Origin of the sequence: Pseudomonas sp. WS 5503 (assembly GCF_012985385.1) — a bacterium.
GTDB lineage: Bacteria > Pseudomonadota > Gammaproteobacteria > Pseudomonadales > Pseudomonadaceae > Aquipseudomonas > Aquipseudomonas paracarnis.
Genome location: NZ_JAAQWI010000008.1, coordinates 1 through 115,343 on the forward strand (window position 1 = coordinate 1; position 115,343 = coordinate 115,343).

At 58.1% G+C, this 115,343-nt stretch carries 93 protein-coding genes, 2 tRNA genes, 1 other RNA gene and 1 pseudogene (1 of these 97 running past the window's edge); 41 read left to right on the forward strand and 56 right to left on the reverse strand.

The window, feature by feature from the left end; all coding sequences use genetic code 11:
* Nucleotides 1–230: hypothetical protein (locus HBO10_RS31115; protein ID WP_222937093.1), on the forward strand; the 230-nt coding region annotated here is incomplete at its 5' end.
* A 28-nt stretch (nucleotides 231–258) separates the two neighbouring features.
* Here HBO10_RS31115 and msrQ read toward each other — a convergent pair.
* From msrQ to mrcB, 9 genes are all read right to left on the reverse strand, one after another.
* Nucleotides 259–879: a protein-methionine-sulfoxide reductase heme-binding subunit MsrQ gene (gene msrQ / locus HBO10_RS19945; protein WP_034127029.1), complete on the reverse strand. Its 621-nt coding sequence runs from the start codon at nucleotides 877–879 to the stop codon at nucleotides 259–261.
* Entirely contained in the window at nucleotides 879–1,892 is a 1,014-nt protein-coding gene (gene msrP, locus HBO10_RS19950) for a protein-methionine-sulfoxide reductase catalytic subunit MsrP (protein WP_034127028.1), read from the reverse strand. The genes msrQ and msrP overlap by 1 nt, the downstream gene beginning before the upstream one ends.
* A gap of 63 nt (nucleotides 1,893–1,955) precedes the next feature.
* Nucleotides 1,956–2,813, reverse strand: a complete 858-nt coding sequence (gene pssA / locus HBO10_RS19955; protein ID WP_014719927.1) for a CDP-diacylglycerol--serine O-phosphatidyltransferase — start codon at nucleotides 2,811–2,813, stop codon at nucleotides 1,956–1,958.
* A gap of 144 nt (nucleotides 2,814–2,957) precedes the next feature.
* Nucleotides 2,958–3,974: a ketol-acid reductoisomerase gene (gene ilvC / locus HBO10_RS19960; protein WP_003194132.1), complete on the reverse strand. Its 1,017-nt coding sequence runs from the start codon at nucleotides 3,972–3,974 to the stop codon at nucleotides 2,958–2,960.
* Between the two features lie 46 nt (nucleotides 3,975–4,020).
* Entirely contained in the window at nucleotides 4,021–4,512 is a 492-nt protein-coding gene (gene ilvN / locus HBO10_RS19965) for an acetolactate synthase small subunit (protein WP_003176102.1), read from the reverse strand.
* A gap of 2 nt (nucleotides 4,513–4,514) precedes the next feature.
* Nucleotides 4,515–6,239 carry an acetolactate synthase 3 large subunit gene (locus HBO10_RS19970; protein ID WP_014719928.1) on the reverse strand — a complete coding sequence of 575 codons (1,725 nt, stop codon included), beginning with the start codon at nucleotides 6,237–6,239 and terminating at the stop codon, nucleotides 4,515–4,517.
* Nucleotides 6,240–6,671: 432 nt separating this feature from the next.
* Entirely contained in the window at nucleotides 6,672–7,001 is a 330-nt protein-coding gene (locus tag HBO10_RS19975) for a YqcC family protein (protein ID WP_034127027.1), read from the reverse strand.
* Complete coding sequence (locus tag HBO10_RS19980) at nucleotides 7,001–7,735, reverse strand: tetratricopeptide repeat protein (protein ID WP_034127026.1); 735 nt, start codon at nucleotides 7,733–7,735, stop codon at nucleotides 7,001–7,003. The genes HBO10_RS19975 and HBO10_RS19980 overlap by 1 nt, the downstream gene beginning before the upstream one ends.
* Nucleotides 7,736–7,751: 16 nt before the next feature.
* Complete coding sequence (gene mrcB, locus HBO10_RS19985; RefSeq protein ID WP_034127025.1) at nucleotides 7,752–10,076, reverse strand: penicillin-binding protein 1B; 2,325 nt, start codon at nucleotides 10,074–10,076, stop codon at nucleotides 7,752–7,754.
* 118 nt (nucleotides 10,077–10,194) lie between these two features.
* Here mrcB and HBO10_RS19990 point away from each other — a divergent pair, with 118 nt between their 5' ends.
* The 3 genes from HBO10_RS19990 to HBO10_RS20000 all read left to right on the forward strand — a co-directional run bounded on the left by HBO10_RS19990 (nucleotide 10,195) and on the right by HBO10_RS20000 (nucleotide 12,665).
* Entirely contained in the window at nucleotides 10,195–11,751 is a 1,557-nt protein-coding gene (locus HBO10_RS19990) for a bifunctional aminoglycoside phosphotransferase/ATP-binding protein (protein WP_034127024.1), read from the forward strand.
* 92 nt (nucleotides 11,752–11,843) lie between these two features.
* Nucleotides 11,844–12,188 (forward strand): pentapeptide repeat-containing protein, encoded by a 345-nt coding sequence (locus tag HBO10_RS19995; RefSeq protein ID WP_034127023.1) that lies wholly within the window; start codon nucleotides 11,844–11,846, stop codon nucleotides 12,186–12,188.
* 204 nt (nucleotides 12,189–12,392) lie between these two features.
* Entirely contained in the window at nucleotides 12,393–12,665 is a 273-nt protein-coding gene (locus HBO10_RS20000) for a TfoX/Sxy family protein (RefSeq protein ID WP_003194139.1), read from the forward strand.
* A 243-nt stretch (nucleotides 12,666–12,908) separates the two neighbouring features.
* Here HBO10_RS20000 and HBO10_RS20005 read toward each other — a convergent pair whose 3' ends face one another.
* The 3 genes from HBO10_RS20005 to HBO10_RS20015 are packed head-to-tail and all read right to left on the reverse strand — an operon-like array spanning nucleotide 12,909 to nucleotide 15,588.
* Entirely contained in the window at nucleotides 12,909–13,676 is a 768-nt protein-coding gene (locus HBO10_RS20005; RefSeq protein ID WP_034127022.1) for a heme ABC transporter ATP-binding protein, read from the reverse strand.
* Nucleotides 13,676–14,713, reverse strand: coding sequence for an iron ABC transporter permease (locus HBO10_RS20010; protein ID WP_034127021.1), 1,038 nt, complete (start codon nucleotides 14,711–14,713; stop codon nucleotides 13,676–13,678). The genes HBO10_RS20005 and HBO10_RS20010 overlap by 1 nt, the downstream gene beginning before the upstream one ends.
* Nucleotides 14,710–15,588, reverse strand: coding sequence for an ABC transporter substrate-binding protein (locus HBO10_RS20015; RefSeq protein WP_034127020.1), 879 nt, complete (start codon nucleotides 15,586–15,588; stop codon nucleotides 14,710–14,712). Before HBO10_RS20015 ends, HBO10_RS20010 begins: the two co-directional genes overlap by 4 nt.
* A gap of 156 nt (nucleotides 15,589–15,744) precedes the next feature.
* On the opposite strand from HBO10_RS20015, the gene HBO10_RS20020 reads away from it, so the two are divergent.
* A complete protein-coding gene (locus tag HBO10_RS20020) occupies nucleotides 15,745–16,062 on the forward strand; it encodes a Rieske (2Fe-2S) protein (RefSeq protein ID WP_034127019.1) in 318 nt (105 codons plus the stop codon).
* On the opposite strand, the gene sfsA is transcribed toward HBO10_RS20020, so the two are convergent.
* Together sfsA and HBO10_RS20030 are read right to left on the reverse strand one after the other, a co-directional pair.
* Nucleotides 16,059–16,772 carry a DNA/RNA nuclease SfsA gene (gene sfsA / locus HBO10_RS20025; protein ID WP_034127018.1) on the reverse strand — a complete coding sequence of 238 codons (714 nt, stop codon included), beginning with the start codon at nucleotides 16,770–16,772 and terminating at the stop codon, nucleotides 16,059–16,061. The two genes, HBO10_RS20020 and sfsA, sit on opposite strands and share 4 nt — an antisense overlap.
* The gene (locus HBO10_RS20030; protein WP_034127017.1) at nucleotides 16,772–17,944 is read right to left on the reverse strand and encodes a pyridoxal phosphate-dependent aminotransferase; all 1,173 of its coding nucleotides are present in this window, start codon (nucleotides 17,942–17,944) and stop codon (nucleotides 16,772–16,774) included. The genes sfsA and HBO10_RS20030 overlap by 1 nt, the downstream gene beginning before the upstream one ends.
* Nucleotides 17,945–18,264: 320 nt before the next feature.
* Here HBO10_RS20030 and dksA point away from each other — a divergent pair, with 320 nt between their 5' ends.
* The 13 genes from dksA to HBO10_RS20095 all read left to right on the forward strand — a co-directional run bounded on the left by dksA (nucleotide 18,265) and on the right by HBO10_RS20095 (nucleotide 36,917).
* The gene (gene dksA, locus HBO10_RS20035) at nucleotides 18,265–18,708 is read left to right on the forward strand and encodes an RNA polymerase-binding protein DksA (protein ID WP_003194150.1); all 444 of its coding nucleotides are present in this window, start codon (nucleotides 18,265–18,267) and stop codon (nucleotides 18,706–18,708) included.
* 83 nt (nucleotides 18,709–18,791) lie between these two features.
* The gene (gene gluQRS / locus HBO10_RS20040) at nucleotides 18,792–19,679 is read left to right on the forward strand and encodes a tRNA glutamyl-Q(34) synthetase GluQRS (protein WP_034127016.1); all 888 of its coding nucleotides are present in this window, start codon (nucleotides 18,792–18,794) and stop codon (nucleotides 19,677–19,679) included.
* Between the two features lie 62 nt (nucleotides 19,680–19,741).
* Nucleotides 19,742–19,918: a hypothetical protein gene (locus tag HBO10_RS20045; RefSeq protein WP_003176118.1), complete on the forward strand. Its 177-nt coding sequence runs from the start codon at nucleotides 19,742–19,744 to the stop codon at nucleotides 19,916–19,918.
* A complete protein-coding gene (locus HBO10_RS20050; RefSeq protein ID WP_161975095.1) occupies nucleotides 19,902–22,856 on the forward strand; it encodes a sensor histidine kinase in 2,955 nt (984 codons plus the stop codon). The genes HBO10_RS20045 and HBO10_RS20050 overlap by 17 nt, the downstream gene beginning before the upstream one ends.
* Before the next feature lie 22 nt (nucleotides 22,857–22,878).
* Entirely contained in the window at nucleotides 22,879–24,315 is a 1,437-nt protein-coding gene (locus HBO10_RS20055) for a sigma-54 dependent transcriptional regulator (protein ID WP_034127014.1), read from the forward strand.
* Nucleotides 24,316–25,009: 694 nt separating this feature from the next.
* A complete protein-coding gene (locus HBO10_RS20060; protein ID WP_003194157.1) occupies nucleotides 25,010–26,413 on the forward strand; it encodes a polynucleotide adenylyltransferase PcnB in 1,404 nt (467 codons plus the stop codon).
* A gap of 2 nt (nucleotides 26,414–26,415) precedes the next feature.
* Nucleotides 26,416–26,898 carry a 2-amino-4-hydroxy-6-hydroxymethyldihydropteridine diphosphokinase gene (folK, locus tag HBO10_RS20065; protein ID WP_034127013.1) on the forward strand — a complete coding sequence of 161 codons (483 nt, stop codon included), beginning with the start codon at nucleotides 26,416–26,418 and terminating at the stop codon, nucleotides 26,896–26,898.
* Between the two features lie 321 nt (nucleotides 26,899–27,219).
* The gene (panB, locus tag HBO10_RS20070; RefSeq protein WP_034127012.1) at nucleotides 27,220–28,020 is read left to right on the forward strand and encodes a 3-methyl-2-oxobutanoate hydroxymethyltransferase; all 801 of its coding nucleotides are present in this window, start codon (nucleotides 27,220–27,222) and stop codon (nucleotides 28,018–28,020) included.
* Nucleotides 28,017–28,868, forward strand: a complete 852-nt coding sequence (panC, locus tag HBO10_RS20075; RefSeq protein ID WP_034127011.1) for a pantoate--beta-alanine ligase — start codon at nucleotides 28,017–28,019, stop codon at nucleotides 28,866–28,868. Before panB ends, panC begins: the two co-directional genes overlap by 4 nt.
* A gap of 223 nt (nucleotides 28,869–29,091) precedes the next feature.
* On the forward strand, nucleotides 29,092–30,756 hold the full coding sequence (gene pgi, locus HBO10_RS20080) for a glucose-6-phosphate isomerase (RefSeq protein ID WP_034127010.1): 1,665 nt from the start codon (nucleotides 29,092–29,094) through the stop codon (nucleotides 30,754–30,756).
* Nucleotides 30,757–30,860: 104 nt separating this feature from the next.
* A complete protein-coding gene (gene acs / locus HBO10_RS20085) occupies nucleotides 30,861–32,798 on the forward strand; it encodes an acetate--CoA ligase (RefSeq protein ID WP_034127009.1) in 1,938 nt (645 codons plus the stop codon).
* 92 nt (nucleotides 32,799–32,890) lie between these two features.
* Nucleotides 32,891–33,907 carry a class I SAM-dependent methyltransferase gene (locus tag HBO10_RS20090; protein ID WP_034127008.1) on the forward strand — a complete coding sequence of 339 codons (1,017 nt, stop codon included), beginning with the start codon at nucleotides 32,891–32,893 and terminating at the stop codon, nucleotides 33,905–33,907.
* 88 nt (nucleotides 33,908–33,995) lie between these two features.
* Entirely contained in the window at nucleotides 33,996–36,917 is a 2,922-nt protein-coding gene (locus tag HBO10_RS20095) for a DUF748 domain-containing protein (protein ID WP_034127007.1), read from the forward strand.
* Nucleotides 36,918–37,201: 284 nt separating this feature from the next.
* On the opposite strand, the gene HBO10_RS20100 is transcribed toward HBO10_RS20095, so the two are convergent.
* The 16 genes from HBO10_RS20100 to rlmE all read right to left on the reverse strand — a co-directional run bounded on the left by HBO10_RS20100 (nucleotide 37,202) and on the right by rlmE (nucleotide 53,417).
* Nucleotides 37,202–37,822: a BON domain-containing protein gene (locus tag HBO10_RS20100; protein ID WP_034127006.1), complete on the reverse strand. Its 621-nt coding sequence runs from the start codon at nucleotides 37,820–37,822 to the stop codon at nucleotides 37,202–37,204.
* 294 nt (nucleotides 37,823–38,116) lie between these two features.
* A complete protein-coding gene (gene pnp, locus HBO10_RS20105) occupies nucleotides 38,117–40,222 on the reverse strand; it encodes a polyribonucleotide nucleotidyltransferase (protein ID WP_003194180.1) in 2,106 nt (701 codons plus the stop codon).
* Between the two features lie 195 nt (nucleotides 40,223–40,417).
* On the reverse strand, nucleotides 40,418–40,687 hold the full coding sequence (rpsO, locus tag HBO10_RS20110) for a 30S ribosomal protein S15 (protein WP_003177875.1): 270 nt from the start codon (nucleotides 40,685–40,687) through the stop codon (nucleotides 40,418–40,420).
* 115 nt (nucleotides 40,688–40,802) lie between these two features.
* Nucleotides 40,803–41,720 carry a tRNA pseudouridine(55) synthase TruB gene (gene truB / locus HBO10_RS20115; protein WP_003176136.1) on the reverse strand — a complete coding sequence of 306 codons (918 nt, stop codon included), beginning with the start codon at nucleotides 41,718–41,720 and terminating at the stop codon, nucleotides 40,803–40,805.
* Nucleotides 41,721–41,723: 3 nt separating this feature from the next.
* A complete protein-coding gene (gene rbfA, locus HBO10_RS20120; RefSeq protein WP_003176137.1) occupies nucleotides 41,724–42,119 on the reverse strand; it encodes a 30S ribosome-binding factor RbfA in 396 nt (131 codons plus the stop codon).
* 159 nt (nucleotides 42,120–42,278) lie between these two features.
* Nucleotides 42,279–44,795, reverse strand: coding sequence for a translation initiation factor IF-2 (gene infB, locus HBO10_RS20125; protein WP_003194185.1), 2,517 nt, complete (start codon nucleotides 44,793–44,795; stop codon nucleotides 42,279–42,281).
* A 27-nt stretch (nucleotides 44,796–44,822) separates the two neighbouring features.
* Nucleotides 44,823–46,304, reverse strand: a complete 1,482-nt coding sequence (gene nusA, locus HBO10_RS20130) for a transcription termination factor NusA (protein WP_003194187.1) — start codon at nucleotides 46,302–46,304, stop codon at nucleotides 44,823–44,825.
* 47 nt (nucleotides 46,305–46,351) lie between these two features.
* Nucleotides 46,352–46,810 (reverse strand): ribosome maturation factor RimP, encoded by a 459-nt coding sequence (gene rimP / locus HBO10_RS20135; RefSeq protein WP_032873230.1) that lies wholly within the window; start codon nucleotides 46,808–46,810, stop codon nucleotides 46,352–46,354.
* 140 nt (nucleotides 46,811–46,950) lie between these two features.
* Nucleotides 46,951–47,027, reverse strand: a tRNA-Met gene (locus HBO10_RS20140).
* Nucleotides 47,028–47,123: 96 nt separating this feature from the next.
* Nucleotides 47,124–47,209: transfer RNA gene (locus HBO10_RS20145), tRNA-Leu, on the reverse strand.
* 22 nt (nucleotides 47,210–47,231) lie between these two features.
* Entirely contained in the window at nucleotides 47,232–47,615 is a 384-nt protein-coding gene (secG, locus tag HBO10_RS20150) for a preprotein translocase subunit SecG (protein WP_003194191.1), read from the reverse strand.
* A gap of 4 nt (nucleotides 47,616–47,619) precedes the next feature.
* A complete protein-coding gene (gene tpiA / locus HBO10_RS20155) occupies nucleotides 47,620–48,375 on the reverse strand; it encodes a triose-phosphate isomerase (protein WP_003194193.1) in 756 nt (251 codons plus the stop codon).
* A 66-nt stretch (nucleotides 48,376–48,441) separates the two neighbouring features.
* The gene (gene glmM / locus HBO10_RS20160; protein WP_003194195.1) at nucleotides 48,442–49,779 is read right to left on the reverse strand and encodes a phosphoglucosamine mutase; all 1,338 of its coding nucleotides are present in this window, start codon (nucleotides 49,777–49,779) and stop codon (nucleotides 48,442–48,444) included.
* Between the two features lie 16 nt (nucleotides 49,780–49,795).
* Nucleotides 49,796–50,647: a dihydropteroate synthase gene (folP, locus tag HBO10_RS20165; protein WP_034127005.1), complete on the reverse strand. Its 852-nt coding sequence runs from the start codon at nucleotides 50,645–50,647 to the stop codon at nucleotides 49,796–49,798.
* Nucleotides 50,648–50,655: 8 nt separating this feature from the next.
* Nucleotides 50,656–52,566: an ATP-dependent zinc metalloprotease FtsH gene (gene ftsH / locus HBO10_RS20170; protein WP_034127004.1), complete on the reverse strand. Its 1,911-nt coding sequence runs from the start codon at nucleotides 52,564–52,566 to the stop codon at nucleotides 50,656–50,658.
* A 200-nt stretch (nucleotides 52,567–52,766) separates the two neighbouring features.
* A complete protein-coding gene (rlmE, locus tag HBO10_RS20175; protein ID WP_034127003.1) occupies nucleotides 52,767–53,417 on the reverse strand; it encodes a 23S rRNA (uridine(2552)-2'-O)-methyltransferase RlmE in 651 nt (216 codons plus the stop codon).
* A 107-nt stretch (nucleotides 53,418–53,524) separates the two neighbouring features.
* On the opposite strand from rlmE, the gene HBO10_RS20180 reads away from it, so the two are divergent.
* A complete protein-coding gene (locus HBO10_RS20180) occupies nucleotides 53,525–53,833 on the forward strand; it encodes a YhbY family RNA-binding protein (protein WP_003176146.1) in 309 nt (102 codons plus the stop codon).
* A gap of 9 nt (nucleotides 53,834–53,842) precedes the next feature.
* Here the strand turns inward: HBO10_RS20180 and HBO10_RS20185 are convergent, their stop codons facing one another.
* The 8 genes from HBO10_RS20185 to grpE form a co-directional block, all read right to left on the reverse strand.
* On the reverse strand, nucleotides 53,843–54,247 hold the full coding sequence (locus tag HBO10_RS20185; RefSeq protein WP_034127002.1) for a hypothetical protein: 405 nt from the start codon (nucleotides 54,245–54,247) through the stop codon (nucleotides 53,843–53,845).
* Nucleotides 54,248–54,275: 28 nt separating this feature from the next.
* Entirely contained in the window at nucleotides 54,276–54,752 is a 477-nt protein-coding gene (gene greA, locus HBO10_RS20190; RefSeq protein WP_032873232.1) for a transcription elongation factor GreA, read from the reverse strand.
* Nucleotides 54,753–54,754: 2 nt separating this feature from the next.
* Nucleotides 54,755–57,976: a carbamoyl-phosphate synthase large subunit gene (gene carB, locus HBO10_RS20195; RefSeq protein ID WP_034127001.1), complete on the reverse strand. Its 3,222-nt coding sequence runs from the start codon at nucleotides 57,974–57,976 to the stop codon at nucleotides 54,755–54,757.
* Between the two features lie 105 nt (nucleotides 57,977–58,081).
* The gene (gene carA, locus HBO10_RS20200) at nucleotides 58,082–59,218 is read right to left on the reverse strand and encodes a glutamine-hydrolyzing carbamoyl-phosphate synthase small subunit (RefSeq protein WP_003194208.1); all 1,137 of its coding nucleotides are present in this window, start codon (nucleotides 59,216–59,218) and stop codon (nucleotides 58,082–58,084) included.
* 259 nt (nucleotides 59,219–59,477) lie between these two features.
* Nucleotides 59,478–60,284, reverse strand: a complete 807-nt coding sequence (gene dapB, locus HBO10_RS20205; protein ID WP_014719957.1) for a 4-hydroxy-tetrahydrodipicolinate reductase — start codon at nucleotides 60,282–60,284, stop codon at nucleotides 59,478–59,480.
* Nucleotides 60,285–60,294: 10 nt separating this feature from the next.
* Nucleotides 60,295–61,419, reverse strand: a complete 1,125-nt coding sequence (gene dnaJ, locus HBO10_RS20210; RefSeq protein ID WP_034127000.1) for a molecular chaperone DnaJ — start codon at nucleotides 61,417–61,419, stop codon at nucleotides 60,295–60,297.
* A gap of 316 nt (nucleotides 61,420–61,735) precedes the next feature.
* Nucleotides 61,736–63,652, reverse strand: coding sequence for a molecular chaperone DnaK (gene dnaK, locus HBO10_RS20215; protein ID WP_014719959.1), 1,917 nt, complete (start codon nucleotides 63,650–63,652; stop codon nucleotides 61,736–61,738).
* Between the two features lie 102 nt (nucleotides 63,653–63,754).
* Nucleotides 63,755–64,315 (reverse strand): nucleotide exchange factor GrpE, encoded by a 561-nt coding sequence (gene grpE, locus HBO10_RS20220; protein WP_034126999.1) that lies wholly within the window; start codon nucleotides 64,313–64,315, stop codon nucleotides 63,755–63,757.
* Between the two features lie 254 nt (nucleotides 64,316–64,569).
* On the opposite strand from grpE, the gene recN reads away from it, so the two are divergent.
* Nucleotides 64,570–66,243, forward strand: a complete 1,674-nt coding sequence (recN, locus tag HBO10_RS20225) for a DNA repair protein RecN (protein WP_034126998.1) — start codon at nucleotides 64,570–64,572, stop codon at nucleotides 66,241–66,243.
* Between the two features lie 85 nt (nucleotides 66,244–66,328).
* Here the strand turns inward: recN and fur are convergent, their stop codons facing one another.
* Entirely contained in the window at nucleotides 66,329–66,733 is a 405-nt protein-coding gene (gene fur, locus HBO10_RS20230; RefSeq protein ID WP_003194220.1) for a ferric iron uptake transcriptional regulator, read from the reverse strand.
* Between the two features lie 98 nt (nucleotides 66,734–66,831).
* On the opposite strand from fur, the gene HBO10_RS20235 reads away from it, so the two are divergent.
* A complete protein-coding gene (locus tag HBO10_RS20235; RefSeq protein WP_034126997.1) occupies nucleotides 66,832–67,359 on the forward strand; it encodes an outer membrane protein assembly factor BamE in 528 nt (175 codons plus the stop codon).
* 305 nt (nucleotides 67,360–67,664) lie between these two features.
* Here HBO10_RS20235 and HBO10_RS20240 read toward each other — a convergent pair whose 3' ends face one another.
* Nucleotides 67,665–67,967, reverse strand: a complete 303-nt coding sequence (locus tag HBO10_RS20240; protein WP_034126996.1) for an RnfH family protein — start codon at nucleotides 67,965–67,967, stop codon at nucleotides 67,665–67,667.
* Nucleotides 67,960–68,394 carry a type II toxin-antitoxin system RatA family toxin gene (locus HBO10_RS20245; protein ID WP_003194226.1) on the reverse strand — a complete coding sequence of 145 codons (435 nt, stop codon included), beginning with the start codon at nucleotides 68,392–68,394 and terminating at the stop codon, nucleotides 67,960–67,962. The genes HBO10_RS20240 and HBO10_RS20245 overlap by 8 nt, the downstream gene beginning before the upstream one ends.
* A 167-nt stretch (nucleotides 68,395–68,561) precedes the next feature.
* Between HBO10_RS20245 and smpB the strand changes: the two genes are divergently transcribed.
* Nucleotides 68,562–69,044, forward strand: coding sequence for an SsrA-binding protein SmpB (gene smpB / locus HBO10_RS20250; protein WP_003176160.1), 483 nt, complete (start codon nucleotides 68,562–68,564; stop codon nucleotides 69,042–69,044).
* Nucleotides 69,045–69,071: 27 nt separating this feature from the next.
* On the opposite strand, the gene HBO10_RS20255 is transcribed toward smpB, so the two are convergent.
* Nucleotides 69,072–69,839: an FCD domain-containing protein gene (locus tag HBO10_RS20255; protein ID WP_014719963.1), complete on the reverse strand. Its 768-nt coding sequence runs from the start codon at nucleotides 69,837–69,839 to the stop codon at nucleotides 69,072–69,074.
* A gap of 251 nt (nucleotides 69,840–70,090) precedes the next feature.
* Between HBO10_RS20255 and HBO10_RS20260 the strand changes: the two genes are divergently transcribed.
* The 5 genes from HBO10_RS20260 (at nucleotide 70,091) to HBO10_RS20280 (ending at nucleotide 77,014) form a co-directional block, all read left to right on the forward strand.
* Nucleotides 70,091–71,785, forward strand: coding sequence for a lactate permease LctP family transporter (locus HBO10_RS20260; RefSeq protein WP_034126995.1), 1,695 nt, complete (start codon nucleotides 70,091–70,093; stop codon nucleotides 71,783–71,785).
* 70 nt (nucleotides 71,786–71,855) lie between these two features.
* Nucleotides 71,856–74,666 (forward strand): FAD-binding and (Fe-S)-binding domain-containing protein, encoded by a 2,811-nt coding sequence (locus HBO10_RS20265; RefSeq protein WP_034126994.1) that lies wholly within the window; start codon nucleotides 71,856–71,858, stop codon nucleotides 74,664–74,666.
* 136 nt (nucleotides 74,667–74,802) lie between these two features.
* Nucleotides 74,803–75,081, forward strand: a complete 279-nt coding sequence (locus HBO10_RS20270; RefSeq protein WP_034126993.1) for a hypothetical protein — start codon at nucleotides 74,803–74,805, stop codon at nucleotides 75,079–75,081.
* 94 nt (nucleotides 75,082–75,175) lie between these two features.
* Nucleotides 75,176–75,572, forward strand: a transfer-messenger RNA (tmRNA) gene (gene ssrA / locus HBO10_RS20275).
* Between the two features lie 185 nt (nucleotides 75,573–75,757).
* Nucleotides 75,758–77,014: an integrase domain-containing protein gene (locus tag HBO10_RS20280; RefSeq protein ID WP_017528812.1), complete on the forward strand. Its 1,257-nt coding sequence runs from the start codon at nucleotides 75,758–75,760 to the stop codon at nucleotides 77,012–77,014.
* A 399-nt stretch (nucleotides 77,015–77,413) separates the two neighbouring features.
* On the opposite strand, the gene HBO10_RS20285 is transcribed toward HBO10_RS20280, so the two are convergent.
* Complete coding sequence (locus HBO10_RS20285) at nucleotides 77,414–78,064, reverse strand: HEPN domain-containing protein (RefSeq protein ID WP_017528813.1); 651 nt, start codon at nucleotides 78,062–78,064, stop codon at nucleotides 77,414–77,416.
* A gap of 187 nt (nucleotides 78,065–78,251) precedes the next feature.
* Between HBO10_RS20285 and HBO10_RS20290 the strand changes: the two genes are divergently transcribed.
* The 5 genes from HBO10_RS20290 (at nucleotide 78,252) to HBO10_RS20310 (ending at nucleotide 85,541) form a co-directional block, all read left to right on the forward strand.
* Nucleotides 78,252–79,529 (forward strand): DUF445 domain-containing protein, encoded by a 1,278-nt coding sequence (locus HBO10_RS20290; RefSeq protein ID WP_017528814.1) that lies wholly within the window; start codon nucleotides 78,252–78,254, stop codon nucleotides 79,527–79,529.
* Nucleotides 79,530–79,631: 102 nt separating this feature from the next.
* Nucleotides 79,632–81,722, forward strand: a complete 2,091-nt coding sequence (locus HBO10_RS20295) for a hypothetical protein (protein WP_146469950.1) — start codon at nucleotides 79,632–79,634, stop codon at nucleotides 81,720–81,722.
* A complete protein-coding gene (locus tag HBO10_RS20300) occupies nucleotides 81,715–83,604 on the forward strand; it encodes a dynamin family protein (RefSeq protein WP_017528816.1) in 1,890 nt (629 codons plus the stop codon). The genes HBO10_RS20295 and HBO10_RS20300 overlap by 8 nt, the downstream gene beginning before the upstream one ends.
* Entirely contained in the window at nucleotides 83,604–84,233 is a 630-nt protein-coding gene (locus HBO10_RS20305) for a hypothetical protein (protein WP_017528817.1), read from the forward strand. The genes HBO10_RS20300 and HBO10_RS20305 overlap by 1 nt, the downstream gene beginning before the upstream one ends.
* A gap of 276 nt (nucleotides 84,234–84,509) precedes the next feature.
* Nucleotides 84,510–85,541, forward strand: coding sequence for a WYL domain-containing protein (locus tag HBO10_RS20310; protein ID WP_032883475.1), 1,032 nt, complete (start codon nucleotides 84,510–84,512; stop codon nucleotides 85,539–85,541).
* A 344-nt stretch (nucleotides 85,542–85,885) separates the two neighbouring features.
* Here the strand turns inward: HBO10_RS20310 and HBO10_RS20315 are convergent, their stop codons facing one another.
* Nucleotides 85,886–87,706, reverse strand: coding sequence for a cold shock domain-containing protein (locus HBO10_RS20315; RefSeq protein ID WP_017528819.1), 1,821 nt, complete (start codon nucleotides 87,704–87,706; stop codon nucleotides 85,886–85,888).
* A 338-nt stretch (nucleotides 87,707–88,044) separates the two neighbouring features.
* Here HBO10_RS20315 and HBO10_RS20320 point away from each other — a divergent pair, with 338 nt between their 5' ends.
* The gene (locus HBO10_RS20320; protein WP_017528820.1) at nucleotides 88,045–88,212 is read left to right on the forward strand and encodes a hypothetical protein; all 168 of its coding nucleotides are present in this window, start codon (nucleotides 88,045–88,047) and stop codon (nucleotides 88,210–88,212) included.
* 550 nt (nucleotides 88,213–88,762) lie between these two features.
* On the opposite strand, the gene HBO10_RS20325 is transcribed toward HBO10_RS20320, so the two are convergent.
* The 6 genes from HBO10_RS20325 to HBO10_RS20350 all read right to left on the reverse strand — a co-directional run bounded on the left by HBO10_RS20325 (nucleotide 88,763) and on the right by HBO10_RS20350 (nucleotide 95,073).
* Entirely contained in the window at nucleotides 88,763–89,323 is a 561-nt protein-coding gene (locus HBO10_RS20325; protein WP_017528822.1) for a hypothetical protein, read from the reverse strand.
* 138 nt (nucleotides 89,324–89,461) lie between these two features.
* Nucleotides 89,462–89,836 carry a hypothetical protein gene (locus tag HBO10_RS20330; RefSeq protein ID WP_228392775.1) on the reverse strand — a complete coding sequence of 125 codons (375 nt, stop codon included), beginning with the start codon at nucleotides 89,834–89,836 and terminating at the stop codon, nucleotides 89,462–89,464.
* Between the two features lie 35 nt (nucleotides 89,837–89,871).
* Entirely contained in the window at nucleotides 89,872–91,470 is a 1,599-nt protein-coding gene (locus HBO10_RS20335) for a nuclease domain-containing protein (protein WP_017528824.1), read from the reverse strand.
* Nucleotides 91,471–91,473: 3 nt separating this feature from the next.
* Nucleotides 91,474–93,738, reverse strand: coding sequence for a restriction endonuclease (locus HBO10_RS20340; RefSeq protein ID WP_017528825.1), 2,265 nt, complete (start codon nucleotides 93,736–93,738; stop codon nucleotides 91,474–91,476).
* A gap of 155 nt (nucleotides 93,739–93,893) precedes the next feature.
* The gene (locus HBO10_RS20345; RefSeq protein ID WP_017528826.1) at nucleotides 93,894–94,724 is read right to left on the reverse strand and encodes an HNH endonuclease; all 831 of its coding nucleotides are present in this window, start codon (nucleotides 94,722–94,724) and stop codon (nucleotides 93,894–93,896) included.
* A gap of 73 nt (nucleotides 94,725–94,797) precedes the next feature.
* The gene (locus HBO10_RS20350) at nucleotides 94,798–95,073 is read right to left on the reverse strand and encodes a hypothetical protein (protein WP_017528827.1); all 276 of its coding nucleotides are present in this window, start codon (nucleotides 95,071–95,073) and stop codon (nucleotides 94,798–94,800) included.
* 102 nt (nucleotides 95,074–95,175) lie between these two features.
* Here HBO10_RS20350 and HBO10_RS20355 point away from each other — a divergent pair, with 102 nt between their 5' ends.
* The 3 genes from HBO10_RS20355 (at nucleotide 95,176) to HBO10_RS20365 (ending at nucleotide 97,061) form a co-directional block, all read left to right on the forward strand.
* Nucleotides 95,176–96,051, forward strand: coding sequence for a WYL domain-containing protein (locus HBO10_RS20355; protein ID WP_017528828.1), 876 nt, complete (start codon nucleotides 95,176–95,178; stop codon nucleotides 96,049–96,051).
* A 145-nt stretch (nucleotides 96,052–96,196) separates the two neighbouring features.
* Entirely contained in the window at nucleotides 96,197–96,871 is a 675-nt protein-coding gene (locus HBO10_RS20360) for a hypothetical protein (RefSeq protein ID WP_017528829.1), read from the forward strand.
* A 25-nt stretch (nucleotides 96,872–96,896) separates the two neighbouring features.
* Nucleotides 96,897–97,061, forward strand: a complete 165-nt coding sequence (locus tag HBO10_RS20365) for a hypothetical protein (protein WP_017528830.1) — start codon at nucleotides 96,897–96,899, stop codon at nucleotides 97,059–97,061.
* On the opposite strand, the gene recD is transcribed toward HBO10_RS20365, so the two are convergent.
* The 4 genes and pseudogenes from recD to HBO10_RS31390 form a co-directional block, all read right to left on the reverse strand.
* Nucleotides 97,049–99,142, reverse strand: coding sequence for an exodeoxyribonuclease V subunit alpha (gene recD / locus HBO10_RS20370; protein WP_017528831.1), 2,094 nt, complete (start codon nucleotides 99,140–99,142; stop codon nucleotides 97,049–97,051). The two genes, HBO10_RS20365 and recD, sit on opposite strands and share 13 nt — an antisense overlap.
* On the reverse strand, nucleotides 99,139–102,810 hold the full coding sequence (gene recB, locus HBO10_RS20375) for an exodeoxyribonuclease V subunit beta (RefSeq protein ID WP_017528832.1): 3,672 nt from the start codon (nucleotides 102,808–102,810) through the stop codon (nucleotides 99,139–99,141). The genes recD and recB overlap by 4 nt, the downstream gene beginning before the upstream one ends.
* Complete coding sequence (gene recC / locus HBO10_RS20380) at nucleotides 102,807–106,277, reverse strand: exodeoxyribonuclease V subunit gamma (RefSeq protein ID WP_153330561.1); 3,471 nt, start codon at nucleotides 106,275–106,277, stop codon at nucleotides 102,807–102,809. The genes recB and recC overlap by 4 nt, the downstream gene beginning before the upstream one ends.
* Nucleotides 106,278–106,735: 458 nt before the next feature.
* A pseudogene (locus tag HBO10_RS31390) lies at nucleotides 106,736–106,976 on the reverse strand (exodeoxyribonuclease V subunit alpha); the annotation flags it as partial.
* 249 nt (nucleotides 106,977–107,225) lie between these two features.
* Between HBO10_RS31390 and HBO10_RS20385 the strand changes: the two are divergent.
* The 5 genes from HBO10_RS20385 to radC all read left to right on the forward strand — a co-directional run bounded on the left by HBO10_RS20385 (nucleotide 107,226) and on the right by radC (nucleotide 111,258).
* Entirely contained in the window at nucleotides 107,226–107,555 is a 330-nt protein-coding gene (locus HBO10_RS20385) for a hypothetical protein (RefSeq protein ID WP_017528834.1), read from the forward strand.
* Between the two features lie 71 nt (nucleotides 107,556–107,626).
* A complete protein-coding gene (locus HBO10_RS20390) occupies nucleotides 107,627–108,595 on the forward strand; it encodes a DUF932 domain-containing protein (protein ID WP_017528835.1) in 969 nt (322 codons plus the stop codon).
* A 110-nt stretch (nucleotides 108,596–108,705) separates the two neighbouring features.
* On the forward strand, nucleotides 108,706–109,710 hold the full coding sequence (locus HBO10_RS20395) for a lambda-exonuclease family protein (RefSeq protein ID WP_146469954.1): 1,005 nt from the start codon (nucleotides 108,706–108,708) through the stop codon (nucleotides 109,708–109,710).
* 78 nt (nucleotides 109,711–109,788) lie between these two features.
* Entirely contained in the window at nucleotides 109,789–110,709 is a 921-nt protein-coding gene (locus tag HBO10_RS20400; RefSeq protein ID WP_017528837.1) for a hypothetical protein, read from the forward strand.
* 51 nt (nucleotides 110,710–110,760) lie between these two features.
* Entirely contained in the window at nucleotides 110,761–111,258 is a 498-nt protein-coding gene (gene radC, locus HBO10_RS20405) for a DNA repair protein RadC (RefSeq protein ID WP_017528838.1), read from the forward strand.
* A 180-nt stretch (nucleotides 111,259–111,438) separates the two neighbouring features.
* Here radC and HBO10_RS20410 read toward each other — a convergent pair whose 3' ends face one another.
* Entirely contained in the window at nucleotides 111,439–114,489 is a 3,051-nt protein-coding gene (locus HBO10_RS20410; RefSeq protein ID WP_017528839.1) for a DEAD/DEAH box helicase family protein, read from the reverse strand.
* Between the two features lie 10 nt (nucleotides 114,490–114,499).
* On the reverse strand, nucleotides 114,500–115,343 hold the end of the coding sequence (locus HBO10_RS20415) for a site-specific DNA-methyltransferase (RefSeq protein ID WP_026067335.1). 1,037 nt of this gene lie beyond the right edge of the window; only the last 844 of its 1,881 coding nucleotides appear in the window; the start codon falls outside the window, past its right edge — the gene reads right to left on this strand; its stop codon occupies nucleotides 114,500–114,502.

The following is a 115,343-nucleotide window of genomic DNA, read 5'->3' on the forward strand; positions in this document are numbered from 1 at the left end:
TATTTTCAGAAGTTTTCGAAGATTTCTTCAACAACTTCAACCACTTGCGCTTGCGATCTCTCGTAAGCGGGAGGCGAATTCTACAGCGTTACACACTGCTGTCAACACCTCTTTTTCAACTTCCTTTCGGCTTCGATGAACTGAAGCAACTTGCTGCCGAAAACTGCATAACTCATTGTTTACCAAGGAGTTTTCCGTTTCGACTGCGCCGGAAGTGGGGCGAATTATAGGCTTCCAGAATCTGCCGTCAAGGCTTAATTACGCTTTTGTGGCAGAAGGCGCTTTTTTAGCAATAAGGCGAGGGATTCGACGCATTACCGGCGGCACCCGCATCAACAGAAGTAGCGCACCTATAGAAGCGTAGATAGCCCACTCCTTCAGATCCGCCCGCACTATCCATAGCATGTGCAGCAAACCGAGCCCAAGAATCACATAGACCAGACGGTGCAGCTTCTTCCATCGACTCCCCAACCGACGCTGGCTATAGCGGTTCGACGTAACGGCCAACATAAGGAGAGCAACAAACCCCAGCGCCCCCACAATGATGTAGGGCCGCTTGCTCAACTCTACGCCGAGCTGCGACCAATCCAGCCCCAGGACAAACACACAATAGGCCGCCAGGTGCAGCACAACATAAGCAAAGCACCACAGCCCCAACTGTCGTCGCACTGCTATCCACCCCGCCCAACCGCTCAACTTCTGCAGCGGCGTCATAGCAAGCGTGATCAGCAATAAAATGAGCGTCCCCAAACCCAGGCGATCAACGAGCACCTTGCCTGGATCAGGCCCCAGCGCAGAACTCCACGCTTCATACAACCAGAGCAATGGCCACACTGCTGCGGCTACAAACACGCCGATGCGCCAGATGGGATAGCGCATCAGTAGTTCTTCCGCAGATCGAGGCCTGTATATAAAGAAGCGACCTCATCCGAATAGCCATTGAACATCTGCGTCTCGCGCACATTCGGACTAAACAGGCCGCTCGGCAGACGGCGCTCCCGCGCCTGGGTCCAGCGCGGGTGATCGACCGTAGGATTCACATTCGCATAAAACCCATACTCATCAGCTGCAATACTCTGCCAGGTCGTTTTCGGCTGCTCACTGACCAGACTGATACGCACGATGGACTTCACACTCTTGAAGCCATACTTCCACGGCACCACCAAGCGCAACGGTGCACCGTTCTGGTTAGGCAACTCCCGCCCGTACATGCCCACAGCGAGGATCGCCAACGGATTCATCGCCTCATCCAGGCGCAGCCCTTCCACATAAGGCCAATCGATCAAGCCGAAACTTGAGCGTTGCCCAGGCATGCTCTTGGGATCCTGAAGGGTTTCAAAACGGATGTACTTGGCTTTGGAGGTTGGCTCGACCTGCTTGAGCAACGCCGAGATGGGAAAGCCTATCCACGGAATCACCATGGACCATGCCTCGACGCAACGCAGGCGGTAGATGCGCTCTTCCAGCGCATAGGGTTTCATGAAGTCTTCCAGGGCATAGCGCCCAGGTTTTGCGACTTCACCATCAATCACCACACTCCAGGGCTGCGTCTTGAGCGAGCCCGCATTCGTTGCCGGGTCGCCCTTGCCTGTCCCGAACTCATAGAAGTTGTTGTAGTGAGTTGCGTCCTTGAATGGCGTGATGGCCTCATCCTTGACCGTCACCGACTGCCACTTCGCATTCGGAAGTTTTTCCGTAAACCAGTTGGGCGCGCTGCCCGGCTCGACGTCGGCATACCGCGAAGCATCTCCGGCACTGGCCCAACGCGGCAAGCTGCTGGCGGCAATACCGGCAAGCGCACCACCGAGCAGGCTGCGGCGAGAGAGATAGAAAGATTCAGGCGTGACATCCGATTCGTGACAATCGGACGCTTTGGGCAATTTGATTAACATGGTAACTCCGCAGCGTTGGAGAACTGATGCACCAATAGACTGCGGAGTATGGGGGAAATTACATTAAGACAATGTTTTGTCCCGACGCAGACGCAACAAGTACTGAATCGGGCCAGAAGCCGCGTAGGCCAGGAACGCCAGCAGCAGGATACGCGGTGGATCACTGAACACGACCGCGAACACCAGCACCACCACAAGGATGGCCACGAAAGGCACGCGCCCTTTGAGATCAAATTCCTTGAAGCTGTTGTACTTGATGTTGCTGACCATCAGCATGCCGGCCGCTGCCACCATCAGGGCAACCAGGAACGACATCTTCGATCCCTGAATCCCGTAGTCACTGAACGCCCAGACAATACCCGCGACAACACCCGCCGCTGCCGGGCTGGCAAGGCCGATGAAGTAGCGCTTGTCGGCAGTCCCCACCTGGGTGTTGAAGCGCGCCAGGCGCAAGGCGGCACCCGCGACATAGATGAAGGCAACCATCCAGCCAACCTTGCCCATGTCACCCAATGCCCAGGCAAATGCCAGCAATGCGGGGGCAACACCGAAGGCGACCATGTCCGACAGCGAGTCGTACTCGGCGCCGAAGGCACTTTGGGTATTGGTCATGCGCGCCACGCGCCCGTCCAGGCCGTCGAGCACCATGGCCACGAAAATTGCGATAGCAGCAAAGCCAAAGTATTTGCTGGCACTCGCCGCATCACCGGCCGCCAGCGCACTCTGGGCACTCATGGAGTTGATGATGGAATAGAAACCGGCAAACAGGTTCGCCGTGGTGAACAGATTGGGCAGCAGATAGATGCCACGATGCCGGACTTTGCGGCCTTCGGCGTCATGCCCTTCTTCGACATGTTCATCGATCGGCAGCATGCTTTCGGCGTCGGAAGCCTGGTTTGGCTCTTCGGGACGTTCGCTCATGGACTTTACCTTGCAACGGTGTGAAAAAATTCGACAGATACTTGCAGCGAGTGTTCGCCTGCAAACGATGCAGCTTTATACCAGAACCAACCCCTCAAACGAAAAAACGCGGCCTAAGCCGCGTTTTCCCTTGATGCGTACGACTTAGTTCTTGGCTTTGTCGACGATCTTGTTGGCACCGATCCACGGCATCATGGAGCGCAGTTGCTCGCCGATGACTTCGATACCGTGAGCGGCGTTGTTACGACGCTTGGCGGTCATCGAAGGGTAGCCGGTAGCGCCTTCGCTGATGAACATTTTGGCGTATTCGCCGTCCTGAATACGTTTCAGGGCGTTGCGCATGGCCTGACGGGACTCGGCGTTGATCACTTCCGGACCGGTCACGTACTCGCCGTACTCGGCGTTGTTGGAGATCGAGTAGTTCATGTTGGCGATACCGCCTTCGTACATGAGGTCAACGATCAGCTTGAGTTCGTGCAGGCATTCGAAGTAGGCCATTTCCGGCGCGTAGCCAGCTTCAACCAGGGTTTCGAAACCAGCTTTTACCAGCTCAACGGTACCGCCGCACAGAACGGCTTGCTCACCGAACAGGTCGGTTTCGGTCTCGTCCTTGAAGGTGGTTTCGATGATGCCGGTACGACCGCCACCCACGCCAGCAGCGTAGGACAGTGCAACGTTCTTGGCGTTGCCCGACGCATCCTGGTAGATCGCGATCAGGTCAGGGATACCGCCGCCTTTGACGAACTCGGAACGCACGGTGTGGCCCGGTGCTTTCGGCGCGATCATGATCACGTCGAGGTCAGCGCGCGGCACGACCTGGTTGTAGTGAATCGCGAAGCCGTGGGAGAAGGCCAGGGTAGCGCCCTTCTTGATGTTCGGCTCGATTTCGTTCTTGTACAGCGAGGACTGGAACTCGTCCGGGGTCAGGATCATGACCAGGTCGGCAGCCGCAACAGCAGAAGCAACGTCGGTCACTTTCAGGCCATGGGCTTCAGCCTTGGCGACAGTGGCCGAGCCTTTACGCAGGCCAACGGTCACGTCAACGCCGGAATCTTTCAGGTTGCACGCTTGGGCGTGACCCTGGGAACCGTAGCCGATGATGGCGACTTTCTTGCCCTGGATGATCGACAGGTCACAATCTTTATCGTAATAAACTTTCATGAGGTTCCTCTATATATCCAGGCCGTAAGGCCATTCGCTAATTGGGTTAGATGCTGAGTACTTTGTCGCCACGGGCAATCCCGGTGACACCACTGCGTACGGTTTCCAGAATCGAGGCCGTCCCGATCGACTGGATGAAGCTGTCCAGTTTGTCGCTGGTACCGGTCAGTTGAACGGTATAAACGCTGGCGCTCACATCGACGATCTGCCCGCGATAAATATCGGTAGTGCGCTTGATCTCGGCACGCTGGGCGCCAGTGGCCTTGACCTTGACCAGCATCAGTTCGCGCTCGATGTGGGCGCTTTCCGACAGGTCGACCAGCTTGACCACTTCGATCAGCTTGTTGAGGTTCTTGGTGATCTGCTCGATCACCTCATCGTGGCCTACGGTGGTCAACGTCAGGCGCGACAGGGTCGGGTCTTCGGTCGGGGCCACGGTCAGGCTTTCAATGTTGTAGTTGCGTTGCGAAAACAGGCCGACAACACGGGACAAGGCGCCGGGTTCGTTCTCCAGAAGCAGGGAGATAATATGCCGCATGATTAAGTACGCTCCGTCTTGTTCAGCCACATGTCGCGCATAGAGCCGTCTTTGATCTGCATCGGGTAGACGTGCTCGCTGGTATCCACCTGAATATCGATGAACACCAGGCGGTCCTTCATGGCGAACGCTTCTTCCATCTTCGGCTTCAGATCTTTCAAATCAGTGATGCGAATGCCGACGTGGCCATAGGCTTCAACCAACTTGATGAAATCCGGCAACGATTCCATGTAGGAATGGGAGTGACGGCTACCGTAGCTCATGTCCTGCCATTGACGAACCATGCCGAGCACGCCGTTGTTCAAGCAGACGATCTTCACGGGAAGACCGTATTGCAGGCACGTCGACAGCTCCTGGATGTTCATCTGGATGCTGCCTTCGCCGGTGACGCAGGCAACGTCGGCATCCGGGAAGCTCAGTTTCACCCCCATGGCCGCAGGGAAACCAAAGCCCATCGTGCCTAGGCCACCGGAGTTGATCCAGCGGTTAGGCTTGTCGAACTTGTAGTACTGCGCCGCGAACATCTGGTGCTGGCCCACGTCGGAGGTCACAAAGGCGTCGCCCTTGGTCACTTCGCACAGGGTTTCGATCACGGTTTGTGGCTTGATGATGCTGCCGTCGCCCTTGTCATAAGGGAACAGGCCGCGATCACCGCGCCATTCGTCGATCTGCTTCCACCAACTGGCAACGGACTCCTTGTTCGGCGTTTCGCCGATGTCCTTGAGTGCAGCGACCATTTCGGTCAGTACACTTTCTACAGGCCCCACGATTGGCACATCGGCCTTGATGGTCTTGGAGATGGACGCCGGGTCGATGTCGATGTGGATGATCTTGGCATTCGGGCAGAATTTGCTCGCGCCGTTGATCACTCGGTCATCGAACCGCGCGCCCACGGCGAGGATCACATCGGCGTGGTGCATGGTGAGGTTGGCGGTGTAGCTGCCGTGCATGCCGAGCATGCCGACAAACTGACGGTCCGAACCCGGGAATGCGCCGAGGCCCATCAGGGTGTTGGTCACCGGCAGGTTGAGCAGCTTGGCCAGTTCGGTGAGTGGCGCGGAACCGCCGCCCAGAATCACGCCACCGCCGGAGTACAACACGGGGCGCTTGGCCGCCAGGAGCATTTCTGCCGCCTTGCGGATCTGCCCCGAGTGCCCACGGACGGCCGGACTGTAGGAACGCAGCTTGGCTTTCTTGGGAAAAACGTATTCGAATTTTTCGGCCGGGTTGGTCATGTCTTTCGGGATATCGACCACCACAGGGCCCGGGCGACCGGACTGTGCGAGGTAGAACGCCTTTTTCATGACTTCCGGGATTTCCGACGCGTGCTTGATCATGAAGCTGTGTTTCACGATCGGGCGGGAAATACCGATCATGTCGGTTTCCTGGAAAGCGTCGGTGCCGACCATGGTGCTAGGCACCTGGCCAGAGATGATCACCATCGGGATGGAGTCCATATACGCAGTCGCGATGCCGGTGATGGCATTGGTTGCGCCTGGGCCGGAGGTTACCAGTACCACGCCGGCTTTACCGGTGGCACGGGCGTAACCGTCAGCCATATGGGTCGCGGCCTGTTCGTGGCGAACCAGGATGTGGGTAACAGCCGGTTCCTTGAACAGTGCGTCGTAGACATGCAGCAGAGCACCACCTGGGTACCCGTAGATATAGTCGACGCCTTCGTCACGCAAAAAGCGGACGAGCATCTCACCGCCAGATAAAAGCTCCACGTTGTTCACCTCTAAAACGCCAGAATACCGTCCGTTAAAAAACCGACGGGTCTTAATAGGTTTACTTCTCAACAGAGCATGAGCGACGGTGGTCGCCGACTACGTCAGCACTGACTGAGCAAGTATTGGGATCGTCCCAAGTGTTGCGGGCTTTTCCCACCCAGCGCGAGGTAACGCGTTGCGGGTGTTACAGGTCGGCGCGGATGTGCGCCTCATGATCTGCTGAGCGGGCCTGCTTCTGGCAGTCCCGATACAGCGGACTTTGGATTCTTCTGTTTCACGCCCTTCAAGTCAAGCAATAATTGCGCTTTTTTCCAACTAAGCGCATGAGAACGCAGAAGAAAGGGCTTTGAGGAGGGATAAAACTCGCCTGAATGTCGTCAAGCGGTAGAAATGTGCGCAAGACTGCCGAAAAAACCGGCAGTCAGGCAATTAACGAGCGTCGGCGATCAATTGATCGAACTTTTTCAGCGCGTTACGCAAGCCGAGGCTCTCCCGCGGCCGGTCGGCGTAGACCATCTCGGCCATTTCCAGGATCCCCGACGCATTCGGCAAGGGCAGGTCCTGTTCCAGGATCTGCTTCATACGCGCGAGGAAGATCCACTGCAGCCACTGGTGGAAGTCCAGAGTATCGACAGAAAAGGGTTCGACGCTGCTGAGGGCTTCAACACCGGGGGATACTTCATCCCACCAGCCCTGCACGCGCAGTTCGCGCTCGATCAGCAATAACTGCTCGGCAATCGCGGGAAAACGCGCATCCATCAGAGGCTGACCTTGGCTTTTTGCCGCGCCTGGGCGGCACCCGCTGCATCGCCCTGGGCGGCACGTGCATCACCGATCAAGGCCCACAGGCTGGCTTGCAGGTCTGGGCGCCCATTGGCCAGGCTCAGGCCACGGCGAGCGAATTGCTCCGCCTGGGGCGCATCGCCCTGAGCCATGCGCACCTGGGCCAGGCGATAGAGCACTTGTGGCTCACGCGGCGCCACGCGCTGGGCACGTTCAAGGCTCGACGAGGCGCCATTCAAATCGCCACCCGCCTGCTGCTGCTGAGCGGTGGTGAGCAACGCCAGCACCGGGCCATCAAGTTGTTCGTCCGCCGACAACCCGCCCGCACTGGACGATGACGGAATACCGCTCGGCGTCGAAGGCATGTTGTAGGTGCCCTGATTGACCGGCGCGGTTTGAATCGGCGTGGAGTTCACCGGCCCGGAAGTGCTTGGACCTGGGGTCCATGGCTCGGCACTGATAGGCGCCGAGGTTGCAGCCCCACTGCCGGGCACCATCACTACGACGCCGGAATCTTGGGGAATTGCCTGGGTTGCAGCTTGGGCAGGCCGTTTGACCACGGTCTGACGGAAGCCGCCATTGGCCGAAATGCGGTCGTTATTGGAAACGGACGTGCTTGAGTCCACCACAGGGATAGAGCCGCGCTGCACGCTGGAGCAACCGCCGAGCAAAACCAGAGCCGTAATTGCTGGAATCCACAACTTGTTCACTTGAAACCCTCTTTGCTTAATTCATCCAGCCCTTGACCCAATCCATCACCGATTCCGCGTCAGCAGGTGTACTGCCACCGCACGCGGCACCGGGTGGTGGTTCGCTGCCGCGAATATACGGCATCTGCACCGCGCCCGGACAGTTGGCATCGGAGCCTTGGCCGGTGTGCGGATCAATCCAGGCCTGCACAATATTGTCCGGCTGCGGCATGTTGAGCGGCAACGGGTCAGCCTTGCGCATGAAACTGGTCCATACCTGCAGCGCGCCGGTGGCACCGGTGAACGGCGTCTTGCCATTGTCGTCGCGCCCCAGCCATACCACGGCCAGTACATCCTGGCCGAAACCTGCGAACCAGCTGTCGCGGGAGTCGTTACTGGTACCGGTCTTGCCCGCCAGGGTCAGGTTCGACGGCAGCACGCTGTAGACCGAACGCCCCGTACCCTCGCGCATCACGCGCTGCATGGCGTTCTGGATCAGGTAGATGGAGCCCGCGTCGAAGCGCTGCTGAATCTGGAACGGGTAACGCTTGAGCGGTTCGCCATCGGCGGTCAGCACACTGCGAATACCGCGCATCGGCGTATTGAAGCCACCATTGGCCAGGGTCTGGTACATGGTGGTCACTTCCATCGGCGTCATGGCCGCAGCGCCCAGGAGCATGGACGGGAACGCCGGGAATTCGCGTTCGACTCCCAGTCGCGCCAGAGTCTTCAGCACGTTCGGCACACCCACTTCAAGCCCCAGACGCGAGGTCGAGATGTTGTAGGAATGCGCCAATCCTTGATACAGGAACACCGTGCCATGGGAACGGCGGTCGAAGTTCTTGGGCGTCCATACCTGGCCATCCGCGCCTTTGATCGACAGCGGGTCATCGGACAGCCAACTGGTCAGCGTGTACTTGCTGGGTTTTTCCAGTGCAGTGAGATAAACCGCAGGCTTGACCAGCGAGCCAATCGGCCGCACGGCATCCAGTGCGCGGTTGAAACCGGCGAAACTGGCCTGGCGGCTGCCGATCATGGCCTGGACCTCCCCGGTTTCCGGATTGGTCACGACCATGGCGGCCTCGACTTCATCCGAGCCCTTACGGCCAGTCAGGCGCTTGAAGGTGTCGTTGACCGACGCTTCGGCCTTCATCTGCAAGATGGGGTCGAAGCTGGTGAAGATCCGCAGCCCCTCTTCGGTCAAGTCTTCGTCGCGGTAGTCTTCGCGCAGTTGGCGCTTGACCAGGTCGATAAAGCCCGGGAATGAGCTATCCGCCAGCTTGCCGCGGGTTGTCACACCCAGTGGCATTTTCTTGGCAGCGGCCACTTGCTCAGCGGTGGCGACACCCTGCTGCTCCAATACATCGAGCACCAGGTTGCGACGTTCAAGCGCACGCTCCGGGTTGCGGCGCGGGTTGTAATAGGACGGCCCCTTGACCATCCCCACCAGCAACGCAACCTGATGCAATTTCAACTCGGACAACGGCTGCCCGAAGAAGAACTGGCTGGCCAGGCCGAAACCGTGCACGGCGCGCTGGCCATCCTGCCCGACGAATACCTCGTTGAGGTAAGCCTCGAGGATTTCCTGCTTGCTGTAATGCAGCTCCAGCAACATCGCCATCATGGCTTCGGTGAGTTTACGGGTCAGGCTGCGCTCGTTGGTCAGGTAGAAGTTCTTGACCAGTTGCTGCGTCAGCGTACTGCCGCCCTGAGTCATCTTGCCGCCGGAAGTGTTGACCCAGATAGCGCGGGCAATCGACTTCGGAGAAACACCCCAGTGGCTATAGAAATCGCGGTCTTCGACAGCGACCAGGGTTTCCAGCAGATACGGCGGTACCTGATCGAGCTTGATCAGGATGCGATCTTCAAGGTTCTTCGGGTAAATACCGCCGATCAGCAACGGTTCGAGACGCACCACCGGCAGCTTGGAGCCATTGAGCGAGGACAGCTCAGCCACATAATCGCCAGAGAAACGCACGCGCACCGGCTGGGCTTTTTCCAGGCCTTCGTAGAACTGGAAGCCACGGGTGTTCAGGTCGACGGTATTACCGCTGACCGCCGCAGCGCCAGGGCCATTGCTCACGGGTTCGCGGCGGTAGCCCAGCGCATCGAGCTCGGTAAGGAAGTCTTCCTTGCTCAGCTTCTGACCAGAGAACAGCTCCAGCGGGCGTGCATACACCTTGGCCGGAATCGTCCAGCGCTTGCCGGAGAATTTTTCCTGCACCACGGCATCGAGGTACACCGCAAGGCCGGCGACCGCCACAAGGCCCACAAGGCCAAGCTTGATCACCCAGCCCAGCCAAGGGCGCGGGCCGCGGGAAGGAGGTTTTTTACGGGAACGGGGAGATCGGGTTCGAGTCATGGCGGCGGATTATACGCACTTTATTGATGATCAACATGAGCCGGACAGCGGTTTGCACGACTGGCATCAGCAGCCATAATGCCCCCCATGATTTTCCCCCGACTTTGAAGGATCGCCCGTGAGCCAGACCCTGATCGCTGCCCTACAAAACCCGGCCTTGTACCCTCATACGGTTGAAGCGTTTCAAGTCATCGAGACCCATATTTCCTGGGTGATACTGACGGGCCCCTATGCATATAAGCTGAAGAAACCGATGAACTTCGGCTTCCTGGACTTCACCAATCTGGACGACCGCGGGCATTTCTGCCACGAGGAACTGCGCCTCAACCAGCGCCTGACCGAAGATTTGTATCTTGAAGTGTTGCCGATTACCGGCACTGCCGAGGCGCCGCAACTGGGTGGCGATGGCCCGGCCATCGAGTACGCGCTGAAAATGCGCCAGTTCCCGCAAAGCCAGATGCTCAGCACCCTGCAAGCCAACGGCGAACTGACCAGCGCGCACATCGATGAGATGGCCAAGCAGATTGCGCAATTCCACCTCAGCGCCCCCAAAGTCCCGCAAGATCACCCCGCCGGCACGCCGGAAGAGGTGATGGCTCCGGTACGCCAGAACTTTGACCAGATCCGCCCGTTCCTCAGCGACAAGGCCGACCTGACTCAGCTGGAGGCTCTGCAAGCCTGGGCTGAAAGCAGCTTCGAACGCCTCAAGCCTTTGCTTGCGCAGCGCAAGCTCGATGGCTATACCCGCGAATGCCACGGCGACATTCACCTGGGCAACGCCACGCTGATCGATGGCCGCGTGGTGATCTTCGACTGCATCGAGTTCAACGAGCCTTTCCGCTTTACCGACGTGTACGCCGACACCGCTTTTTTGGCGATGGACCTGGAAGATCGCGGCCTGAAATGCCTGGCACGGCGCTTCATAAGTCAGTATCTGGAATTGACCGGCGACTACCAGGGCCTGGAGCTCCTGAACTTCTATAAAGCCTACCGTGCATTGGTGCGCGCCAAGGTTGCGCTGTTCAGCATGCCGAGCGAAGCCAACCCCGTGCAACGCGCTACCACCCTGCGCCAGTACCGCAACTACGCCAACCTGGCGGAAAGCTACAGCACCATCCCCTCGCGCTTCCTGGCAATCACCCATGGCGTTTCAGCGGTGGGCAAGAGCCACGTGGCCATGCGCCTGGTCGAAGCCCTGGGCGCGGTGCGCCTGCGTTCGGATGTAGAGCGCAAGCGCCTGTTTGGCGAACAACAGGTAGAGAACACCCTGCAGGCCGGTATCTACAATCAGGACGCCAGCGCTGCCACCTACGCACGCCTGAACGAGATTGCCGACACCGTGCTGCGCGCCGGCTACCCGGTGGTGCTGGATGCCACTTTCCTGAAACGCGCACAGCGTGACGCTGCCGCCCAGGTTGCCGAAGCCACTGGCGCGCCGTTCCTGATCCTCGACTGCAACGCCCCGCAAGCCGTTATTACCAGTTGGCTGGCACAACGCCAGGCGGATAAAAACGATCCGTCTGACGCCACACTGGCCGTTATCGAAGAACAACAAGCCAGTCGTGACCCGCTGACTGCCGAGGAGCTGCTGCTCAGCAAGCGTGTGGAGACCAATGAAAGCGGGACGCTCGACGCGTTGGTCGGGCATATCCGTCAACACCTGCCGGGCCTGTAAGAAATATTTCTTGGTCGCGTCGTCGTCTTCGGCGCGCGACCCAGCGATAGTGGCACTATAATGGCTCTATAACGCCAACCAGAGTCGCGATCATGAGTCAGCCAAAGCTTCTTGATACCCCGCTCTACGCCTTCCTGCACAAGGACGACATCCGCGGCTTCAACCAGGAGCGCCCTGAAAATGGCCCCATCGACATGCGCGGTGGCGACTTTCGAGGGCTGGACCTGCGCGACCTGAACGCCACCGGTATTGACTTCACCGACGCCTATTTTCGCTCTGCCGACCTGCGCGGCCTGGACTTGCGTGGCTGCTCACTGGAAGGCGCCAGCCTGGCCCATGCGCAGATTTCGGGTGCTTATTTCCCGCCCGAACTCACGGCTGACGAAATACTCATGTCGGTCAATTTCGGCACTCGCCTGCGCTACCGCACCAAGTAACCCCACACACCGAGTTCCGGCCAGCCCCCCTGCCTGCCGGGCACTTTGCGCCTGCCTGCGAGCAAGCGCCGTCGCGCCATCCTTATAAGCTTTTCGGCCCTTTCTGACCAAAGAACCACGCTTTTCCTACTGAGCGCTACACTCATTTTCAGGCTGCCTGGTCACGACACCCACCGCACCATTCGGCCAACGCAAGGAGGCTTGATGAACGATGAGCTGCAACACCTGAAAAACCTTGGCAAGACGTCAGCGCAGTGGCTGCATGCGGTGGGCATCCACAGCGCGTCCGACTTGCGTCGGCTAGGGGCGGTCGATGCCTACCGAGCCGTGCGCACGCGCGGGTTTCGAGCTTCGAAGGTTCTGCTGTATGCCATTGAAGGGGCATTGATGGATGTGCACTGGAACGACATACCCACGGAGCGCAAGGAGGCCTTGAACCGTCAGTTGGAAGCGATTTCAGTACATCAGAAGAACTAGAGCGGCACTCAAACCCAGTGTTGATGGGCATTGCAAACGAGCGTTTGAGAAAACTGGATGAAGCAGAAAAACAAATGTTGACTCTCAAATGAGAATCGTTATGATTATCACAACTGGTCGCGAGATCAGCCGATAACTGAAAGACCATTGGTTCGGACTCTCAGATTATCTCCTCATCAGGCTAATCACGGTTATTTGACCCGGCTCTTGCCGGGTCTTTTTTTGCCCGCGAATTAACCGGCCTTAACGCGCAATGATCAACGGATGCCCACGCTCCGGATGCGGCTGTACCAACACATCCAGACCGAATACAGCCTTCAGTGGCTCTGGTTGCAGGACTTTAGAGGGCGTATCCAACACGTGGGGGCGGCCGTTCTCCAGCAACAGGATCCGGTCGCAGTAGCGCGCCGCCAGGTTCAAATCATGCAGGATGACCAGCACCGCAGCGCCTCTGTCGGCAAAATGCCGGATAGCTTGCAAGGTGGTGTGTTGGTGCAGAGGGTCGAGCATTGATGTGGGCTCATCCAGCAGCAACGTCTGCCCTGCCTCACCCGGCCATAACTGCGCCAATACCCGTGCCAGGTGCACACGCTGCCGCTCGCCACCCGACAAAGCCAGGTAACTGCGGCCACTCAGATGGCCTACATCAGCAGCCTGCAGCGCGGCGTTGATGATTTCGTCGTCGCGCAATCGCCCGGTCTGATGAGGCAATCGGCCCATGCCCACCACCTCTTCGACACGAAAGGCAAAGTCCAGGGTGGAGGATTGTGGCAGCACCGCCAGGCGCTGGGCACGTTGCACACCGGTCATGTGCTTGAGCGCCTGCTGATCCAGCCAGACCTTGCCCTGATCCGGCTGCAACTCCCCGCACAGCGCCCCAAGCAAGGTACTTTTGCCGGCGCCATTGGGGCCCAGCACGCCCAGCACTTCGCCCGGCAATAGGTCCAAGGTGACATCGGCCAGCACAGTCTTACCACCGCGCCGGATCTGCAATGCTTCTACCCGCAACATCAGGCGCGCCCTCGTAATAATAAATAGAGGAAAAACGGCGCACCGATAAACGCAGTGACAATACCGATCGGCAGCTCCGCCGGCGCCAACGCCAGACGCGCCACCAAATCAGCAAACAACAGCAGGCTCGCACCCGCCAGCACTGAAGCCGGCAACAATACCCGATGGTCCGGGCCCGCCAGCAGCCGCACCAGATGTGGCACCACCAACCCGACAAAACCAATCATGCCCGCCGCTGCTACTGCGGCGCCAACGCCCAGGGCCGTGCAGAACACCAACTCGCGCTTGAGCCCCTCGACATCAATACCCAGATGGTTGGCCTCGGACTCACCCAGCAACAACGCGTTCAGCGCCTTGGCCCGGCGCGGTAACCACAGCGCCACCCCTGCACTCACCAGCAGCAAGGGCCACAACCTTGAATAACTTGCGCCATTGAGGCTGCCCAGGTTCCAGAACGTGAGGGTGCGCAAGGTGGCATCGTCCGCCAGATAGGTAAACAGGCCTACGGTGGAACTGGCCAGGGCCGTCAGCGCGATACCGGCAAGCAACATCGTCGCGACATTGGTCTGGCCATTGCGACGCCCCAGGCGATAGACCAGTGCCGTGACGCCCAGGCCACCGAGGAAGGCGCATAGCGACAACAGGTACGGCCCGAAAGCATCCGGCAGCCCGCCAAATAGCGAGCCACCGACAATCGCCACCGCCGCTCCCAGCGCGGCACCGCTGGATACCCCTACCAAACCAGGGTCGGCCAGCGGGTTGCGGAACAACCCCTGCATCGCCACGCCCGACAACGCCAGCACACCGCCGACCGCCATCCCCAACAGGGTTCGCGGCAGGCGAATCTGCCCCAGGATCAACTCGGCCTGCTCTAACCCCTGGGCCTCAATCGGTAAGCCCATCAGCCTTAACGCAGCCCTGAGGGTGTCCACTAACGGCAGGCTGACTGGCCCCAGTGCCAATGAGAGCCAGATCGCCAATACACACAGCAGCGACAGCCCGATAAACAGCGTTTTTGGCTTAACCAGAGTGGTCATGGAGCAGGCTTAGGCTGGGACGGATAAAAACCGGCAGACAGTTTCTCCAGGCTTTGCGGCAATCGGGGCCCAAGGCCGCCTACCAGCAAGGTCGGATCCAGCTCAAACACGCGGCCACTCTTGGCTGCCGGCGTAGAGGCAAGGATCGGGTTTTCTTTGAACAAGGCTGCGCGCGCCGCGTCACCGGTCAGGGCGCGATCAGCAAATACCAGCACCTCAGGGCTCAACCCTGCCAGCGATTCGACGGAAAACGGCTTGTATCCCACATGCGTGGCGAGATTACGCCCCCCAGCCTGCTGCAACATCCAATCAGCGGCGGTGTCCTTGCCCGCGATCAGCGGCTTGCCACCGGCATGGCCGAGCAGCAACAGCACGCCTGGAGCTTTTTGTGTGGCCTGGGCCTTGGCCACCCAATTTTTTTGCTGTGCCAGCGCCTGCTCATACCCGGCAAACAAGGCATTAGCCTGGTCCTCACTGCCGAGTAGTTTCCCCAGGTGTGCAAGGTTGCCTTTGAGCGTGGGCAAATCCGGCTGGGCCGAGAACATCTCCACCTGCACCCCTGCACTGCGAATCTGCGCCAGCACCGGCGGTGGCCCCATTTCCTCCGTGCCCACAAGGATTTGCGGGCGCAGGCTGAGAATGCCTTCGGCCGACAACTGCCGCTGGTAACCAATGCTCGGCAAGGCCTTGAGCGAGGCGGGATGCTGAGTGGTGGTATCCACCCCGACCAACTTCGCTTCACCGCCCATGGCCACCACCCATTCCGATAGCGCCCCGCCGGCACTGACCCAGCGTTGCGGCAGTTCAGAGGCGTGCGCCCCAGTGTTGATCAGCAGTGAGGCAACAAGCGCAATAGCGCTGGTACTCAGGCGCATAACAGGGTTTCCTTCCTAGGGCAGGGCCACTCAAGCACTCATTGATGTGACAGATAACCCCTGCCAGGCATCGTATTGAGCACCCAGTCAGCTGACGGGCGAAGCGGGCATTTGATAATTGTTTGCATTTGAACGTCAAGGCACTTAAGGATTGAAATGAAGTTTCTCTGCACCTCAGGCGACCTCGCCCCCAACAGCAGCCGCGGTTTTGATATCGATGGCCACAGGCTGTTGGCGGTGCGTCGGGACGGCATTGCGTACTTCTATCTCAACCGCTGCCCTCATCGCGGCATCCCGCTGGAATGGCAACCTGATCGCTTCCTCGACGACAGCGCCAGCCTGATCCAATGCGCCACCCATGGCGCGTTGTTCCTGATTGAAAGCGGCGAGTGCATCGCCGGGCCCTGCGCAGGCCAACACCTCACGGCCCTGCCCGGTCGCGAAGACGAACAGGGATTGTGGGTCGATCTCTAGTCGCCCAGCAGCACCTTCAACCGACGCTCGACGTAAATCTCCTGCGGCGTGACCCGTACGCCGTAGGCGAGCACCTCCACACCTGCAGCCTTGGCCTCACGTAGCGCCGCCGCATAACCGGCGTCGATTTCCACAGCCGGGCGGACCGCGTCGATCCCCGACAGGTTCACGCAATACAACTGCACCGCCCGTATACCGTCGCGAGCCAGATGAGCCAGCTCACGCAAGTGCTTGGCACCGCGCTGCGTCACCGCATCGGGGAAAGCCGCCACTGAGCTGCCATCAAAGCCCAGGGTGACGCTTTTGACCTCGACAAACGCAGCGCCCTGAGGGTAATCCAGGCGAAAGTCGATGCGGCTTTTCTCCTGGCCATAAGGCACCTCACGCTTCAACGCAGTAAAGCCGTTGAGCTCAGTGAGAGCACCGGCCAGCAAGGCTTCTTCCACCAACTGGTTGGCACGCGCGGTGTTGACGCACGCCAGCCGGCCCTGGGGCGTTTCGGCAATTTCCCACGTGCCCGGCAGCTTGCGCTTGGGATCCGTAGAACGGCTGAACCAGACCTGGCCACCTTCGACCATGCAGTTGAGCATCGAACCGGTGTTAGGGCAGTGAATGGTGAGCAACTCGCCGGTAACGGTTTCGATATCGGTGAGAAAGCGCTTGTAGCGGCGGATCAGCCGCCCTTCTTCAAGAGGAGGATTAAAACGCATCAGCCTTGCCAACTCCGCAAACCACGGGCAATCCGCTCCACCGCTTCTTGCAGCCGATCAAGGTTTTGCGTGTAGGCAAAACGCACATGGTGCCCCGCCTGGTAGCGACCGAAATCCAACCCGGGCGTAAAGGCCACATGTTCGGTTTCGAGGAAATGCCGGCAAAACGCGAAGGCATCGCCGCCGAACGCGCTGATATCGGCATACAGATAAAAAGCACCTTCGGGCTCCACGGCGATACCGAACCCCAGCTCACGCAGGGCCGGCAGCAGGAAGTCACGGCGGCGACCAAATTCGGCACGGCGCTGCTCCAGAATCTCCAGGGTTTGCGGGGTGAAACAGGCCAAGGCGGCATGCTGGGCCATGCTTGGCGCACTGATGTAGAGGTTTTGCGCCAATTTCTCCAGTTCACCCACCGCTTCAGGGGGGGCCACCAGCCAACCGAGGCGCCAGCCGGTCATGCCGAAATACTTCGAAAAACTATTCAGGACAAAGGCGTCATCATCGACTTCCAGCACGCTGGCGGCGTCGGTGCCGTAGGTGAGTCCGTGATAAATCTCGTCGACCACCAGGTGACCGTTGCGCGCCTTGATGGCGCCCGACAGCCCAGCCAACTCGTCCCGGGTGAGGATCGTGCCGGTGGGGTTGGCGGGCGACGCCACCAGTGCTCCGACACTGTCCTGGTCCCAATGCCTGGCCACCAGATCGGCGGTCAACTGGTAGCGTACGTCTGGGCAGACCGGCACCAACTGCGCCGCGCCTTCCACAAGACGCAGGAAGTGTCGGTTGCAGGGGTAGCCTGGGTCCGCCAGCAGCCAATGTTTACCCGGATCCACCAGCAAACTGCTGGCCAGCAACAATGCGCCGGAGCCACCGGGGGTGACCAGGATGCGCTGCGGGTCGATGCTCAAACCGTAGCGTTGCTGGTAGAAACCACTGATGGCTTCGCGCAACTCCGGCAAGCCACGGGCGGCGGTGTAGCGCGTCTTACCGTTTGCCAACGCGGCTTGGCCGGCCTGGATGATCGGTTCGGCGGTGGTGAAGTCAGGCTCGCCGATTTCCAGGTGGATCACGTCGTGACCGGCGGCCTGCAGCTCATTGGCACGCGCCAGTAACGCCATGACATGAAAAGGTTCGATGGCGCGACTACGCGCACTGTAGGGCTGAGCCATTAGCCTTCCTTAGACGGTGAGGACAAAATCTGGATTCTACCGAACCCTCACGGTAAAACATGCTCTATTGCCTGATTGGGGCTGCAAGTGCACCCTGCGCGCGCTCGTAAAACAGCTAAAATCAACATTCGAGGCGATACATACCCAGTCATGGCGGGCTGCTGCAGTTTGCAACCCCTTTGCCTTGGGCCTCGACAACCGGGAGTAGCGCACCCTGAATCTATCTGGTAAGTTCGCCCGCTTGCAGCCGCAGGGCCGGCAGGTGTCGGTGACGTTGCAATCCTGCGCAATGGATTAGAAGAGTGAGAGGCGGTCTATTCATGTCCACCCAAGCAAAGCAACAGCAGACTCAAGGCCTCGGCGGCTTCGAACCCTATGTCGAAAAAAAGGGCGAGGAGTACATGGGCGAGCCCATGCGCGAGCACTTCACCAAGATCCTCAACAAGTGGAAACAGGACTTGATGCAGGAAGTCGACCGTACGGTTGACCATATGAAGGATGAAGCGGCCAACTTCCCTGACCCGGCCGATCGCGCCAGCCAGGAAGAAGAGTTCGCCCTCGAACTGCGCGCCCGCGATCGCGAGCGCAAGTTGATCAAGAAGATCGACAAGACCCTGCAACTGATCAAAGACGAAGAATACGGCTGGTGTGAATCCTGCGGCGTCGAAATCGGTATTCGCCGACTGGAAGCCCGTCCAACCGCGGACCTGTGCGTAGACTGCAAGACCTTGGCTGAAATCAAGGAAAAACAGGTCGGCAAGTAACTTTGCCGAGCTGAACGAATGGAGCGTGCGAACGCTCCATTTTTGTTTCTGGCGTTTACCGGTTATGCAGTAGTATCCGGGCCATGACAGCCTCTACCTATATTGGGCGTTTCGCCCCCACACCCAGCGGCCATTTGCACTTCGGTTCCCTGGTTGCCGCCCTCGCCTCCTACCTCGATGCACGCGCCCACCACGGCCGTTGGTTGATGCGCATGGAAGACCTTGACCCTCCCCGTGAAGAGCCCGGCGCTCAGGCGGCGATCCTGCATGCGCTGGAAAGCTATGGCTTTGAATGGGATGGCGAACTGGTTCGCCAGAGCGAGCGGCATGATGCCTACGCTAAAGTGCTCAACGACCTGTTCAACCACGGCCTGGCCTACGCCTGCACCTGCTCGCGCAAGCAATTGGAGCCCTACAACGGGATTTACCCAGGCTTGTGCCGCAATGCCGGCCACGAACAGCAGGATGCCGCGATCCGCCTGCGCGTGCCCGAGTTGGAATATCACTTTGTCGACCGCGTCCAGGGCGAGTTCCGGCAACATCTGGGGCGCGATGCCGGCGACTTCATCATTCGTCGGCGCGATGGCCTCTACGCCTACCAACTGGCGGTGGTGCTCGACGACGCCTGGCAAGGTGTAACCGATATCGTACGCGGCGCCGACCTGCTCGACTCCACGCCGCGCCAGCTTTACTTGCAAGAACTGCTCGGCCTGCGCCAACCCCGTTACTTGCACGTGCCGCTGATCGTGCAGCCAGACGGCAACAAGCTGGGTAAGTCCTACCGCTCTCCACCGTTGACAGCCGACCAGGCCACGCCTTTGCTGCTCAGAGCGCTGCGTGCCCTTGGCCAACAGCCCGACGCGCAGTTGCAGTACGCCAGCCCACGAGAACTGCTGGATTGGGGCATTGCACACTGGGACGCCACCCGCATCCCACGCACACTGACCCTGGCCGAAGCGCAATTGAGTTGAAGGCGCTTGCAGGTTGCCCATCATCCGTTAACATCGCGGCAGATTTTTAATCAGAGGCCAACATGTACATCTATCGTTTGGTCCTGCTGCTGGTCGTCGGGATCTACCTGTTCTCCCCCGCCATCATGGATTGGTGGATCGACGCCACGGGCGCCTGGTATCGCCCTTATCTGCTATGGCTGATCCTGATCGTCGTGACCTTCATCCTGCAGAGCCAAAAAGATGCCGATGAGCTTTAGTCTCACCCAGATGCTGCTGATCAGCGCCGCCTACCTGGCTGCGTTATTCGGCGTGGCCTGGATCAGTGAGCGCGGAATGATTCCGCGGGCGATCATTCGCCATCCGCTGACCTACACCTTGTCCCTGGGCGTCTACGCCAGTGCCTGGGCGTTCTACGGCACGGTGGGGCTGGCCTATCAGTACGGCTACGGCTTTCTCTCCAGTTACCTGGGGGTGTCCGGCGCGTTCCTGCTGGCGCCGGTGCTGCTGTATCCGATCCTGAAAATCACCCGGACTTACCAACTGTCCTCCCTGGCAGACCTGTTTGCCTTTCGCTTTCGCAGCACCTGGGCCGGCGCGCTGACCACCATCTTCATGTTGATCGGCGTGCTGCCGTTGCTGGCCCTGCAGATCCAGGCGGTGGCCGACTCCATCAGCATCCTGACTCGCGAGCCCGTGCAACATCGGGTTGCCCTGGCGTTCTGCGCGCTGATCACCTTGTTCACCATCTTCTTTGGTTCTCGCCATATCGCCACCCGTGAGAAACACCAGGGCCTGGTGTTTGCGATTGCCTTTGAGTCGGTCATCAAGCTGATCGCCATCGGCGGCGTCGGCCTTTACGCGCTTTACGGCGTGTTCGACGGGCCGCAACAGCTGGAACTGTGGCTGCTGCAAAACCAGACCGCCCTCGCCGCCTTGCATACGCCCTTGCAGGAGGGACCATGGCGTACGCTGCTGCTGGTGTTCTTCGCCTCGGCGATCGTGATGCCGCACATGTACCACATGACCTTCACCGAGAACCTCAACCCGCGCTCGCTGGTCAGCGCCAGCTGGGGCTTGCCGCTGTTCCTGTTGCTGATGAGCCTGGCGGTGCCGCTGATCCTGTGGGCCGGCCTGAAACTGGGGGCCACCACCAACCCTGAGTATTTCACCCTGGGCATCGGTATTGCCGCCAACAGCCCGGCTCTGGCGCTGCTGGCCTATGTCGGGGGGTTGTCGGCCGCCAGCGGGTTGATCATCGTCACCACGCTGGCACTCTCAGGCATGGCGCTCAACCACTTGGTACTGCCGCTGTACCAGCCGCCAGCCGAGGGTAATATCTACCGTTGGTTGAAATGGACCCGACGCGCGCTGATCGTCGCGATCATCATGGCCGGCTACGCGTTTTATCTGCTGCTGGGCGCCGGGCAAGACCTGGCCAACCTCGGCATCGTCGCGTTTGTCGCCACCTTGCAGTTCCTGCCGGGCGTGTTGTCGGTGCTGTACTGGCCGACCGCCAATCGCCGTGGCTTTATTGCCGGGCTGCTGGCCGGGATCCTGGTGTGGACCGTGACCATGCTGCTACCGCTGGTCGGCAACTTGCAGGGCTTCTATATCCCGTTGCTGAACATGATTTACGTGCTGGACGACACCAGTTGGCACATGGCTGCCATCGCCTCGCTGGCCGCCAACGTACTGATGTTTACCCTGATCTCGCTGTTCACCAACGCCAGCGCCGAAGAAACCAGCGCCGCCGAAGCCTGCGCGGTGGATAACGTGCGCCGCCCGCAACGCCGCGAACTGCATGCGGCCTCGCCCCAGGAGTTCGCCACACAACTGGCCAAGCCCCTGGGTGCCAAGGCCGCACAAAAGGAAGTTGAACAGGCGCTGCGCGACCTCTACCTGCCATTTGACGAGCGCCGCCCCTATGCCCTGCGCCGCCTGCGTGACCGTATCGAAGCCAACCTGTCCGGGTTGATGGGGCCGAGCGTGTCCCAGGACATGGTGGAAACCTTCTTGCCCTACAAGGCCGGTGGCGAAAACTACGTCACCGAAGACATCCACTTCATCGAAAGCCGGCTGGAGGATTACCACTCGCGCCTCACGGGCCTGGCGGCCGAACTCGATGCCCTGCGCCGTTACCACCGCCAGACCCTGCAGGAACTGCCGATGGGCGTGTGTTCCCTGGCCAAGGACCAGGAAATCCTGATGTGGAACAAGGCCATGGAAGAACTCACCGGCATCGCCGCCCAGCGGGTGGTGGGTTCGCGCCTCAATACCCTGGGCGATCCCTGGAAAGAGCTGCTGCAGGGCTTCATCAACCTGCCAGACGAGCACTTGCACAAACAGCACTTGGCCCTCGACGGCCAGACCCGCTGGCTCAACTTGCACAAAGCGGCCATCGACGAACCTCTGGCGCCGGGTAACAGCGGCCTGGTGCTGCTGGTAGAAGATTTGACCGATACACAGATGCTCGAAGACAAGCTGGTGCACTCCGAACGCCTGGCCAGCATTGGGCGCCTGGCGGCCGGCGTGGCTCATGAAATCGGTAACCCGATCACCGGTATCGCCTGCCTGGCGCAAAACCTGCGGGAAGAGCGTGAAGAAGACGGGGAAATCACCGAAATCAGCGGGCAAATCCTTGAACAGACCAAGCGGGTTTCACGCATCGTCCAGTCGTTGATGAGCTTTGCCCACTCCGGCGCCCATCAGAATCAGGACGAAGCGGTGTGCCTGGCCGAAGTGGCCCAGGACGCCATTGGGCTGTTGGCCTTGAACCGGCGCAATTTCGAAGTACAGTTCTTTAACCTGTGCGATCCGGAGCATTGGGTCGATGGCGACTCACAACGCCTGGCCCAGGTGCTGATCAACCTGCTGTCCAACGCCCGCGACGCGTCGCCGGCCGGCAGTGCTGTACGCGTCAAGAGCGAGGCTTTCGAGCACACGGTCGACCTGATCGTGGAAGACGAAGGCAGCGGCATTCCACAGAACATCATGGACCGATTGTTCGAACCCTTCTTCACCACCAAGGACCCCGGTGAAGGTACCGGTCTGGGCCTTGCACTGGTCTATTCCATCGTTGAAGAGCATTATGGACAAATCACCATCGACAGCCCGGCTGACACACAAAGCCAACGCGGCACCCGTATCCGGGTGACCTTGCCGCGTCATGTCGAAGCGACGTCCGCTGTGAACTGAGACCGTCGAGAGAATTGAATCAATGCCGCACATTTTGATCGTCGAAGACGAAACCATTATCCGCTCTGCCTTGCGTCGCCTGCTTGAACGTAATCAGTACCAGGTCAGCGAAGCCGGCTCGGTGCAGGAAGCCCAAGAGCGATTCAGCATTCCCACGTTCGACCTGATTGTCAGTGACCTGCGCCTGCCAGGCGCCCCGGGCACCGAGCTGATCAAGCTGGGCCAGGGCACCCCGGTGCTGATCATGACCAGCTACGCCAGCCTGCGCTCGGCGGTGGACTCAATGAAGATGGGCGCGGTGGATTACATCGCCAAGCCTTTCGATCACGACGAGATGCTCCAGGCCGTGGCCCGCATCCTGCGTGACCGTGTGTCGGCCAGCAGTGCGCCTGCCGAGCCACGCCTCACCGGCAAGGCCAGCGGCGCCGAAAAACCAGGCACCAACAACAGCAATGGCGAGATCGGCATCATCGGCTCCTGCCCTCCGATGCAGGACTTGTACAGCAAGATCCGCAAGGTGGCGCCGACCGACTCCAATGTATTGATCCAGGGCGAATCGGGCACCGGCAAAGAACTGGTGGCCCGCGCCCTGCACAACCTGTCCAAGCGCGCCAAGGCGCCGATGATCTCGGTGAACTGCGCGGCGATCCCCGAATCCCTGATCGAATCCGAGCTGTTCGGCCACGAGAAAGGTGCGTTCACTGGCGCCAGCGCCGGGCGTGCGGGCCTGGTGGAGGCCGCGGACGGCGGCACCTTGTTCCTTGATGAAATTGGCGAGTTGCCCCTGGAAGCCCAGGCGCGTTTGCTGCGCGTGCTGCAGGAAGGCGAAATTCGCCGGGTCGGCTCGGTGCAATCGCAGAAGGTCGATGTTCGATTGATCGCGGCGACACACCGTGACCTCAAGAGCCTGGCCAAGATCGGCCAGTTTCGTGAGGACTTGTATTACCGCCTGCATGTCATCGCGCTCAAACTGCCGGCCCTGCGCGAGCGTGGCGCCGACGTCAACGAAATCGCCAACGCGTTCCTGTTGCGTCAAGGCGCACGCATTGACCGCACCGACCTGAAGTTTGCCGCGGACGCCGAACAGGCGATCCGTCACTACTCGTGGCCAGGGAACGTGCGCGAGCTGGAGAACGCCGTCGAGCGCGCCGTGATTCTGTCGGAGAGCCCGGAGATTTCCGCCGAGTTGCTGGGCATCGACATTGAGCTCAGCGACCTGGATGACGACGACTTCATTGGCCTGTCCCCGCAGCAGGGCAGCGGTAGCAATACCAGCCATGAACCGACGGAAGATTTGTCACTGGAAGACTACTTCCAGCACTTCGTGCTCGAGCATCAGGACCATATGACCGAGACCGAACTGGCCCGCAAACTGGGTGTAAGTCGCAAGTGTTTGTGGGAACGGCGTCAGCGCCTGGGCATTCCACGGCGCAAGACCGGGGTGGCCAGCGAAAGCTGAGAGCGCAGCCCCACAGGTAACACCTGCTGATGTGAAAAAACTGTTACCGCTGAATTTTCACGTAACAAAAGCCGGGGCTTACGGTAACGAAGCCCCGGCTTTTTTTGGCCCTCAATCTGGCGAAACCAGCCCAAACCCCCGGTTTTGCTGGACGGCGCAAAAGTTGGCACGCACCCTGCTATATGCTTAGTACAAAAACAATAACAAGCTTTGTACAAGACAATAAAAATAAGACGAATCGACTCACGCATAACAAAAACAACACGGCGGAGGCGCAGCTAACTGATTCTTTTGGAGAGGCGTTGCATTTGGGGCTTGCCCCGCAACCAGGCCGAGAACAACAAAAACTGCCCTAAGGCAGAGCCTGAACTGGTTGGATCGTAGATCAGCAACACAGCGACCAAAGCAATCCGTTTGCTCTTGGCTCCCGATTGGGAGTGTCATGAAGGAAGCTTCGTGGCGAGGGCGATCAACAAAAACAAGAAGCCCGACATCAATAATAAAAATAGAGCACGCAACTACTTCTGGGGGAGCTTCGGCTCCCCTTGTAGTTTCCGGGATTTGACCTGCAAACGCTTATGGCGCAATGCCTTTAGCTTGTTCCTACACCATCCCCTGACTAAATGCTAGAATCCCCGCCCATCATGCGGTCATTCTTCGTTATGGCCGAACATTCCTTCAAACAGTGCATCCCATGCTGAAGAAGTTGTTCCAGTCATTCCGTTCTCCCTTGCGTCGAACGCAACACAAACGCAGCACGCCTGAAGTGCTCAATAGCAGCCAGCATTCGCTGCAGCGCGCTCAATTCAGCCGTTATGCAGTGAACATCGTCGAACGTTTGCAGAACGCCGGATACCAGGCCTACCTGGTGGGTGGCTGCGTACGCGACATGTTGCTCAACATCACGCCCAAGGATTTCGACGTCGCCACCAGTGCCACGCCTGAACAAGTGCGCGCCGAGTTTCGTAATGCACGAATCATCGGTCGGCGCTTCAAGCTGGTGCATATCCACTTTGGTCGCGAAATCATCGAGGTCGCAACGTTCCGCGCCGGTCACCCGCAAAACGATGAAGAGGAGGACACCAACCAGTCTTCCCGCAACGAGAGCGGGCGCATCCTGCGCGATAACGTCTATGGCACCCTGGAAGAGGACGCGCAACGTCGCGACTTCACCATCAACGCCTTGTATTACGACCCGGTCAGCGAGCGCATCCTCGATTACGCCAACGGCGTACACGACATTCGCAACAACCTGATCCGGCTGATCGGCGACCCGACGCAGCGCTACCAGGAAGACCCGGTGCGCATGCTGCGTGCCGTGCGATTCGCCGCCAAGCTCAACTTTGGCATCGAAAAGCACACCGCCGCGCCGATTCGCGAACTGGCGCCGATGCTGCGGGAAATCCCCTCGGCACGCCTGTTTGAGGAAGTTCTCAAGCTGTTCCTTTCGGGCTACGCCGCCGACACCTTTGAAATGCTGGTGGACCTGCAGTTGTTCGACCCCCTGTTCCCGGCCAGCGCCGAGGCCCTGGAGTACAACCCGACGTACACCCACACCTTGATCAGCGAAGCCTTGATCAACACCGACCTGCGCATCAAGCAGAACAAACCGGTGACCCCGGCGTTCCTGTTTGCCGCCTTGTTGTGGCCGGCCCTGCCCAAACGCGTACTGCGCCTGCAGGACCGTGGCATGCCGCCGATCCCGGCCATGCAGGAAGCGGCTCACGAGCTGATCGCCGAACAGTGCCAACGCATCGCCATCCCCAAACGTTTCACCATGCCGATCCGCGAAATCTGGGACATGCAGGAGCGCCTGCCACGCCGCAGCGGCAAGCGCGCCGATCTGTTGCTGGACAACCCGCGCTTCCGTGCCGGCTACGACTTCCTGCTGCTACGCGAAAGCGCGGGCGAGCAGACCGATGGCCTGGGCGAATGGTGGACCGATTATCAGGACGCCAATGACAGCCAGCGCCGCGAAATGATTCGTGAACTGGGCAGCAAAGGTGATAGCGCCGGCGAAGGCCCGAAAAAGCGTCGCCGCAGCGGCACCAAGCGTAAACGCAGCAGTGCCGATGCCTCGGGCGCTGCGGGCGAATAAACGTGGAACGTATCTACATCGGCATGGGCAGCAACCTGGCTGCCCCGGAGCAACAATTGCGCAGCGCGATCGAGGCGCTGGCGCAATTGCCTGGCACCCACCTCGCCGGGGTGTCCGCCTTCTATCAAAGCGATTCACTGCTGCCAGGCCAACCGCGCTACACCAACGCCGTTGCGGCGCTGGACAGTCGCCTGGCGCCATTGGACCTGCTTGATGCGCTGCAAGCCATCGAGAACGATCAGGGCCGCGAACGCCTGGAACGCTGGGGCCCGCGCACCTTGGACCTGGATATCCTGCTGTTCGGTGATCGCCTGATCGACGAGCCGCGCCTCAAGGTGCCGCATTACCAGATGCATCTGCGCGCGTTTGTGCTGTATCCGTTGGCTGAGTTGGCGCCAGCCGACCTGCAGCTACCTGACGGCCAGCGTTTGAGCGACCTGCTCACCGCCTGCCCGTTCGTCGGCCTGGAACGCCTACCTCTGTAGGAGCGAGCTTGCTCGCGAAAATCACCAACGATAACGCGCTCAGCCTGACTAAACGCGGCGCCTATGGTTTCTTCGCGAGCAAGCTCGCTCCTACAATCGCGTCAGTAACAGCGGTAACACCGCCATCGTAACAATGCGGTAACACATCCAATTGACTTCCCGTGTCCTCCTCACGACTATAGGCGTCCCGCTGCCGCCAACCCGGCGCGACAGGGCGCAATCCAGGCCTTATAAGCACTGCTTTCAAGACAGTGCGCCTGTATAAACGAAGACTCACGCGCGTTACTCGCTGTTTCCAAGCGCCTGAACGAGGACCCTTTCATGCCAGACATTACCCTGACCACCTTGCAGAGCCTCAAGCTCAAAGGTGAAAAAATCACCATGCTGACCTGCTATGACGCCACTTTCGCCCACGCCAGCTGCCAGGCTGGAGTCGAAGTGCTGCTGGTGGGCGACTCCTTGGGCATGGTTCTTCAAGGGAATGACAGCACGCTGCCTGTGACCACCGATGAACTCGCCTACCACACCGCCAGCGTCAAGCGTGGCAACGATGGCGCCTTTATCATCGCGGACCTGCCGTTCATGGGTTACGCCACCCTTGAGCAAACCTTCCTGAACGCCGGAAAGCTGATGCAGGCCGGCGCGCACATGATCAAAGTCGAAGGTGCCGTGTGGCTGGCCGAGTCGATCCGGCTGCTGGCCGAGCGCGGCGTGCCAGTGTGCGCGCACATGGGCCTGACACCGCAGTCGGTGAATATCCTCGGTGGCTACAAGGTCCAGGGCCGCAATGAAGCCCAGGCCCGCCAGATGCGCGCCGATGCCATCGCCCTGGAACAGGCCGGTGCAGCGATGATTCTGCTGGAGTGCGTGCCTAGCGAACTGGCTGCCGAAATCACCCAGGCCGTCAAAGTGCCCGTGATCGGGATTGGCGCCGGTTCCGCCACCGACGGCCAGGTGCTGGTCCTGCACGACATGCTCGGCCTGTCGATCACCGGCCACGTGCCCAAGTTCGTGAAGAACTTCATGGCTGGCCAGGACAGCATCCACGCCGCCCTGAGCGCCTACGTCAGCGAAGTCAAAAACGTGACGTTCCCAGGCGTTGAACACGGATTCTCGGCATGAACACCGTTAAAACCGTCCGCGAACTGCGGGCTGCCGTAACCCACGCCCGTAGCGCCGGCAAGCGCATCGGCTTTGTACCCACCATGGGCAACCTGCACAGCGGCCACGCCACCCTGGTGACCAAGGCCGCGCAGCAAGCGGATTTCGTGGTGGCGAGCATTTTCGTCAACCCGCTGCAATTCGGTGCTGGCGAAGACCTGGACAAATACCCGCGCACGTTGGCCGCCGATCAGGAAAAACTCCTGCAGGCCGGCTGCAACCTGCTGTTCGCGCCCACGGTCGAGGAAATGTACCCCGACGGCATGAACGGCCAGACCCGCGTCAGCGTGCCTCAGCTGTCCGAAGGCTTGTGCGGCGCCAGCCGCCCAGGGCACTTTGAAGGGGTGGCCACGGTGGTCAGCAAGCTGTTCAACATGGTCCAGCCGGACATGGCCGTATTTGGCCAGAAGGACTACCAGCAGTTGGCGGTGATCCGCGCCATGGTCCGCGACCTGAACATGCCGATCCAGATCATCGGCGAGCCCACCGTGCGCGCCGAGGACGGCCTCGCGCTGTCATCACGCAACGGTTACCTCACCGATGAGCAACGGGCGGTCGCGCCAGTGCTGTACCGCACGCTCAGCCAGATCGCCACGGCCATCAAAAGCGGCGATCACGATTTTGCCAGGCTTCGCGCCGAGCACATCCAGCAGATTGAAGCCGCGGGGCTGCGCATGGACTACCTGGAAGTGCGCCAAGGCGTGCATCTGCGCCCGGCCACGGCTGAAGATCGCGATGTGGTGATCCTGGTCGCCGCTTATCTGGGGGCAACACGCCTCATCGATAACCTGCACCTGAACCTCGCCTGACGCCCGCTTTACCTCAACCTGTTGCCCCGACGGCTGTGCCGGTATAAAAAAGTACCGGCCACAGCGCAGACAAAGCCAAGACATATCCACACGCTAGGTTTAATGTAACTGCCCTGCGCTATGGTTAGCGCTGTCTGGAACCCAATCCTTGCGATAAGACTGGATGTTCCGGGCTTTGAAGTGTCCTAAAGGCAGTCCCCGTAATAAAAGGAAACCCGCAGCGATGGCGTACTACCGCACCCCTCATGACGTTACCGCGCTGCCCGCCTGGCAAGCGCTTGTTCAACATCGCCAAGCCATGCAGGATTTCAGCATGCGCGAGGCGTTCAATGCCGATCCTCAGCGTTTTTCCCAGTTCACCTTGAGCAGCTGCGGACTTTTCCTCGATTACTCGAAAAACCTGATCACCAGCGAAACCCGCGACCTGTTGGTGGGCCTGGCCAAGGAAGTCAATCTCAAGGCGGCGATCGACGCGCAGTACGCTGGCGAACCGGTCAACTCCTCCGAGGGCCGCCCTGCCCTGCACACCGCCCTGCGCCGCCCGGTGGGCGACAAGCTGTCGGTCAACGGCGTGAACATCATGCCGGACGTGCACAAGGTGCTGAACCAGATCACTGACCTGGTCGGCCGTATCCACGACGGCCTGTGGCGCGGCTACACCGAGAAGCCGATCACCGACGTGGTGAACATCGGTATCGGTGGCTCATTCCTCGGCCCGGAACTGGTCTCGGAGGCCTTGCTGTCCTACGCCCATAAAGGCGTGCGTTGCCACTACCTGGCGAACATCGACGGCAGCGAGTTCCACGAACTGACCATGAAGCTGCGCGCCGAGACCACGCTGTTTATCGTCTCGTCCAAATCCTTCAACACCCTGGAAACCCTGAAAAACGCCCAGGCCGCCCGCGCCTGGTACCTGGCCCAGGGGGGCTCGGAAGCCGAGCTGTATCGCCACTTCATCGCCGTCTCGAGCAACAATGCCGCGGCCGTGGCTTTCGGTATTCGCGAAGAAAACATCTTCCCAATGTGGGACTGGGTCGGTGGGCGCTACTCGCTGTGGTCTGCAATCGGCTTGCCAATTGCCCTGGCTATCGGCATGTCCAACTTCAAGGAACTGCTGTCGGGTGCCTACACCATGGACCAGCACTTCCTGAACGCGCCGTTCGAAGCCAACATGCCCGTGCTGCTGGGCTTGCTGGGGGTGTGGTACGGCAACTTCTGGGGTGCGCAGAGCCATGCGATCCTGCCGTACGACCATTACCTGCGTAACATCACCAAGCATTTGCAGCAGTTGGACATGGAATCCAATGGCAAGAGCGTGCGCCAGGACGGTACGCCAGTGTCCACCGATACCGGCCCGGTGATCTGGGGCGGCGTAGGCTGCAACGGCCAGCACGCTTACCACCAGTTGCTGCACCAAGGGACTCAATTGATCCCGGCCGACTTCATCGTGCCGATCGTCAGTTTCAACCCTGTGTCCGACCACCATCAGTGGCTGTACGCCAACTGCCTGTCCCAGAGCCAGGCGCTGATGCTCGGCAAGACCCGCAGCGAGGCCGAAACCGAGCTGCGTGAGAAGGGCCTGCCGGAAGCCGAAGTACAGAAGCTGGCACCGCACAAGGTGATCCCGGGTAACCGTCCGAGCAACACCCTGGTGGTCGAGCGCATCAGCCCGCGCCGCCTGGGCGCACTGGTGGCTATGTATGAACACAAGGTGTTCGTGCAGAGCGTGGTGTGGGGCATCAACGCCTTCGACCAATGGGGCGTTGAACTGGGCAAGGAGCTGGGCAAAGGCGTGTACAACCGCCTGACCGGCGCCGAAGAAACCTTGGCCGAAGATGCGTCGACCCAGGGCCTGATCAACTACTTCCGCGGTCGTCACCGCGGCTGAAGCCGTTCATTCAAGGTCAACGTCCGTTTGGACGCTGGCCTTGAACCCTCCCGTCCCAGGGTGCATCTTTATGACTTGTCGCAAAACAAGAATAAGGAGCGCTCATGTTCGATATCAGCACCTTTCCCACCGCCGATGCCGTCCGCCGGGCTGCGCAGCTCAGTCAAGAGGACTACCAGCGCCTCTATCGCCAATCCATCGACCAGCCAGACACCTTCTGGGCCGAACAGGCCAAGTGCTTTCTCGACTGGATAAAACCTTGGCACAGCGTCCAGCAGTCAGACATCCACACCGGTGCCGCCCAATGGTTTGCCGGCGGTCAGTTGAACGTCAGCTATAACTGCATCGACCGCCACCTGGCGCAACGCGCCGATCAGCCGGCCTTCATCTGGGAAGGCGACGATCCGTCAAAATCCTGCACGATTACTTACCGTCAACTGCACCAAAACGTCAGCCGTCTGGCCAATGTGTTGAAAAGCCGCGGCGTGAACAAAGGTGATCGGGTGTGCATCTACATGCCGATGATCCCCGAGGCGGCCTACGCCATGCTGGCCTGCACGCGAATTGGCGCAGTGCACTCGGTGGTGTTTGGTGGTTTCTCTCCTGACGCCCTGCGCGACCGCATCCTCGACGCTGATTGCCGCACCGTGATCACCGCCGACGAGGGCGTACGCGGTGGCAAGCCCGTGGCGTTGAAACATAACGTCGACAAAGCCCTGGCCAGTTGTCCGAACGTCAGCACGGTACTGGTAGTGGAGCGCACCGGGGCGAGCGTGAATTGGCACGAGGGCCGCGACCTCAAGTACCAAGCTGCCCTGGACGCCGCCAGCGACAACTGCCCACCCGAGCCGATGGACGCTGAAGACCCGCTGTTCATCCTCTATACCTCCGGCAGCACCGGCAAACCCAAAGGCGTGTTGCACACCACCGCTGGCTACCTGCTGCAAGCGGCGATGACCTTCAAGTACGTGCTCGATTACCAGGAAGGCGAAGTGTTCTGGTGCACCGCCGACGTGGGCTGGGTCACCGGCCACAGCTATATCGTCTACGGCCCGCTGGCCAATGGCGCCACCTCGCTGATGTTCGAAGGCGTGCCGAGTTATCCGGACAGTTCGCGCTTCTGGCAGGTCATCGATAAACATCAGGTGAATATTTTCTATACCGCGCCCACCGCCCTGCGCGCCCTGATGCGTGAAGGACACGGCCCGCTGCAGAGCACATCCCGCGCCAGCCTGCGCCTGCTGGGCAGCGTGGGCGAGCCGATCAACCCGGAAGCCTGGGACTGGTATTTCAACGCCGTCGGCGAACAGCGCTGCCCGATTGTCGATACCTGGTGGCAGACCGAAACCGGCGGCATCATGCTCAGCCCGCTGGTCAGCGCCCAGCGCATCAAACCGGGCTGCGCGACACAGCCCATGTTCGGCGTACAACCAGTTTTGCTCGATGAACAGGGCAAGGAAATCAGTGGCGCCGGCAGTGGTGTACTCGCCATCAGATCAAGCTGGCCGGGGCAGATTCGCAGCGTCTACGGCGACCCGCAGCGCATGATCGACACCTACTTCAAGCCCTACCCCGGCTACTACTTCACCGGGGATGGAGCACGGCGCGATGAAGACGGCGACTACTGGATCACCGGGCGGATCGACGATGTGATCAACGTCTCGGGCCATCGCATCGGCACCGCTGAAGTGGAGAGCGCCCTGGTGCTGCATGATCAGGTCGCCGAAGCCGCCGTGGTGGGCTACCCCCACGACGTCAAGGGCCAGGGTATCTACGCTTTTGTCACCCCCATGAATGGCGTCGAACCCAGCGACGCGTTGAAAAAGCACCTGTTGGAATTGGTCAGCAAGGAGATTGGCAGCTTCGCCAAACCGGAATTGATCCAATGGGCCCCTGCCCTGCCGAAAACCCGCTCCGGCAAGATCATGCGGCGCATCTTGCGCAAAATCGCCTGTAACGAACTGGACAGCCTGGGCGACACCTCGACCCTGGCAGACCCCAGCGTGGTGGACGGTTTGATCGACAAACGCCTCAACCGATAGCGCCAGGATTATCCCCGGCCTGTGCAGGCCGGGGTTAGCTGTTAAACTTCGCGCCCCATTTTTCTTATTCATCTACCAGCAAGGCGCGCTCCATGACTCCCTTGAATCAGGCGCTGCGCGCCGCCCTCGATCACCGCCAAGACCTGATCAACACACTGCACGCCCAGGGTACGGACTGCTATCGGCTGTTTCACGGCAGCCAGGAAGGCGCCGGCGGCTTGACCATCGACCGCTACGGCCCGCAATTGCTGGTACAAAGCTTCCACCAGTCCCTGGAAACTGCAGACCTGCTGGACCTGCACCAACTGATCAACCAATACATGGGCCTGGAATTGTTGCTGGTGTACAACGACCGTGCCCGCGGCAACTCGCGCATCGACCGCGAAGACACGGTGTACCGCGCGGAGCCTGGCGCCTTGGAAGACCTGGTCGGCCACGAGTGGGGCCTCAATTACCGTGTGCGTGGGCGCCACGCCGGGCAAGACCCACTGCTGTTCCTCGACCTGCGCAACACCCGGGGCTGGGTCAAGGACCACAGCGCCGGCAAAAGCGTGCTGAACCTGTTCGCCTATACCTGCGGTGTAGGTTTGAGCGCGGCAGCGGGCGGCGCACGCGAGGTGTGCAACCTGGACTTTGCCGAGGGCAACCTGGCAGTGGGGCGTGAAAACGGCCAGCTCAACCCGCAGTTGCCGAGCATGGAGTTTGTACAATCCGATTACTTCCCGGCCATTCGCCAACTGGCGGGCCTGCCCATCACCCAGCGGCGCGGGCAGAAGCTGCCGAGCTATCCGCGCCTGGAGCAACGCCAGTACGACCTGGTACTGCTCGATCCTCCCGCCTGGGCCAAGAGCGCCTTCGGCACGGTCGATTTGTTGCGCGACTATCAAAGCCTGCTCAAACCCGCACTGCTGGCCACCGCCGACAATGGCGTGCTGATTTGCTGCAACAACCTGGCAAAAGTCAGCATGGAGGACTGGCGTGAGCAGGTGCTGCGTTGTGCAGAAAAGGCCGGGCGCCCGGTGCGCGAATGGCAGGTTATGACACCTGGAGGCGACTTTCCCTCCAGGGACCAACAGCCTCCGCTGAAGACGCTGATCCTGCATTTGTAGGAAGTTTCCCAGCGCCCACGGTTCTTCGGAACCGAATTCCCGTGCCATACTCCAAGGCACTCCCGTTCGACATAGATGGCGTTCACCCATGCCCAAAGGATTGATCCGCGCCGTAGGCGCCTTGTTGACCGCCCTTGCTTTGTACAGCTTGCTGGGCTTTCTGATATTACCCGGCATCGCCCTTCGCATTGCCAACCAACAGTTGGCCAATTACGCCACGGTGCCGTCGCGAATCGAGCGCATCGAACTCAACCCCTTCAGCCTGGAACTGACGCTGTGGGGCCTGAAGATCGGTGAGCCAGGCAAAGAGCAAGTAGGTTTCGAACGCCTCTACGCCAACCTGCAGATCGACAGCCTCTGGACCCGCGCCCTGCACCTGGCCGATGTGCAACTGGACAAGCCCAAGACCGAACTGCTGTTCGACAAGTCCGGCCAACTGAACCTGGCGCAGTTGTTCAAACTGCCACCGAGCGAGCCAACCCCGGCCGATCCCGATGCCAAGCCGTTCCCACTGCGTATCGACAGCATCAAGCTGGCGGGCGGTAACCTGCACTTCCAGGACCTACGCCCCAGCGAGCCCATCGAATTCCTCTACGACGAACTCGACTTCGAGCTGAAAAACCTGAGCACCTTGCCTGACGACAATGCCGACATGACGCTGGTCGCCGCCGGCCCCGAAGGTGGCCAGATCGACTGGAAAGGCAACTTCAGCCTGGTACCGATCACCTCCGAAGGCACCTTGAAGGTGACCGACGGCAAGATGAAAGCCTGGTGGCCGTATGTACGTGACGCCCTGCCACTGGTGCTGGAAGACGGGGTGCTCAACTTCAGCACTGACTACAAATTCAGCCTGGCCAAAGAAACCGAGCTGAACCTGACCAACACCGCCGCCAGCATCGCCCCCTTTGCTATAAAGGCCCCCGATGGCCGGCCACTGGCGCGCCTGGAGCGCCTGGACGTCAGCGAAACCACGGTAGACCTGGCCAAGCAGCAGGTCATTGTCGGCAAGATCCGCAGCAACAAGCTGGAAACCTGGGCCGCCCGTGAGGCCGATGGTCAATTGGACTGGCAGAAGCTGTTCGCCAGCCAACCGAGCAAACCGGCCAAGGCACCGGAACCAACCGCTGCCGACGCGCCGTCGGCGCAACCGGCGGCCCCGAGCAAACCGTGGCAAGTGCTGCTCAAGGATGTGCAACTGCGTAACTATCAGGTGCACCTGGCCGACCGCCAGGCTAAACCAGCGGTCGCGCTGGAACTGGGCCCGTTGAATGTCGACGTACAGAACTTCGACAGCCTCAACCAGAGCCCCTTCGCCTTGAAGGTCGACACCGGCCTGGGCAAGCAAGGCAAGATCCAGGCAACCGGCGAAGTTAACCTCAACCCGGTCAGCGCCAAGCTGAAAGTGAACACCCAGGACATCGACCTGCGGGTCGCCCAGGCCTATATCAGCCCGTTTATCCGCCTGGAATTGCGCAGCGGCATGCTCGGCAGCAACCTGGACGTAAACCTCAAAAGCACCGAGCCACTTGCCCTTCAGATCACCGGCCGCGCCCAGGTTGACCAGTTGCATACCCTGGACACCCTGAAGACCCGCGACTTCCTCAAATGGCAGCGCCTGGTGTTGGAAGGCCTGAACTACCAGCACGGCCAAAGCCTGTCGATCGACAAGGTCAACCTGTTGCAGCCGTATGCGCGGTTCATGATCAACGAAGATCGCACCACCAACATCGACGACCTGCTGATTCCGCAGCCGGCCGACAGCGGCAGCAAGTCGGCAGCCAAACCTGCCGCCAGCAACGAAAAGCCCCTGGGCATTCATATCGGGCAGATCGCGATCAACGACGGTTCGGCCAACTTTGCCGACTTCAGCCTCACCCCCAACTTTGCCACCGCGATTCAACAGCTCAACGGCCAGATTGGCACCATCGACAGTCGCCAGGCCAAACCGGCCAGCGTCGATATCAAGGGCAAGGTGGACCGTTACGCGCCAGTGACGATCAAAGGCAGCGTGAACCCGTTTGACCCGATGGCCGCGCTGGACATCGCCACCAGCTTCAAGCGTGTCGAGCTGACCAACCTGACACCTTACTCAGGTAAATTCGCAGGCTTCCGCATCCGCAAGGGCCGCCTGAATCTCGATCTGCACTACGTGATCACCAAAGGCCAGTTGAAGGCTGAAAACAAAGTGGTGGTCGAGCAACTGCAGTTGGGTGAAAAAGTCGACAGCTCTGATGCCGTCGACTTACCGATTCGCCTGGCCGTCGCCCTGCTCAAGGACTCCGATGGCAAGATCTCCATCGAACTGCCGGTAAGCGGCGACCTGAACAACCCGCAATTCAGCGTGATGCCGATTGTGTGGCAAACCCTGCGCAACCTCGTGGTGCGTGCGGCAACCGCGCCCTTCAAGTTCATTGGCGGGCTGGTCACTGGTGGCGGCTCTGAAGACTTGGGCAATGTGTCGTTCGCCGCTGGCTCCAGTGAACTGAACAAAGACGCCGAAGGCGCTCTGAACACCCTGGCCAAGGCGCTGAAAGAGCGCCCTGCCCTGCGCCTGGAAATTGAAGGCACAGCCGCCGCCAGCAGCGACGGGCCGTTCCTGGCCGCACAGCGACTGGAACGTGAATACCAATACAACTATTACAAGATCCTCCAGCGCCGTGGCGACAAAGTGCCAGCCCAGGCCTCGTTGCTTGAGGTGCCGGAGAAGGAAAAAGCACCATTGCTGGAAGGCATCTACCGCACCCGCCTCAAACAGCAACCCCCGGCCGAATGGAAAGACCTGGGCAGCGATGAGCGCTCGGCGAAGCTCAAGGACGGTGTGATCAAGTTCTGGAGTGGCAGTGACGTGCTACTGCGCCAGTTGGGGCAGGACCGAGCCAGCACGATCAAGGATTACCTGGTGGACAAGGGCCAGTTGGAAGATGACCGCGTGTACTTCATCGATGCGCAGCTGGGGCAGGCCGAGAAAGATGGTCGGGTGATCACTCCAATGCACCTGGATGCTGAGTAACTTCTAAGCACCACCCATCCTGATGTGGGAGCTGGCTTGCCTGCGATGCTGTTACCTCGGTGCAACTGAATGACCGAGGTGCCAGCATCGCAGGCAAGCCAGCTCCCACATTTTTTTGGTCTGATCATTCTGTTTCAGCCTGAAATAGAACAGGCCCCGACACAAGTGCCGGGGCCTGTAATGACCACATCCGTGTGGCCGGTCGCATGAACTCCAGAGGTGCGTCAGGTGGATATCTAACTCACCCTAAGCCGCCGCTATTCAGTTCAAACGAAACGTCAGCGTTACTCTGCTTTCAGGCCGTCGGCCGATACAGCTTTAACGCCTTTGATTTTCTTGGTGATCGCTACAGCCGTTTCTTTCTGCGAAGCGGTCACAGCGGTAGGCGACGACAGGGATACAACACCTTTGTTGGTTTCAACCTTGATGTCGGTGCCAGGAATGCCTTTTTCAGTTACCAGGTCAGCCTTCACTTTGGTAGTGATCCAGGTATCGCTGGTGGTCTCTTTAGCGTCGTGGGCAGCGCCTTTGGTTTTGTCGATGCCGTCAGCTTTGGTAGCACCGCCAGCCAGCAGGCCGTCAGCAGAAACCGCAGTCACACCTTTGATTTTCTTGGTGATGGCTACAGCAGTGGCTTTCTGCGAATCCGAGATAGCGACGTCGGAGGACAGGGAAACCACACCTTTGTTGGTCTCAACCTTGATGTCCGAACCTGGAATGCCTTTTTCGGTCAGCAGGTCAGCTTTGACTTTAGTGGTGATCCAAGTATCCGAAACGCTTTCCTTAGCCTTGGTCGCTTCACCGGCCGCCAAAGTCATAGGGGCTTGGGAAGTCTGAGCAAAGGCTACGTTAGCACCCATGGCCAGGGTCAGAGCGGTAGCAGTAGCGAGAGCGAACTTCTTCATACGAGTAACTCCTGTTTTATTAAAAGTCTGCAGGCGTAAACCTTCATGCTGCAGCGCTACCAGGGATATTGCAGGCAGTGTGCCAACTCGTCGAACGGATTAAATTCCTTAATAAACAACGAGTTATGAAATCTGTGAATTTTCGAAATCGTGCAACTTGCATGAAGCCCGTCGTGCCTGCATGCAAGTTGCGGCTTTTGGGCGACGCTAAACAGCTGATTCTGCTTCATTTTCTCGCGCCCATAAAAAAAGGACTCCGAGGAGTCCTTTTTTCAGCGTGAAGCCTGCGGGTGATTAAACGCCCGAAGCCTTGGCTGCTGCTACGTCCTTGATGGACAGCTTGATACGGCCGCGGTTGTCCACGTCCAGTACCAGCACTTCCACTTCCTGGCCTTCTTTCAGAATGTCGGTCACTTTCTCAACACGAGCATCGCTCAGCATGGAGATGTGAACCAGACCGTCTTTGCCCGGGAGGATGTTGACGAACGCGCCGAAGTCGACGATGCGCTCAACCTTGCCAACGTAGATCTTGCCGATCTCGGCCTCAGCGGTGATACCCAGGACGCGCTGGCGTGCTGCTTCAGCCGCTTCCTTGGTTTCGCCGAAGATCTTGATCGAACCGTCGTCTTCGATGTCGATCGAAGCCTTGGTTTCTTCACAGATCGCACGGATGGTCGCGCCGCCTTTACCGATGACATCACGGATTTTGTCGGTGTCGATTTTCATCGCGATCATGGTCGGAGCATTTTCCGACAGTTCGGTGCGGGACTGACCAATGATCTGGTTCATCTGGCCGAGGATGTTCAGGCGCGCTTCCAGGGCTTGGCCCAGGGCGATTTCCATGATCTCTTCGGTGATGCCTTTGATCTTGATGTCCATCTGCAGCGCGGTCACACCTTTGGCGGTACCAGCTACTTTGAAGTCCATGTCGCCCAGGTGGTCTTCGTCACCCAGGATGTCGGTCAGGATGGCGAACTTCTCGCCTTCTTTAACCAGGCCCATAGCGATACCGGCAACCGGCGCCTTCATTGGCACACCGGCGTCCATCAGAGCCAGGGAAGCACCGCAGACCGAAGCCATGGAGCTGGAACCGTTGGACTCGGTGATTTCCGATACAACGCGGATGGTGTACGGGAACACGTCAGCGGCAGGCAGCATGGCCTGAACCGAACGACGGGCCAGACGGCCGTGACCGATTTCACGACGACCTGCACCGCCCATACGACCACACTCGCCCACCGAGAACGGAGGGAAGTTGTAGTGCAGCATGAAGGGGTCTTTTTTCTCGCCTTCCAGGGTGTCCAGCAGTTGTGCGTCGCGGGCAGTACCCAGGGTCGCAACGACCAGGGCCTGGGTTTCGCCACGGGTGAACAGCGCCGAACCGTGAGTCTTCGGCAGTACGCCGACTTCGATGTTCAGCGGACGCACGGTGCGGGTGTCGCGACCGTCGATACGTGGCTTGCCGTTAACGATGTTTTCGCGAACGGTGCGGTATTCGATCTCACCGAAAGCAGCTTTGACTTCGCTGGAGGAAGGCTGGCCTTCTTCGCCGGACAGCTTGGCGACGACCTGGTCCTTCAGCTCACCCAGGCGCGCGTAGCGGTCGGCCTTGACGGTGATGGTGTAGGCGTCGGAGATGGCAGCGCCGAACTCGGAGCGGATAGCGCCCAGCAGTTCGGTGGCTTCCGGGGCAGCAGCCCAGGTCCAGGTCGGCTTGGCAGCTTCGGCAGCCAGTTCTTTAACCGCGTTGATCACAACCTGGAACTCGTCGTGAGCAAACAGTACGGCACCCAGCATCTGGTCTTCGGTCAGCTCTTTGGCTTCCGATTCAACCATCAATACGGCTTCGGACGTACCGGCAACGACCATGTCCAGGCTCGATGCTTTCTGTTGCTCGTAAGTCGGGTTCAGCAGGTAGCCGGTGCTTTCGTGGAACGCAACGCGGGCAGCGCCGATCGGGCCATCGAAAGGAATGCCGGAGATGGCCAGGGCAGCCGAGGTACCGATCATCGCAGCGATGTCCGGATCGGTCTTCTTGCTGGTGGAAACGACGGTGCAGACAACCTGCACTTCGTTCATGAAGCCTTCTGGGAACAGCGGACGGATCGGACGGTCGATCAGTCGGGAAGTCAGGGTTTCTTTCTCGGAAGGACGGCCTTCGCGCTTGAAGAAACCGCCAGGGATCTTACCGGCAGCGTAAGTCTTTTCCTGGTAGTGAACGGACAGAGGGAAGAAGCCCTTGCTCGGGTCAGCGGTCTTGGCGCCAACAACGGTCACCAATACGGTCACGTCGTCGTCAACAGTAACCAGCACTGCGCCGGAGGCTTGACGGGCGATACGGCCTGTCTCGAGGGTAACGGTCGACTGACCGAACTGGAATTTTTTGATAACCGGGTTCACGGTGTCCTACCTTCTTTGTGGCTCTTGGGGGAACTTGTCTTCTTGCGAAATTCTTGGGCAATGCCGGGAATCGGCCCGACGCTCGTCCAGGGTAAAACGTGTATCCAGATAAAACTTGAGGCTGGGAGCCTACCACGGGCCAACGGGAATCCCGATGACACGCGGCAGACAACCAACCTCTAGCGCAATCGCTTATTAGCGACGCAGACCCAGGCGACCGATCAGAGTCTGATAACGACCCAGATCCTTGCCTTTCAGGTAGTCCAGCAGCTTACGGCGCTGGTTTACCATGCGGATCAGACCACGACGGGAGTGGTGGTCTTTACCGTTGGCCTTGAAGTGACCTTGCAGTTTGTTGATGTTGTGGGTCAGCAGTGCAACTTGCACTTCTGGCGAACCAGTGTCACCAACAGCTTGCTGATAGTCAGCTACGATTTGTGCTTTTTCTTGAACGTCGAGAGCCATGAGGCAATCCTTTTTTCAGGAAACCACCCAAAGGGCAGTTTCAACAGGCCAGGGACAAATCCCTGTATCTAAAAATGAGTGTTGACCATGCCTGTTAACAGCCACACTCGTTCGGTCATTCTGACCGAATCAGCCGACGCGGCGCGATGCGCCCGTCTTCGCTCACTTCACCGATACCGATAAAGCGACCGTTATGATCCTGTACTCGCACCATGCCGAACTTCGGGGCATCCGGGGCGCGTACCGGCTGGCCGTTGAGCCAGTAGAACGCGCTGTGTTCCGAAAAGTGCAGCAATGGCCAATCGAGCAAACCACTGTCCGATGGCATGAGGAAGCGATCAACCGCTTCATTGCCGCCCTCGGCGTGCACCGCTTCCAACTCTTCCAGCGTGACCGTCTGGGCCAAGGTGAAAGGTCCGGCCTGGGTGCGTCGCAGTTCTGCAACGTACGCGCCACAGCCAAGTTGCTCACCAATATCTTCCACCAGGGTACGGATATAGGTGCCTTTGCTGCAGTCCACGGCCAAACGGGCAGTGTCGCCTTCACAAGCGAGCAATTCCAAGCGCGCAATAGTAACAGAACGCGGTTCGCGCTCCACTACTTCGCCCGCACGTGCCAGCTTGTAAAGTGGCTGGCCATCGCGCTTGAGTGCCGAGTACATCGGCGGTATCTGACTGATTTGCCCACGAAAAGCGGGTAAGGCAGCTTCGATATCCGCACGACCAACGGTCACGTCGCGAACCTGCAAAACATCACCTTCGGCATCCGCCGTGGTGGTGGTCTTGCCCAGTTGCATCAGGGTTTCGTAACCCTTGTCGGAATCAAGCAGGTATTGCGAAAACTTGGTGGCCTCGCCAAAGCACAACGGCAATACACCGGTGGCCAATGGATCAAGGCTGCCGGTATGCCCGGCCTTCTCGGCATTGAGCAGCCAGCGAACCTTCTGCAACGCGGCATTGGAGGTAAAGCCAATGGGTTTGTCGAGCAGAATGATGCCACTGACGTTGCGACGGATACGTTTGACCTGAGCCACCGCTTACTCCTTGGCGTCTTCAGGTGTGGACGGATGCTGGCTGTCTTCAGCCACGGCGCGTTCGATCAGTGCCGACAGGTGCGCGCCACGCACGACGCTTTCGTCGTAATGGAAGTGCAGCTGTGGAACGCTGCGCAGCTTCATTTCACGGGCCAACTGCATACGCAGGAAACCTGCGGCGGAGTTGAGCACCTTGATGCTTTGCGCGATTTCTTCGCTGTTGTCCTGCCCCATCACAGTGATGAAGATCTTGGCGTGACCCACGTCACGGCTCACTTCAACAGCGGTAATGGTGACCAGGCCAACGCGTGGGTCTTTGACTTCGCGGCGGATCAGTTGGGCCAGCTCACGCTGCATCTGATCGCCGATACGCTGGGTACGGCTGTATTCTTTTGCCATGTCTTGTTACCTGTTACTGCCACACGGTGAAACCCGTGGGGTCTGAAAGCGGCAAACGCCCGGCCTGACAAAAGCCAGACCGGGCGTTGCGTTTAGAGTCCTGACGCTACGCGGGGCATCTGCATGCCCACACGCTGCGCGGCTCCTGAAGTGCGCGAGTTAGAGGCTGCGAGCAACCTGAACCTTCTCGAAGACTTCGATCTTGTCGCCAACCTTGACGTCGTTGTAGCTCTTGACGCCGATACCGCATTCCATGCCGGCACGTACTTCGGCAGCGTCATCCTTGAAGCGGCGCAGGGATTCCAGCTCGCCTTCGAAGATAACGATGTCTTCACGCAGTACACGGATTGGACGGTTACGGTACACGGTGCCTTCAACCACCATGCAGCCGGCGATCGCACCGAATTTCGGCGAGCGGAACACGTCACGCACCTCGGCGATACCCAGGATGTTCTCCCGGACGTCGCTGCCAAGCATACCGGTAAGGGCTTTCTTGACGTCTTCGATGATGTCGTAGATGACGTTGTAGTAACGCATGTCCAGGCCTTCCTGCTCGACGATCTTGCGAGCGCCAGCATCGGCACGCACGTTGAAGCCGAACAGTACAGCGTTGGAAGCCAGTGCCAGGTTGGCGTCGGATTCGGTGATACCACCGACACCGCCACCGACAACGCGCACTTGCACTTCGTCGTTACCCAGGCCGTTCAAGGCGCCGTTCAACGCTTCGAGGGAACCACGAACGTCAGACTTGAGGACGATGTTAAGCGTCTTCTTCTCTTCCTGGCCCATGTTCTCGAAGATGTTTTCCAGCTTGCCGGCGTGAGCACGGGCCAGCTTGACCTCGCGGAACTTGCCTTGACGGAACAGAGCCACTTCACGGGCTTTCTTCTCATCAGCCACTACGCTCATCTCGTCGCCAGCGTCCGGCGTACCGTCCAGGCCGAGAATCTCGACTGGGATAGCAGGGCCTGCTTCCTTGATTGGCTTGCCGTTCTCGTCGAGCATGGCACGTACACGGCCGTAGTTCGAACCGACCAGTACCATGTCGCCTTGGCGCAGGGTACCGTCTTGGACCAGCACGGTGGCAACCGGGCCACGGCCCTTGTCGAGACGGGACTCAACCACGACGCCACGGCCAGGAGCCGATGGAGTAGCGGTCAGTTCCAGGACTTCGGCTTGCAACAGCACCGCTTCGAGCAGTTCGTCAACGCCGGTACCCATTTTCGCCGAGACCGATACGAATGGCGTCTCGCCACCCCATTCCTCGGACGTCACGCCGTGAACCGACAGTTCGCTACGGATGCGATCAAGATCGGCGCCCGGCTTGTCGATTTTGTTCACGGCAACGACCAGAGGAACACCGGCAGCCTTGGCGTGCTGGACAGCTTCAATGGTCTGCGGCATTACGCCGTCGTCCGCTGCAACCACCAGGATCACGATGTCGGTCGCCTTGGCACCACGGGCACGCATTGCGGTAAACGCGGCGTGACCTGGGGTGTCGAGGAAGGTGACCATGCCGCGCTCGGTTTCAACGTGGTATGCACCGATGTGCTGGGTAATACCACCGGCTTCGCCTGCGGCAACCTTGGCACGACGGATGTAGTCGAGCAGGGAAGTCTTACCGTGGTCAACGTGGCCCATTACGGTCACGACCGGCGCACGGGAAACCGCTTCACCTTCAAACTTCAGGGACTCGGCCAGGGAATCTTCCAGGGCGGTGTCGCTGACCAGGGTCACTTTGTGGCCCAGCTCTTCAGCAACCAACTGGGCAGTTTCCTGGTCCAGTACCTGGTTGATGGTGGCTGGAGTGCCCAGCTTGAACATGAACTTGATGATTTCAGCAGCCTTGACCGACATCTGCTGGGCCAGATCGCCCACAGTGATGGTCTCGCCGATCTTCACTTCACGCACGACAGGGCCGGTTGGGCTCTGGAAACCGTGGGCGTTGCGCTTCTTCAGCTTGGCCTTGCCGCGACCACCACGACGGAAGCCATCGCTTTCTTCGTCGGTAGTACGTGGGGCAACACGTGGCGCAGGCGCTTTCTCTTTGACCGAGGCGCGGTGCGGAGCGTTTTTACGCTCGCCATCGCCACCACCACCGCGACGATTGTTATCGTCAGCACGTGGTTTGTCCGGACGACGAGGCTCGTCGCGCTTGCGGGCGTCTGCTGCAGGAGCAGGTGCGGCGGCAGCCGGGGCAGCCTCACGCACAGCTTCAACAGGGGCGGCGACCGCGTCAGTGGCAGCAGGTTGCGCAGCAGCAGGCTGGCGACGCGCTTCTTCTTCGGCGCGACGCTTGGCTTCTTCTTCAGCCTTCTGACGTGCAGCATTTTCTACTGCGCGACGTTCTTCCAGCTCGCGTTTGCGCTCGGCTTCGATTTCTTCCGGGCTGCGCTGTACGAAGACTTTCTTCTTGCGTACTTCAACGCTGATGCTCTTGCTACCCGCAACCCGCAGGGTGCTGGTGGTTTTGCGCTGCAATGTAATCTTGCGCGGTTCTTCCACTTTCGCCTTGTGGCTGCTCTTCAAGTGAGTCAGCAAAGACTGCTTCTCACTATCGCTCACACCTTCATCGGCGGCGGTGTGCGGCAGACCTGCCTCACGCATCTGCTGCAACAGGCGCTCTACCGGTGTTTTGACCTCATCGGCCAGTTGTTTCACCGTGACTTGCGTCATGCACTTCTCTCCTCAGGCCGCGCCTAATTACTCGAACCAATGGGCTCGGGCGGCCATGATCAACTTGCCGGCACGATCTTCGTCAATGCCGTCGATGTCGAGCAGATCGTCAATAGACTGCTCGGCCAGGTCTTCGCGGGTAATTACGCCGCGCACCGCCAGTTCCATCGCCAAATCCTTGTCCATACCCTCAAGCGAGAGCAGGTCTTCGGCCGGATGGGCGTCTGCCAGCTTTTCCTCAGTAGCGATGGCTTTAGTCAACAAACGATCCTTGGCCCGAGCGCGGAGCTCGTTGACGATATCTTCGTCAAAGCCGTCGATGTTGAGCATTTCTTCCAACGGTACGTAGGCAATCTCTTCCAGGCTGGTGAAGCCTTCATCTACCAGCACCTGTGCCAGCTCTTCATCGACTTCCAACTCTTCGATGAAGTTGCGCAGGATGTCACCGGTTTCAGCTTGCTGCTTAGCCTGGATGTCCGATTCGGTCATCACGTTCAGGGTCCAACCGGTCAGTTGGCTGGCCAGACGCACGTTCTGACCACCACGACCAATGGCCTGAGCCAGATTGTCTGCGCCAACGGCGATGTCCATTGCATGGGCATCTTCGTCAACGATAATTGCCGCCACTTCAGCCGGCGACATGGCGTTGATCACGAACTGCGCCGGGTTATCGTCCCACAGGACGATGTCCACACGCTCACCGCCCAATTCGCCCGACACTGCCTGGACGCGCGAACCGCGCATACCGATGCAAGCGCCTTGCGGGTCGATGCGTTTGTCCTTGGAGCGGACCGCGATCTTGGCACGCGAACCCGGGTCACGGGACGCAGCCATCACTTCGATCAGGCCTTCGGCGATTTCCGGCACTTCGATACGGAACAGCTCGATCAGCATTTCCGGCGCGGTACGCGACAGGATCAACTGCGGGCCGCGGTTCTCGGTGCGGATTTCCTTGAGCAGCGCACGCAGACGCACGCCGACACGGAAGGTTTCGCGAGAGATGATGTCTTCGCGGGCCAGCAACGCTTCGGCGTTGTTGCCCAAGTCGACGATCACGTTGTCGCGGGTAACTTTTTTCACGGTGCCAGAGATGATTTCACCCAGGCGTTCGCGATAGGCGTCAACGACTTGAGCGCGCTCGGCTTCGCGAACCTTCTGCACAATGACCTGCTTGGCGGTCTGTGCAGCAATACGGCCGAATTCGATCGACTCGATCTTTTCTTCGACAACATCGCCAACCTGGGCGCCCGGATGCGTTTGCGCAACCTTGCTTGGCCAGGTTTCGATGGCCGGATCATCAAGATCGTCCTCTTCGACCACCGTCCAACGACGGAAAGTCTCATAGGCACCGGTGTGGCGGTTGATTTCCACACGCAGATCTACTTCGTCTTCAAAACGTTTCTTGGTAGCAGTGGCCAGGGCCAGCTCCAACGCTTCAAAAATCACGCTTGCCGGTACACCCTTTTCATTGGATACCGACTCAACAACCAGCAGTACTTCTTTGCTCATCGTACGCCTCGCCTTTCGCAAGCCATTGGATCCGCGGGATCCGCGTCTCAGTCAAAACTGGGAATAATGTTGGCCTTGTCGATCATATCGATCGGCAACAGGAACTCGTGGTCTTCTACCTGCACCACGACATCCTGCTCTTCTACACCGCGCAGAAGGCCCTGAAAGTTGCGTCGCCCTTCAAAGGGGGAGCGCAGCTTGATCTTCACTTGTTCACCGGCATATTTAGCAAACTGCTCGATAGTGAACAGTGGGCGTTCCATGCCTGGCGAGGAAACTTCAAGGGTGTATTCAACGGAGATTGGATCTTCAACATCCAGCACACCGCTGATCTGACGGCTGACAATGGCACAATCGTCCACCAGCACACCGCCCTCTTTATCGATATAAACGCGCAACATTGAGTGGCGACCTTGAGCCGAAAACTCAATACCCCAGCATTCATAGCCTAGGGCCACGACCACCGGGGCCAACAAGGCCTGCAACTCTTCTAGCTTGCTCGACACCTGAACCCCCTCGTGCATGTATGTGCATGCTGTGCAAAATAAAAAAATGGGCGAAACGCCCATCCTTGAAACGCCGTCGAACAGCGGCGTTGAAAGTGTCCAGCTAACAAAAAGCCCCTTAAAAGGGGCTCCGCTAAAACTGGTTGCGGGGGCCGGATTTGAACCGACGACCTTCGGGTTATGAGCCCGACGAGCTACCAGACTGCTCCACCCCGCGACAAAGCTGGGGCGGAAGTATACGACCGATCCCTTACAGGGTCAATGTAACCTTCCACCTACAAGAAAGCCCGCAACAGCGGGCTCTCCTGATAATTGGTACCGAGAAGGGGACTCGAACCCCTACACCCTATGGGCACAACCACCTCAAGGTTGCGTGTCTACCAATTCCACCACCTCGGCAATACAGCGTTTACAACCCTTCTTACTTCTGCTCTTGAGCTGGAGGTACGTCAGTCGCTGGAGTAGCCGACTTTTGCTCTTGAAGCACCGGGACATCATCAGAAGCCGGTTTTGCTTTTGGAACTTCCAACACTGCTGGGTTTGGCAAACCTACTTGAGTCAGCACATGAGCTTTCTCTTTAGCAAAGTAACCTAACCCTAAGCTGGTTATGAAGAAACCTGCGGCAAGTATAGCAGTAAACTTACTAAGAAAGGTAGAGGAACCTTGGCTTCCGAACACAGTATTTGAAGCACCTGCACCGAAAGACGCACCAGCATCCGCACCTTTACCCTGTTGCAACAAAACCAGAGCAACTACGCTCAGGGCAGCCAACAGATGAAAAACGACTACGACTGTTTCCAGCATTTTTTCAGTTTCCCGCGGCGCGACAGATCGCACCGAACTCATCTGCATTCAGGGAAGCTCCACCAATGAGCCCCCCATCGATATCCGGCATGCCGAACAGTTCGACCGCATTGGCCGCCTTCACGCTGCCGCCGTATAGAAGCCGCACACCTTGTGCGACTTCAGAATTCTCTGCCGCCAACTGCGCGCGGATGGCTGCGTGCACATCCTGCGCCTGTTGCGGTGTAGCAGTCAGCCCGGTGCCAATGGCCCAGACCGGCTCGTAAGCAATAACTGCCTTTGCAAATGCACCAACACCCAGCTCCTCGATGATGCTGCCCAGCTGACGCGAGACAACTTCAAGAGTCTTGCCCGATTCGCGCTGCTCAAGGGTCTCCCCTATGCACAACACCGGAATCAAGCCACAAGCCTGTGCTGCGGCGAACTTGCGGTTGAGCGTCCCATCCCGCTCGCCCATCATCTGGCGACGCTCGGAGTGCCCGACAAGCACATAGGAACAACCCGCATCAACCAGCTGACTCGGCGAAATCTCGCCGGTCAACGCACCTTGCATCGGCTCTACCGCAGAGTTCTGCGCGCCGACCTGAATCGACTTGCCCTTCAAGCCATCAACCACTTGGTTGATATGCAAGCAAGGCGGGAACACCGCGACGTCAACACCGCTAGGCAAGGCCAAGTGACGAAGGCCGTTGATCAGCTCAGCGACACTGGCGCGGGTACCGTGCATCTTCCAGTTACCAGCTACCATAGTGCGACGCATGCTGTACCCCGTCGGTCAAAGTGGGCGCAGATGTTACCCAACCACATCATCACTGGCAAGCCGAATTCAGGCGCAAACTTCAGTTACCAGTTTTGCCAGGTCTTCGGCATGGCCGCGAACCTGTGTTTCGTCCTCGCCTTCGACCATCACACGCACCAGCGGCTCTGTGCCGGACTTGCGCAGCAACACACGCCCGCGCCCCGCCATTGCCTGGGTCACGCGCTCGCAAGCCTCTTTGACAGCAGGGTGCTCGATGGGGTTTTCGCCACCGGCAAAACGCACATTGAGCAGCACTTGCGGGCACTTGCGCAGGGCTTGACGCGCCTGGGCCAGGCTCTCCTCGCGGCGACGCAGGGCCAACAGCACCTGTAGCGCGGCGATGATCGCGTCACCCGTGGTGGTGTGCTGGAAGCAGACCACGTGCCCGGAGTTCTCGCCGCCGACCAACCAGTTACGCTCCAGCAGCTCGGCGATCACGTAGCGGTCACCGACATTGGCGCGAATAAAGGGAATCCCCAGTTCTGCCAACGCCAATTCCAGCCCGAGATTACTCATCAGGGTGCCGACCACGCCACCTTGCAGCTTGTTACGCTCATGCAGGTCACGGGCAATGATGAACAACAGGTCATCACCATCCACGATCGTGCCAGTGTGATCCACCATCAGCACGCGGTCGCCATCGCCATCAAAAGCGATGCCCAGGTCCGCATGCTCAGCCAGCACAGCAGCCTGCAGTTGCTCCATGTGGGTGGAACCGCAGTTGTCGTTGATGTTCAAGCCGTTGGGCTGAGCCGACAGCACGGTAACCTGTGCGCCCAGTTCCTTGAAGACGCTCGGCGCCACCTTGTAGGTCGCCCCATGGGCGCAATCGACAACAATCTTCAAGCCTGCAAAATTGGTGCTGCTCGGGACGCTGCTTTTACAGAATTCGATATAGCGGCCTGACGCGTCGTTAATGCGCGACACCTTGCCCAGCTTGCTGGACTCGACCACCGTCATCGGCGCATCCAGCAGCTCTTCGATCATCAACTCGATCTCGTCAGGCAGCTTGGTGCCCTGCCCCGAGAAAAACTTGATGCCATTGTCATCATGAGGATTGTGGGAGGCGCTGATCACAATACCGGCTTCAGCGTGGAAGGTACGCGTCAGGTAAGCGATTGCCGGCGTGGGCATAGGCCCCAACAGCATCACATCGGCCCCGGCGGCGGACAATCCGGCCTCCAGCGCAGACTCAAACATGTAGCCCGAAATACGGGTGTCCTTGCCCACCAGGATGCGACACGCGCCCATGCTGCGGAACGCCATGCCTGCCGCCCAACCCAGCTTGAGCATGAAATCAGGGGTGATCGGGAATTCGCCGACCCGACCACGAATGCCGTCGGTGCCAAAATATTTTTTAGTCATAAGTACTCCATCATTCTTATTCGGCTGATTCTACAGCAGCGAGCATGCGCACCACATCGACCGTTTCGGCGACATCATGCACACGCAAAATACGTGCGCCCTTGGTCACGGCAAGCGCCGCAAGCGCCAGGCCGCCATACAGGCGTTCGCCGACGGGGCGATTCAAGGCGAGCCCTATCATGCTCTTGCGCGAAACGCCGACCAACAGCGGGCGACCAAGGGCGTGCAGCGCTTCCATGTGTTTGAACAGGCTTAGATTGTGCTGCAGGGTCTTGGCAAAGCCAAACCCCGGATCGAGGATGATCTGCTCAGGCGCAATACCCACAGCCACACACTTGGCAACCCTCTCAGCAAGAAACCCACCCACCTCGCCAACCAGGTCGTCGTAATGCGGATTGTCCTGCATGTTGCCGGGCTCACCCAACATATGCATCAGGCAGACGGGCAAGCCGGTCGCAGCGGCCGCATCAAGAGCACCGTCGCGCTGAAGCGAGCGCACGTCGTTGATCAACCCAGCCCCCAGACGCGCGGTTTCGCGCATCACTGCCGGGGTGGAGGTGTCTACCGAGATGATGACATCCAGCTCGCGGGCTATGCGCTCAACCACCGGTGCCACCCGCTCCAGCTCCTCCAATGGAGAAACAACGCGGGCGCCGGGGCGGGTCGATTCCCCACCCACATCAATCAGCGTCGCACCGGCAGCCACCATCGCCTCGGCATGGCGCAACGCGGCGTCCAACTGACTGAAGCGGCCACCATCGGAAAAGGAGTCAGGGGTTACATTGAGGATGCCCATGACATGCGTCCGGGCCAAATCAAGAACCCGGTTGCCGCAAGGCAACCGGGTAGAGGACAAAGCAGAAGTCATTTCAAACCTTAGTGATCAGCTGCCGGGCCGCCGATAGGCGTTTCAGGGCGCTCATTCTGCACCACAGGCGGAGTGCCCGAAGTACCCGAACCACCTTCCCAGTCGCGCGGCTCACGCGGCGTACGGCCCGACATGATGTCGTCGATCTGGTCGGCATCGATGGTTTCGTACTTCATCAACGCATCAGCCATGGCGTCCAGCTTGTCACGGTTGTCAGTCAGGATCTGCTTGGCAGTGCCGTAGCACTGGTCAATGATGCTGCGAACCTCGGAGTCGATCAGCTTGGCTGTCTCACCCGAGAAGCTGGCGCTTTGCCCACCGCCGCCACGGCCCAGGAACACTTCGCCTTCTTCTTCGGCGTACATCAATGGGCCGAGTTTTTCCGACAAGCCCCACTTGGTCACCATGTTTCGCGCAATCTGGCTGGCACGCATGATGTCGTTGGAGGCGCCAGTGGTCACACCGTCGAAGCCAAGGGTCATTTCTTCAGCAATACGGCCACCATACAGCGAGCAGATCTGGCTGATCAGCGCACGCTTGGAGAGGCTGTAGCGATCTTCTTCCGGCAGGAACATGGTCACACCCAGTGCCCGACCACGAGGAATGATCGACACTTTGTAGACGGGGTCATGCTCAGGCACAACGCGACCTACAATGGCGTGACCTGCCTCGTGATAAGCGGTGTTCTGCTTCTCTTTCTCGGACATGACCATGGATTTGCGCTCGGCGCCCATCATGATCTTGTCTTTCGCCAATTCGAACTCTTTCATCTCAACGATGCGCTTGCCAGTACGGGCAGCAAACAGCGAAGCCTCGTTCACCAGGTTCGCCAGATCAGCACCGGAGAAGCCGGGAGTACCACGGGCGATCACAGCCGGAGCCACGTCGTCACCCATCGGCACCTTGCGCATGTGTACTTTCAGGATCTGCTCACGGCCACGGATGTCCGGCAGGCCGACCACAACCTGGCGATCGAAACGGCCCGGACGCAGCAACGCAGGGTCCAGCACGTCCGGACGGTTGGTTGCGGCGATGACGATAATGCCGTCATTCATCTCGAAACCATCCATCTCTACCAGCAACTGGTTGAGGGTCTGCTCACGCTCATCGTGACCGCCACCCATGCCCGCGCCACGATGGCGACCAACGGCATCGATTTCGTCGATAAAGATGATGCATGGCGCGTGCTTCTTGGCCTGCTCGAACATATCGCGAACGCGGCTGGCGCCGACGCCGACAAACATCTCGACGAAGTCAGAACCGGAAATCGTGAAGAAAGGCACCTTGGCTTCGCCGGCAATCGCCTTGGCCAGCAAGGTTTTACCGGTACCCGGCGGGCCCACCATCAGCACACCGCGAGGAATACGGCCACCCAGGCGCTGGAACTTGCCCGGGTCACGCAGGAACTCGACCAACTCGCCGACTTCTTCCTTGGCTTCGTCGCAACCTGCAACGTCAGCCAGGGTAGTCTTCACCTGGTCTTCGGAGAGTAGGCGCGCCTTGCTCTTGCCGAAGCTCATCGGCCCGCCCTTGCCTCCCGCGCCACCTTGCATCTGGCGCATGAAGAACATGAACACGGCGATAATCACCAGGATCGGGAAGCTGGCTACCAAGAGCTGGGTCCAGATGCTTTGCTGTTCAGGCTGCTTGCCTTCAACAATGACCTTGTTATCCACCAGGTCACCGATGAGACCGTTGTCCTGAATGGCAGGACGAATGGTCTTGAAGCTGTCGCCATCGTTGCGCTTACCGGTAATCACGTAGCCATCAACCGCTACGCGCTCGACCTTGCCATCCTTAACTTGCTGGATGAAGTCGGAATAGTTGAGGGTCTGCGGCTCGTTAGGGCTGGAGAAGTTGTTCATCACCGTCACCAGGACAGCCGCGATGATCAACCACAGGATCAGATTCTTTGCCATATCGTTCAATTAACTACCCTCTGAAGCAAGCTCCGCTACTGGCGCGCGCTTCGCATGATATTCACCGGCCTAACTTACTACATTACCTACAACTCTGGCAGGCGCCGTCTGTAACCCTTTGTGAAACTTTGACTACGCAATATTCGTAAAGCTTCGTGACGAAAGCGATATAAAAAAACCTATCGCCCTCCTCGAATTTCTCAAAAACGCTCTTCGCTCGCAGCGCCTTCGACACCGCGGAAGCCACGGCACAGCAGATACTGCTCCCTGGACCGGTCACGGGATGAGTCCGGCTTGCGTGTCTGTACCTTATCGAACAACTTGCGAATGTTCTTGTGGTACTCGTCGAAACCTTCGCCCTGGAAGACCTTCACCAGGAAATCGCCACCCGGACGCAACACCCGACCTGCCAGATCCAGCGCCAGCTCACACAGGAACATGGCACGCGGCATATCAACAGCCGGTAATCCACTCATATTGGGGGCCATGTCGGAAATCACAAGGTCTACCTGCGAATTTCCCACAGTCTCCAGGATCTCGGCCAATACCTTGTCCTCGGTGAAATCGCCGTGAACAAAGGTCACGTCCGGGATGCTGTCCATCTCGAGGATGTCCGAAGCGATCAATCGGCCTTGCCCACCAATCAGACGACTGGTCACCTGGGACCAGCCACCGGGGGCCGCGCCGAGATCGATAACGCTCATGCCTGGACGAATCAATTTGTCCTTGTCCTGGATCTCCAGCAACTTGTAGCTGGCCCGGGAACGGTAGCCGTCCTTTTGCGCCTTTTTGACGTAAGGATCATTGAAATGTTCTTGTAGCCACTTAAGGCTGGTTTTGGAACGGGCCACGGGCCACCTCGAAAAAATAAAACGGGTCGTGATTAACTGGGCGGTCCCGGACTCGCTCGGGTAAACTGGCCGCCGCTTTTTACAAGATCAGACGCAGGGGTCAGATTATGCCGCTCACTCAAGAGCAGAAGAAACAGTACAAATCCATTGGCCACCATCTGAAACCAGTTCTGATTGTGGCAGACAACGGTTTGACTGAGGGTGTGCTAGCCGAATTCGAGCGCGCACTGAACGATCACGAACTGATCAAGATCAAGGTCAACATCCTTGATCGCGAAGCGCGCCTGGCCGCCGTTGCAGAACTGTGCAAGGTCGGCAAAGCGGACCTGGTTCAGGTCATCGGCAAGATGGCGCTGCTGTATCGCAAGAACTTCAGCGTCAACAAGCAACTGTCGAACGTTCATCGCTTCAAATGATGAAAAGGGTCAAGGGCGTGCTTCGCGCGCCCCGCCACTCCATCCCGGCGCAGGTTGCATAACCAGCACCAGGCCAGAGAACCCTAGCACAAGATAGCTGAATAACTGCCAGCGCAACGCTTGCGGCAGCCACACATGCACCATACAAAACATTGCGCATGCATACAGCGCCATCAACAGCAGTTGCCCGCGAATATCCCGCCACAAACTCTTCAAGCCTTCGGCCGTGATCAGCACCAACGCTTGAAGCATCACGCACGCCGCCGCAAAACCCACCAGCAGCGCACTCAGCAATCCGTCGATCTCATCGATCAGCAGCGGCGCCAGGCCAATCAGGCCCAACGCCGGCAACACGCCAATATGTAACAGCCATAGGCCGCCCACCCAAAGCATCTGAGAGAGCTGCCAAAGCATGGCGCCCGCACGCAGCGGGCGCCGTCTTTCAGATGTGACGAACTTCGACAATCTCGTACTCAATGACGCCGCTCGGCGTTTTCACGGCAACCACGTCGCCTTCTTCCTTGGCAATCAAGGCGCGAGCAATCGGCGAGCCGACAGAGATCTTGCCTTGCTTGAAGTCAGCCTCATCCTCACCCACGATCTGGTAAGTCACGCTTTCGTCGGTCTCGACGTTGGCGATTTCCACGGTCGTGCCGAAAATTACCTTGCCGGTATGCGGGATGGTGGTGACATCGATGATCACCGCATTCTGCATACGGCCTTCGATGTCACGAATCCGCGCCTCGACCATACCCTGCTGCTCGCGAGCAGCGTGGTACTCAGCGTTTTCCTTCAAGTCACCCAGCTCGCGGGCCGTACCGATGTCCTGGCTCAGCTTTGGACGTACGACCTTGGTCAGATGGGCGTGCTCCTCTTCCAGGGCGCGCGCCCCCTGAACGGTCATCGGGTATTTGGTTATGCTCATGCCTTCAATCCTGCGTGTAGATCCTGCAAGCGACGCACGGTCTTTTCCGGACCGAACTTCAGCGCTTCACAGATAGCTTCGCCAGCAGCAATGGTAGTGGTGCAGTAAATCTTGTGCTGCAAGGCATTACGACGAATGGAGTAGGAGTCCGCGATCGACTGGCGACCTTCGGTGGTGTTGATGATCAGAGTGACTTCGTCATTCTTGATCATGTCGACCACATGCGGACGGCCTTCCGTCACCTTGTTCACGCGACGTACTTTCAGGCCGGCAGCTTCGATCAGCTTGGCGGTCCCGGCGGTAGCCACGACTTCAAAGCCCAAGTTGATCAGATCGCGGGCGACCCCTGCAACCAGTGGCTTGTCGTCATCACGTACGCTGATAAACGCAGTACCGCCGGTCGGCAGCACTTCGCTGGCACCCATCTGGGCCTTGGCGAACGCTTCACCGAAGGTATCGCCCACACCCATCACTTCACCGGTGGACTTCATCTCTGGGCCCAGGATCGGGTCCACACCAGGGAATTTGGCGAACGGGAACACCGCCTCTTTCACACTGTAGAAGTTCGGAATGATTTCCTTGGTAAAGCCGATTTCCTTCAGGGTCTTACCAGCCATCACACGCGCAGCGATCATGGCCAGGGACACACCGATGCACTTGGACACGAACGGTACGGTACGCGAAGCGCGCGGGTTGACTTCAATGACGTAGATGTCTTCGCCTTGCAGCGCCAACTGTACGTTCATCAGGCCGACCACACCCAGTTCCAGGGCCATCTTCTTGACCTGTTCGCGCATCTCGTCCTGGATGTGCGCCGGCAGCGAGTACGGCGGCAGCGAGCACGCGGAGTCACCGGAGTGAACGCCGGCCTGCTCGATGTGCTGCATGATCGCGCCGATCACTACGTCAGTACCGTCGCAGACCGCGTCCACGTCCATTTCGATGGCGCAGTTGAGGAAGTGGTCCAGCAGCACCGGGCTGTCATTGGAGACTTTCACCGCATCACGCAGGTAGCGCTTGAGTTCTTCTTCTTCGTAGACGATTTCCATCGCCCGGCCGCCCAGTACGTAGGACGGACGCACCACCAGCGGGTAGCCGATCTTGCTGGCCGCACGGATGGCTTCGTCTTCGCTGCGCACGGTGGCGTTCGGCGGCTGACGCAGGTTCAGGCGCTCAACCATCTGCTGGAAACGCTCACGGTCTTCGGCACGGTCGATTGCATCAGGGCTGGTACCGATGATCGGCACGCCGGCAGCTTCCAGGGCACGCGCCAGTTTCAACGGGGTCTGGCCGCCGTACTGGACGATCACGCCTTTAGGCTTCTCGACGCGGCAGATTTCCAATACGTCTTCCAGCGTTACCGGCTCAAAGTACAGACGGTCGGAGGTGTCGTAGTCAGTGGAAACCGTTTCCGGGTTGCAGTTGACCATAATGGTCTCGTACCCGTCTTCGCGCAGGGCGAGGGCGGCGTGTACGCAGCAGTAGTCGAACTCGATACCTTGGCCGATACGGTTCGGACCGCCACCCAGGATGATGATCTTGTCGCGGCCTGTCGGCGCGGCTTCACACTCTTCCTCGTAGGTGGAGTACATGTAGGCAGTGTCGGTGGCGAATTCTGCGGCGCAGGTATCAACGCGCTTGTAGACCGGGAAAATATCCAGCTTGTGGCGATGAGTGCGCAGGTTCTTCTCGGTCACACCCAGCAGCTTGGCCAGACGCTGGTCGGAGAAACCTTTGCGCTTGAGGCGGAACATCAGGTCGCGGTCGATAGACGACAGACCCAGCGTCTTGACCTTCTCTTCTTCCTTGATCAGATCTTCGATCTGCACCAGGAACCACGGGTCGATCATGTTCATGCCGAAGATATCTTCGACGCTCAGGCCGGCACGGAAGGCGTCAGCCACGTACCAGATACGCTCGGCGCCCGGCACGGTCAGCTCGCGCTTGAGGATGCTCATGCTTTCCGGGTTGCTCAGGTCGAGCTTCTCGTCCAGGCCGCAAACACCGACTTCCAGGCCGCGCAGAGCTTTCTGCAGGGATTCCTGGAACGTGCGGCCGATGGCCATGACTTCACCGACCGACTTCATCTGGGTGGTCAGGCGCGCATCCGCCTTGGCGAATTTCTCGAAGGCAAAGCGCGGCAGCTTGGTCACGACGTAGTCGATAGACGGTTCGAAAGACGCCGGCATAGCGCCGCCGGTGATTTCGTTTTGCAGCTCGTCCAAGGTATAGCCGATAGCCAGCTTGGCGGCGATACGCGCAATCGGGAAGCCGGTCGCTTTCGAGGCCAGCGCCGAAGAACGCGATACACGTGGGTTCATCTCGATCACGACCATGCGGCCGGTGTCCGGGCAGATGCCGAACTGAACGTTGGAGCCGCCGGTTTCAACGCCGATCTCGCGCAATACCGCCAGGGAGGCGTTACGCAGGATCTGGTATTCCTTGTCGGTCAGGGTCTGTGCTGGCGCCACGGTGATCGAGTCACCAGTGTGCACGCCCATCGGGTCGAAGTTTTCGATGGAGCAGACGATGATGCAGTTGTCCTTCTTATCGCGGACAACCTCCATCTCATATTCTTTCCAGCCGATCAGCGATTCGTCGATCAGCAGCTCTTTGGTCGGCGACAGGTCCAGGCCACGAGCGCAGATTTCTTCGAACTCTTCACGGTTGTAAGCAATACCACCGCCGGTGCCGCCCATGGTGAAGGACGGACGGATGATGCACGGGAAGCCCAGGGTCTCGAGGACCGCATTGGCCTCTTCCATGCTGTGGGCGATACCGGAACGCGGGCACGCCAGGCCGATGGACTTCATGGCCTTGTCGAAACGCGAACGGTCTTCAGCCTTGTCGATGGTGTCGGCATTGGCACCGATCATCTCTATGCCGAACTTTTCCAGGACGCCTTCGCGCTCCAGGTCCAAGGCGCAGTTCAGAGCGGTCTGGCCACCCATGGTTGGCAGCAGCGCGTCCGGACGCTCTTTTTCGATGATCTTGGCAACGGTCTGCCACTTGATCGGCTCGATGTAGGTGGCGTCGGCCATGGCCGGGTCGGTCATGATGGTGGCCGGGTTGGAGTTCACCAGGATGACGCGGTAGCCCTCCTCGCGCAGGGCTTTACAGGCCTGGGCGCCGGAGTAATCGAATTCGCAGGCCTGGCCGATCACGATCGGGCCAGCGCCGAGAATCAGGATGCTTTTTATGTCTGTACGTTTTGGCATGGGTTTGTCACTCAAATCCGCAGGTCAGTCGGCAAGCCGTCTTGAACAATCTTTGAAGAGCCTGCAGGGGCCACCGCAATCCGGGGCCACCCGCAGGCCACTCAGTCAGCGTCGCTTGGCCATCTCATTGATGAAACGGTCGAACAGCGGCGCTACGTCGTTCGGGCCCGGGCTGGCTTCAGGGTGGCCCTGGAAGCTGAACGCGCTCTTGTCGGTGCGCTCGATGCCTTGCAGGGAACCGTCGAACAGCGACTTGTGAATGGCGCGCACATTGCTCGGCAGGGAGGCTTCATCCACCGCAAAACCGTGGTTCTGGCTGGTGATCATCACAACGCCGGTGTCCAGGTCTTGTACTGGGTGGTTGGCACCGTGGTGGCCGTGGCCCATTTTCAGGGTCTTGGCGCCGGAGGCCAAAGCCAGCAACTGGTGGCCAAGGCAGATGCCGAACACCGGAATCTCGGTCTCCAGCACGTCCTTGATGGCCTGGATAGCGTAGTCGCATGGCTCAGGGTCACCCGGGCCGTTGGACAAGAACACACCGTCCGGCTGCATCGCGAGCACATCGCTGGCAGGGGTTTGCGCGGGCACCACGGTCACACGGCAACCGCGCTCGACCAGCATGCGCAGGATGTTGTACTTGACGCCGTAGTCATAGGCGACCACGTGGTAAGGCAGATCGGCAGCCTCAATAGTCGCGTGGCTGTCGGTCTTCAGATCCCACACAGTGGAACGCCACTCGTACTTCTCTTTGACGCTGACGACTTTCGCCAGGTCCATGCCCTTCAGGCCAGGGAAACCTTGCGCCGCGGCAATCGCCGCCTCTTCGGAGATATTGTCACCGACCATGATGCAGCCGTTCTGCGAGCCTTTTTCACGCAGGATGCGCGTGAGGCGGCGCGTATCGATACCGGCGATCGCCACAACGTTGTTGGCTTTCAGGTAATCGGACAGCGACATCGTGTTACGCCAGTTGCTCGCAACCAGTGGCAGGTCACGAATCACCAGGCCCGCCGACCAGACACGATCAGACTCGACATCTTCCGGCGTAGTGCCGGTGTTGCCGATGTGCGGATAGGTCAGGGTAACGATCTGTTGGGCGTAGGAAGGATCGGTAAGGATTTCCTGATAGCCGGTCATGGCAGTGTTAAACACCACCTCTCCAACGGTCTGACCGTCGGCTCCAATGGCTTCGCCGCGAAAAATGCTGCCATCAGCAAGGGCGAGTATGGCTGGCTTAGTCAAGAAGACCTCCCGTAAATAAAGCCTGAAAGGGCGATCGCAGGTTGTAAAAAAGCGGAGTGACGTATGGACACGTCACCCCGCTTCTTCACTGAATTATTCTGCGCGCTTTTAGTGGACACACTAAAGCTGTAGCTTACAGAAAAAGGCTTTTTTGGTCCACCGCTAATGAGCCTTAAAGGCAGGGGAATGCGACAGGACGTCGCCTAGCGGGTAAAAACGGGGCCACAGGATAATCCTGAGCCCCCGTTTTAGCTACTGGTTAGTGCAAATCCAGCACGTCACGCATGTCGTACAGGCCCGGCTCGCGGCCGTCCAACCAAAGCGCAGCACGCACCGCGCCCTTGGCGAAAGTCATGCGGCTGGAGGCTTTGTGCGTGATCTCCAGGCGCTCGCCTTCGGTGGCGAACAGCACGGTGTGATCGCCAACCACATCACCACCGCGCACGGTTGCAAAACCGATGGTGTCGCGTGCGCGCTCACCGGTGTGGCCTTCACGCCCGTATACCGCCACTTTCGACAAATCGCGGCCCAGCGCATCGGCAATAGCTTCACCCATGCGCAACGCAGTGCCCGACGGAGCGTCGATCTTGTGACGGTGATGAGTCTCGATAATCTCGATATCAGCCTCGTCACCTAGCACGCGCGCCGCCAGGTCCAACAACTTCAGCGACAGGTTCACGCCCACACTGAAGTTGGCGGCGAAGACGATCGGAATATCCTTGCCCGCCTCCACTAGCAACTGTTTCTGCTCGGCACTCAAACCGGTGGTACCAATCACCATGGCCTTGCCCGCCTTACGGCAGAAGGCCAGATTTTTCAGCATCACTTCCGGCAAGGTGAAGTCGATCAGCACGTCGAATTCGTCCGCCACCTGCTCGAGGTTGCCAGACAACGAAACACCGATGCGACCCAACGAGGCCAACTCACCTGCGTCCGCGCCGATCAACGTACTGCCTGGGCGAACAATCGCCGCCGTCAGCCCGGAGGCCGGCGAGCGTTGCTGCACCGCCTCGACCAGCGTCTTGCCCATGCGCCCGGCAGCGCCCATTACGGCTATACGTCGCATATTCAGATCCTTACAGGTCGCCGAAGAAGCGTTTTACACCGTCGAAGAAGCCCGTAGTCTTCGGCGAGTGCGAGTCATCGCCTTCCAGCGAGCTGCGGAACTCTTCCAGCAGTTCACGCTGACGACGATTCAGGTTCACCGGGGTTTCAACCGCCACACGGCACATCAGGTCGCCAGCACCGCCACCGCGCACGGGCGCAACGCCCTTGCCACGAATGCGGAACTGCTTGCCGGTCTGAGTCCCCTCGGGAATCTTGAGCTTGACCCGACCATCCAGCGTCGGAATCTCCAGCTCGCCACCCAGGACCGCATCAACAAAGCTGATCGGCACTTCGCAGAACAAGTGCTTGCCGTCACGCTGGAAGATCGAGTGCTCGCGCACATTGATCACCACGTACAGGTCGCCCGTAGGGCCGCCCTGGGCACCCGCCTCGCCTTCGCCCGACAGGCGAATACGATCACCGGTATCCACACCCGCCGGTACCTTCACCGACAGCGTCTTGTACTCTTCGACGCGGCCTTCGCCGTGGCAGGAATCGCACGGATCGGAAATGATCTTGCCCTGGCCATGGCAACGCGGGCAGGTTTGCTGCACCGAGAAGAAGCCCTGCTGCATGCGCACCTGCCCGATACCGCCACAGGTCGGGCAAGTGATCGGCGAGGAGCCTTTCTTCGCACCCGAGCCGTCGCACGGCTTGCAGTTGACCAGCGTCGGCACACGGATATTGACGCTGGTGCCGCGCACGGCTTCTTCCAGGTTCAGCTCCAGGGTGTAACGCAAGTCACTGCCGCGCTGAGGGCCGCCACGCTGGCCGCCCCGGCCGCCGCCGAAGAAGTCGCTGAATACGTCGCCGAAAATATCGGAGAAGTTCTGGCCACCAAAACCGGCACCGCCGCCGCCCATGCTCGGGTCGACGCCAGCATGGCCATATTGGTCGTAAGCCGCACGCTTATTGGGATCACACAGGCATTCGTAGGCCTCGTTGGCCTCTTTGAACATCTCTTCGGATTCTTTGTTATCCGGATTACGGTCCGGGTGGTGCTTCATCGCCAGGCGACGGTAGGCCTTCTTCAGGTCCGCCTCGCTGGCGCCACGCTCCACACCCAATACTTCGTAATAGTCACGCTTTGCCATAAGTCTTTGCACTCTTAAGGACGTTCGACCTGGCCCTCCTGAACCCTGCCAAACTCGTTGAGCCCCAATACAGGCCCGGACCCAACTCACGTCAATTCAACGATCCTGGTCATTACTGCTTTTAGCCAGGGAGCCGGCCAAAAACGCGGTGACTGTCATTCGGAAAGCAGGAGCATTCCCGTTCACACCGCCAGCATCCGAGCGTTGTCGCATGCTGTAAAAATTCGCATACCCCAGACACGCCAACGCGGGAGCAAGCTCCCGCGCGGCGACATCCTACCAGTCACCGCTTGTGCGCGGTCAACCGGGCGACAACTTACTTGTTGTCTTTAACTTCTTCGAACTCGGCATCGACAACATCGTCGTGCTTGGCTTCAGGCTCTGCTTGTTGCGCAGCGCCGTCAGCCGGCTGGCCTTGCTCGGCGTACATTTTCTGAGCAACTGGCGCGGAGACTTTCGACAGTTCCTCAACCTTGGCTTCGATGGCAGCCTTGTCGTCGCCTTTAATAGCGGCTTCCAGGGCAACCACTGCTGCTTCGATTGCAGTTTTCTCTTCGTCGGTCACTTTGTCGCCAGCATCAGCGATCATTTTGCGAGTCGAGTGAACCAGCGCGTCACCCTGGTTACGGGCGCCTGCCAACTCTTCGAACTTCTTGTCAGCTTCAGCATTGGTTTCAGCATCACGGATCATCTGTTGAATTTCTTCATCAGACAGGCCGGAGTTGGCCTTGATGGTGATCTTCTGCTCTTTGCCGGTGGCCTTGTCTTTCGCGCCGACGTGCAGGATGCCGTTGGCGTCGATGTCGAAGGTCACTTCGATTTGTGGCACGCCACGTGGTGCTGGTGGAATCTCAGCCAGGTCGAACTTGCCCAGGGACTTGTTCTGTGCGGCTTGCTTACGCTCGCCCTGCAGCACGTGGATAGTCACGGCGCCCTGGTTGTCATCGGCAGTCGAGAACACCTGGGATTTCTTGGTAGGAATCGTGGTGTTTTTCTCGATCAGCGCAGTCATCACGCCACCCATGGTTTCGATACCCAGAGTCAGCGGGCTTACGTCCAGCAGCAGCACATCTTTCACGTCACCGGCCAGTACGGCACCCTGGATGGCAGCACCCATGGCAACGGCTTCGTCCGGGTTCACGTCTTTACGGGCTTCTTTGCCGAAGAACTCGGTGACCAGCTTCTGAACCAGTGGCATACGGGTCTGACCGCCCACCAGGATCACGTCGTTGATCGAGCCAACGTCGATACCGGAGTCTTTCAGCGCGATGCGGCAAGGTTCGATGGTGCGCTGAACCAGGTCTTCAACCAATGCTTCGAGCTTGGAACGCGAGATCTTCACGTTCAAGTGCTTAGGACCGGTAGCGTCTGCAGTGATGTACGGCAGGTTCACGTCAGTCGACTGAGCGGAAGACAGCTCGATCTTGGCTTTTTCAGCGGCTTCTTTCAGGCGCTGCATGGCCAGCGGGTCACCCTTGAGGTTCATGCCGCTTTCTTTCTTGAATTCGTCAACGAGGTAGTCGATCAGACGAATGTCAAAGTCTTCACCACCAAGGAAGGTGTCACCGTTGGTGGCCAACACTTCGAACTGGTGCTCGCCGTCAACTTCTGCGATCTCGATCACGGAGACGTCGAACGTACCGCCACCCAGGTCGTAAACGATCACGGTATGGTCGCCCTTGGCCTTGTCCATACCGTAAGCCAGCGCGGCTGCGGTTGGTTCGTTGATGATACGTTTTACATCCAGGCCCGCGATGCGGCCGGCGTCTTTGGTGGCCTGACGCTGGCTGTCGTTGAAGTAGGCAGGAACGGTGATCACCGCTTCAGTCACTGCTTCACCGAGGTAGTCTTCGGCGGTCTTTTTCATCTTTTTCAAGATTTCAGCCGAGATTTGCGGCGGCGACATTTTCTGGCCGTTCACTTCAACCCAGGCGTCACCGTTGTCGGCCTTGGCGATTTTGTAAGGCACCATCTTGATGTCTTTCTGTACGACTTCTTCGTCGAACTTACGACCGATCAGACGCTTTACCGCGTACAAGGTGTTATGCGGGTTGGTCACCGCCTGACGCTTGGCCGATTGACCGACGAGGATTTCACCGTCGTTGGCGTAAGCGATGATCGACGGAGTGGTACGTGCGCCTTCGGCGTTTTCAATAACTTTTGCAACGCCGTTTTCCAGCACGGAGACGCAGGAGTTGGTGGTCCCCAGGTCGATACCGATAATTTTGCCCATGATTTACTCTCCCGAAACTTGAATTTGGTTGCCGCAGCAGTTTTGGCTAACTGCGGTAGCACTTAAACGCTTGACTTATAGATGGGGGCCTTACGGCGAATTTCAAGCCTGCTCATCAATAGAAGGTGCAACGGGTGAAGGAGCCTTGCTCACCACCACCATTGCCGGACGCATCAGGCGACCGTTGAGCTGGTAGCCCTTCTGGAACACCTTGATGACGCTATTGGGTTCCAGGTCATGGCTTTCTTGCATAGCCATGGCTTGGTGATGTTCAGCATTGAACGGCTCGCCGGCTTGCGGATCGATAGCTTCCAACTGATAACGCTTCAGGGTGTCCTGGAACATTTTCAGGGTCAGCTCGATGCCTTCGCGCATTGGGCGGATGTTTTCATCGTCCGGGTTGGACAACTCAAGACCACGCTCCAGGCTGTCGATGATCGGCAGCAGGTCACCGGCGAATTTTTCCAGCGCGAACTTGTGAGCCTTCTCTACATCCTGCTCGGCACGGCGGCGGACGTTCTGCAGATCGGCGGCAACACGCAACGATTGATCCTGCGCAGCGGCCAATTGCTCTTCGAGCACTTGCACACGAGTCGCCAGTTCATCACCGGCAGCCGAATTGGCGTCTGGAGTTTGCGTATCCTGCGTCTGTTCGTCAGCCATAGATTTCTCCTTTCAAAATCATGCGCGAACTCAACTCGCGCTTCTGCTCCGGTATATGGGGCCACAATTTTCAGGTTCAAGGGCGCAGGCGTTACCAAAAGTCTTTCGATTGACCTGGATCATTTCCTTCTCGCTCATTCCACATCGCGCTAAAAAAATTCGAGACTCAAGCAAATCGAGCTAAGCGTCAGGATTGTCAGGCCTGAACAAAACACTGTATAAATAACCAGACCTAACGCCTGGGAGCGGCCGTCATGCTCGTGCACCTGTCTGTACATAACTACGCCATCGTTGAACATCTGGATCTTGAACTGGATCGCGGGATGAGCGTAATCACAGGCGAAACCGGCGCCGGCAAGTCGATCATGCTCGACGCCCTCGGCCTGACGCTTGGCGACCGCGCCGACAGTGGCGTGGTACGCCCTGGCTCCGACAAGGCCGACATCCTGGCCACCTTCGACCTGGCGGACATCCCCGAAGCCGAAGCATGGCTGGCCGAGCGCGACCTTAATAATGAAGGCCCCTGCATTCTGCGCCGGGTGATCACCGCCGAGGGGCGCTCCCGCGGCTATATCAACGGCACGCCTTGCCCACTGGGCGACCTGAAAGCCCTGGGCGAATTGCTGATCGATATCCACAGCCAGCACGAACACCAATCCCTGCTGAAAACCGATACCCACCGTCGCCTGCTCGATGAGTACGCCGGCGCCACCGATCTTTCCCGGCAAGTTCAACTGGCCGCCCAACGCTGGCGCCAGACACGCCAGGAACTGGAACGCCTCTCCAACTCCGGCGACGAACAACGCGCCCGCCACCAGTTGCTCAGCTACCAATTGGAAGAGCTCGAGAGTCTGGGCCTGGGTGAGACAGAGCTGGAGCAACTTGAGCAGGAACACAAGAACCTGACCAACGCCGAAACCTTGCTGGGCATCTGCCGCCAAGTGGTCGAGCAATGCAGCGAGAGCGACTCCGGCAATGTGCTCAACGCACTGACCGCCAGCCTCAACCGCCTGTCCAGTGTGAACAATGCTTCCGGCTCACTGAGCGAAGCGACCACCCTGCTGACCAGCGCACAGATCCAGGTCGAGGAAGCCGTGGGCGAACTCAATCGCTTCCTGGACCATTTCGACGCCGACCCAGCTCGCCTGCAGGAAATAGAAGAGCGCCTGGACACTATTTATACCCTGGCTCGCAAGCATCGAATCCAGCCGACCGAAGTCGCAGCCATGCAGCAAAAACTGCTGGATGAAATCGAAACACTCAACGCGAACGACGAATCCATCGAACGACTGGGCGAGGAGCTCGCTTCGTTTGCCCGTCATTATCAGGAAAAGGCCCGGGAGCTGAGCGCTCTGCGCCAGCAGGCAGCTACTAGCCTGGCAAGCGCCGTTGAGCTGGAAATCCAACGCCTGGGCATGCCAGGCGGGCGCTTCACCATCGAGCTGCATCCCAACGCCAGTCAAGAATTGCAGCCCCATGGGCTGGAGCACGTCGAACTGCTGGTGAGTGCCAACCCCGGGCAACCGCTCAAGGCCCTGGCCAAAGTGGCCTCCGGCGGCGAACTCTCGCGCATCAGCCTGGCGATCCAAGTGATTACCGCCCAGACCTCACGGGTACCCACATTGGTATTCGATGAAGTGGATGTGGGCATTGGCGGGCCGACCGCAGAAATTGTTGGCCAATTGCTGCGTCGCCTGGGGGATCGCGGCCAGGTGCTTACGGTGACCCACTTGCCGCAAGTGGCAGCCCAAGGGCATCAGCACCTGTTTGTGCATAAGGTGCGCGGTAGCGACGCGACACACACCGCCGTCTCCAAGCTGAACAAGTCGGAACGGGTGGAAGAAGTGGCGCGGATGCTCGGCGGTATCGACTTGACCAAGGAGTCCTTGGCTCACGCGAAAAAAATGGTGGTGGCCGCGAAGGCTTGAAGCGACATTTTCCACTCTATAGAAAGCACGAAGGCGACCCGAGGGTCGCCTTCAATCGTTTCGCAAAGCAAAACTGCGTCGATTTTTACTTTTTCTTACGGATGTACAACACGAGATTGTGATCGACCAAATCGAACCCGTGCTCCTCAGCAATCTTGTGCTGCAGCGCTTCGATTTCAGGGCTGGTGAACTCGATAACCTCATTGGTATCCAGGTCAACCATGTGGTCATGGTGACCACCGTCAGCCAATTCAAACACCGCATGACCGCCGTCGAAATTATGACGAACCACCAGCCCTGCGGCTTCAAACTGGGTCAGTACACGGTAGACCGTGGCTAGGCCGACGTCCTCGTTAGACTCCATCAGCGCCTTGTAAACATCTTCGGCACTCATGTGGCGCTGCTCAGCAGAATCGAGCATTTGTAGAATCTTGACTCGTGGCAGAGTCACTTTGAGACCGGCTTTGCGTAGTTCGCTATTTTCAACCATGGTTAGCTTTCTCGCGGATGCTGCTTCGCAGCTTCTCTTAATACGGGTATGATCGGCGTTTACGTTGTCCCAGCCAAGATAGTGGAAGTCGCCCACCGATGCAAAACACCAAGCTCTTGCTAACCAGTTTCACCTTTGTGGGACTGCTCGCACTCGCCGGTTGTTCATTCCCCGGGGTTTACAAAATCGACATCCAGCAGGGCAATGTCGTCACGCAGGACATGATAGACCAGTTACGCCCGGGAATGACCCGACGGCAAGTACGGTTTATCATGGGTAATCCCCTGCTGACCGACACTTTCCATGCCGATCGCTGGGATTATCTCTACAGCCTGCAGCCGGGTGGCGGTGAACGCCAGCAGGAGCGCGTCAGTGTCATCTTCAATGGCAATGACCAGCTCGTGAGCCTGTCCGGTGACTTCATGCCCGGCGTAAGCCGCGATGAAGCCTTGCTGGGCAAGGACAGCGGCACCAACGTGACCGCACCTGCGCAAGAAGCCGAAAAACCGAAATCCGAGGTACCGGCCAAGCCAGGTTCGTTGCTGGACACCATCCAGAAAGACATCGACAACGTGGAAACCGTGCCCGTCCCGACGCCTCAGCCTCTGGATACCAGCCCGCAATAATTTTGCGCTCGATAAAAAGCCCGGCATGCCGGGCTTTTTGTTGCCTGCCATCTACATAGGCATCTACATAACCTTGGTGCGACGCTGAACCTGTGGGAGCTGGCTTGCCTGCGAAAGCGATCTGACAGTCGACCAGGATCCTGGATCAGATCGAGTACATATCCGCTATCGGAACCGCCCCCTTCCACATTTGGATCGCGGGCATCAGGTAGATATGCGCTGGCTATCAGGGCGTCATCGCAGGCAAGCCAGCTCCCACAGTTGGATCGCGGCGCTCCAGATAGCTAGGCTGCCATTTGGCAAGCTCAAGAGTTCGCTTGCCTGGCCAATGCCGCCTTGGCCGCACGCAACCTGCGCACCTCTTTAGGGTCGGCCAGCAAAGGCCGGTAGATCTCAATACGGTCGCCCGCTTGTACGAAACGCGTCCCGGCATCCGCGACAACCTTGCCAAATATACCCACCGGGCAATCAGCCAGATCAACATCAGGAAAATGGGCCGCCATTCCCGACGCTCGCACCGCCTCGCGCAAACTAGTGCCTTCAGCCACCTTTACCCCCAGCAACACCTGGCGATCCTCGGCGGCGAACACCACCTCAATCTCAACCATGCAGTTGCTTGGCGCGCTGACAGAACGCGTCCACCAGGGTATTGGCTGCCTGATTGAACAAAGGCCCTAACGTCGCACGAACAATCGGCCCGGCATAATCAAACGAAAGATCCAGGCTGATCTTGCAGGCCTTGTCCGTCAGCGCCTTGAACACCCACACGCCATGTAGCTGGGTGAACGGCCCTTCCTGCAGGTTCATTTCGATGGATTGGCCCGGCACCAGCACATTGCGGGTCACAAAATGCTGGCTGAGGCCGCCCTTGGCCACCCCCACACTGGCAACCATGTGCTCGTCACTGCTCTCCAGAACCTCGGCTGTCGAGCACCAAGGCAGAAACTCCGGGTAACGCGCCACGTCGTTGACCAGGTCATAGAGCGCCTGCGCCGGATAGGGCAACAGGGCCGAACGTTGAATATGCGTCGTCATGTGAGCGTTACTTCCACTGCTTAAGGCAAACATCGCGAAAGAACAGCCCAATCCGCGAGAGAAAAAAACCAAAGAACTGCCCGCATTGTCCGGGATTCGTCCAACTCGCTCAAGCACACAGGTTGACCGTAGCCGACACGCTCGCAACTCCCTATAATGCCGCCCCTATGGCTAAACAAAAGAAACACCCCACAGGGACCATCGCGCAAAATAAAAAAGCGCGACACGATTACTTCATCGAACATCGGTTCGAGGCTGGTCTGGTCCTGGCCGGCTGGGAAGTAAAAAGTCTGCGTGCCAGCAAACTGCAGCTGGTCGACAGTTATGTGCTGCTCAAGGATGGCGAGGCATGGCTGCTTGGCAGTCATATCACCCCGTTGACCACCGCGAGCACCCACGTGATTGCCGACCCGGTGCGTACGCGCAAGTTGTTGCTCAATGCCCGCGAACTCGAAAAGCTCGCCGCAGCCGTGCAGCAAAAAGGCTACGCGTGCATCTGCTTGTCCTGGTACTGGAGCAAGCACCTGGTCAAATGCGAGATCGCATTGGGCAAGGGCAAGAAGGAATACGACAAGCGCGACACCGAACGCGAGCGCGATTCTAATCGCGAACTGCATCGCGCCGTGCGCAACAAGGGCAAGGAAGAATAATCCTTGTGACGGTGTAGCCCACGCGGGCTACATCCCTTTGCGTCGCTCCGCCCGAGCCACGCGTTGAACCTCCTGACGCACCTCCTCCAACACCTCCTGCACATACAGCAGATGCCGTGTCGAGACTTCGCGCGCCTGCTCGGCCCGCCCCTCGATGATGGCCAGGTACAAGTCCCGATGCTGATTGATCAGCATGTCGCGGGTCTCGGTACGCTGCTGGTACATGCCACCAATATTCGTCACCACGTTACGCTTGAGTAGGTCGAACAACCCGCGAATGGTGTGCAGCAACACGGCGTTATGACTGGCCTCGGCAATCGCCAAGTGAAACCTTGCATCCGCAGCACCCTCCTCCACTCGGCTCACCTCGTCGGCGCGCGCATAGCAATCCTGCAACGCCTCAAACGCTGCGGTCAGCCGTTCACGGTCAACCTCAGTGGCGCGTAACGCCGCGTAATAGGCACACGAAGCCTCCAGGGTCTGGCGAAACTCCAGCAGATCGCGCTGCGCTTCGGGATTGCTTTCCAACAAGTGCAGCAGCGGATCGCTGAAGGTCGAACCCAGGGAGTCCACCACATAGTTGCCACCGCCCTGGCGACTGACCAGCAACCCCTTGGCCGCCAGTTTCTGAATCGCCTCACGCAGCGATGGGCGCGACACACCAAAGCGCTCGGCTAACGCGCGCTCGGCCGGCAAGCGTTCGCCCGACTTCAGCGTGCCCTCGAGAATCATCCCCTCAAGCTGCTCGACAATATCGTCAGACAAACGGCGCTGACGCACCTGATCAAACCCCATAACTCACTCTCCGCCATCCCGACCACTCGCCGGGGCCCCTATTCTGGCCTATCGACGTGCCGGCAGCACCTATCAGAACACCTTCAATTTCGCCGATCAGAACACCCCGCCTCCCGACCTACGACCAAAGTTTCGCAGGCGGCAAATTGACACACCCCTGCCCAGGCTCTTAATCTAGCCCACAGCGATTGTAAATTGGTATTACCAATTATCCAAGCTCACCAAACAACAACAATCAGGGGCCACCCCATATGCAAACCTGGCAACAGCTTTACAGCCCACTCGGCAGCCTCGGCCTGTCCGCACTGGCCGCCGTCATTCCTATCGTATTCTTCTTCCTGGCGCTGGCCGTGTTCCGCCTCAAAGGCCATGTGGCCGGCAGCATCACCCTGGCCCTGTCGATCCTGGTCGCCATTTTCGCCTTCCAGATGCCGGTAGACATGGCGCTGGCTGCAGCCGGCTATGGCTTTGCCTACGGCCTGTGGCCCATCGCCTGGATCATCGTCGCAGCGGTATTCCTGTACAAATTGACGGTCAAGAGCGGCCAGTTCGAAATAATCCGCAGCTCCGTTTTGTCGATCACCGACGACCAGCGCTTGCAGGTGTTGCTGATCGGTTTTTGCTTTGGTGCCTTCTTGGAAGGTGCGGCCGGTTTTGGCGCGCCCGTGGCGATCACCGCCGCGCTGCTGGTAGGCCTGGGTTTCAACCCGCTGTACGCCGCCGGCCTGTGCCTGATCGCCAATACCGCGCCCGTGGCTTTCGGCGCATTGGGCATTCCGATCATTGTCGCCGGCCAGGTCACCGGTATTGATGCGTTCAAGATTGGCGCCATGACCGGCCGCCAACTGCCGCTGCTGTCGCTGTTCGTGCCGTTCTGGCTGGTGTTCATGATGGACGGCCTGCGCGGCGTTCGCGAAACCTGGCCGGCAGCCTTGGTGGCGGGCTTGAGCTTTGCCGTCACCCAATATTTCACCTCGAACTTCATTGGCCCGGAACTGCCGGACATTACCTCGGCACTCGCCAGCCTGATTGCCCTGACGCTGTTCCTGAAAGTCTGGCAACCCAAGCGCACCGCAGGCGCACAAATTGCCGGCGCCACCTCCAGCGTAGCGGTCACTTCCAGCGCCGGCGGCTTCGGCTTGCCGCGCAACACCGTGGTTTCGCCCTACAGCCTGGGGCAAATTTTCAAGGCGTGGTCGCCGTTCCTGATCCTCACCGTACTGGTGACTATCTGGACCCTCAAACCCTTCAAAGCCCTGTTCGCCGCGGGCGGTTCGATGTACGGCTGGGTGTTCAATTTCGCGATCCCGCACCTGGATCAACTGGTGGTTAAAGTCGCGCCCATCGTGACCAACCCCACCGCGATCCCAGCCGTATTCAAGCTGGACCCGATATCTGCCACCGGCACTGCGATCTTCTTCTCGGCACTGGTCTCCATGTTGGTGTTGAAAATCGACTTCAAAACTGGTCTTACCACTTTAAAAGAAACCTTCTTTGAGCTGCGCTGGCCGATCCTGTCCATCGGCATGGTGCTGGCATTCGCCTTCGTCACCAACTACTCCGGCATGTCCTCGACCATGGCCCTGGTTCTGGCCGGCACCGGTGCTGCCTTCCCGTTCTTCTCGCCATTCCTTGGCTGGCTGGGAGTTTTCCTGACAGGCTCCGATACCTCATCCAACGCCCTGTTCAGCTCATTGCAAGCCACTACCGCGCACCAGATCGGCGTCAACGACACCCTACTGGTAGCCGCGAACACCAGCGGTGGCGTGACCGGCAAAATGATCTCGCCGCAATCGATCGCCGTGGCCTGCGCCGCCACCGGCCTGGTGGGCAAGGAATCCGACCTGTTCCGCTTTACCCTCAAGCACAGCCTGTTTTTTGCCACCATCGTCGGGCTGATCACCTTGGCGCAGGCGTACTGGTTCACCGGTATGCTGGTGCACTGAGACCTGCACGTAATAGGGTAAGAATCGACGCCGGGGCATCCTTCCGGCGTCTGCTATTTCTGGAGGACCGATGAGCCTGCCTGCTGCTTTCCTGAGCGACGTCGCACAACTGATCCCGCAAGATCGTCGCTTCGACGATCCACTTTCCACCCTCGCCTTCGGCACCGACGCCAGCTTCTACCGACTGATCCCACAGCTGGTGATCCGCGTGGAGTCAGAAGACGAAGTGGTAACTCTGCTGCAACTGGCCCAGCGCGACCGCGTGCCGGTGACCTTCCGTGCCGCAGGCACCAGCCTCTCGGGCCAGGCCATCAGCGACTCGGTGCTGATCGTGCTGGGTGATAACTGGAACCACCGCGAAATTCGCGGGCAAGGCACCCAAATACGCCTGCAACCCGGCGTCATCGGCGCCCAGGCCAACGCCTGGCTCGCACCGTTCGGGCGCAAGATCGGCCCGGACCCTGCGTCGATCAATGCTTGCAAGATCGGCGGTATCGTCGCCAACAACGCCAGTGGCATGTGCTGCGGCACGGCGCAAAACACCTACCACACCCTGGCGGGCATCCGTCTGGTGCTGGCCGATGGCAGCCGCCTGGACACCGAAGATGCCGCCAGCGTGCAAGCCTTCCGCCAGTCACATAGCGCACTGCTTGAAAGCCTGGCCCTACTAGGTCGCCAGACACGGGCAAATACTGAGCTGGCGGCAAAGATCCGCCACAAATACCGACTGAAAAACACCACCGGCCTGTCACTGAATGCCTTGGTGGATTTCGATGACCCGCTGGATATCCTCAGCCACCTGCTGGTCGGCTCCGAGGGCACCCTGGGGTTTATCAGTGCGGTCACCTACGACACCGTGATCGATCACCCCAACAAAGCCTCGGCGCTGATCGTCTTCCCGGATGTCGAAACCTGCTGCACCGCAGTCACCGTGCTGAAAACCCAGCCAGTCTCCGCCGTTGAACTGCTGGACCGACGCAGCATGCGCTCGGTACAGGACAAACCGGGCATGCCTGCTTTCGTACAGCACCTATCGGAAAACGCCTGCGCACTGCTGATCGAATCCCGCGCCGCTTCGCCATCGCTGCTGCACGAACAACTGACGCGCATCATGGCCTCCCTGGCGGCGTTTCCCGTGGAGCAACAAGTCGACTTCACCGAAGACCCACTGGAAAACGCCCGCCTGTGGGCGATCCGCAAAGACACCTTCCCCGCCGTAGGCGCCGTACGCAAAACCGGCACCACCGTGATCATCGAAGACGTCACCTTCCCGGTAGAACAATTGGCGATTGGCGTGAACCGCTTGATCGCACTGTTCGACAAACATCACTACGACGAAGCCATCCTTTTCGGACATGCCCTGGAAGGCAATCTGCACTTTGTGTTCACCCAAGGCTTCAACAGCAGCGAAGAAGTCGCACGCTATCAAGCGTTCATGGACGACGTCGCGCAACTGGTGGCCGTGGAGTTCGGTGGCTCGCTGAAGGCCGAACACGGCACCGGCCGCAATATGGCCCCTTTCGTCGAACTGGAATGGGGCAGCGACGCGTATCAACTGATGTGGCAACTCAAGCGCCTGCTCGACCCTAACGGCATCCTCAACCCGGATGTGGTGCTCAGCGAAGACCCGCAAATCCACCTCAAACACCTCAAGCCCCTGCCCGCCGCCGATGAGCTTGTGGATAAGTGCATCGAATGCGGGTTCTGCGAACCGGTGTGCCCTTCAAAAGGCCTGACCCTGAGCCCGCGCCAGCGCATCGTGATCTGGCGCGACATCCAGGCCAAAAAACGCGCAGGCGTGGACACCACCGAACTGGAAGCGGCCTACCACTACCAGGGCATCGACACCTGCGCCGCCACCGGGTTATGCGCGCAACGCTGCCCTGTAGGCATCAATACCGGCGACCTGGTAAAAAAACTGCGCAGCCGCGAGGCCGACCGTACGAAAACTGCAGACTGGCTCGCCAGCCATTTCGCCACCGCGCTGCAAGGTGCGCGCTTCACCCTGCACGTCGCCAACGGTGCGCGCATGCTGCTGGGGGCTCCACGGCTGGCCAAGCTCTCGAGCACACTGACCAAGCTGTCCAAGGGGCAAATTCCGCAGTGGACCAACGCCATGCCACAGCCCGAAAAGGCCATCCGCTTCAGCCCCGCGGTGACGGACGTGCGCCCGCGCGTGGTCTATCTGGCCGCCTGTGTCTCCCGCGCCATGGGCCCGGCAGCCGGTGATAAAGAGCAAATGTCGCTGTACGACAAAACCCGCCAACTGCTGGAAAAAGCCGGTTACCAGGTGGTCTTCCCCGACAACCAGGACAGCCTCTGCTGCGGCCAACCCTTCGCCTCCAAAGGCTACGCCGAACAGGCCGAACACAAGCGCCAGGAACTGATCGGCGCCCTGCTCCACGCCAGCCGCGGCGGCCTCGACCCCATCTACTGCGACACCAGCCCCTGCACCCTGCGCCTGGTGCAAGAGTTGGGAGAAACGCGCCTGGACCTCTACGACCCCGTGCGCTTTATCCGCACCCACCTGATGGACCGCCTCGACTTCACACCCCAGGAAGCGCCCATCGCCGTGCACGTCACCTGCAGCACCCAACACTTGGGCGAAAGCCAGGCCCTGATCGAACTGGCGCGACGCTGCGCAAAAACCGTGGTGATCCCCGAAGGTATTCATTGCTGCGGCTTTGCCGGCGACAAAGGCTTCACCACACCAGAGCTCAACGCCCACGCCCTGCGCTCACTCAAGGACGCCGTGCAATATTGCAGCGAAGGCATCTCCACCAGCCGCACCTGCGAGATCGGCCTGAGCCAGCATGGCGGCATCGACTACCACGGCCTGGTCTACCTGGTAGACCGCGTCACCCGCGCCCGCGCCCACTGACCCGGCAAAAAAACCGAACCCTCGCGCGCCGGCGCAGTCATCTGCATAGGCCTCGACAAACGAGGCCCATCAGTGATGTCGCTGGCAGCGGTTGCACGCCAGCAGCGTCGAGCCCTTTTGCGCAAGGAGACACCCTATGAAGCGTTCCGCTCTTGCTGGCTTGTTCATGACCGCTGCGATGCTCGCCTCCCCCGCTTTCGCCGCCAGTGACAAAGACCTGTGCCAGATCAACCTGGACAAAATCAACAACGGCAAAGCCCTGCTCGCCACCGACACCAGCGGTAAAAGTGGCGAAATAGACACCGCCGTCTCCCAGGCCAAGGCCGCCCACGCCGAAGGTGATGAGAAGAAGTGCATCGAAATCACCTCCAAGGCCCTGCAAGACCTGCAGAACAGCGAGAAAGGCGGCCAGTAAGCGAGAGGGCCAACCTTCGGGTTGGCCTTCGCTGACGTTTTGGCGTACACTGCACAGGCTTGTCACTCACTAAGAAACAACGAGTTACAAGCACGGGGCCGTTTAGGATTCGACGCCGGTCGCGAAACTTTAGGTGCATGCCGAGTTGGTAACAGAACTCGTAAATCCACTGTTGCAACTTCTTATAGTTGCCAATGACGAAAACTACGGCCAGGAATTCGCTCTCGCTGCGTAAGCAGCCTTAGCCCTGAGCTTCTGGTACCTTCGGGTCCAGCAATCACCAGGGGATGTCTGTAAACCCAAAGTGATTGTCATATAAAACAGAATCGCCGTGCAGTACGTTGTGGACGAAGCGGCTAAAACTTACACAACTCGCCCAAAGCACCCTGCCCTTCGGGTCGCTGAGGGTTAACTTAATAGAAACGGCTACGCATGTAGTACCGACAGCGGAGTACTGGCGGACGGGGGTTCAAATCCCCCCGGCTCCACCACTTCAACATCTAAAGACGTCCACGGACGTCTTTTTTTGTGCCTATAACCCAGCAAAATCAAGGCTTTCGGGTCTGCCGGCGTCCATGGACGTCCGGCACAATCCACGACATCGGGTATTCCAGATGGTATTCCAAGCCCTTCAGTGGTAATTTTTGGAATACCAATTGATGTCATGGAACACCTCATGTGCGCCCAAGCCACCCGCCTCTCTGACCGCCAACTCAAATCGGTAAAGCCGAAAGACAAGGACTACGTCCTCAGTGATGGAGACGGTCTACAGCTGCGTGTAAGGGCTAATGGCTCTACGCTATGGAACTTCAACTACCGGCAGCCGATTACCAAAAACCGCATCAATATGGGCCTCGGCACCTACCCAGAACTCTCGCTCGCGCAAGCCAGGAAGAAAACGGTCGAAGCCAGAGAGCTTCTCGCCCAGGGCATCGACCCGAAAGAACAACGTAGCGAGTTAGAGCAGACAAAAAGGCAGGCAACCGAGCACACATTCGAGAACGTGGCGTCTGCGTGGTTTGAACTGAAAAAGGATTCTGTAACTCAGGCTTATGCCGAGGACATCTGGCGCTCGCTCACGCTGCATGTTTTTCCCACACTAGGAACAACACCTATCTCGCAGATCAATGCCCCAACGGTCATCGAACTGCTGCGTCCTCTTGAAACCAAAGGCAGCCTGGAGACAGTGAAGCGACTGACCCAACGGCTCAACGAGATCATGACCTACGGCGTGAACTCGGGAATGATCTTTGCCAACCCGCTCAGCGGCATTCGGGCTGTGTTCAAAAAGCCGAAAAAGCAAAACATGGCTGCCCTCCGCCCCGAAGAGCTGCCAGAGCTAATGGTCGCCATTGCCAATGCGAGCATAAAAAGAACTACACGCTGCCTGATTGAATGGCAACTTCACACCATGACCCGCCCAGCGGAAGCCGCTACGACATCCTGGGCTGACATCGACCTCGATAAGAAAACCTGGACGATCCCAGCGGAACGTATGAAGAAGCGACGTGCTCACGTCATACCTCTGACCGAACACGCTCTTGCTCTGCTAGAGACGATCAAACCCTACAGCGGACACAGAGAGTACGTGTTCCCGGCAGATAGAGACCCACGGGATCATTGCAACAGCCAGACAGCAAACATGGCCCTAAAACGTATGGGCTTTGAAGGGCGATTGGTGAGTCACGGCATGCGCTCCATCGCCAGCACCATCCTGAACGAACAGGGATGGGACCCCGAGCTGATCGAGGTCGCGCTTGCTCATGTGGATAAGGACGAGGTTCGCAGCGCCTACAACCGGGCGGACTACATTGAACGCAGACGCCCCATGATGATCTGGTGGAGTGAACACATCCAGCAAGCCGCCACTGGCAGCTTGTCAGTCGCAGCCGTTCAGGGAACAAGAGGCATGAAAGTAGTATCGATGCGTTAGAACCTCGAACAAAGGCAGCGCAACTCAATGACGGAAAAATGCCGCAAGCGCGCTGCCAGAGCGGTAATAAAGCCCAATAACAATCATAACCTATTGAATTGTATGCAGTTAACGTAGACAGTGCGACGGTTACCCCACGCAGAGCTCTATGCCGTCAGGCGCTTTTATAACCACGCTTAGTATCTGGCAGATCCCGCCAAGATGATGGAGCAACGGGCTGACTTATTTGGGCATCTGGAAGCACAGGCCGCTCATGCTGACGGTACGAATGGCGGGAGACAACCCAGTGGCCGCTCACGCAAGCGGGGCCCAATTTAAACCGTGATACGGCGCAAGACATGGGTAGATATCTAGGCGCGGAACATGTTCCAGTGAGAAAAATGTTCAAAAAAAGAAGTACTAGGTCTTGACCACCGGGTAACAGGCATCGCCCCAGAGCGTGTGTGGGTTATCGAGCATCAACAGGATCACCAGCGGCACCAGTTTGCCGAGCAAGTTCGCACAATCGCGCAATTGCGCCCGGTTAACGCTGCCCTCCCAAGTCGCACCACCATGAATCAACTGATTGCGTAGGGTGTAAATGCGGTTAAACATCACCCCCAACACCTTCGCCGTATCACGGTTGGCCAGCGCCGACTGTGCACTGCGCTTGCCGCTCCGCAGACGCTCCTCCCACTCCACCTCAGTGATCTTGCCGTTCTGGAAGTCCCAGAAGCTCTGGAACACATATGGGTTATCCAACAGCGCACGGATACTCCCGGCGAACTCCGACCAAACAAGCTTTTCGATCAGGTTCCCGGTATCCAGCGTGCAGAGTTTTTGCAAAAAGCCCTTGAATGACTCCTGCTCGGACAACCGATACTGCTCATCAATATCCGTGGCATAGGCCGCATTAAAGGCAATCCATAAAAAAATAAAACGCCCGTCCACATCCTCAGCCTGCTCGGCACGGTTCAACCAGCTCAGAGCCCGGTGCACACGTAAAGCTAAATTCGGGTGATGAGCATCGCGTTCGATACGATGGCGGGTTTTGAGCGTCTGGTAATCCATTCCAGGATGTTCCTTGAGGCTGGTGAGAGAAAGCAGTGATAAGGCGAATTTTGTGGATTTCGCACACCGAATGCGACACATCTTGCCGCGGATGGCTTTAAGCTACCACTCATTCAGGATTTGGATCCATAGGCGGCTAGCCCTGGAGATTTTTTGCAGTTACGCCAACCCCACCAAGGACTCGTTAATGTTCAAACTCCACACGCCGCTAGCCCGGATGAAAGCAGTTGCCTCCGGGTTGTTGTTGATGGCGGCTGCTCTCTACGTGACGGCGCTTGAACTTGCCCATGCGCAACCGGTATTCGCCGGCTACCTCAAGGCGTTTTCGGAAGCAGCGATGGTTGGCGCCATTGCCGACTGGTTCGCGGTCACAGCCCTGTTCCGACGTCCACTCGGGTTGCCTATCCCGCACACCGCAATCATTCCGCGCAACAAGGCGCGCATCGGTGCCAACCTGGGCGAATTCATCTGCACGCACTTCCTCTCTCGCGAGCAGGTACTAGCCAAAGTCGGCGAATTCGACACCGCCAAGCGTCTTGCCGAGTGGCTCTCGAATCCCGCCCACGCCACCGCCTTTTCCAACCTCTCCCTGCGCCTGGCGGGTCACAGCGTCGGTGCTCTGCGCGACGAGCGCGTCAGCCAGTTTGTGCGTAGCACTGCCCTCGCACGCCTGGAACAAGTCGACCTGGCGTGTATCAGCGGCCAGCTACTTGAAGTACTGACCGACGACGGCAGAGCGCAAGAGGTGCTTGAAGGCGTGCTTGATCAGATCGATCTCATGATGCAAAGCGAAGCCACGCAAAAGCGCATCGCCGACCTGATCGCCGCAGAACTAGACATCCTGCGCTTCAACATTTTTGGCAAGGAAATATCCTTCAGCGGCGTGGCCGGCACCTGGACTTCCGACAAACTGGTCAAGCGTATTTCCACCGTGATCAGTGAAGTCAATGAAGACCCCGAGCACGAACTGCGCAAACACTTCGACGAGCAACTGCTCGCGCTTGTCGCCAAGCTCAAGGATGACCCGGCTTTTCGCCTGCGCGCCAGCCAACTACGCGCACAGCTCATCCTGCATCCGGCACTGCACAGCTACCTCACCGGCCTGGTCGACAGCGTGGTCGACTGGTTCGAAGCCGACATCCACAGCGACCAGTCCACCCTGCGGCAACAGCTGAACGCCGGCGTGCTTAAGCTGGGCGAAGCCCTGAGCGAAGACGCTGCCATGCAAAGCTGGATCAACGAACAAGTCCTCGCCCTCGCCGGGCCTATGGTCGAACGTTATCGAGCGCAGATCGGTGACTACATCCGCGAACGAATCGAACAGTGGAATGAGGAGGAGTTGGTGGAGCAACTGGAGGCGCACGTGGGCAGGGACTTGCAGTTTATCCGGATCAACGGAACGCTGGTGGGTGGGTTGGTGGGTGTGCTGATCCATGTAGGGACACAGGTTTTCGTACCTGGGTGATTACCGCGATGCATGCGCAGAACTTAAAGCTCATTAGTGGCCCGCCGATAACCTTCGGACTCGCCTGAAAAGCATCGCCGGTCAACCAAAAAGGATGATTAAGTGACCCCAGATCTGATCAAAAATCTTGAACACGCCGTTGCTGGCGTCCTGGATGTAGTAGCCGGCCTCGATAGCCGTTCGGCCCACCGCGCCACGCTGAAGTCGGTTTTGCGCAAATTGCGCATTACCCGCGAACTCTCCTCGCTGTATTACATCTGCGTTGCCGGCAGCCAGAGTGCGGGCAAGACGCGCCTGGTCAGGGAGCTTTACAACCTCAACGGTGAAGACGAGTGGCTGGTTGATAATCAGGGCCGTGGTGAACGAGTGCCGGTTTTTATCCTCGAGAAAGACGTCACGGCACCTTATGCCGTCGGAGTTCGTTACAAGCCCGGCGCTGATGGCCGTGAGGAAGAGACTCTCAACAAGGAAGATTTCCGCCGCATTATCAGCGCCTACGACGTCAACGACGATTACCTGTTCACCAAGCTGTATGTGCCGAAACGGTATTTTTCGGCGCAGAGTTTCGGTCTGGTCCTGTTACCCGGTTACGAGATGCTCAACCGCGAGAATGCCGAATGGCAGGGGTTGATGCGCCATACGCTGATCCACTCGCTGGGTAGCGTACTGGTAACCGACCGCACTCGAATTGCCGATAACGCCCAGATCAAAATTCTGGCTGACCTGAAATCCAGATACTTCCCCGACCGCAAACCGGTTATCGCCGTTACCAAAACAGAAGCGCTGGAAGGCCAGCAGATCGAGGACCTGACGGCGACGGTTGCCGATGTGTTCGAAGTACCGGGGCACGAACTTGATCGAATAGTCTGCACCGGCGTGGGAGATGACGATTACCGAAGGAAATGGACCCGCAACATCATGGACGTGGTAGGCAAGTACGCCTTGTCTTCTGCGGGCTCGGAAACCGTTCGGATCGAAGAGCTGGAACGCATCATCAATGATGAGCTGGACAATGTTTCTGCGGCGCTTCGCGACGAAGCCGCAGGCGAAGGTATCAACGAGCACTTGAAGGAGCGCCAGGTCGAGAAAGTTCGTGCCGCGTTCCGCAAAGCATCCGATCGCTATCGGCGCGGATACGCGAAAGAACTGCGAAACAACATGGTCGACTACGCCAGTCACACGATCAAGGTTGCGACTTCCAAGTACATCGAGGAAGAGGAAGGGCTGAAGGCCAAGCTGCGTCAGGCCGGTAATTTTCTGACGTTCCAGTCGGGTGAGCATGAACAGCGTTTTCAGGAGCGCATTGTCGACTGCTGGAACGGTGCGGACGATGACACCCGGTCACCGTTGATCAGTGACTATCGCGCCATCACCGACATGTCCCGCAAGGAACTTGATATTGAGCCGCCCGAAGAAGGGACGCTGGCACTGTCAGCCCAGCCGCTGCAAAACCTGATCGGCCACGGGACAACCATGGAGCAAATCCCAGACGAAAAACTCCTCACGCTTCGCCAAGACTTGCGCCTGTTGATGGGGCAAAACCTGAAAGACGAGGACAGCAGCGAGCTGAAACTGTTCAAGGGTGAGCAGCTCGAAGAGGTATTGCGACAGCTGCCTGCGATGACGATGGAATACGTTCGGATCAATCAGGCCATTGCGCTGCGCAATCCAGAGCTACTCAACAAAGAGCTGGCGAATTTTGATTTCAACGCGCTGCGAACGGAAATCGAAACCGAGCTGCCACAGGCTCAAAAAACCTTCGGACCGCTGATCAAGTCGATTGCCGCCATCATGGCGGTAGATGTTGCCATTGATGGGCAATTCGATGTTTTGAACACGATGACCGGTGGGGGCGCGGCGGCTGGCCTCGGCGGCACGCTTTCGATGGCGGCAGCGGGAGCCATCGCGTTTGGCTTTATCGCTTACAAAACGGCCAATCAGGTCCAGGCGTACGACGCCGCGAAAAAAGGCTTCATTCGGGAAAGCTTGATGCACTTTGCCGAATCGCACATCCAGAAAAGCCTCGAACTCTACGATGATCTGATGGAAAACCTCGATGACCGGATGACCAGGAACCTGCGCCTGGCTTATGGGCTGGGGAGTGAGTTGACCAAGCACGATTCGTTGACCCGCAACCTGCACCGCATGGACGTGGCTCGCACCAACGTCATCAAGGCGCTGGATCGTGGCTGATGTGTGGCTGAGAAAGTTTCGCCAGCGCAACGATTGGGCCCAGCAAGCCTATGATCGCTTCGTCGCCGAGGTGGACCCCGAGCTGGTCGGGGATTTCACCCGCTCGGAGCACATTACTGTGGTGGTCTACGGTACGACTCAGGTTGGCAAAACCACGCTGATTCTGGATCTGCTCGGCATTCGCAAGGATGCGTTGCCCGACGTTTCCGAGGTATTGCGAGGCGGGCAACGGCTGGGAAAATCGTCTACCGCCACACCAATTCGCTATGGCCGCTCCCCTGACGATCTTTGGTATTTGGGGGAGGACGCGACGGGCTTGAGCAATGACGACGCAGCGGAACGCTTCGGTGAAATTCGCGAGCAGGTGATGAATGGGACCACCTGCTCCTCGCCCCTCTTGAATGTCCGTATCCCGGGTCTGTTCTTCCAGCATGAAGCAGAGGGGGCGCTAAGCCTGGACCTGCGGCTGATCGACATCCCGGGGATCAATGCGATCAATGAGCATGAACAAATCGAAGTCAGGCGAATCGCCGAGCGATATGTCGCATCGGCTGATTTGATCCTGTTGGTAGCGCGCGCGGACAACCTGGGTTTTTTCCAACCCAATGCCCTCGATTTTGAGGCACTCAACGACTGGATGTTGCAACCCAGCCGGTTTCGCGTTGTGTTGACCTACACGTTTTCGCCGGCAAGTTTCCAGACCTGGTTCTGCAAGGCCGAGGACGCGAGCCCCCTTACAGTGCGCGATATCCAGCAGCACCATTACGATGAAATGTGCACCCACGATGAACGCCCACCTGCGGAGGTGCTCAAGCATATTTACCCGCTCGAGTTTGGTGATTCTCTCGAGAGTATGCGCAACCATTCGCAAGCGTACTTCGAGCGTGCAAGTCATGTAATTGAGGCATTACGCCGTGATTTGTTGGCCAGCGTCACGGACGCGGCCAGTCCGTATGCCCGACTGTGGTCTGCGTTTCGGGTGGGAGAATTCATCGAAGCCAAGGTCCAGCGCGAAAACGATGAATTCAACAACCGGCGGCCCCATCTGGAGTGCGCTATCTCCCGGGCACAGGATCGTGTGATTGAAGCGCAGACACAGTTAAGCGATGCAGCAGACGAACACCTGAGCGCGGAACGGCGGTACCGTCGTCATGAACGGCGTCTGAGGCATTTCAATCGGGATGCCTATGTGCCGCGATTGAAGCGCTACTTTACCTTCGACGTCGAACTCGCACCCGGTGAAACCGTGCCCGTGCTCCGGCAAGCACTGAATGCGTTTCAGCTGCGTATTCGCCGCCATTGGAGCGACCTCTGGGACGGGTTGAAGGACTCTTCCGCCAAACTGGCTGTGGGTGATATGAGCCCGCCCTCTACCATAGCGTTGCGCGCGTTCGAGGCCAGGCTGGACGGATACTGGACCGACAGTTACTTGCTGAGCAGTAACTTTCAGACCGATGTTTCAGTGCTTCGAAACCAGGCAGGCATGGTGGGTTACACCTATGCCGAGGCGGCCAATCAGGCGCTGGGGGCGCGACTCAAAACCACACGGAACCACGCTGTTGAGCAAATGCGCAACAGTGAAACAATTCTCAAGGCAATGAAACTGGAAGTGCTGCGCCGTGAGCTCAACCTTAAGGAAGCTGAAGGGCTGCTGCTGAACGCCGAACAGCAACATGCCCTCTTCAAAGAGCGAATGGCACTAAGCCTGGTGCACGCCGTTAAATTCAAACAGTACATCTTTGAGGCATTCAGGACGGAGCTGAGCACCGTGCGCAGTGCGATTGCCCGACCCAGGAACAGCGTCGAGCAACTGTGTGATGCCTTTTATGGGCTGCTGCTGCCGTGCGAGCTCGACAAAATGCTTAAAGGAGATGAAAAGTGATGGACCGTACAACCCTCGACCCCGAGATCCAGCAGGCACGCGAAGAGCTTGGTCGTTTGCTCGACGACTTGATAAATCAACCTTTGGTTGAGGAGGCCCGGCGTCTTGCAAGCGACAACCTCGACCAGTTGAAAAGTGATATTCAAGCCCAGGGAGGTGGCCTGCGGCGACAAATCGATACCGGCTTCACCGCGACGAATGATGACCTTGGGGACGCAGTCGATAAGGTGCGGTCAGCCGTTTCGAAAATCGGTAACGACGTCCTCCAGGCGGCACAGAGTACCCAACTGCGCCTGGAAGGTATGGAGCAGTTACTGAACAGCCTCGATGCCGGGCTCGCGTCCAGTGAAGAGCGCCTGACCCGGTTGATGCAGGCGCAACTGCACCACAACGCCACCTCATTCAAAGCCATGACGGTACTGCTGAATACTCAACAGGCGGAGTACAGCCAGGCCATCGCTAGCGTCTCGCAGGAACTGGCGGGGGTGAAGGAAATGCTCTGCGCCGAGCGTGAAGACTTCCAGCGGACGCTACAGGAACAACGCTCTAGGTTTAAAACCCTGTTAGGGCTGTTACTGCTAACAGGTGTTGGTACCTCTTCCGTGCTGCTCAAACTGTTTCTTGGTTGACTACTTGCCTGCAGGGGTTTCAAGGCGAGCAGTTCAACCACCGGATTACACGCATCGCCCCATAAAGCGCGTTTAGGGCGTTTCAGCCGTTCGCTAGTGCCAACGAGCTGGCAGGAGCATCGCAGGCCAAGTTTCGACTGAAATCCACCGGGCAGCAGCGGTCTATGAGGGTTCACGCATTGACCACACCAAAGGTTGGTGGATTCACGCCGATAGACAGCTAAGAAGCTTACTCGCCAGCCAAAGGCCAGCTTTAACTCTACGAGGATGACCCTTTTGCCTTCAGCAAAGACTCACAGCGCCCTTAGTCGTCAGTGGGAGCTGTTGCAACAGCTCCCCAAACGCGCCCCGGGTATTACAGTCAGTGAATTGCTGACCCGTTTAGTTGCTGCTGGTTACTCTATCAGCCGCCGCAGCATCGAACGCGACTTGCGCGACCTATCCACAGTATTTCCACTGCAGTGCAACGATAGCGGTACGCCATTCGGTTGGTACTGGAAGCCAGGCGTGAGCGTCGAATTGCAGGGCATCACCCTGACCGAAGCCGTAAGTCTTTCGCTAGTCGAAGATGCCGTCCGCCCGCTGCTTCCGGGCAGTATGCTGAGCGTTCTGGAACCGCGCTTCGAGCACGCTCGGCAAAGACTCAAAGGCCTCAAAGATGGCAACCCCGCAGCCCGCTGGCCTGACAAGGTCGCCAGCGTTCGGCCGGATTTCAACCTTCGAGCCCCGGAAATTCGGGCAGAGACACTGGAGGCACTGCAGCACGCCCTAATCAGCGAGCAGCAGGTGCGCTGCCAATACTACTCGGCGCACAACAACAAACTCAGTGAACTGACCCTCAACCCCCTGGCCATTGTCCAGCGTGGCCTCGTAACCTATCTCATTGCTACCGCCGCGCCATACACTGATGTACGTCAGTTCGCAGTGCATCGCTTTCGAGCAGTAACGGGGCTCGATACGCCATGCCAAGGGCTGGAGTTGTTTGAGCTGAAAACATACCTTGCCACTGACGCTTTGCAATTTGGCAAACCGGAGAAGATTCGTTTCAAGGCTTGGCTGAGCGAACACCAGGCGCGATTGATTAGAGAGACACCATTAAGCACGGACATGGTGCTGGAAGCGCTGTCGGACGGTTTTCAGGTGCGGGCGACCCTAAACAATACGTGGCAACTGCACTGGTGGATTTTGTCGCTGGGTGATTCGTTGGTGGTGCAGGAACCGGCAGAGTTGCGCCAGCAGATGAGAGACACATTGCGGCGGGCGGCAGCAGCGTATGGGCACGAAGAAGACAAGGTGAGCTCTGTGTAATCCATCAGCCCAGTTGCCTGGACCCACTTAGCGAAGCACCAAAGGCATTGCTGTAGAGCGCTGCAATCGCCGTATGTGACGACTAAGGCAAAGCGGTGCGCGGCGGTATCCACTCCTGCGATGATTGAAGCATGGACGGCCAGGTATCACCCCTCAAGTTTGACCACTCGTTAATTCTTGCGGAATTGCACTCCACTTGACCACCCGTTTGCATTCGGCCTCACCAGTCATTTGCATTCGTTTTGACCATCGACTGCATCGGATTTGACTAGTACGCTTTCTAACCATGACCGGCAGAGAACGGCAAAAAACGGTCATCGAGTATCTACAAGAGCCCGGACTACTCACTTCCTATTTACAGGTCCGCAACTGTCGAGATAGAAGCGCTTGGATAATTTATCGGGAATAATGCTGAAATTACATTGCTGATTTTCGCACTTGGCATAGCGCTTATTCTTTCTTTTGTAGGAATCATACTCTTGTGATTCAAATAACTTGAGTGGTGATCCGCAGTCGGGACAAAGCCCGACTGGATTGCTTTTGGCGTGATCCGAGCAGCAGCTACCACAGCCTTTGCAAATGTAGCGGCCGCTACTGCACTTTGTTTTACAGTCTCGCGAGTCAATAATGTGGTAGCAGTCGTAGCCCATGCAGTGATTTATATAGTGACCAACCTGATGTTCTAGACAAGCCGCATTTGAGCATCTGAAGACCGTCAGACGATACGCCGGTGCCATATTCTTTTTTACCAGTCTGCCATTTTCTATTGCGGTATATTCAACTCGAGCGTATTGCAAGTCTGGAAGCATTAAGGATGAGCACTGACGACAATGAAGAGTCTTAAAAATCTCTCTCAGTCGATTGAGGTAGCCAGCAAGTTTGATGGGGAAATCACGGGTTGTCGGCTTTTTTTCGGTCAGATAGTTGATGCCGTAATGAGAGAACCAGTCATAAATGGTGAAGTCACAATAGTTTTTTGGCTCTGTAAGGCCAACCACTTTAGGGCGTGTGCACTCACGCCCCCGGCAAAGAAACATCTCTTGTTTTTCCCAATAAACTGCTTCACAGGAAAGCGATTGGTTGATCGTGCCACATGCAGGGAACAACTCAAGGATTTCGCTGACCTGCTGCGAAGGGTCAATTTTTCCGGATGAAATTGCCTCCCACAAACGTCCCATAAACAGGCTGTAAACGTTATCCAGCGGGTTGCCGGCCAAGATCAGGCTGAATATTTCTTTCAGTACGAAACTGCCAAGTTTCGATTGCAGGTGCTCATTGGTGTCGTACAGACTTATAAATTTCAGATCCTTTTCGTGCAGATACTTCTTGAATTGGTAGTAGCTGAAGATCGATCCGATAAGCGGATGCTTCATAATACCGCCACTGGGAAGCGTTTTATTTTTAATATACTGCGTCAGGTATTCCGGTAGCTTCACGGATTGGGAGTATATTTTGTTTACATACGAATCCATTGAGGCTCGCATGCTCTCTGAAAAGCTACCATCTTCGTCCACATCTTCAATGTAGCCAGCCAGCAGACAAAACATTCTAAGGTCTGGTGGGAAATTTCCGGCGGTGTTTTGTACAAGGCGCACAGCCTCCGCTTGCTCAAGGGCCTGCAGATGGTTTGCCATTTGCTCAGCGTGCTGGCCGATGTACGGTGTCGGTAGTGACGACCACTCGATGTCCCATAACGGTTTTATGAGGCCTTTAGCTTCAAGGAACTCGATATTCTGCCGCCACTCGCGTTTCCAACGAAGTATGGTCAGCAGTTTCTTCAGGCCAACCCTATCTATGAGTTCTTGAGCGTTAGGGCCTGTGGCGGAGCTTAAATCAGCACTGATCCTTGATGTTATGAATTCACTTATTGCTTCTGCGACGGACGTTTTGGGTCCACTAGTGATTTTTTCAAGCAGTTCAAGTTGCTTATCGCGGGGCACGTCAGTCAAGGCATTGGCGTTATTGGCGGACCATTTGCCTTTGTGCTCTTCCAGCTCAAAATAAACAAGCTGACTCTCGACAGGCTTGCCATGACCAAGCCATTGACTTTGATGAAGGAACACATCTCTACCGGATACGCCCTCCAAAAAACCAAATTTGTTCTCAGCGTCTTTGGCTTTATTGTAACCACCAAACCATTTCACAACTCCCGCGCTTGCTGACATTGCTTTACTCCGAAGTCCCGCCGGTTACTGCGTATGCTCCACTATTCCTCTCAACGCCACGCCACACAAGAGGGGGGCTGAATTGCCCTTGATTCTGTAGACACAAATGACTGGCAGCTATGGGGCGCTCTCTCCCGGTCGTGTCCGCGAAGTATGCTGGTCAAATCCGATGCAAATGACTGGTCAGGCCGAATGCAAATGGGTGGGCAAGTCTGTGCAATTACCCAATTCTGACCAAGAGTTAAAGCTCTGCCTGCGGTGACACCGTCTTGTTGCCAACGCGTTCACGGCGCCCCCTCATCGATAAAGGCGCACCTGTACGGCCGAGCAGGCATCTAATGCACACTGCCCAAGCCCCGAGCCTCGAGAATCATGTGGTCAAGCAGTGCGAGCATGTCGTCGACATCAATTTCCTGGAACCGGCCATTCGTATCCTGATCAAGGATCATGGCGGCGAATTCTTCGCTGTACTCGACCACTGCCTCAGCTTCAACCTCCGCGAGTGATCGGTCATCCGGGTGACTGTCAGTTTCATCGTTACGCATCGCGAACCTCGCAACTAGATGGGGCTTCAGTTGAATGGTTGCACCAGCTTGGCTTTAAAAATCTCCAGCCCCGTCGCAGGCCGGACATCCAGGTCGACGTGCTGGCATGAAGGGCAAGCCGAGAACCAATCTTTGCCCTCACGCAGCGCATCGCTGGGTGGCACCGTTGTTTTATGCCAGTGGCATTGAGGGCAAGTGAATGTGAAGGGATGGGGCGGCCAGGGCATAGAGATAACCTGTTGGTCTTGCATTTAATGGAGTAGTGGACACCGTACTGTGTCAGGCCGAATCACCGGCGCGCTTGTCCAGTTCCTGTTTCATCTCGCTGTATTCACGAAAGAACTCAAAGCCCTTTTTTACAACGACGATGACGCCAATAATTGCGAACAGATTTTTCATGCTGCGGTCCCTTATGATTGGCTGATGAGGCGAGCATGAGGGAGCAGCGCGACAAGACGTGTCGTGATCGGATGATCCGTCTGTGTTTTGCTGACTACTGCCCCCTGCCGCCCTACTCCTGCAAGAGCGCTTTTACCAATCGATAAGCCTCAGGCAACGCCATCTTCCCGCCTTCGACCGCCTCGATCAGCCGCAGCGCCTTATCTGCACTGATGACATCTTTCTCGATCACCTCGCGAAGTGACGAAATAAACCCGGACTTATCCAACAGCGTGACAGCCCCCATGCGCTCCTTGGCTTCCATCTCAGCCAACCGCTCCTGATAGACCAGCAACAACTCCTGCTTGCGGCCCTCTGACATCGCACCTCCGCGAATCCAGCGCGAGACGCCGTAGGCCAGAACGCCACCGGCTGCCGCAGCGCCTAGTGCCCAGCCAAGTGGTGTCGCAGCCACGGCAGTGACACCTACCCAACCGGCGGCCGTGGTGAGGACCGGAATACTGGTCGCTCCCGCGATACTTGCCACAGTGCCTGCTGCAGCGGCACCGAGGCCGATACCGAGCGTGCTAATGCCCACCTCGCCCAGGATGCGTACACGGTCGTGGGGTGACCGTTCAAGCTCATCGATGACCTTGAGTAGCTGCTTTTTGCTGACCTTCGGCTGCCGACTCATGATGCTTTCGCCGATGCCAGTTCAGCCATGACAAGCTGGAGAGTCTCAATGAACAGATCAAAGTACGTCCGAGCGATTTCGATCAGGTTCAGTGGAAGCTCCAGTAGATTCACACCTGAACCGTTCCCGGTCGGTTGCTTATCGCTTTGATGACCGGAGACCGCGATAGTCAGGCCAAGCAGTGCACCCAAGGGCGCCAATATCGAACCGAGCAACGGAATCGCGGCAACCAGCGAAGCAAATAGCCGCACCCAATACGGTGCCAATGGCCAAGCCCTTATGCGCCGTGATGAATTCGCGCAACTTCATCACGATCAGCTTGCCGATGGAGACAACCTTGTTACCTATACGCTGAGTCACGTTCACCAGCTCTTTGAGTCTTACAGCGATTTCGGGCGACAGACCGCATTCACGCAACCAGATATAAAGATCGCTGCTGGCCATGGAATCACTTTCGGCTTGCATGAGTGCAAGCTCAAACTCCGCTTCAGCCATTGAAATGATTTTCGTCATCGCGCTTCCTTTTTCAGTGTTACGTAAATTTCAGTTCAGTTGCTCAGGATTGCGGCCATAGGAAGCTCCGCTGACTCTGAATCTGTGCAGCCCCTTACAAAGGGTTTTAACACCGCCTGCAATCCATTGTGTTCAACGCTCAGCACCGCGACGCCAACACCGTTGGCTTTCTGGTATGTCATCGTCTCCAACAACGGAGCACCTCCGGCGCGAGGCACCAGCAAGATCGATAAATCCGGTTTGCATCCCTTCCAGCGCAAGCAGTCGCGGTACAAGTGCGCAGACACCATGCCCTCCAGCACCCACTTGCGCTCAACCCGATACTTGGCGTCCATCACAATGAACGAGCTCCCCGCCGGGCTTTCCACGGTGACAACAATGTCGGGGTAGCGCTCCCCGGAAATGCTGGAAAAACCGTTGCTCGCTGGCTGGTCGAACGCTGGGCAACGTACCTGTAGTAAGACATTGACCTGTGTGTCGGTACTCCGTCCTTCACAACGTACGACGTCCATGCGTGAACCGGGCCAAAGATCACGCCACTGCAGGTCTGGATAAATCGACTTCATCATGGCCACCACCTGGAGGTAGCACCAACGCTCATATATCTCCCACGTCGGGCTGATCCACAAGCGCTCTCCCTCGCTACTGCCGTCAATACCAGGACGCAGCACGTACCATCCATGGCGATAAGCCCGAGCGTAAGCGGGATGAGCGGAAATCGCGTTGAGCCCGGCTGCAGAAATTCGAGGCTGAAGGAGGGAACAGAACGGTTCCTTGCGTTGAATCCTACGAAGGTCACTGTGCAAGCCTTCGAGGAACTCAATCCGCCGTCCAAGCCGAGGGGTCAACGCGGAGCGAGCACCCGTGTTGCCCTCCCCCTCAATGATCTTCTGCAACGCGGCAATGACGTGACGGCTACGTCGCAGGGTTTCGCCAAGGACAACAGCCAACGCCTGATTGGCTGGATTATCCAGGTCTTCGAACACAGTGGGCACATCAAAGTGCAACACCTCATCACTGGCATTGGCCTGTTCGAGGTTATAGAGCAACGCCGTCGCCGCAGGGTCTTGCAAGGCACGACGCAAAGTCTGGCGATCAATACGACGCATTTGGTGCGCTGGCCGTAATGTGCGCTCTCGGTGCAACCGTGTAAGAGGCTTGCGCAAGACCTCGGTAAACGCCGATAGCAACGCCGGACCATAACGTTTCAGCCGTGCATATTGCAGGTGCGGGTTGCTGGTTCGTCCCTCACGACCCACCTCCAATTGGGCGTACTCATTGCCCAACAGCAACCGTGTATCGAAGGCAAGGAGTTCGTCGAGCATCGCGGCAAACGACGTCTCGCCGAGCTTGTTTTGATCTGGAGCCACATCAAAGTGGTAGGTCGCCAAGACTTTGCCGCCGGTATCAACCAACTCAGCGATGACTTTGCCCGCATAAAAACCCGGCTCCCATCGCCACGCGTCAAATGCCTCATGGCGCGAGGCCTCCAACGGCTCATCATCAACAAACAAGCGCGACTCGGGGACAATCTCGAAATAATAAGTGCCGCGCTCCATGAACCCCGAAGCCAACGCTTCGGGGTTGACCGTGAACGTGCTGCCTTGTTTATCGATGCATCGGATAATCGCCATTTTTCAGCGCCAGAACCGGGCGGAACCCATAGAGCGCAAATCATCCTGCAACTCGGCGACTTTGGCTGCCGAGTCCGCCAGCCTCATATCCCGCAACAAGGTGCTGGTGTCCGCGAAGGCGGCCTGGACCCGCGGCGTGTCTTCACCGCGAAGTTTGGGCAGGACTTTGGCGTAGATGGCTTGATCCAATGCTGTATCGAAGTCAATCACACCACCGCGTTCGGCCTGCTCGATATAGCCGATAACATCATGGATCGTCCGCCAGCCAAAATGCAGGCGTGCCGGGCGCAAGGCCTTGACCAACCCTTTGAGCGTGTCGCGCACTCTAACAACTTGTTCCTCGGCCAACGCGCTGGTTTTCCAGCCAGGGAACGCTTCAACATCGATATCCCAGAACTCGATCACTGCCGCCCGATCGAGCACCTTGTCGCTCAGACCATGTGTCGTTTCATCCATATTGACGGTGCCGATGATCACCAGATTGCTCGGGTACATGATGGTCGCCGGCACACCGCTGATATCATTGTCCTGAGCATGGAGCTCAATGTGATCACCTGTCTCCATGGCAGAAAGCAGCGGCGCCAAATATTGCTCCGGGTGCGACAGGTTCATTTCGTCTAGCACAACCGTGTATGGACGCTCGGAGTCGGCACTGGCTCTCAGCAGGAAATCGACGAATGCCGTGCGTACGTAGCTTTCGCTATTCAATGGATTGACGTAACCCAGCAGGCAAGAGGGATCATGCCAACCAGGCTGCACGGGAACCGTCAGCAGTCCCTCTGCGGGGTGGGTTTGCCCCTCGTGCAACGCAAGCGCGTACCCCCGCGCCAGTACCGTCTTACCGGCACCGCTGAGCCCGGTGAGCACCGCGAAGTGACGGCGCTGATGACTCCACAGTCCGGCATCAAGGCGGGCAACCAGGCTGATCGGAAAGGCGATATCTTCCGGGAAACTACGCAGGATGGTTTCCAGCGAGGGGCGCTCGAATGGCGCTGCCTCTTCACTGGATGGCACTAAGCTGGCTGCAACGCTCCCCGCCTCCGGAGCAAGCGATTGGGGTTCCCAGTAGATTTGCGCTGCCCAGGTTTCGCCAAGCTCGGTCAAGTGCTGCAGTTTGTCTGCTCTGGTTTCGACCAGTTGCAGGGCACGCAGCCAAAAGGTCAGGCTGGTCAATGCTCGGTCGCTGGTCCACCCGGGGTTCACCTTTCTCAACACCTCATTCATCGCACTGACGGACATTGGGCCGTTGCGCAATGCAAAGAGCATATGATCAACACCGAGTACCCGAGTCAGCAGCCAGTCCGATACTTCATCAGGCTCGCCTGTCTCCAGCAGACCCTCACCTCGCGGTGTCAGATGGATCTCCTCGCCTTGAGCCCGCAGCACGCCCCATTCGGCAATGAGTGAGTTGAGTTGCGTTCGGATGCTTGAGGTCGCGTGACTTGGGTTGATCGAGCGCATGTGTTCCACCAGGTCCTCTCGTTTGCACCCCTCTTTGGCGAACTCAATGATCGCCCGGATGGTCGCGATACCACCACCAATGGCTAGCATGCCGCGGCGTCGGCGCTCAGCAGGTAAAGGATTTAGACGCTCCTGGCCCGTGCTGGGGTCAGCGATTTCCGTGGCTTCGGCTTCCTGCTCCTGGACGAATTTCATATAGAGCAGCCAAGGTAGGGTCATACGCTCCAGCGACGGTGTTGATAGCCCTTCTTCCCGATTACCCAAAACATCGTTCAAGCGTTCAAGTACGCCCTGGTGCAGAGAAAGATCACGCTCCGAACCTCCGACGCCTATCAACGACGCCAAAGTACGCAATTTGGGATAGTGAGCGAGTGTGGTCAGTTCTGTTGGGCACAACGCGGCGAAGAGACGATACTTTTTGAGCCGAGGGTTACGCCGCACAGCGGGTGGAGCGACGAGTTGATTCAACTCGCGCCAGCCTTCGTTGAGCACCTGATCATGAAGGTGAGCGTCAACAGTTTTTAGCGATGCCCGAAGATTCCAAAGGCATTCGGCGACTCTAGGATCGGCAATCACCTCTGACACATTGACCGTGCCCATGCCCGTTGTAGTAATAACCTCACTTTCCCACAGCAGCTCTTGAAACGCTGGACTACAAAACTCCTCCTGATCAGCGTCTTGTACCTTACGAAGGAACTCCGACAGTTTTTTCAGCCAGTTCTGATACCAGGGCAGTTCGCGATTGTGCGCCAATACCGCCTCGCAGGCTGCCTTCAGATTTGTGTTGTCCCTCAGATCTACCGCCACCAATCATGCCCCTTATTGTCTTGTTGGGCGACCGCGCCCATATAGCGTCTCTGCTAATTATTTACATGCGGAGTTACACCGCCTCCCAGGAGAATCCAGCCTCTGACACTGGTTCCTGGCCCATCACCTTTCAGGCAAACGATTAACACGAGCCACTAGCCACTGAATACGTGCTCGCGATGCCAGGCCAAGTAGTTCAAATGACGGTCATGAAGGCTACGCAATCGGCATTGCGGGGTAATACCAAGTGCCCGTTGCAGTTCAGCGCTCAAGGTTTGCGCAATAATAATATCGCCCTCGTCGGTGAAGCTGATCAGCCCCTGGTCAAAGGCTTGATCCAGGTTGGGCGTCAGAAGCAGTCCGTTAAAGGGATCGAGGCGCTCCAGATGCGTCGCGTCACGCCAAGGCTTGATGTGAGAAGCACGCAACATGGAAGCAAGCGCTATACCGCTAACGGCGCAACCTTGCCAATGCTTAAGCAGAGCTTGGCGATAAACGCTTTGTCCTACCCGCGCTCGAATAATGGCTTCGCGCTCGGTACTCTCAATTTGCTGCCCAAATGATGATTGCTCGAATATCTCAATCAGGCTGAATTCATCTTCCAAACCTTGCTCGAAGGCCGTCGATTCGCCGGTAAGCACTGCGAACAGGCTGCGCAAGTCTTCATCATCCGCACAATTGACCGCAATACCTGTATTGCTGGTTGAGTCGAGCGCGCGCGGAAATACTTCCAGGCTGGTGCTTTTATAGTTCTCATTGGGAGCGCCCTGCGTCAATGCCTTTATTTGCTCCCAATGCACTGACTTGCGGTATGCCGGGTGCAAAACCAATGGTTGGAGTCCGACGGCGCCGATAGCTTTATGCTTGACGAATAGCGGGTACTCAAGCGCAGGGTGCTCATAGCCTCTAGCGTAGGCCTTTTCTTTGTACTTCAAGCTGCAACCATGGCCTTCCAGAAGCCTGCAAATTTCCAGCGAATCGAGCATGCGCCCTCCTGATGTTAATACCGTATCGGCGCCAATCACGAGGACCTTGAATCAAGGCACTCGTGCCTCACACCTAGGGCAGTAAAGCCTGCAGAATCTCCACCTTGCGCTGCAACTGCTCCACATGAGCCTTCTCAGCCCGAAGTGCCGATTTCAACTCGCGATTCTCTTCGGCGTGCCAGCTCAGCCGCTGCTGGCGCTCCTTCGTGGTCGCATGCCAATGCTCGAGCAATCTCCAGGCTTTGTTAGTCTGCAGATACTGCACCAAAAGCATCAGCAGGATCATCAACAGCATCAGCATCGCTACCGACGCCGTCCAATCCCAACCATCCATAAACATGTCCCTCATGTCGTAAACTCCAAACTTGCCAGAGTCACGATATGTAGTGTTAAACGACACGTCTAGAATGTAGACTTATACAGGTAAAGTATTCACTCACATGGAGGCGACATGAAACGCAAGCAAACCATCGAGCAGGTCCGTTGGGACCTCGCCCTTCGCTATCGTCTGATTGAAACCGTCGCCTGGTGGGAAGGCCGGCTGACCACGGTGCACTTGATGCAGAGCTTCGGCATCAGCCGCCAGCAGGCGTCAAAGGACATCAATACGTACATCACCGAGCATGCGCCCAAAAACCTTACATATGATCGACAGATCAAGGGGTACGTGCCGGGCAAACAGTTCAAGCCCCTGTTCATCGACGACAGTGCCAGCGCCTACCTGCACCTGCTTTACCAGAACAATGCCCGAGCGCCACACGTTGAGGGGCTGGCGTTGGCCTACGCCCATACCAAAGTGCTGGAGGTGCCGGATCGCTCGATCAAGGCCGAGATACTGCGCCCACTGCTCAAGGCTTGCCGGGAGCATCTGCGTCTGGACATCGACTACGTTTCGCTCAACAGCCCCGAACCTGAAGGGCGAACCATCGCACCGCATACGCTGGTTTACACAGGCATGCGCTGGCATGTGCGCGCCTACTGCGAAAAAAACCGCGAGTACCGGGACTTTGTACTGAGCCGACTACGCGGGGTCCCTGAGTTGATGGACGGCGAAACCGAGAATGGCCTCTCGGACGACGACCAGTGGAATAGCGAAGTCAACGTCATCATCAAACCCGATGAGCGTCTGACGGTGATGCAAAAAGCGATAATCCAGGAGGATTTCGGGATGGTCGATGGGCGACTGCAGATTCCCTGTCGCCAGGCGTTGGTCAAGTATGTATTGCAGCGCTATCAGATTGATCCAAAGAACATGGACCCGAAACCAGAGGCGCAACAGATCGTGGTGGAGAACCTGAAGGAGTTGAAACCCTGGCTGTATGACTGATACCGGTCCCTTTCGACTGCCCTGTTCGCGACAACCTTGCCGCTGGCACTCGACTCCAAAAAATACCGAGCCCTGACGCAGTGCGACATGATCTGTCGCACGAGTGAATCAAGCTTTGTATCAGACCCCACGAGAGAACACGATATTGAATAATCTGGAAGCCCTGGAGCTGGTGGAAACCACGTTCACCGAGATACTGAACGCCGACAAAGTGTCCGACCTGAAAAAGATACTGACGTCCGATCCCCTGCTGGAAAAATGGCAGATGGACCGCAACAAATACCCAGAATTGCAGTTGAAGTTGACGGACCACGACATCAGTTCCCTCATGACTAAGGTTGGCAACGATCTTCGCTTGCATGCGGACCTCAGCGCCAAACTGGAAACACCTCTGGAAAAGCTGCTCTTCGCCCTAGTCTGGAAAAATGGCGACCTGCAAAAGGTGGCGCACATCATCAAAGGTGCAGCCGATGTCAGACCAACATCGCTGACTAACGGCCCAGGCCAGGTATTCAGACAGTTCGGTCGACACCTGGCTGATCGCTCGGAATCCATTGTCGATCAGCACGTGCTTCGTGCCTTCGAACTCTATGAGCAGATCAACGACCCAGACTTTTCCAAGATCAAGACCATTCGCAAGAAGATCAACTGGGACAACGATGTCGCCTGCATCGAACGCTACAAAGGCTGGCTCTCGAAGCACTTTAAAGTGCGTCAGGATTCGGAACCGGGATTCGTAGTAAACATCGACATGCTGCTCTTTGCGCTCGGTCGAGCGGTAAAGATCACCAGCAAGCGTGGTAACGGCGAAGCAGCGTAATCCCACCGCCATAGAGGACAGCGCCATGAAAACCTACAAAGCCTTTATGCAACGTGTGGTTGCCACCGCCGGCCCCCAAGCCAACTTCACCATCACGGTTCAAGCGGTGACCTCTGCCATGGCAAAGGTCACCGCTGAAGCCCAGTACCCAGGCTACAAATGCCTGAACGCACCCACTCAGGTGCGTTGAAGTTTTGCCAGCTCATCTTGCAGTTGCAGCGCCAGCCCACTGGTTCGCTGCACATTGCGACTGACCGCCCCTTCAAATACGCCCGGACTGGCTTCGACCAGGCTGAACCATTGCTTGGCACGGGTGATGGCGGTGTACAACAGCTCCTTGGTCAGCACAGGGTTCAGCGCATCGGGCAATACCAGAGCCGTATGGTTGAACTCCGACCCCTGGGACTTGTGCACCGTCATGGCGAAAACGGTCTCAACCTCCACTAGCCGACTCGGCATCACGAAACGTACGCCGCCGCTGCCATCGTTTCGCGGGAAGGCTACACGTAGAACCCGTACTGCAGAGGGACCCGGTACCCAGAGAGCAATGCCGATGTCACCATTCATCAAGCTCAGGCTGTAATCATTGCGGGTGACCAGTACCGGTCGCCCTTCGTACCAACCCTGGTCCCCCGACAACAACTCACAGCGGCGCAGTTCGGCGGCCACTCGTTGATTCAGTCCCTCGACACCCCAAGGCCCGCGACGCAGCGCACAGAGCAGACGGAACTCATCAAACGCGCCCAATACTTTGCCAGCCCAACCGGCCCAGAGGGCACTGTCCCAGGGAGTGTCTTTCGCAGGACGCTGGTCTCGTAGCTGCTCAAGGTAATGGCGATAACCAGGAGCATCGCCTTTGCCGTTGATAATCAACTCGGTGAGTGCGGCATCATGCTCGCCTCGCAACTTGAGGTTGAACAGCTGAGGCAATTGCTGATCAAGCAGGCCTCGTGCTTCGGCGGCATTTTTCTCATTGACCAGTTTGGCCAGACGCCCAATGCCCTGCTGGGCGTCGAAGCGTCGGGAGTAGCGCAGCATGACGGTTTGCTGGGCCAGCGGATCGCCAGCACCGACTGCCGTTTGCAACCCCGGAGCGCTGACCGACTCGCCACTGTGGGCTTCCAGCCAGGCCACTGTTTGCTCGCTATAGCCGCCGGCTTCAGCGTTGCGACAAAGGTCGCCCAACACGGAGCCTGCATCCACCGATGCCAGCTGATCCTTGTCACCCAACAGGATCAAGCGCGCCTGCCGAGGCAAGGCATCGAGCAGGCAAGCCATCATTTCCAGGTCAATCATTGACGCTTCATCGACCACCAATACATCCAGCTCCAGTGGCTTATCCCGGTGGTGAATGAAGTTGCGCGAATCCGGTCGACTGCCCAGCAATCGGTGCAAAGTAGAAACATCGGTCGGAATCGCCTCACGCACCGGGACGCTCACAGGCAATTCACGGACCGCCTTGCCGATGGATTCGGACAAGCGTGCTGCTGCCTTGCCGGTGGGGGCGGCGAGGCGAATGCGCAGCGGTTTTCCTTCCTCCACGGCCGGTGTTTGCAGCAGCCCCAGCAAGCGCACGACCGAAGTGGTCTTGCCGGTGCCGGGGCCACCGGTGATGACACTGAAATTGCCTCGCGTCGCCAGTGCACAGGCAATTTTTTGCCAGTCGCTGCGGCGTTCACCGTTAACTTCGAAGGTATCAGGGAACAGGGCATCGAGCCGATTGGAAAGTTTTTCCGGTGTTACCGCGTTCACGCTCAAACGAGCGCTCAGCGCCTGGGCAATGCTGCGCTCATAGTTCCAGTAACGACGCAGGTACAGGCGCTGTCCGGTCAACACCAGCGGCCGCTCCGGGAATCGCTGCGGCTCGTCCCGATCCTCCACCATCGTGCTCAAGCACAACGCCCGGCGCCATTGCGCGACATCCAGGCCCAGCAACCATTGCGATGGTAATTGGCCGCCCTCCTCCCCTTCAGGAGGTAACGACAACACAAAGTCAGGCGCTTGCAGGGTAGCGACCAGATCCAGGCAGGAATGCCCGCGACCCAGTTGATGACTGGTCATCGCGGCGGCCAGCAACACACTGGCCTGGGCCTCGGGGTCCTGCTCAAAAATGAAGGAGGCGAATGAGCGATCCAGTGCGCGCAACCAGCCGCGGCTCACCCAATTGTCCAGTTGATGCAGCAGCTCACTGCTGTCGGCATCGCCAACGAACAACGGCGGGTGATCAACGTTGCGCTGACTGTTGCTCAGTTGCTTAAGGGTCTGGCTCATGCGCTGACCTCCGCGTGTTGGCCCATGAAGAGTTGGTCCAGTTGTTCAATCAACTGCCGTGGCGGTCGTTCGAAATGCACACCATGGGTGGGCGCCTGGTGCCCACGAACGAACAGGTATACCGCCCCGCCCATGTGCTCTTCGTAGTCATATCCCGCAAGGCGCAGCTTGAGCTGACGATGCAACGCCAGCAGGTAGAGGCACAACTGCAGGTCGTAACGTTTGTTCAGCATGGTCTCGGCCATCGCCTCGGCGTCGTAGGCCTGATCGTTACCGCCCAGCCAGTTGGACTTGTAGTCCGCCACGTAGTAGCGACCTTGATGCTCAAAGGTCAGGTCGATGAAGCCTTTGAACATGCCGTTCAACTCGTTGGCGGCCAGTACTGGACGCGGTGCACCACCCAACGTGTATTGGCGCACCAGTGCATCAAGGCGCTGAACGTTCACCGACCGGCTGGAAAACCAGAACTCCATCTCCACCTGATAGGTGCTCAGGGTCGAGAGTTTGCATTGGGTACCGTTGAACCGCAGCGGTGCATTCAGATAGCTGCCCAGCCAGGCGGACAGTGGCTCGATCCAGGTTTCCCAGTCGCGCAGGTTGCAGCGTCGGGCAACGGTGTTATGGAGGGTTATTGGATCTCCAGCGGTCTTGGCAAAACCTTCGCGACCGGCCCATTCGAACAGTCCATGGAGAAAGGTGCCAGGTCCTGCGCCCCGAGGGAAACCGTGAATCCCGGCCCCTGCCGGCAAGGCTTCAGCTTCGTCCTCTTCCTGCAAGTTGGCTTCCAGCGCGGTCGCCGGCTCCAGGCTGATACCCGGCTCCGCCCCCATCAGGACATATCCGTCGGCAATGGCCAAGGCCGAGTAACTGGCAATCCACCAATTTGCCGCGAGCTTGTGCAAGGGCCGCAAGGCTGGCCCCACCGGTGGTGGAGTGGGTGCCGTGTGAACATTTTCCGATGGTGCTGGCGCTGCGCACACCTCAATGTCCGGGCAGCCACTGGCCAGTGCCTCGACCACGCCGGGCAGACTCTCTGGGGCTATCGGCTTCTCCCCCGCCAGCATGTAACCCAGGCCTGCCTTATGCAGATCTGTCGATTTTCCTCCGGTCTTGAATCCCTTGGGCGCTACGCAGATCCAGGTGGCGTAACGGGCTCGGGTCAGGGCAACGTAAAGCAGGCGCATTTCTTCGCCCATGCGCTCATCGTTGGCACACCCTTGTGCCGTCTCGGCCTGTTTACCTTTGGCCAGCTCGATGACCAGATCCATGTTGTCGTGAAACATCGGCGGTGTTGTGCTTTTGCCATCGATCTCCCTTGCGCTACAGGCGAACGGCAGCAGCACCAAGGGGTATTCCAGGCCTTTGGATTTGTGCACGGTGATGACCTTGATCAGGTCCGAATCGCTTTCCAGGCGCAGAATTTCTTCTTCGCTCTGGCCATCCATCTGCTCGGCCAGATGACGGATCAGCGCATGCTCGCCATCGAGTTCGGCGGCGCTGCGCTGCAACCACTCGGCCAGGTGCAACAGGTTGGTCAGGCGACGCTCCCCCTGGTCTTCCAGAAGCAAACGGGCCGGGACCTTGAACGTGGCAAGCAGTTTTCGCAGCATCGGCAGCACGCCCTGTTGCTGCCACAACACGCGAAAATCCCTGAACAGCAGAACCTGTTGTTCCCAGAACAGCTCATCCTGATTCAATTGCTCCAGGGTCTGCCATGTCAGCCCGACGCTGCGGGTCGCCATTGCCGCTCGCAGCAGCCGATCGCTGGTGGGTTGAGCGCACGCACGCAAGATATACAAAAGGTCCTTGGCCTCTTCGCTTTCAAAGACCGAGTCTCTGTCGGAGAGATAGACGCTGGCCAGTTGCCGATGGGCCAGGGCTTTACGGATGGCTTCGGCCTCCTTGCGATTGCGCACCAGAATGGCGATATCGGCGGGCCGCAGAGCAACGAATTCACCGTTGCCCTTCAGTAAACCGGAACGCTGGGTTGCAGCGGGATCAAGCCAGGCCTGAATCGCCGACGCCGAAGCTTCAGCGGCTTTACGCAAGTAGGTGGCGCTATTGATCACACCCTCGGTTTTCAGCTGCCAGAACGTGAGGGCCTGTTGATTCGTACCGATGACCTGCAGCACATCGTCGCGCCCATTGGCATGGACGCTGATGAACGGTACCGGGTTGTCCTGATCTTGCGTGGCAAACCGAAACGCGCCCCGAGGCTGGGCTTCAGCGTAGCGGAAGCAATGGTTGGCCGCCTCGACCATCGCCTTGGTGGAACGATAGTTGGTCCCCAGTGTGTAGTGACGGCCAGCCGTGGCTTTTCGCGCCTGGAGGTAGGTGTAAATATCCGCACCGCGAAAGGAATAGATCGCCTGTTTCGGGTCGCCAATCATGAACAGGCCGCAGTCATCCAGGTTGTCGGGAATGCGGTAAATGGTTTCGAAAATCCGGTACTGAACCGGGTCGGTGTCCTGGAATTCGTCGATCAGGGCGACCGGATACTGCTTGCGAATGGTCTCGGCCAGACGCGGGCCCGACGGGCCTTGCAAGGCCTGGTCAAGGCGATTGAGCAGGTCGTCGAAACCGATTTGCGCCCTGCGCACTTTCTCGGCATTGAACGAACATTGCACCTCACGCAGTGCATGCAGCAGCAGTTGCGCGCGCACCTCGGTTTTTGACTCCAGATGATCGACCCACGTATCGATGGCCTGAAAAGCGGGGTGCACGCTGACAACGCCGCCTTTGTTCACACTGAACCGGGTTTGCCCACACTTGCGAACATGAGCACAGGCTTCGTCTCCCAGGCTCCATTTCGCGATTTCACCAAGCATCTGCTCGAAAGTTTCGGGAGTCTTGGTTGGATAGGATTTTCCGCTCAACTTCGTTCGTACATCACGCAGCAGCGTATTTATCCCGGCGACATCTCGCGACCACTCAGCTCTGGCACGGTCCTCAAGCGCAACACATCGCTGCTCCCAATCGATAGGGGACTGCAGAAGCGCATCCAATCGTGCCGGAGCGCTGATCGATGCCCCTGCCTGCCGGAACTCCGCGTCTGCCCGCGATAGCAGAGGACTGAGCGCCTTCTGTAGATCAGTCGGGGTTTTGAAGCAATCGGCCACCACCTTGGAGAGCGCCGGTGACAAGGCATAGAAATGCCGACGCCAATAATCCCTGACCACCTCCGCCAGCAGCTCGCTCTGGTCGGTTTCCAGTGTTTGAGTAAACAGGCTGCCACTGTCGAAGGCGTGCTCACGCAACATCCGATAGCACCAGCCATGAATGGTCGAGACCGCCGCCTCGTCCATCCACTCACCTGCCAGTTGCAACCGGCGCGCGCAATTGGGCCATTCCTGCGGCGGGTAATCGGCACGCAGTTGCTCCAGCAAATTGTCGTGTTCGTGATCAGGCTCCAGGAAGCACAGCGCCGCTTCGGTCAAGCGCGCACGAATACGGTCGCGCAGTTCCTGGGTCGCGGCATCAGTAAAGGTTACGACCAGAATCTGCGGAGGTGTCAGCTGATCCTTGAAGGCGGCCTCGCCTCCATGACCCAGCACAAGGCGCACGTACAACAAGGCGATGGTGAAGGTTTTGCCGGTTCCGGCACTCGCTTCGATCAGTCGGCTGCCATGCAAAGGAAAGTCGAGGGGATTCAGATTCAGCGGATTCATTGGTCGCTCCCTGCGCGGCTCGAAGAAAGATGATTGAACAGGCCGCCATACAGGCGCTTGGCCCATGAGGTGAAATGACCGGAGGCGCACAGTTGGTCGAAATCCGCGTACGCACGGCGCAAGGCGAAGGAGCTGTCTGCCTCGCCAGAGCGCATGTACCCGCCCTCGAACGTCTCGCGGGCCTTTTCGGACGCCGAGTCGTTGTCTTCCCCGCCCTCCTTCGCTTCTTCGAGCCAGGCGAATGCGCTTTTACAGGCGATCGGCAGCGGTTCACGCATGCCCGCTACCCAGGCCTCGAGCAGCGATTTCAACTGCTTCTGCGCCTCTTGCGGGGCCATTGGCCGGAACACCACGTCCCCATTCAAACTGACCAGAATCGAGGTGCAGCCCGGCTCACTCAGCTGCAACGCCAGATGGCGCACCCAGGGTCGAACCAGGTTGTGCCAGCGCCAACTGTCGTCGTTGCACAGCTTCTTGCTGTCCAGCTGCAAGTAGGCACGCTCACCTTGGGCATTGCGGCGAATACCGCCCAGCCAGTCACTCAATCCCGGGGCCGATTCATGAGCGGCGATCGTTGCGGCGGTTTGGCCCTCCTCGACCTCCGGCCACGCCTGCAACTGCACGTGGTAACGCTCGAGCATATCCGGCAGCGGCTCGGCCAGGGCCGATGCGCTCAACGTGCCGAAGCCACCCAACGGCAACTTGCCTTCGCGCTGCAAACGCTGAAGGTGCAGATCAAGCTCAGCCCCGGCGCCTTCAGGCTGATAATCCTCTTCAACCCAACGCTTGAGCGCCTGGCTGAGCCGGTCCTGGTGCTGCCAGTTCTCAAGGCCGTCGAGCTGAAAGGTTTCGTCGTCGCGGCTGGTCAATTCGTCATTGTCGAAGTTGACCTTGAGCCGTTGCTGGAAGAACGCCCCGACGGGGTCGCGCACAAACCCGGCCAGTTGGCGCAGGGTTAAAGGCGTGTCTTGGGCGAGCGCTGGCAACAGGTTTTCCGATGGCTGCTGATCTGGCGAATCATGCACCTCACGCCATTCGTGCGAGTAAGTGAACAGCCCGTCCGGCCCCGGCTTGTCGGCAAAGTAGGCGGCGCTGAAAGGCTGTAGCGGATGTTCCTGGGTCAAGGCATGCAGCAATTTGCCAGGCTGCGCCAAGCGCCAGCCGCTGGACAGGTGATCACGCAGTTGCCCGACCAGTACCGAAGGTACGCGCTCACTGTTGTCGCGGATGTTGCGGCCAACCCAACTGACATACAGCTGTTCCCGGGCCGACAACAAGGCCTCCAGTAACAGGTAGCGGTCATCCTCGCGGCGCGAGCGATCGCCGGGACGGTAATCGTTACGCATCAGGTCGAAATCGACTGGCGACTGTTGGCGCGGATAATCGCCATCGTTCATGCCCAGCAGGCACACCACTTTGAAAGGGATCGCACGCATCGGCATCAACGTGCAGAAGTTCACCGCACCGGCGAGAAAACGTTGCGACAAGCCGCCATCCTCGATGCCGGATAGCCAGGTTTCATGCATCACGCTCAGCGGCAAAGGCTCGTTGAATTGCGCGGACTCACAGGTGCGCAGCCAGTCATCGAGCAGTCTGAGCAACTGGTTGACCAGTAATTCTTCGACATCCCCCACCGGACGGAAGAACACCTTCAACAGCGATTGCAGGCGCTCGACCCAGAGCACCGGTGTCGCTGGCTGCTGCAGATCTTCGCGGGCGACTTCCAGGTGATCGAGCAGGGTCAACAAAGGCCCTGCCAATGCCGCCTCCAGCCCGGACACTTCATCGTAAGGCTCGATGCCATTCAGCTCGGGCCCTTGGCCGGCTGCGTAACCCAGCAGCATGCGGCGCATCCCGAAACGCCAGGTGTTTTGCTCAAGGCCTGCGGGCATGTCCAGGCTCTCGCGCTGTTGCGCATTGAGTCCCCAGCGCACACCGGCACCATCGATCCAGCGCTGCAGGATCGGCACATCCGCTTCCTTGATGCCGAAGCGCGCCCGCACCGCCGGCACATCCAGCAGGTCGAGAATATCGCTGACGGCGAAGCGGCTATGGGGCAGTTTGAGCAAGTGTTCGAGGGCGATCAGCAATGGCTGGCGCCCACGCTGTCCCTGGTCGGCCAAGGTAAACGGCAGATAACGAGGGTCATGACGTGGCACCTGGCCGAACACGGCCTCGATATGCGGCGCATACGCATTAATGTCCGGAACCATCACAATCACATCCCGCGGGCTTAGCTGGGGATTGGCGCTGAAGCGGGCGAGCAACTGATCGTGCAGCACTTCCACTTCACGCTGCGCACTATGGACCACGTGAAAGCGTACCGAGCGATCCTGTGCAACATCGACAGGGCCCCATACTTCGAGGGTTTCAGCCAGCGGACGCAATTCAAGAATGTCGCTTTGCAGTTGGCCCAGCAGGCTGGAAGGTGGCTCGTCATTGAACAGATCGATACGCCCGCCGTTTAGGCCCTCGAAAAGGTGTCGATAACTCGCCGGCTCGTCATAGTGGTCGAGCAAATTGATGTAGTCGCGACCTTGCCTACCCCACGCGGCGAGCAAAGGCTGGCCATGTTGGCTCGTCGCCATAGAGGCACTTCTGTTTGGCTGACGGCGATAGGCATGGCCCAACAAGTCTTTGTCAGCGATGATATCGCCCCAGTGATGGCGACAAGGGTTGTGCACGCACAGCAACACCTGGCTGTAGCGCGAGAGTATGGCCAAGGCTTCCAAAACCTGTGCAGGCATAGATGAAATGCCAAACACCACCACACGCCGAGGTAAACCATTCGGGGGCTGCCCTGCTTCACGCAGGCGTGCGACAAAACGCTTGTGAACACCGGCACGGCTCTGCTCAAGAGCGCCCTCGCCTACATCCGCCAATACTTCACGCCACAGCTCCGCCTGCCACAGGTTGTCGGGATCCAGCGGTTTCACACCGCCTTTGATGTGCTTTAGCTGATCACGCCCGGCCGCCCAGTCCTCCAGCCAATCGGCGCGATAGACCTGATATTGGTCAAACAGGTCCGCCAGACGTTCGGATAGTTGATGGCACTTGCGCTGATCGTCATCGTCCTGAAGGAAACGCTGCAAGCTGCTGAAATGGGTTTTGTTGAGCAATTGAGGCAGCAAGCGCATCAGACGCCAACTCAGTGCAGTCTTGTCCAGCGGCGAAGACTCGGGGGTTGTCTCGGCCCCCAAGACAGACCGGTAAGCCTGCCACAGGAAACGCGCAGGAAGTTGCACATCCAACGCTGCTGCGATACCGCAGCCACCGTTATCCGGATCTTCAGCCAGCGCCAGCTTCAACCATTGAGCAATGCCGTTGCTGTGCACCAGCACGACTTCGTTTTCCAGAGGGGCCAACGGGTAGCGCTGCATCCAGCTCACCGCTAGCTCACGCAAATCGTCCAAGCGATTGCCGTGAATAATCATGAAGCCGGGCTTCAACGAGTCCGCATCCTGCATATGCCACCCTCAGATCTGAATACGCAGCTCTGTGGTACAGAGCGGCAAAAGGCCATCACTTTAAAACGATATTGTTACACGCCACCAGCCCGAAGAAGGTCAACACAACCATCTACAGGGGCCGAGCATAGGTTGCCCAAGGAGGAGAACAAATGCTGGGGGTTTGCACAGGTCAACTACTCACGCACATCCCCAACCGTTTCTGCTGAGACGACAGTTAGAAATAAATGAAAAGGCGTAAAAATCTGTGCTGTTTGTTGACAGTCCACGGAGTTCATCACCACTCACTTGAGCCTGCCCCCATGAAAACCTACCTAACCTTCATGCAACGTGTAGTTACTACCGCCGGCCCTCAAGCCAACTTCACCATTACCGTACAAGCAGTGAGCTCGACCATGGCTGGCCAAGGTCACTACCGAAGCGCAGTATGCCGGTTACAATTGCTTCAACGCCCCCACTCAGGTTCGCTGACGCTTCTCCAGCTCAGCCTGCAATTGCGGCGCCAGCCCGCCGATACGCTGCACATTGTGACTCACGGCACCTTCCCTCGGCCTGGCCTCGACCAGGCTGAACCAGCCCTTGGCTCGTGTGATTACGGTGTATATAAAGCTACTTGGTCAGCACGGGATTCAGCACATCAGGCAATTCCAACGCGGTATGGCTGAATTCCGAGCTTTGAGACTTGTGCACCCTCATCGCAACCTGCAGACAGGTTGTCGCGTGATACCAAATTCTTCATCGGCATGGGCGATTCGACTTAGAAAAAACCAAATCACTTGCTCCAAGACAGTTTTTTCGAGACGAGACGCTCCCTAATTCGATCTGAATTCAGTTCAAAAAAATTTCAAACCTATATCACCTCGATGAACACCCTACCGTATTGATTGCGGCAGGGAATTTGGCGTGCCTGCTTTTGGCTGAGCACGCTCATCATTGGAGGATTTGCGTATGTATGCCCCCTGCCCTAGCTGCAACTCTGGACGTGTCGTCACGAAAAATATCGGTAAACAAGCGGGTGGATTAATTGGGGTCGCCGGCGGTGCAGCCAGTGGAGCCGCCGGAGCCTTATCGGCGGCGGAAGCCGGTGCGGTAATCGGTGTGGTCGGTGGGCCGGTCGGGATCACTATTGGCAGTCTTGCTGGAGCGATTTTGGGTGGTCTGGTCGGCGGGGTCGCCGGTGGGATTGCCGGCGCCACGCTGGGTGAACAAATGGATGACAAGGTACTGAACAACTTCCAGTGCCTAGAGTGCGGTTACAGCTTCAGCGTCAACCGTTAAGTCGTTGTGAACAGGCGCCGTGCCTCACTGAAAAGGCGCCGTCTCCCCTTTATTCGCAAGGAAACATTCCCATGGCACACCTGATCGAACAAATGGCTTACGTCGGCGCTACTCCCTGGCATGGTCTGGGCAGTCGCCTTTCCGAGAAGCAACCGCTGGAAATCTGGCAACGCGAAGCCGGCATGGATTGGAAGATTCAAGAAAGCCCAGTTCACTTCAAGGCTGACAGCATCGGCCCATTGGGAACCATCCACTCGTTCCCGGAACAAAAAGTGCTTTACCGCTCCGATACCAAGGCACCGCTCTCCGTCGTGTCCAACCGGTACCAAATCGTACAACCGCGTGAGGTCCTGGAGTTCTACCGAGATCTAACTGAAGTATCCGGCTACGAGCTGGAAACGGCGGGCGTGCTGAAAGGTGGTCGCAAGTTTTGGGCGTTGGCACGTACCGGACAAACGGCCGAATTGAAAGGCCATGACCAGGTAAACGGCTACCTATTATTGGCCACCTCCTGCGATGGAACCCTAGCCACCACAGCGACGCCAACCACGGTTCGGGTGGTCTGCAACAACACCCTGACCATCGCTCTTGATGGTACGACCCGTGCGATCAAAGTGCCTCATAACACCCGCTTTGATCCGCAAGTGGTGAAAAAGCAGTTGGGCATCGCCGTTTCGCAATGGGATGAGTTTATGTACCGGATGCGGAATTTGGCTGAACGCAAAGTACAGTGGCATGAGGCAATGGGTTTCTTCATGAACGTGCTGTGTGACGTCTCCCCACACAGCACGTTGCCGGAAGTCCTCCCCAACGAACGGGCGCTGCGTAGAGTCCAAGAACTGTACGAAGGCCAAGGTCGCGGCGCAACGCTGGAATCATCTCGCGGAACGGCCTGGGGCTTGCTCAACGCCGTCACCGAGTACGTCGACCATGAACGACGGGCTCGGAGTAATGAGTACCGCATGGACTCGGCCTGGTTCGGCCAAGGGGCTGCGATCAAACAGCGTGCCCTGAGCGTAGCCCTTCAACTCGCCGCCTAGTGGGGTTACTCGCGGTTACTTTCGGCTCGTACGTCTTGTTCCTCTCACCTATTAAAACGCCTGATCAGCTTGCTGCTGGTCAGGCGTTTTTTATGCATTAGGGAATACTCATGACCTCTCAAACACTACCAAAAACCACCGTAAAAACCCGGCCAGCGTTACGCCTGGTTGGCACCAAACAATTGCCGCGTGAAGATTGGCTGGCGGTACGTAAAGGCGGCATCGGCAGCTCGGATGCAGCCGCCGCTGTCGGCCTCAACCCTTATAAGTCTCAGTTGGAGCTGTGGCTGGAAAAAACCGGACGCGATGCCTCCTTGCCCAGGATCGATCCTCAGGACGAGGAGAGTCCGGCGTACTGGGGCAACGTCCTCGAACCCATCGTCGCCTGGCATTACAGCAAGCGCAGTAGCAATCGAGTGCGGCGAATCAATGCCGTGCTGCAGCATCCCAATCCAAAACTGCCCTGGATGCTGGCCAACATCGACCGCGAGGTGATCGGTGCCGACGATGTACAGATCCTTGAATGCAAAACCGCCGGCATCAACGGTGCTCGCCTATGGAAGGAGGGTGTGCCCGAATATGTGCAGTTGCAGGTCATGCATCAGTTAGCCGTAACTGGCAAACAGGCGGCGGATGTCGCAGTACTGCTAGGTGGCCAGCACCTGGAGATTCACCGCATCGAACGGGACGAGTCGATAATTGCTCGGCTGATTGATCTGGAGCGGCTGTTTTGGGATTACGTGGTCAGCGATACCCCACCACCGGCCGATGGTACGGTCTCATCGGAAGCGGCGTTACGCTACCTCTACCCCGAGGACAACGGCCAGACTCTGGACTTTAGTCAGCACCCAGAGCTGGCCACCAGCTACCTGGAGCTCAAAGCTGTTCGCCAGTGCATTGCCGAGCAGGAAACGCGTGAGGCGCAGCTCAAGCAAGTCCTGCAACAGGCCCTGGGCACAGCCACCCGTGCAGAGTTTGCCGAGGGCTATATCAGTTGGAAGAAGTCCAAGGACAGCACCGGCTTGGATATCGAACAGATGCTCAAGGACAAACCCTACCTGCAGGCCCGCTACTCCAAGATCAAAACTGGCAGTCGCCGCTTTCTGATCGGCTGAATCCTCACCTCTCGCCCAAGCCACCTGGACCCTTCACGTCCCGGTGGCTTTTTCATTTCCAGATCAAGGATAACCACCATGCTCAAAGGTTTAGTGATCACCCCTCCGGTACTCGGGCGCATTTCCATCGGCAAGGTTGTCGAGAAAAACGGCAAACGCCTGCCGGAGAAAGACGATCAGTTCACCCTCACCTCCCAGGTACAAAGCCGCGACGGCTGGTTGCTGCACCCGCTCAATGAGGAATTACGCAACGGCCAGGACGGCAAGCTGCGCAGCATTCCCATGCGTTTACTGTTCAACGAGCCGGATCTGAATTTTCGTGCGGACTACAGCTTGTTCGACCGTAATACCGGCCGGCCACTGTGCGTCGGCAATGGTGAGACCTGCAAGCGTTTGACGAAGGACGGCATCCAGTCGCTTCCCTGTCCCTCACCGGATGTGTGTTCACTCGCTCAAGGCAATGCCTGCAAGCCTTACGGCCGGTTGAACGTAGTAATTGGCAATGACGATCCACTGGGCAGCTTTGTCTTTCGCACCACGGGCTACAACAGCATCCGCACCCTGGCAGCGCGTCTGCATTATCTGCAAGCAATCTCCGGCAATCGCCTGGCCTGTCTACCGCTGGAGCTGCGTCTACGTGGTAAGTCCACTCGGCAAAGCCACGGTACACCGATCTTCTACGTGGACATCACGGTACGCAGTGGGCTGAGCCTGGAAGACGCGTTGCTTGAAGCCAAACAGCGGGAAGAAACCAGACAAGCTTCGGGCTTTGACCAGAGCGCCTTGGATCTCGCGGCCCGCCAGGGATTTAAAAATGGAGCTTTTGAAGACAGCGAAGAGGACACCGGCGCCATCGTCGAGGAATTTTTCCCCGCCATTGAGGATCAGCCCGGCCTTGTAGCCCACCAAGTCCAACTGACAGCGCCTGCCAAACCCTCACTCGCTCAAAAACTGGATTCGCAAGCCACGCGGCACAACAGCAAGCCCACAGTCCAGTGACCCCCTCTCGACATTCCCAGCGTTCTCACGCACTCGTATAGGAATACCCGCATGAAATATCACAAGCTCAGAGCCGGTGAAGAAACCGGCACCTATGTCATGGACTCTCCGGTTACCGAAGCCGACATCCTGCAAATGGCGCAACAACTTGCGATGAGTCGTCTGTCTAAAGGTCGAGCACTGACTGAGCCAAGACACGTATTCAGTCATCTGCAAACACTGCTGCAGTACCATGAATACGAAGTCTTTGCTGTGCTGCTACTCGACAGCAAGCACCGGGTGATTGGTTTCAGGGAGCTATTCAGAGGCACACTGGACGGTGCCAGTGTGTATCCACGGGAAGTGGTCAAGATCGCTCTGGAGCATAATGCGGCAGCGGTGATCTTGGTGCACAACCATCCCTCTGGCGATCCGGAGCCCAGCCAAGCCGATCGCACGCTGACCGCCACCCTCAAGAACGCCCTCGACATGATCGGCACCCGGATATTGGATCATGTGGTGGTGGGCTGTGAAGGTTGCGTATCGCTGGCCGAACGAGGTTATTTGTAATCCCTAATTTTTCGCTTATGGGCATCAAACAACATCTCATAGCCTTGGCTGGGATAAAAGAAAAGTCCTGTTTGAGCAACCCTTTAGCGGCTCAAAACAGGACTTTCTTTTTTTTGTCAGGAATACCCTGATAAGCGACAGATCATTTTTGAGTTAGACCCGATTGGACATAGATCCTGCTTACTTCACCAGCTCCATCAGCTTCCCGAAGTTGTTCACCACATCGTATTTGACGTTCTCGGGGGCGTACTTCCTATTGATCTCGGCGAAGAACTTCCGTGCACATTCTATCTTTGTCGCCTCAATCGGGCGCAAATCCATTGATGACATTGACCCTTTGGTTTCAGCCACAAAGTACACATGCTTGATCGCTCCTTCCTTGAACGAAATCGCCCAGTCGGGGTTGTAATCGCCAACCGGCGTCGGGATCAGGAAGCCGCGCGGTAATTTGGCATACACGACAACGTCGGTACAGGTGTCCAACTCTTTCACAAACTCGCGCTCGATGCCGGAATCGGTGATCACGTAGTCGTAGATGTGGCGCTTCAGCTTATCACCGGCCTTGGTGAAGTCCTGCTTGGTCTGTCCTAGGGTGAAGATGTCCAGTTCGAACTTGTCCTCGACGGAGTCGTAGGCCAAATGCTCGATAATCATCGTCGCCTTCTGCTCATTGATCAGTCGAATTGCTTCGGTGATGAAGCTTTCAGGATTGGTACGAAACTGCGCAAATACCGCAACACTGACGCCCTTAAGGATGTCCGCCGTAGTGCGTCGGGTCAGTCGCGTTCCCTCGGCAACCTTACCAATGAGGTCGTACTTCACCGTTGAATGAATTGACTGCTTGTCGTACTCGACAGTTGTTTCAGAAACCTTGAAACCATCACCACTCTTCAGCGCATCGGCAGTCACTTGATCAATCTGCTCACCTTTCTGGATCGTGTACTGCAAGGGCGTCACCCGTAGGCTCTTGTCCAGCTCCTCGACCGCTTTCTTGACCAGTTCCGCCGAATCAAAGTCGACACTGTAGGCTGCCTTGCGATTGATTCGATTCCACAGCTCCTTGAATTCCTGTTTGTCGAAGTTGCTGTTGAGCGGATTCTTCTTTGGCCGACGGTCGTCGCTGATCTCAAACATCTGACCGTCGCTGAAGACGCTGTCGATCAGCTGGTACACCTGCTCGGCATGAGCCTGCAGTTCCGGGGGTAGCGGAGCCAGGGTGCCTCCCCTCTTGGCGTCGTGGTACGCGCCTGTAATGTGGTCCGCATCGTCGCTGTAGTCGTTCTTAAGCAGGTACTTGTAGATCTGCTTGGCCAGCTGCGGCGTGACTTCAATATCGCCAGTCGGGGTTTTGAGCACCTTGCCGGTGAAATAGGCTTCGTCGGCGACCTTAGGGCGTGCCGACAAGGACTCGCTGATGTCTTTCTGCAGCGCAGATACGAAGTCCTTATAGCTCTCGCTCGCCACCACGGTTAGCACGTTTACGTCATGGACGATGGCGGGGTGATCCATTCGGTCGCCGGTCTGGTTAACGGACAAGCGCAGACCACGACCAACTTCCTGCCGCCGCGAAATGGTGTTGTCGCTGTGCTTGAGCGCACAAATGACGAACACATTTGGGTTGTCCCAGCCTTCACGCAAAGCAGAGTGCGAGAAGATAAAACGCACCGGCTCGGCAAAAGACAGCAAGCGCTCCTTGTCCTTCAGAATCAGATCGTAGGCATCCACATCATTGGACAGCCCTGCGTTTTCTCCGCGTTTCTCCACATCTGGATCGGCCAGCCGCTTGGTCTTCTTGTCGATGGAGAAGTAGCCGCTGTGCGTCCTGCCTGCATCGATACCCTTCAGGTACTTGATGTACGGCGTTTCATCCAGGTCCAGTACTTCGTTCAGGTACTGCCGGTATTCCTCTTCGAAGATACGTGCGTAGTCGCCCTTCTCGTCCGCTGCCGAGTAATCGCGGTACTTGGCCACTTCATCAATGAAGAACAAGGTCAACACCTTGATGCCTTGCTGGAATAGGGCCAGCTCTTTATCGAAGTGCGCCTTGATAGCTTCCCGAATCTGGATGCGGCGTAGCGCTTCTTCGTTGACATCCCCGCTAGCCTCGCCAACAAAGAGCTCCTCGCCGTTGGTGAAACTCAGAGTATCCGTGTTGGCATTGATGTCCGCGACCACATAGCCACGGTACTGATCCAGCTCGTTTGAAAAACCATCAGAGAAGAGGTTGTCGCCCTTGGAAAGCTTGCGCACCACACGCTTGATCTCGCCGCTCTTGAGCTTCTGCTCAAACTCGACACGCGCCTCCGGGGGCTTCTTGGTCGAGATTTCGATTGACTGAAGGTACAGGTAGGCATTGGTACCAGCCAAGCCCTTCACCGAGATGCCGCGCACTGCAATCTTCTTAACCAGCTTCTGGTTGTAGGCGTCCAACGCGTCCAGTCGGTGGATCTTGTTATGCGTAGTTTTGTGGGTAGCCGAGTAGCGCAACACCATCAGCGCCTTGAATTCCTCCAAAGACTTCAGGGTTGCTGCGCCTTCCATTTTCTGCGGCTCGTCCAGGATCAGGATCGGGCGGTTGGCGCTGATCACATCAATCGGGCGGCGAGATTGGAAATCATCCAGCTCGTCGTAAATGCGCCGGTTGTCTGCGCCACGGGCGGCAAACGCCTGCACGTTGATCACCATCACGTTGATCCCGGCGTCCGACGAAAAGCTCTCCAGGTGGTGCAGTTGCTTGGAGTTGTAGATGAAGAAGCGCGCCTTCTTGTGGTACGTCTCCAGAAAGTGCTCGGCCGTGATTTCCAGCGACTTGGCCACACCCTCGCGGATGGCAATGCTGGGCACAACGATGATGAACTTGCTCCACCCGTATTGTTTGTTTAGCTCGAAGATGGTCTTGATGTAGCAATAGGTCTTGCCGGTACCGGTTTCCATCTCGATGTCGAGATTGACCTTGCCGACCTTGGTTTTCACCAACTCGGTGGACTGCGGCAGGTTCTGCTGATGCTGCACCTGGGTGATGTTCTCCAGCAACGCAACATCTGTCAGCTTCAGGTCTGCGTTCTTGAACCCTGATTCAGCAAAGAGGTCTTCCACCCCCTTCTTGGCCTTACCCGGATCGACGCGGTAGCTGGTGGCCTCCATCGAGGCAGCTGGTTGACCTTTGAAACAGTCAACCGCGGCTTGCACCGCAGCCGTCTGGTAGGCCTGCGTCTTGAATTTAAGTTTCATCGCAGCCCCCTTAGATGCATTTGACGTCGGTGGCCGGCGACAAGAGCTTGAAAATCTGCTCGACGTTGATCTTGACCGTGCTGTTTTTGAACCCCGCATCGCGGAACACGACTCGCAGCGGCACGTGCTTAGCCAGTTCCTTAACAAAGACTTCGTCGATACTGCCGCTGGCATCGAAGCAAGCGGCTAATGCGTTGCCATCGACAAAGAAGACATCCTTGCCCTGGATGGCCTGTTTGGCGATGGGCAGCGCCAAATCAACGCCCCAGTCCAGCATCACCTGGAACAGCAGATCTTCAGGGGTGCGGTCAGGCTTGATATTGTCTACGAAAAGGTCAAGGTTCTCCTTGTCAAGTGCGTCTGGGGAGTAGAAGACATCTGCCAAGTTTGATGTATCAATCCGAAGCGCACGGAAGCCAACGTCATTTTTCGAGTACTTGTGGTTGTCCCCTCTGAGAACTTCCTTTCCGCAGCGGCGCAGGCGCTCCTTCGTTATGGCAGCAATATTCGAGTATCCATTTTTATACGCAACGGTTTCTTCAGAACACGCTTCCGCGATCTGAACTACGATGTATTTTCTATTGATCCCATCTTCCGAGTTAAGCTGTAAGACCGCTTGCGCAGTTGTTCCCGAACCACCAAAGAAGTCCAGGAACAGATCGCCGTCTTTGGCAGAGACAAGGTTAAAGAGCCGCTTAATTAGCTTTGTTGGCTTGGGGGCGCTAAAAGGGCTTTCGTTGTCAAATAGATCTTTAATTTCTTTTGTTGCTTCGCGATTCTCCCCAGCATAATCAAATGACCACCAAGTCCATGGAACCATCCCCTCCTCGCGTTCCAGCCAGAATTTCTTACGC

Excerpts from the sequence above, each read along its gene's own strand:
- msrQ (WP_034127029.1), bottom strand. The coding sequence starts at position 879 with ATGCGCTATCCCATCTGGCGCATCGGCGTGTTTGTAGCCGCAGCAGTG.
- msrP (WP_034127028.1), bottom strand. The coding sequence starts at position 1,892 with ATGTTAATCAAATTGCCCAAAGCGTCCGATTGTCACGAATCGGATGTC.
- pssA (WP_014719927.1), bottom strand. The coding sequence starts at position 2,813 with ATGAGCGAACGTCCCGAAGAGCCAAACCAGGCTTCCGACGCCGAAAGC.
- ilvC (WP_003194132.1), bottom strand. The coding sequence starts at position 3,974 with ATGAAAGTTTATTACGATAAAGATTGTGACCTGTCGATCATCCAGGGC.
- ilvN (WP_003176102.1), bottom strand. The coding sequence starts at position 4,512 with ATGCGGCATATTATCTCCCTGCTTCTGGAGAACGAACCCGGCGCCTTG.
- HBO10_RS19975 (WP_034127027.1), bottom strand. The coding sequence starts at position 7,001 with ATGGATGCGCGTTTTCCCGCGATTGCCGAGCAGTTATTGCTGATCGAG.
- mrcB (WP_034127025.1), bottom strand. The coding sequence starts at position 10,076 with ATGACTCGAACCCGATCTCCCCGTTCCCGTAAAAAACCTCCTTCCCGC.
- HBO10_RS19995 (WP_034127023.1), top strand. The coding sequence starts at position 11,844 with ATGAGTCAGCCAAAGCTTCTTGATACCCCGCTCTACGCCTTCCTGCAC.
- HBO10_RS20000 (WP_003194139.1), top strand. The coding sequence starts at position 12,393 with ATGAACGATGAGCTGCAACACCTGAAAAACCTTGGCAAGACGTCAGCG.
- HBO10_RS20005 (WP_034127022.1), bottom strand. The coding sequence starts at position 13,676 with ATGTTGCGGGTAGAAGCATTGCAGATCCGGCGCGGTGGTAAGACTGTG.
- HBO10_RS20010 (WP_034127021.1), bottom strand. The coding sequence starts at position 14,713 with ATGACCACTCTGGTTAAGCCAAAAACGCTGTTTATCGGGCTGTCGCTG.
- HBO10_RS20015 (WP_034127020.1), bottom strand. The coding sequence starts at position 15,588 with ATGCGCCTGAGTACCAGCGCTATTGCGCTTGTTGCCTCACTGCTGATC.
- HBO10_RS20020 (WP_034127019.1), top strand. The coding sequence starts at position 15,745 with ATGAAGTTTCTCTGCACCTCAGGCGACCTCGCCCCCAACAGCAGCCGC.
- sfsA (WP_034127018.1), bottom strand. The coding sequence starts at position 16,772 with ATGCGTTTTAATCCTCCTCTTGAAGAAGGGCGGCTGATCCGCCGCTAC.
- HBO10_RS20030 (WP_034127017.1), bottom strand. The coding sequence starts at position 17,944 with ATGGCTCAGCCCTACAGTGCGCGTAGTCGCGCCATCGAACCTTTTCAT.
- dksA (WP_003194150.1), top strand. The coding sequence starts at position 18,265 with ATGTCCACCCAAGCAAAGCAACAGCAGACTCAAGGCCTCGGCGGCTTC.
- gluQRS (WP_034127016.1), top strand. The coding sequence starts at position 18,792 with ATGACAGCCTCTACCTATATTGGGCGTTTCGCCCCCACACCCAGCGGC.
- HBO10_RS20045 (WP_003176118.1), top strand. The coding sequence starts at position 19,742 with ATGTACATCTATCGTTTGGTCCTGCTGCTGGTCGTCGGGATCTACCTG.
- HBO10_RS20050 (WP_161975095.1), top strand. The coding sequence starts at position 19,902 with ATGCCGATGAGCTTTAGTCTCACCCAGATGCTGCTGATCAGCGCCGCC.
- HBO10_RS20055 (WP_034127014.1), top strand. The coding sequence starts at position 22,879 with ATGCCGCACATTTTGATCGTCGAAGACGAAACCATTATCCGCTCTGCC.
- HBO10_RS20060 (WP_003194157.1), top strand. The coding sequence starts at position 25,010 with ATGCTGAAGAAGTTGTTCCAGTCATTCCGTTCTCCCTTGCGTCGAACG.
- panB (WP_034127012.1), top strand. The coding sequence starts at position 27,220 with ATGCCAGACATTACCCTGACCACCTTGCAGAGCCTCAAGCTCAAAGGT.
- panC (WP_034127011.1), top strand. The coding sequence starts at position 28,017 with ATGAACACCGTTAAAACCGTCCGCGAACTGCGGGCTGCCGTAACCCAC.
- pgi (WP_034127010.1), top strand. The coding sequence starts at position 29,092 with ATGGCGTACTACCGCACCCCTCATGACGTTACCGCGCTGCCCGCCTGG.
- acs (WP_034127009.1), top strand. The coding sequence starts at position 30,861 with ATGTTCGATATCAGCACCTTTCCCACCGCCGATGCCGTCCGCCGGGCT.
- HBO10_RS20090 (WP_034127008.1), top strand. The coding sequence starts at position 32,891 with ATGACTCCCTTGAATCAGGCGCTGCGCGCCGCCCTCGATCACCGCCAA.
- HBO10_RS20095 (WP_034127007.1), top strand. The coding sequence starts at position 33,996 with ATGCCCAAAGGATTGATCCGCGCCGTAGGCGCCTTGTTGACCGCCCTT.
- HBO10_RS20100 (WP_034127006.1), bottom strand. The coding sequence starts at position 37,822 with ATGAAGAAGTTCGCTCTCGCTACTGCTACCGCTCTGACCCTGGCCATG.
- rpsO (WP_003177875.1), bottom strand. The coding sequence starts at position 40,687 with ATGGCTCTCGACGTTCAAGAAAAAGCACAAATCGTAGCTGACTATCAG.
- rbfA (WP_003176137.1), bottom strand. The coding sequence starts at position 42,119 with ATGGCAAAAGAATACAGCCGTACCCAGCGTATCGGCGATCAGATGCAG.
- infB (WP_003194185.1), bottom strand. The coding sequence starts at position 44,795 with ATGACGCAAGTCACGGTGAAACAACTGGCCGATGAGGTCAAAACACCG.
- nusA (WP_003194187.1), bottom strand. The coding sequence starts at position 46,304 with ATGAGCAAAGAAGTACTGCTGGTTGTTGAGTCGGTATCCAATGAAAAG.
- secG (WP_003194191.1), bottom strand. The coding sequence starts at position 47,615 with ATGCTGGAAACAGTCGTAGTCGTTTTTCATCTGTTGGCTGCCCTGAGC.
- tpiA (WP_003194193.1), bottom strand. The coding sequence starts at position 48,375 with ATGCGTCGCACTATGGTAGCTGGTAACTGGAAGATGCACGGTACCCGC.
- glmM (WP_003194195.1), bottom strand. The coding sequence starts at position 49,779 with ATGACTAAAAAATATTTTGGCACCGACGGCATTCGTGGTCGGGTCGGC.
- folP (WP_034127005.1), bottom strand. The coding sequence starts at position 50,647 with ATGACTTCTGCTTTGTCCTCTACCCGGTTGCCTTGCGGCAACCGGGTT.
- ftsH (WP_034127004.1), bottom strand. The coding sequence starts at position 52,566 with ATGGCAAAGAATCTGATCCTGTGGTTGATCATCGCGGCTGTCCTGGTG.
- HBO10_RS20180 (WP_003176146.1), top strand. The coding sequence starts at position 53,525 with ATGCCGCTCACTCAAGAGCAGAAGAAACAGTACAAATCCATTGGCCAC.
- HBO10_RS20185 (WP_034127002.1), bottom strand. The coding sequence starts at position 54,247 with ATGCTTTGGCAGCTCTCTCAGATGCTTTGGGTGGGCGGCCTATGGCTG.
- carB (WP_034127001.1), bottom strand. The coding sequence starts at position 57,976 with ATGCCAAAACGTACAGACATAAAAAGCATCCTGATTCTCGGCGCTGGC.
- dapB (WP_014719957.1), bottom strand. The coding sequence starts at position 60,284 with ATGCGACGTATAGCCGTAATGGGCGCTGCCGGGCGCATGGGCAAGACG.
- dnaJ (WP_034127000.1), bottom strand. The coding sequence starts at position 61,419 with ATGGCAAAGCGTGACTATTACGAAGTATTGGGTGTGGAGCGTGGCGCC.
- dnaK (WP_014719959.1), bottom strand. The coding sequence starts at position 63,652 with ATGGGCAAAATTATCGGTATCGACCTGGGGACCACCAACTCCTGCGTC.
- grpE (WP_034126999.1), bottom strand. The coding sequence starts at position 64,315 with ATGGCTGACGAACAGACGCAGGATACGCAAACTCCAGACGCCAATTCG.
- recN (WP_034126998.1), top strand. The coding sequence starts at position 64,570 with ATGCTCGTGCACCTGTCTGTACATAACTACGCCATCGTTGAACATCTG.
- fur (WP_003194220.1), bottom strand. The coding sequence starts at position 66,733 with ATGGTTGAAAATAGCGAACTACGCAAAGCCGGTCTCAAAGTGACTCTG.
- HBO10_RS20235 (WP_034126997.1), top strand. The coding sequence starts at position 66,832 with ATGCAAAACACCAAGCTCTTGCTAACCAGTTTCACCTTTGTGGGACTG.
- HBO10_RS20240 (WP_034126996.1), bottom strand. The coding sequence starts at position 67,967 with ATGGTTGAGATTGAGGTGGTGTTCGCCGCCGAGGATCGCCAGGTGTTG.
- HBO10_RS20245 (WP_003194226.1), bottom strand. The coding sequence starts at position 68,394 with ATGACGACGCATATTCAACGTTCGGCCCTGTTGCCCTATCCGGCGCAG.
- smpB (WP_003176160.1), top strand. The coding sequence starts at position 68,562 with ATGGCTAAACAAAAGAAACACCCCACAGGGACCATCGCGCAAAATAAA.
- HBO10_RS20255 (WP_014719963.1), bottom strand. The coding sequence starts at position 69,839 with ATGGGGTTTGATCAGGTGCGTCAGCGCCGTTTGTCTGACGATATTGTC.
- HBO10_RS20260 (WP_034126995.1), top strand. The coding sequence starts at position 70,091 with ATGCAAACCTGGCAACAGCTTTACAGCCCACTCGGCAGCCTCGGCCTG.
- HBO10_RS20265 (WP_034126994.1), top strand. The coding sequence starts at position 71,856 with ATGAGCCTGCCTGCTGCTTTCCTGAGCGACGTCGCACAACTGATCCCG.
- HBO10_RS20270 (WP_034126993.1), top strand. The coding sequence starts at position 74,803 with ATGAAGCGTTCCGCTCTTGCTGGCTTGTTCATGACCGCTGCGATGCTC.
- HBO10_RS20280 (WP_017528812.1), top strand. The coding sequence starts at position 75,758 with ATGTGCGCCCAAGCCACCCGCCTCTCTGACCGCCAACTCAAATCGGTA.
- HBO10_RS20285 (WP_017528813.1), bottom strand. The coding sequence starts at position 78,064 with ATGGATTACCAGACGCTCAAAACCCGCCATCGTATCGAACGCGATGCT.
- HBO10_RS20290 (WP_017528814.1), top strand. The coding sequence starts at position 78,252 with ATGTTCAAACTCCACACGCCGCTAGCCCGGATGAAAGCAGTTGCCTCC.
- HBO10_RS20305 (WP_017528817.1), top strand. The coding sequence starts at position 83,604 with ATGGACCGTACAACCCTCGACCCCGAGATCCAGCAGGCACGCGAAGAG.
- HBO10_RS20315 (WP_017528819.1), bottom strand. The coding sequence starts at position 87,706 with ATGTCAGCAAGCGCGGGAGTTGTGAAATGGTTTGGTGGTTACAATAAA.
- HBO10_RS20320 (WP_017528820.1), top strand. The coding sequence starts at position 88,045 with ATGCACACTGCCCAAGCCCCGAGCCTCGAGAATCATGTGGTCAAGCAG.
- HBO10_RS20325 (WP_017528822.1), bottom strand. The coding sequence starts at position 89,323 with ATGAGTCGGCAGCCGAAGGTCAGCAAAAAGCAGCTACTCAAGGTCATC.
- HBO10_RS20330 (WP_228392775.1), bottom strand. The coding sequence starts at position 89,836 with ATGACGAAAATCATTTCAATGGCTGAAGCGGAGTTTGAGCTTGCACTC.
- HBO10_RS20335 (WP_017528824.1), bottom strand. The coding sequence starts at position 91,470 with ATGGCGATTATCCGATGCATCGATAAACAAGGCAGCACGTTCACGGTC.
- HBO10_RS20345 (WP_017528826.1), bottom strand. The coding sequence starts at position 94,724 with ATGCTCGATTCGCTGGAAATTTGCAGGCTTCTGGAAGGCCATGGTTGC.
- HBO10_RS20350 (WP_017528827.1), bottom strand. The coding sequence starts at position 95,073 with ATGAGGGACATGTTTATGGATGGTTGGGATTGGACGGCGTCGGTAGCG.
- HBO10_RS20355 (WP_017528828.1), top strand. The coding sequence starts at position 95,176 with ATGAAACGCAAGCAAACCATCGAGCAGGTCCGTTGGGACCTCGCCCTT.
- HBO10_RS20365 (WP_017528830.1), top strand. The coding sequence starts at position 96,897 with ATGAAAACCTACAAAGCCTTTATGCAACGTGTGGTTGCCACCGCCGGC.
- recD (WP_017528831.1), bottom strand. The coding sequence starts at position 99,142 with ATGAGCCAGACCCTTAAGCAACTGAGCAACAGTCAGCGCAACGTTGAT.
- recB (WP_017528832.1), bottom strand. The coding sequence starts at position 102,810 with ATGAATCCGCTGAATCTGAATCCCCTCGACTTTCCTTTGCATGGCAGC.
- recC (WP_153330561.1), bottom strand. The coding sequence starts at position 106,277 with ATGCAGGATGCGGACTCGTTGAAGCCCGGCTTCATGATTATTCACGGC.
- HBO10_RS20385 (WP_017528834.1), top strand. The coding sequence starts at position 107,226 with ATGTATGCCCCCTGCCCTAGCTGCAACTCTGGACGTGTCGTCACGAAA.
- HBO10_RS20390 (WP_017528835.1), top strand. The coding sequence starts at position 107,627 with ATGGCACACCTGATCGAACAAATGGCTTACGTCGGCGCTACTCCCTGG.
- HBO10_RS20395 (WP_146469954.1), top strand. The coding sequence starts at position 108,706 with ATGACCTCTCAAACACTACCAAAAACCACCGTAAAAACCCGGCCAGCG.
- HBO10_RS20400 (WP_017528837.1), top strand. The coding sequence starts at position 109,789 with ATGCTCAAAGGTTTAGTGATCACCCCTCCGGTACTCGGGCGCATTTCC.
- radC (WP_017528838.1), top strand. The coding sequence starts at position 110,761 with ATGAAATATCACAAGCTCAGAGCCGGTGAAGAAACCGGCACCTATGTC.
- HBO10_RS20410 (WP_017528839.1), bottom strand. The coding sequence starts at position 114,489 with ATGAAACTTAAATTCAAGACGCAGGCCTACCAGACGGCTGCGGTGCAA.